Source organism: Bacillus sp. 5mfcol3.1 (assembly GCF_900114335.1).
GTDB lineage: Bacteria > Bacillota > Bacilli > Bacillales > Bacillaceae_G > Bacillus_A > Bacillus_A thuringiensis_S.
Window position 1 is genome coordinate 310,357 of record NZ_FOST01000003.1, and the last position, 115,343, is coordinate 425,699.

Consider the following 115,343-nt stretch of genomic DNA (forward strand, 5'->3'; position numbering starts at 1 on the left):
TTTGCGTACGTTCTATCTAATATATATTTCATATCGTTATCCTTTCAAAAAAAATCATATCTTAATATAAATTCATCTTATTATTTCATTATTCCTTCTTTAAAAATTGTTACAATGAAACAAAAGGGGGAAAAGTAATGCGAAATTTAGTAATTGAAGAAATTAAGAAACTAGAAAATGATATGGAAGAACTTTCGAAACTTTTGAAAATGGTTGTAAATGATGGGGCATCAATTGGTTTTTTGCCTCCACTGGAACAAAAAGACGCAACAAAGTATTGGCAAACAGTATTAGCGCCAGAAGTGATATTGTATGTGGCTAAAATAAACAACGAAGTAGCAGGGAGTATTCAATTACAATTAGTTACAAAGCCTAACGGAATTCATAGAGCCGAGATTTGTAAATTAATGACTCATCCAAACTTTAGACGTAACGGTATTGGACGATCGCTTATGCAAAAAGCAGAGGAACGAGCAAAGCAAGAAAACAGGTCTCTTTTAGTATTAGATACTAGAGAAGGAGATCCTTCCAATAAATTGTACAAATCACTAGACTACCAAGAAGTTGGAACAATACCAGGGTATGCAATTTCTCCGAATGGAAAGTTAGATGCTACGGTTATTTATTATAAAAACATTTAAGGTATAATCAAACGGGGAGAGTGCTTAATTATTAGTAAGTGAATAATAAACGACTATTTTTAACACAGTCTATATTTTTCTGGCGGTGTTAAAATAGTTAATTATAATCTAATTAACGCACTAAATGAATTTGAGAAAGTTTTTAGAGGGTTCTTTTAGTAATGATTCTCGTCTTATAATAAATGTAGAGAAGATGACTAGGCAACTATAGTTATTTTCGCTTTATTATTGGAAGGGGATGAAAGAATGAAAAAGAATAGTTTACAAAAGATGAAGAAAGTTATTTTAAGTGGTGGCGTATTACTTACGGGATTATTAACATTTGGATTTTCAGAAAAGGCTTCAGCTCATGGATATGTAGAATCACCAGCGAGCCGATCTTATTTATGTAAGCAAGGGGTAAATGTAAATTGTGGACCGATTCAATATGAACCACAAAGTGTAGAAGGGATAGGTGGATTTCCGCAACTAGGACCTTCTGATGGACAAATTGCAGGGGCTGGTCATTTTCCTGCGTTAGATGTTCAAACTGTAGATAGGTGGAAGAAAGTTACGTTAAATGGCGGAACGAATACATTCAAGTGGAAACTTACGGCTCCTCATAGTACAAAAGAGTGGAAATATTATATTACGAAAAAAGGTTGGAATCCAAATAAACCTTTAACGCGATCAGATTTAGATTTAGTGCCATTCTATGTGAAAAATGACGGTGGAGCTAGACCAGGGACAACAGTAACGCACGAAGCAAATGTACCAACTGACCGTAGTGGATACCATCTTATTTTAGCTGTTTGGGAAATTGCAGACACTGGAAATGCGTTTTATCAAGTTATAGATGTAAACCTTTTGAATAATGGCTTAGCTTCAAATTTCGCTTTTAACAACGTAGTGCAAACTCCTACACTATTTTAATTGAAACATATATTTCGATCATCTAATTCATTTTAGATGATTTTTTTTATGAAAATGATGAAAAATATAGAAGAAAGTGCAATTATTTATAAAAAAATATGCTTTAAATATTGTCATATTTGCTTCTTTAAGATATCCTTTTCATGAAGAGGTGGAAAACATGGAAAAAGTACTAGTTTTCGGGCATAAAAACCCAGATACAGATGCAATTTGTTCTGCAATTGCTTATGCAGAATTGAAAAAAGAATTAGGAATGAATGCTGAGCCTGTACGTTTAGGCGAAATCAGCGGTGAAACTCAATTTGCGTTAGACTATTTTAAAGTAGAAGGACCGCGTTTTGTTGAGACAGTAGCAAGCGAAGTGGACAACGTTATTTTAGTTGACCATAACGAGCGTCAACAAAGTGCTAACGATATCGAATCAGTTCGTGTGTTAGAAGTTATTGACCATCACCGTATTGCTAACTTTGAAACAAGCGATCCTATATACTATCGTTGTGAGCCAGTTGGATGTACAGCTACAATCTTAAACAAAATGTACAAAGAAAATGGCGTTACAATTCGTAAAGAAGTTGCAGGTTTAATGTTATCTGCAATTATTTCAGATTCTTTACTATTCAAATCTCCAACTTGCACAGAACAAGACGTAGCAGCTGCTCGTGAATTAGCGGAAATCGCTGGTGTAGATGCTGATAGCTACGGCTTAGAAATGTTAAAAGCTGGTGCTGACTTAAGCGGAAAAACAATGGAGCAATTAATCTCTCTTGACGCTAAAGAATTCCAAATGGGTAATGCGAAAGTTGAAATCGCACAAGTAAACGCTGTTGATACAAACGACGTTCTTGTACACCAAGCGGAACTTGAAAAAGTAATCTCTGCAGTAGTAGAAGAGAAAGGTTTAGACCTATTCTTATTCGTTGTAACTGATATCTTAACTAACGATTCTGTCGGTCTTGCGATCGGTAAAGCAGCAAACGTTGTTGAGAAAGCATACAACGTATCACTAGAAAACAACACAGCTACTTTAAAAGGTGTTGTATCTCGTAAAAAACAAATCGTACCAGTATTAACAGAAGCATTCCAAGCTTAATTTTATTGAGTACACATAAACAGCAAGGACAAGTAGTCAGATTGGCTACTTGTCCTTTTTTATCTCTAAAAAACAGAAAATTAAAAACGGGAGGATTGTGTATGTTGAATGATTTGGAGAGTAAATTACAGTCACTTTTAGAGCGAAATATTACGTCGGTTTCAGAATTAGAGAGCTGGCTTTCGGAGGAGCTGCGTTTAAACGCAGAAATAGAAGAAGAGTTAACGATCAATTTAATCGCTATGTATAGAGATACAAAAGATAGTAATATACGTGATATACATATGTATAACCAAAATGAAATTCAGCCACTTTTAAAAAGATACAATGCAAAATTTGACCAGAAATTTAGAGATTGTCCGTTTTCTGATTTATTAGATGAGCAGAAATATGGATTTATGAAAAAAGCAAGATTTGTGAAGAGTGAAATGTTTAATGAAAAGAACATAGCGATTTCCGTTAAAGAGCAAGAACTTATTACGAAATATAGAGAAATAATGTCTAACATATCTATTAATTGGGAAGGCGAGCAAAAGACGTATGCATACGTAAAAGCAAGGATAGATAACCCAAATAGAGCTATTCGTGAAAAAGCTTGGTACGCTTTATGCGAAGCAAGAAGTATAGTAAAAATAGAAATAGATTGTATTATGAAGGAACTCGTACAATTGCGGAATCAGATGGCTTTAAATGCAGGGTTTAATAATTATAGTGAGTATGCCTTTAAACAAAAAAATAGAGATTACAGTATTGAAGATTGTTATAAGTTTCATGAGTCGATAGAAAAGTGTGTTGTACCAATTTGGAAACAGTTAGGAAGTCTTTTTAAAAAGAATCTTGATGTAAAAACGTATCGTCCTTGGGATCTTGCTCCTTGTAATTTGCAAAAATCTTCATTTGAAAATTACATTGATTTATTGGATGGGGTTGAAGAAATGTTTCGGAAGACAGATTCATGTTTTCATGAGGAATTTACTCATATAAGGGAAGCGGGATTAATTGACGTACAAGAACGGAAAAATAAAGCATCAGGAGCTGCTTGCTTTACCTTACCTCATAGTAAAGACGTTTTTATTTATTCTAATTTTAGTCCGTCATTTTATGCAATTCATGCATTAATACATGAATTGGGGCATGCATTACATTTTCATAAACAATTTAACAATGAAAGTAGTATGCAGGAAAGATACCTTCGTGAAGAGGTGGCGGAACTTTATTCCCTTAGCCTGGAGTTATTATTAATGGATAAGCTTACTATTTTTTATACGCAAGAGGATGATTATAAAGAAGTACAGCGAGTTCAATTATATCGTACTTTATCGTTATTAATATCGTCAGTTTCAGGAGATGTATTCCAGCACTGGCTTTATACAAATCCAAATCATTCACCAGAAGAGCGAGATGAGAAATATATTGAACTATGTAAAAGGTATCAATATTCATCAGTTGATATTGCAGGAGTAGAGAATGAAATTGGTTCTAGTTGGTTCGAGTCATTTCACTTTGTTCAGTTTCCTTTTTATAAAATTGAATATGCAATTGCACAAATAGGAGCGATTCAATTGTTTCAAATTTATCGAGAGAATCCGGAACAAGCGATTACTTTCTTTAAAGAGGGAGCGAGTTCAGATTGGAATTTATCTATACAGGAAATATATATAAATACAGGTGTTGCGTTTGACTTTTCGGAAGAAAGGATACAAAGTACTGCAAGGGCTATTTTAGATTTGATTAACGAATTAAAATAAGGATAGCGTTAGCTATCCTTACAATTGTTTATTCGTAAGATTTTTTCTTGTTTATATAAAATGTGATTATCGCAGTAATGAAGAAAATAGGTATCGCATACACTTGCCCAACAAATAACTTCCAGCCGACATAATTGTAGCCTTCAGATGCTGGGATGATAACGGAAATAACGCAAACGATAAAATAGACTAATAGTGCAGGGATAATATTTTTCATTTTTACGAACCTCCTTTTTAATTTTTATTCGTACATCATAATATTGCGATTTATTTTTATTATTTTGAAGAAAAAAAGAAAAATTTTTATGGTATTATAATATTTGCATTGAGAGTGATCCATAGCACTTATATGGTAAAATGTGTAATTAAAACTTTCAGAATTATTATATAGTATTTCGAGAGAAAAATGTACAAAATAATGGATTTTATTTATTGAAGTAAAGGGAGTAGAAATATATATGAAAAGGCTATGTATAATTCCATGTGGAAAAAAGAAAATTTGGGATAAGCATTCAAACTACGGACCGATGGAAGCAAAAGATGTATATATTAGTCCGTTCGGAAAAGCATGTCAGGCGTACGCATCCATGTTTTTCGAAAACTGGGTTATATTATCAGCGAAACATGGATTTTTAAGGCCAAATGATATTGTATTAAAAAACTATGATCTTGCATTTGATTCAAAAAGCGATGAGGTAATAAGTATAGAGAAATTACAAAAACAGATGGTAGATAAAAGTTTACTACAGTTTGACGAAATCGTCTTACTAGCAGGGAAGAAGCATAAAAAAGTAGTGACAAAGTTATATCCAGAAGAAATGATTACATATCCGCTAGAGGGGTGTAAAGGAATTGGGTATATGTTGCAGAGGTTAAAAGAGGCAGTGAAGGAGGAGGCGGAAATATAGGTATAGTTTCGGTCACCATGATCTTAAACTTTATTTAGGGAACTAAAAGTAAAATAGAGTTTTTAAGCATCGCCAAAAAGGTGATGCTTTTTTGTTCGTGTTACCATTCAAGTTAATACAATTTAGAGAATAAAGAATCCGATTTGTGAAGTGACATCTCTTTTTTAATCGAAAACGAATTGCCTTCACTTTTAGAAAATGTATGACGTATTGGTCTGGAAATATCGATAAATTTACAGCTTGGTTAGATTCACGTAAGTGGTACTATGAGTATGTGAGATAAGACTAATTATTATATAATCTTCTAACTCTACTTATGATATGGAGAAAATAGACTAATATACAAGCCTTTGTATACTTCCTCCTAAATAGAATATGATGAATTCTATTTAGGAGGAAGTATATTCATGAGGAATACTTGTCATTGTGGGCATTCCCGAAATTGTAATAAATTTTGGGATGATTTAATGTTTGGGAGATGTAGATGTAGATGTAGATGTAAATGCAGAGATTTTCACGAATGTTGTTGCAAAGAGAAACCGAAATGTGAGTGTGAAAAATGTCATTGTAAAACAAAACCGAAATGCCATTATAGGGATGAAGAGGAAGGGGATTAATAATAAAAAAGAGTACGATACGTACTCTTTTTTTGGGGGGAATTATAATCCATCTTGAACAGATTTCTTTACAATTACCCATGTGTCTTTCTTTTTAACCGTTATAGCTACATTAGTTCCATTAGATTCCTTATAAAAGATATATCCATTGTTTGAGTTTACATATGTTACTGGTTCGCCTATGCAATCTCGCGAGCAGGATTTGTTGACCAGTTCAATTAGGGATAGTTCGCTTGGATCGGTTTTGCTTGCTTCTATAACAGCATCAAGGCTTGTTTTTCGATAACCTTGCAAGTTTATATGAAAAAGTTGCTCTATTTCTCCTGTAATACTAGTATTCATTACTTCTACTGAATTCTTTTTTTCTTGAAGGAATCCGTTTTCATAAAGTAATTTTGCATATCCAATCCATGCTATTAATACTAGCATGAAAAACATACCCGTCAGTTTAAGTATTCGAAGTCGTTTGCTTATAATTGTTTCTGAGTATTTCATTCAGTCTAATCCTCCAATGTTTTTAATTTAAAATATGCTTGGATACGTATTTTTAGAAGAGGATGAGGGTGAATGAGTTTTCAATAAAAAAGAAAACATCTAGAGTTAGATGCTTTCTTTTTTGTATTTTTCGCTATCTGTTAGTTACATGTTTCATAAGTGGTCTTATTTCTTTAACCGGTGGTTTCTTATCATAGGCATCAACGTAAGAAAAGTAGTAGTTTAAGTTTCTTAGAAGACCTTTTCCTATTTTTGCACTTAAGAAAGGAAATACTTGTCCGGTATAATCATCGAGAGATTTACAGTAATATTTTTCGTCTAAATATATGCTGTATTTACATGTTAGTTCTACTAAAGAATTACCTTCATCATCAAATACTTCTTTAGAATCAATAATATCTATTAGTGCAAATTTTTCATTTAGGTAAACTTTCTTTTTTTTCTCGTGTTTATTTGTGAGTATAAAAACGAGACCAATGGCGTTAATCAAACTATTTCCTCCTATAAAAAACGGATATTAATAAAATATATCGATATAAGCTAAATGTAAAGAGGAGAGGTGAAATATCATGGATAAAAATAAGTCGATTTATGTTGGGAAATCGACTTATTTTTATCCAGTATTAATGAGTAGTAACCTACTCTGATTAAAGTTTCACTTTATTGAAAGACTTGCGGGAATTGTTTTACGATTGCGTTTGTTATCATGTCAGCCATTTCTAATGCTTCTTTTTCAATTTTATCGTAAAGTTTTACTCCTGCTTCATAATCTTTATTTAGGAAGGCAAGTGCTTCTGCTTTCGTTAGTGCTAAATGTTCATAAAACATTTTTCTAAATTCTTCTTTATCTATATATGGGTTGATACTGTTAAGAAATTCAATAATTGCGTCACCATTAGCGTACCATTTTTTCTCTATAGCGGCCGCTGCATTTTGATTACCAGCTTTTGCGGCTTTAACAAGATCCGCTGCAATTACTAAGTGATCTTTAATTAATGCACTATATTTTTTCACTGCATCCTCACCGTAAAATGGTTCAAGTGATAGTCCCATATGTGTTGCGTTTTGTAGAAGTCGTCCAACAGTAACATTAACATCTGGTAAATTAAATACTATACTTATAATAGCCAATCTCGTCCAAGCGACGTGTTGTTCCCATAAAGAACGCATATACCCTTTTAAAAAATTCTCATTTTTACTAATTCGGTAGTTCCGTACGGATAAATCATAGTTTACATAAGGGTTATGGTAGGGGGAGTAATACGATTGCCAATAAGAATACATAAATAGTAACACTCCTTTGAACATGTATAACTCAAAGTATGATGAAGATTTATTTTTAGTTACGTGTCCTAGATTATTTTTAGGGAATTTGAAATGGAGAAATTCAATGAATGGTGTTGTAGTATATATGAATAAATTGAATATAAAGTAAAAGAGGGTCTGTAAGGGAAGTTGCAGACCCTCAAAAGGGTATTGCCGAGATGTCGGACTCGACTACGTAATGTTATCATAAAATTCTTTTGAAAAAACCTGGTAAATGTGTCCAAATGAAATTGGGACCTTCATACAGTCAAAGGGACCTGCTTCCCGCGGCAGGCCCCAATAACTAGATAATGTCGATGAGCAAAAAACTCATCTGGAGTACTTTTATAGTAACAAGTAAAATGTGTTTTGTGTATTGAGAAAGAAGAATTGCATAATTATATGTGAACAATTTAGATCCCAACAATTTATGATTATCATTAATTGTTGGGATCTAAATATGGTTATAAAATGGAGAAAAGACTTAGAAGTGAGATCGAGGTACACAGAAGTATGTAATCATGAAAAAGACCTGCTAATATAAGCAGGTCAACTTAAGGGGTTTATCCAACAGATTATTATATATGGTAACAACTGAATTGTAGTAAGTCTATACATTTAATATTGAGAAAAATTCTGTGAATGATATATTTTTTGCACATATATTAACGTCTAAAAAGTTGAGAAAGAAAATTAAAAAGCTTTTTATAAGAGAATAATGGCTGGTACTTATAGTATGATTCATATTTCCACGCATCATTATTAGAGAATTGGAGTTTTTGTGTTTTCGTTTTTGCCTTGATGGAACTCATATTACGATGTTTCATATAGTAACCTCCTGAATTTATATGTATACGATTAGTAGTATTCAAGAAAGAGAAATAAAATGAACATTTAAATTGAAACTCTTTCTTCTTGTGTACTGGATTTACGTTATAAATGTTGTAAAACATATAAAATAATGATGCTAATTCATATTAAATAAGTGAAGAAACATAGAATAATGAAAAAACAATAAGCATCTAATCATCCCTTTCAAGTCGCATAAGTGATTGATATAATAGAAGTAGATGAAAGATAAAGAAAAGCGGGTGACTCTTTTTTGTTTACTAAAGCACAAGAACTTTTAGCGTCCTACTTTGGTTATTCTTCGTTTCGAAGAGGACAAGATGAAACAATTAAAAATGTACTAGATGGGAAAGATACGGTTTGTATTATGCCAACGGGTGGTGGTAAGTCGATTTGTTATCAAATTCCGGCATTAGTATTTGAAGGAACGACGTTGGTTATATCGCCTCTAATATCACTTATGAAGGATCAAGTAGATACATTGGTACAGAATGGCATTTCAGCTACATATATTAATAGTTCTATATCTATTGCAGAAGCAAATCAGCGAATTCAATTAGCGAAACAAGGACATTACAAGTTACTTTATGTGGCGCCTGAGCGTCTTGATTCGATGGAGTTTGTTGATCAACTTATCGATATGAAAATCCCTATGATTGCGATTGATGAAGCACACTGTATTTCACAGTGGGGACATGATTTCCGTCCAAGTTATTTACATATACATCGCATATTAGATTATCTTCCAGAAAAGCCGCTCGTATTAGCATTAACAGCAACAGCAACACCGCAAGTACGTGATGATATTTGTAACACACTTGAAATTAATCAAGAAAATACAATTATGACAACGTTTGAGCGTGAGAACTTATCGTTTTCTGTCATTAAAGGGCAAGATCGAAATGCATATTTGGCGGATTATATTCGTCAAAATCAAAAGGAATCCGGGATTATATATGCAGCTACTAGAAAAGTAGTCGATCAGTTATATGAAGATTTGATGAAGGCAGGTGTTTCTGTATCAAAATATCATGCTGGTATGAGTGATAGTGATCGAAATGAGCAACAAGAACTCTTTTTACGAGATGAAGTAAGTGTAATGGTAGCAACATCTGCATTCGGGATGGGTATTGATAAATCGAATATTCGTTACGTAATTCATTATCAGCTTCCAAAAAATATGGAAAGTTACTATCAAGAAGCAGGACGTGCTGGTCGTGATGGATTAGATAGTACATGTATATTGTTATATTCTTCTCAAGATGTACAAGTACAGCGTTTTTTAATTGATCAATCAACTGGAGAATCACGTTTTTCAAATGAACTTGAAAAATTGCAAAATATGACCGATTACTGTCATACAGAACAATGTTTACAATCATTCATTTTGCAATACTTTGGAGAAGAACCGAAAGAAGATTGTGGACGCTGTGGTAATTGTACAGACAATCGCGAGAGCATCGATGTGACAAGAGAATCACAAATGGTTTTATCATGCATGATTAGAACGAACCAACGCTTTGGAAAGCAAATGATAGCGCAAGTATTAACTGGGTCGAAGAATAAGAAAGTTATTGAATTTAATTTTCATACTTTACCAACGTATGGGCTTTTATCGAACCGTAGTGTAAAAGAAGTCAGTGAGTTTATTGAGTTTTTAATTTCAGACGAGTTAATTGCAGTTGAACATGGCACTTATCCGACGTTAAAAGTAACTGAAAAAGGGAAAGAAGTATTACTTGGTAAAGAGAATGTTTTACGAAAAGAACGAGTAGAGACAAGACAAATTGTTCAAGACCATCCTTTATTTGAAGTGCTTCGTGAAGTACGTAAAGAAATTGCACAAGGAGAAGGTGTACCTCCGTTCGTTATTTTCTCTGACCAAACATTAAAAGATATGTGTGTGAAAATGCCGCAAAATGATTCTGAATTGTTGACGGTAAAAGGTATCGGAGAACACAAACTTGTGAAATATGGCTCGCACTTCTTACAAGCAGTTCAGCGTTTTATTGAGGAAAATCCAAATTATGCTGAAACGATTAAGACAGAAGTAGTTTCAGAGCGTAAAAAGTCAGGAAAAGCGTCCGCAAATTCTCATTTAGAAACATATGAAATGTATAAACAAGGTATTGATTTGAATGAGATTGCAAAAGAACGTAACTTATCAAGACAAACAATTGAAAACCATTTAATTCGCTGCTACGAGGATGGAATGGAAGTAGAGTGGCAAAGTTTTGTTCCAGCAGAGTATGAATCTCTTATTGAAACTGCCGTTCAAAATGCAGAGGGTGGTCTGAAATCTATTAAAGAACAGCTTCCGAATGAAGTGAGTTACTTTATGATTCGTGCTTATTTACAAATAAGAAAGTAGAGACATATAAAGGGGATAAGAATTTATGTATCATGTTTTCGTTTATGGCACGTTAAGAAGAGGACAAACGAATGCTCATTATATGCTAGGTGCAACATGCATTGCAGACAGAGCTTGGACATATGGAAAATTATTTGATACGAACGAAGGATATCCGGCCATGACTTATTCGATTGAAGAAAAGGTGTATGGAGAAGTTTATGTAGTAAATGATGAGATATTGTGTAAGTTAGATGAACTAGAAGAATATACAGGTAATGCGGAGACTGATTTATATGATCGAATTACGCAAACAGTATATGTTGCTTATAGGGAAATTGAGGCATATGTGTATATCGCTCAGAATAAAAAGATGTTAAAGAAAGTGATAGACTCTGGTGACTGGCTTATGTATCAAAAAATATAATAAGGTAGTTTTAAAAATTGGAAAGCAGATAATGACGAATTCATTATCTGCTTTTTATTGTGTGAATAATTGTCGTTCTCTTTTTATTCTTATAGTTCTTAGTACGATTCCAATTCCGAGAAATAAAACAGTAGCAGCGACCCCGCTAATAGGATTTAACCAAAAATCACTACTGTTTGTAAGGGTAATAATCCCTGTTATGGTAACTAAAACAGTAGGAACAGCATCCTCGATCGCATGCATGATAACGCATGGCCAGACGGATTTTGTAAGTCTATATATTTCAACATACATAATTGACCAACAAACCATAAGGATACAGCCAGATAAAAGCATATTTAATCTTGAGATAGATTCAAAATATTCATTTGGCAAAAAGACTATATAATATGCAGCATGCCAAAGTGCCCAAATTAAACCAGAAATAATATAAATGTACCAATCATTTATATTTAGTTCAATCAACTTTGGAGTTAAATAACCACGCCAAGAAAACTCTTCAAAAATATTTTTAATAAAGTTACCAATAGTAGACATGACTATGAGTGACAATAACGTGGATATATCAAAACTAGCAATATGAGCTACTCCAAAAATGAGCGATATGCTTATCGTTATTACTGTAACGAATGGATAAATAAGTAGTGCAGTGAAATACCATATAAAGTTTCCTTTCAAATTTGGCTTGATGCCAAAATCATTCCAATCTCGGCTAATAACTCTAAGTAAAATGCTTACGAGGAAAGGTAATATTAGCCATAACCCCATACCTAAAGTATTTCCTTCAGGTTGATTTGTTAGAAGAGAATCTAGAAATACCCCAATCCATCCACTGGCCAAAACAGTTAATACAAAAATAAGTAAATATAACTTTAGTGATTTCTTTTTCGCGACATTCATTTGAAGAGCCTCCTTTACTTTTGTTTATCCTACTATTTATGGGCAGTAAAACGCCCATTGATTAAAGTCTTTAATTTTTACAATGTTTTTTAATAAATAAATTAAATAGGAGACAAATAGAAAGTAGTATCTTTTGCATGCATCACTATACTATATGTGTATTTGTGTGATTTAGATGTTGCATATTCTTTTTAAATTAGAAAGATGAAAAGTAAGTTTTTTCGAAAAATTCAAATGGGAACTATTGACTTTATGATTGGATTTTTAATACAATAATACTTCGACTGAAAAATTAGAACGGACAGGAGGGAATCGTCGAAATGAGCAACATATTTGAAGATGAGTTACAAAAAATGAAGGATACTTTACATACGATGGATGAGCAATTGGATAAGCTTGAAAAAATCCCAGTTTATTATGGAGAAGATTTTAAAGAGCAAATTCTTGAAAGTATGAGAGAGTCTAATAGACAAAATTTACGTATTGGTGTGCAAGAGCCGTACTTTGGAAGGTTAGATTTTCAGGAAGATGGTAAAGAAGCAGTTATGCCGATTTATATTGGAAAAGTAGGGGTTTCGGATATGGACACGATGAAACCAATCATTATTGATTGGAGAGCACCTGTCGCAAGTATGTTTTATTCATTTACCGGTGGAGAAGAATTAGCATTTTATCAATCACCAGATGGGTTAGTAGAAGGTGATGTGTATTTAAAACGAAACATTTCTATTCGAAAAAGAGAACTTGAACGTGTTGTTGATACATATGTAAAAGGAAATGAAGATGTATCGCATGCCGATGATTTTCTTCTATATCGATTAGGTGAGAATAAAGATAATAAGCTAAAGGATATTGTTTCAACGATTCAATCGGAACAAAATGATATTATTCGAGCGGAAAGAAATTTACCATTACTTATTCAAGGGGTTGCAGGGAGCGGAAAGACAACAATCGCTTTACATCGCCTTGCTTTTTTGATTTATGAATATCGTGAGCAGCTAGAAGCTGAGAGAATGATCGTATTTGCGCCGAATAGTCTGTTTTTAGACTATATTTCGAGTGTACTTCCTGAATTAGGTGTAGGGAATATTAGTCAAACAACGTTTTCGGATTGGGCATTACGTACGTTAGATGATTCAGTTATACTAAAGCAGACAGAAGAAAAATTGAAAGAAGCATTTTCAATTAATCGTGATGAAAAGAAGGTAATGCTAGGTAAATTAAAGGGTACGTTGGAATTTAAGACGTATATTGAAGAGAGAATGATCCAATTTGAAAATGAGTTAGTTCCGACAAAAGATTTTGAGGCGTGGGATAGAGCGATTATTCCAGTAGAAGATATTAAAAAATGGATGCAAGTTGAATATAAACATTATCCTTTAAAGAAAAGAAGAGAACGATTAGTAGGACGAATGAAGCGCTGGATTGAAATTGAACTTAAAAAATTCGGGGAAACAAACGAGAAAAAATTACTAAAAAAAGAAGCGACTAAGAGACTGAACGCATATATGAAGTTTTGGCCGAAAATGAGTGCTCTATCACTGTATAGTTCAATAGTAAAAAGTAAAGAAATACTTGAGGTATTACCTGAAGAACTTGTTCAAGAAACAGAAAAGAGTTGTCGTAAAAAAGAAATGTATGTAGAAGATTTACCAGCTTTAATATACATACATCATCGTATAACAGGGATTGAAATAGGGCAGAAGTTTCATCACGTTGTTATTGATGAAGCGCAAGATTTTTCGCCTTTCCAAGTTTATGTATTAAAAGAAATTACATTAGGTAATTCTTTCACTATATTAGGTGATTTATCGCAAGCGATTTATGATTATCAAGGAATTGAAGATTGGAATGCTTTTAAGGAAGTATTCCAAGAAACCGGTTATTATGAATTAACAAGAAGTTATCGTTCTACAAAAGAAATTATTGAATTTGCAAATGAAATAATTAAAAATGCAGAAATCCCAGTAGGACTCGCAACACCAGTCTTCCGCAGTGGAGAAGATGTGAAAGTAATTCATACAGAAAATCAATTTACTGAAATTGTGAAGACGGTAAAACATTTGCAAAATGAAGATGTGAAAACAATTGCGGTAATCGGAAGAACAGAAGATGAATGCCGTGATATATATGTGAAATTAACAAATGCAGGATTAACGGTAAACGTAATTGAAGCAAACCAAAGTAAATATGAAGGTGGTATATCAGTAGTACCTGTCTATTTAGCGAAAGGTTTAGAATTTGATGCGGTGCTTTTAATTGATGTGGATGAGGAACATTACAAAAATACAAAACATGATGCAAAGTTACTATATGTTGGATGTACGAGATCACTTCATGACTTATGGATTTTCCATAGTGGGGAAGCGTCACCTTTAATTAAAGGATTAAAATAAAGTAAAACTATAATCAGTGGGGAGTTTTACTGCAAGCTAATGTGGGATAAATATAAAAAGAGGATTTTCTAGTACAGTATGAAGATCCTCTTTTTTATATTAAAATGGTAGACGAATTAATGACTTGAGCTGTTGTTTAAATGATATACGATGCTTTTTTCTAATTCCTTAGTTTGTTCTTTTTCCCATGTACGAACAGCATCTACTGGAGTTTGTGTATGTTTTAACCAATCTAGAATAAGGTGTAGTTGTTCTTGTATTTGACCAATGTTTTGCTCCTTTATGTTCTTATTCTGAATTCTATTAGTTAATTGAAGCATATAGGGAAGTTTTTCTATACATTCGCTTAAATCTCCGCAATAACCTGAAGGGAATTCATGTGTACCAAATTCTAAAGTATTGATGTAATTAGAAACTAGGTATATCATGGCTTTTTGTTCGGTATCACCACCTAATTCAATCGCTTTTCGAAGGGATTTTTCTAAATCGTCTTCTTTATTGCTAGAGTCCATATAAATTCCTATCCATCTAAAAGGTCTTGAATCAATCGGGTTGTTTTCTGTCCATCTATATAGAATGTCAATTAGAAAACTATTTAGTGAGAAAGTTAAGCCCTCATCTTTTTCGTTTAATGCATCTAAAATAGTAAACAGCGAAATGGCAAACTCTTCTTGATCTTTTGATTCCCATGTTTTTGCATTGGAAATAAATGTCTCTAAATGTTTATAAGCTAATTTTCGAAGTCCCGCTTCGCGATGCTGACAGTAACAAATAAAATCATGCCAATGCTCATTTGTATTCATATGTATAATAATAGTTTGTAATGTAGTGAGAGGTTTATCCATTATAAGTCCCCAATCTATTAAGAACGTGTTGAAAATTTAGTGTTATTATATCATTACATAAATTAAAAAGGGAGAGTTACTATGCTTACAAAAGTAATTACGAAAAGTAATTACGAAAAGTAATTGGGAAATCGCAAAAATAATTGGAAAAATTAATGAAGATTCCCTTATAGAAGAGGGATTTATTCATTGTTCATTAGTAGATCAAGCTTTAAGAGTTGCAGAAAAATATTTCAAGCATGAAGAAGATGTTTTATTACTTACAATTGATCCAGCCCTATTAAAAGCAGAAGTAAAATATGAACTTGCTTCAAACGGTCAAGAATATCCGCATGTTTACGGAGTAATTAATGTTGAGGCGATTGTAGAGGTTGTTCCATTTTCTAAAGAAAAAGGGGAATTTATATTACTTAAATCAGTTCGACTTTAGTAATAGGCGATGGAGTTCGCTATAATTGCTATATATAGCTAATGAATCCTATTGATAAACGAGATTTTTTGTTTATCAGTAGGATTTTTAATTTTATTCGAACAGACTTAAAAAGAGCACATTTGAATAGTGCTCTTTAAGAGAAAAGTGAATTAGGGTTTTTACTTCTAGATAATGTATGAGTGATTCATCATAATGTGACGATGAATCACAAAAGAGCAGTTAGAGTGGGAAGAATTTAAGATGGATTTTATTGGTCACGGGATCCAATCGATTGGTAATGAAGCAGTTCTAACAGGACTCATTATAGACTTTGAAGATGAAACGTAAAAAAATTATTACGTTTATCTGAATATTGAGGGAATACAAAAATTTTATTTATCTAATTTTTAGAAAACATAGACTATAACATTAATAAATGGTATAATTTCCTTGTTATTGGAATTAAAATGAAAATATTAGAAGAAAAAGGATTGGGCTGGTTTTAATGGGGGATTCTGATCACAAAGAAACAAAGGCAATATTAAAGTTATGGTTTATTTATATACCACTTGCATTTGGAGAGTTTGTCTTTTCGAATATCATAGGTTATTTAAAAAAATAAAGATTTTGCATTTGAAAAACAATTAACCTAATTTAATTGTTTTTTTATTTTACTTTAATAAACCAAATAAAAATAGAGATTTTGAACAAGATGAAGTTTATGAAGGAAATAACGTTGATTAGGTGCTGAAAACAGTGTGAAATCAACAGTGCCTAAAGAATAAAACAGGAATCATTCAACCATGGTAATTTTCCGTTTTATTAGCTTCCTATAGTGATATGTTATGGTCACATCATATGTGTACGATACTTGTAACTTAATATAGCATTACTGGAATTTCAAAATTAGTAGTTAAGGTTGCTACCTTTTAGAGTGTTATAGATATATATAACTTAGCTAAAAAAGCACAAATCATATAATTTGCGCTTTTCATTATCTGTTTTTGGTAAAAAAAGCACAGTTTTTGTCACACTAATACTGTACGATACATAGTATAAAACACATACTGTATGACATATAGTAATGGAAATGAGGTGAGTGAATGGATACTTTATTAAACTCGTTAATTACTGAGTTAAGAAGAGGGACATTAACGTTAGCTGTTTTAAGCCAATTAAGAACGCCACAGTACGGATATTCACTTGTCCAGTTATTGGAGCAATCAGGGGTTACAATTGATCAAAGTACTTTATATCCACTACTTCGCCGATTAGAAAAGCAGGAATTAGTGACGAGTAGTTGGGATAAAACGGAGAGTAGACCTCGTAAGTATTATGTTTTAAGTGATTATGGATTAGAAATATTTTTGCAGTTGAAAAAAGAATGGATAAAAGATTCGAAAGAACTTTATAACTTATTAAAGGAGGAGGAAGGGAATGAATTTAATTGATCTCTATATCCAAGAGGTTGCGAAGAGATTACCTGAAAAAAATCGTGAAGATATTACACTTGAACTAAGGTCAACTATAGATGATATGTTACCTGAAGATTATAATGAGGAAGATGTAAAGAGCGTTCTCGAAAAATTGGGGAGTCCGGTTTCATTGGCTAATGGTTATTTGGATAGACCGATGCATTTAATTGGACCACGTTATTTTGATGTATATACAACGTTGTTAAAAATGATTATACCAATCGCAGCTGTCATTGCACTCATATCAATGGTTGCAGAAAATTTTATAGGCTATAGTGGTGATCAAGCGGTATTAAATGTTATTTTACAATTGATAGGTAAAGGCATTGGGGAAATTTTTGAAGTGGGCCTCCATGTATTTTTCTGGTTGACACTTGTGTTTGTTATTTTAGAAAGAACAGATAAAGACAAAGGTATCGAGCCGTTGACGACAAGTTTAAAAAAATGGACACCAGATGATTTGAAAAACATCTCGTATATCCCAAAGAAAAAAGCAATCTCGAAGTTTGAAGTTTTTGCAGGTTTAATGTGGACAGCAGTTTGGGCTACACTTTACTTTTATGCGAATCATCTTGTTGGCGTATATAACGGTACGGCAAATGGACTGAAGTTTGTTTCGCCAACTTTTAATCAAGATGTTTTATTGCAGTACTGGCCAATCGTTGTAATTATGATTGTTTTTGAAATATGTATATCCCTTTATAAATTGGTGCAGGGACAATGGACTCAAAGATTGGCGATTGGGAATGCTATTCTTCAAGTAGCTGGGACGATAGTATTCATTGTAATTGTAGTAAATCCACATTTATTTAACGCAGGATTTATTACGTATTTGGCAAATGCATTTACTATTTCCCCAGAGGAGTTTAAAACGTGGCTCATTGGGGGAGGAATTTTCTTTTATATGTTATCTGCTGCAATAAATATATTTGATGGTTTCCGAAAAGCTAGTATTCGTATGTAGATAAAAATCGGAAATTTCGATAAAATAAAACTATTAAAAAGATAGTGAAATAAGATGAACATGATGAAAGGAAGAAAATAATGATAAGGGAAGCAACGAAAAGAGATTTAGCATACATTTTAGATATTTATAACGATGCGATACTTTATACAACAGCTGTATATGCGTATAAACCTGTAACCCTTGAAAATAGAATAGATTGGTATGAACAAAAAAAGGCTGAAGGGTATCCCATTTTCGTATATGAATTAGATAATAAAGTAGTAGGGTTTGCGACATTCGGCCCATTTAGAGCGTGGCCTGCTTATAAATATTCAGTTGAACATTCTGTGTATGTAGATAAGGCATATAGAAAAAATGGCATTGGGTCTTCATTAATGAAAGAATTAATCAAAATTGCGAAGGAAAGAGAGTATATGACCTTAATTGCTGGAATTGATGCAGAGAATGAAAAAAGTATTGCCTTGCATCAAAACTATGGATTTGTTCATGCAGGGACAATAAAAAAAGCTGGTTATAAGTTTAATAAATGGCTAGATTTAGCTTTTTATCAGCTGGAACTTAACGGTCCTGAAAATCCTATAGAAGAATAAATATTTTTCGGTAGCAAGAAAAAATTCATGCTACCTTTTTCTTATTTAAATAGCTGATATGAGCTGCCGAAAAGTTTTTTTATATTCGATATTGAATTTATTGGTATAATAGGAATGTTTAACGAATTTCCGCTTCTTTATGTGATGAGGGGAAAAGATTTACCGAATCGCCGTGAAAATAAAGAGGTAGATGAAGCTTTTGCAGTAGTTTTAAAGTACATATACAAAGAATATAGTGAAAACATGCTAGGAGTGAACGGTTGAAAAGAAACTTAAAGACTTCAACAATCATTATTTTAATTTTAACGATTATTGCTCTTGAAGTTGGAATCGCACTATATGATCACGATTTGTCATTAGATACAATTTACTTTACAGCGATCCTTATTTGTATTGTATTGCTTTTTGGCACACGTGTTTCTGGAGAGAAAGAAAGTACATCGAAACGAGGAAGAAGAAAAACAGTTCTTATATTTTGGCCATCTATTTTATTGTCTATTGTTTGTTTTGCGGTTATAAGTTACATAAGGGTAGGATATGTCTCTGTACCAGGGATAATTGGCTTTTCATGCTTTGTTACATATGGTGGATTCGTATGTATTAGTATTTTAAAGAGAAAAAATAAAATGTAGATTACTAAGCTGAAAGGAAGCAATATAAATGAAACATATAAAGAACGGTACACGCACTGAAGGAGAATATATTAAAAATAAAGTTATTCAATATAATATGTCCATCTTAACAGATGAGGCAAGACAGACGATGGAAGAAGTACGCCTCGTAGTAAAAAATGAAGAAGGAAAAATTTTTGGTGGCGTAACAGGTACGATGTATTTTTATCACCTTCATATCGACTTTTTATGGGTTGATGAATCAGTTCGTCATGACGGTTATGGCAGCCAACTTTTACATGAAATTGAGGGTATTGCGAAGGAAAAAGGGTGTAGATTAATATTGCTAGATTCATTTAGTTTTCAAGCACCAGAATTTTATAAAAAGCACGGTTACAGGGAGTATGGTATTGTTGAAGATCACCCGAAAGGTCATAGTCAGCACTTTTTTGAAAAGAGATTATAATAATATTATGTATACTGTTTGATGGGAGAAAGAATATGTACACGTATAAATTGCAACAAGAACAACCAATCTGTGCAGAAAAAATAAAAAAACTTTATGATTCTGTCAGTTGGTGGCCAGAAAGAAAAGAAGTCGATATTGAAAAAATGTTAAAGAATAGCATAGCCATTGGAGTATGGGAAGAAAATGAATTAGTTGGATTTGCTAGAGTCGTTTCTGATGGTATTTTTCGAGCATACATTGAAGATGTTGTCGTACATGAGAGTGTAAGAAATAATGGTATTGGAGAGAAGATGCTAACAATATTACTTCGAGAAATATCTCATATTGATATTGTTAGTCTATTTTGCGGAGAGAAGCTAATAAAGTTTTATGGTGAGCAACAATTTCAAACAACGAAGCAAATTGTGATGCATCGTAATCAAACAGGGAAAGAATAAGAGGTGCCAATTAAAATGAATGCAACAAGAGCGTACTGTTTATCGAAAAGAAAAGCGAAAGAAGATTCTCCAGATGGCTGGAGTGCAACATGTATGAGGCTTAATAATAAAATATTTGCGATAGTAAATCATGAAGAAGGTGAAAAAGCTGCGATTACATTGAAGTGTGACCCAGAAGTCGCATTAAGAATAAGAGAAGATTATCCAGAAACAATTATTCCAGGCTATCATATGAATAAAAAACATTGGAATACTATTTATATTCATAAGGGTATAGAACAGGAGCAAATAAATAAAATGATTGATTGGTCGTATGATTTAGTACTACAATCATTTTCAAAGAAAAAGCAGCAGGAGTTAATGAATTAATATGTATTAGGAGTGTGTGTAATGAAAGATTCGATTAAAGATACGTATGATAAATTAGCGAGTACATATAAAGAAAATCTAGATTTCGCAAATCCATATAACAGTTATTATGAAAGACCGGCGATGATGGAGCTTATTTCAAAGGAACTAGAAGGAAAAAAGATACTAGATGCTGGATGTGCAGCTGGATGGTATACTTCTCAATTCATAGGAAGAGGAGCAAATGTTACAGCAATTGACGTAAGTCCTGAAATGGTAAAAGCAGCAAAAGAAAATATAGGAGAAGAAGCGACGTTCCTTTGTCATGATCTGCAAGAAACATTGCCATTTGAAGATAATATGTATGATGTGATTGTAAGTTCATTAACTCTTCATTATATAGAAAATTGGAATCAAGTATTTCAAGAATTTCGTCGTGTATTGAAGCCAGGTGGAGAACTTATTTATTCTATTCATCATCCTTTTATGGATTTCACAAAGTTTCCATGTGAAAATTATTTTGAAAAACAGTTATTAATAGATACTTGGGTTAAACCGAATATTACTATTGAAGTCAAGTTTTTTAGAAGATCATTACAAGACATACTAAATGAAACTACAAATTATTTTGTATTAGAAGAGATAGTGGAACCGAAGGCAATTGAAAAAATGAAAGAAGTAAGCGAAAAATCATATCATTATTTAAATATGAATCCACATTTTCTTATCATAAAAGCAATCAATAAATAGCTAGTAAAATAACTTTGTTTTACTAGCTATTTACAGTTTTACATTACATATTAGGAGACTTTAAAATGAATACGAAACGAAATAGAGTAGTATATGCACTATTTACTATAGTTGTTATTATTTTAGGTCTTAGCTCAAGAAAGTTTGCTTTTGCACTACCACATCTATTAAATGATTATTTAGGTGATGCATTATGGGCATTAATGATTTTCACTGGCTTTGGATTTTTGTTTCCTAAAACAGAGACGAAGAAGTTGGCTTTTATTAGTTTAATGTTTTGCTACGGGATTGAAGCGAGCCAATTGTATCATGCGGAATGGATAGATAGCATTCGTGCAACGACTTTGGGGGGACTCGTGTTGGGATACGGTTTTTTGTGGAGTGATGTAGTGGCTTATACAATTGGTGTTGGAGTGGGAATACTTTGTGAGTTTATGTTACGGAGGAAATAATCGATTTTAAAAAGGAGCCCTTTATGAAAAAATAATATTAATTGGTTCTGGTGGTTCAGGAAAATCTACATTAGCAAGGCAGTTAGGGAATAAATTAAATATTAAGGTGCATCATCTTGATGCATTATTTTGGAAACCGAATTGGGAAGGTGTTCCGAGAGAAGAACAAATAACAGTTCAAAATAACTTAATTAAAGATGAGAAATGGATTATTGATGGGAATTATGGCGGGACGATGGGTATAAGACTGAATGCAGCTGATACAATTATCTTCCTTGATATTCATAGAACAATTTGTGTTTATAGGGCTTTTAAAAGAATTGTAAAATACCGAAATAAAACAAGACCAGATATGGGCGCGGGATGTGAAGAAAGATTTGATTTGCAATTTTTTAAATGGATATGGGAATATCCTAATGCTAAACGACCTACAATTTTAAAAGGGTTAGAGCAATTGCCGGAAGAGAAAAAGGTTATTGTTTTAAAATCTCCAAATGAGGTTCGGAAATTTTTAGAGCACATATAATTATAGAATGTAACACAAAAATTCTTTGTGAATCTTACCGATTAGTTTAATAAAACTAATCGTTTTTTATTATGAAAAATTTAACGCTTTTTGAAAATTGTATTTTGTAATGAGTATATGACTTTAAGTTCATATAAAATGAACGTTTGGAGGAATAGAAAATGACTAACGATTTAATTCAACTAATCGATTCATTAATGGTCAATATTCCAGCTGGAGAGGTAGTATTAAGAGATGATCGAATAAAAAAAGAATGGCTAGTACAAATTCAACCATTTCTTCTTGCAAAGTATGCTGTAACAATGGAACTATATGATGCTATTACAAATAGTACATTAAATAATTTTGATAAAAATCATAAACCAGTTGTCAATATTTCATGGAACGATGCCATTGCGTTTTGTAATGTACTTTCAAAAAAAGCGGGATTAAAAGAATATTATTCTATTAGTGATGGTGGTCAAATTGTGAAATGTAATTTAGATTCAAATGGCTACCGATTACCATCTGAGGCGGAGTGGCAATATGCATGTAAAGCAAGTACAACCGGATATACATACGGGAAACTTCATGATATAGCGTGGTATAATGAAAATTCAAATGGAGAGATTCATGACGTTGGCCAAAAAGAACCGAATGCATGGGGACTTTATGATATGCTAGGGAACGTTTGGGAATGGTGTTATGATTTGTATGATGAAACAGTGTACGGATCATACCGCATTTTTCGTGGTGGTAGTTGGGCTGAAACAGCGAGAGGGTGCGGCGCTACTTGTCGTCGTCGAAGCCATCCTACATTTCATATAGAAGATCTCGGTTTTAGACTTGCTAGGTCAATTTAGCAGGAATATGATACGAAGGGGATCTATACTCTTGCCAACATAGGAATGATTTAACGTAAGGAGTGTTTATAATGGCGCGTGTTTTATTTATTAACGCTGGATCAGAAGGACATATAAATCCAACTTTGCCAGTTGTAGAAGAGTTGATTTCTCGCGGTGAAGAGGTCGTTTATTTTTCAATAGAAGCTTTTAGGGAACGAATTGAGAAGACAGGTGCTACTGTACGAACGATTGACGATCAAAAATTTATAAAAGCGTTTCTATCTGGAGGCAGAAATTATTTACAGGAAAGAATAAACGGTCTTCTACATACAGCAGATGTTGTTATACCTAGTGTTCTAGAACAAATTGAAGGTGAACATTTTGATTACATAATTCATGATTCTATGTTTGGCTGTGGGCACTTAATTGCTCAAATTCTTAAATTGCCATCCATAAATTCATGTACATCTTTTGCGCAGGATGAAAAATCTTTTGAGCAAATGTTAGGTCATCTGTCAAAAAATATCCCAGTAGAAATTCATGATAAAATACAGAATGATTTTCAAAACATAACGAAGGGAATTGCTGAAAAATATGGTGTTGAAATAAAATCATCGTATGAAGTTTTCTGTAATCCTGCACCCCTTACTATTGTGTATACAATTAAGGAGTTCCAGCCTTTTGGTGATACGTTTGATGAAACATATAAATTTGTAGGACCATCTATCTCTGCACAAATGAAAAACAGAGACGTTGATTTTACTTCAATTGAAGAAAAAAGTCCGATTTATATTTCATTAGGTACTGTTTTTAATGAAGCGATTGACTTTTATAAACTGTGTATGAAGGCCTTTGAGAATAGTGAGCATACAATTGTTATGTCTATTGGTAATAAAACAAAAATAAGTGATCTAGGCGAAATCCCTAAAAACTTCATTGTGAAAAACTATGTACCCCAAACTGAGCTGCTTACATATACGAAACTATTTATTACACACGGCGGGATGAACAGTGCGCATGAAGGACTGTATAACGGGGTTCCGCTCGTTGTAATACCGCAAAGTGCAGATCAGCCAGTAGTCGCAAAGCAAGTGGAGAGTCTTGGAGCAGGAGTAAAATTACAAATGCAAGGATTAACTGTGGATCAACTAAGTGAAAGTGTAGAAATAGTATTAAATAATCGTTCATTTAAAGAAGTTGCTTTGAATTTGAAGGAATCTTTCCAAAAATCAGGTGGATATAAGGAGGCTGTTGATGAAATTTTTATATTTGTAGGTCAGTGAAAAAAATGAAATTATACATTAGAAAAGCATCTAAATAGGATGCTTTTTATTTAACTTTATAATTCTTATTTTTAATATCTAGTATGGTTAAAAATAAGGCACTGAGAGATCTAAGTATAAGAATAAAAGTTAACCAGTTAAATGTATTGTTAATTATGAAGTAAAGATGATAGATAAATATATTCAAATTGTATTTTAAAATGTTAGGACTTTGTTTTACATGTTAGTAATAATTTCACTGTTTCTGCACAACTTCTGCACATACTTAGGTAATTTCTATGTCATGATATATTCATAAAGTGAAATATTTCACAAGGAAAATATAATTTCACTGCGGTGTATGCATAATTAACACATACATCGGTACAAGTTTGTCTCTTGTTATTCTTTTACATCAAAGCCCACATTCCACTACAAAGTATAACAAGAAGGAGACATGAACATGAATAATCGATTTTTAAAACAACTACAAAATATGAAAATGAACAAAAAAAGTTTAGGAGCTGTAGCATTAACAGCTGGAATTATTAGTACGACACTTATTCCTCAAAATGCTTATGCGCACGGTTTTGTTGAAAAGCCTAGTAGCCGATCCGCTTTATGTAGTCCAACTTATGGTGCGCTAAATGTAAACTGTGGAAGTGTTATGTATGAACCACAAAGTTTAGAAGCTCCAAAAGGTTTCCCACAAGGTGGTCCAGTAGATGGACAAATTGCTTCAGCAGGCGGAAAATTTGGTGGTATTTTAGATCAACAAACAGCAAATCGTTGGTTTAAAAATACAATTACTGGTGGGGAAAATACATTTACTTGGAAGTATACTGCGCCTCACTTAACGAGTAAGTGGCATTACTATATTACTAAAAAAGGATGGAATCCAAATAAAGCGCTAACAAGAGCAGATTTCGAACCAATTGGAACTGTACAACATGATGGTTCTGCAGCTTCAAATAATTTAACTCATAAAATCAATGTACCTACTGATCGTAGTGGATATCATGTGATTTTAGCAGTATGGGATGTAGCTGATACAGCAAATGCATTCTATAATGTAATTGATGTTAATCTTATTAATGATGTGAAACCAGACATAGAAGCGCCAAGTATTCCAAATGGACTTCAGACGCAAAAAGTAACAGCGAATAGTGTAGAACTAACATGGAACGCTTCTACGGATAATGTAGGGGTAAAAGGATATAAAATCTTCCGTAACGGAGAGATGATCGATACAGTACTAGGCACTCATTTTATTGATAAGAAATTACAACCAAGCACAGAATACTCTTATACTGTAAAAGCAATTGACTCAGCTGGAAATGTATCGAAAGAAAGTACAGCGCTTACAGTAAAAACAACAGATGAGATTCCTGATACAGAAGCACCAACACAACCAAAAGGATTACATAGTATGGGAACGACAGCGTCAAGTGTGGATTTAATGTGGAGTCCATCTGACGATAATATTGGTGTAGACCATTACGATATTTATAGAGAAACAGAAGGATCAATGAAAAAGATTGCAACATCCAATACAACTTCTTATATGGATAAAAATCTGCTCGCTAATACTACTTATAAATATGTAGTAAAAGCTGTTGATGTAGCTGGAAATGAATCCGTACAGAGTGATATATTCACAATTACTACAAAAACCGAAAGCGCTTCATATGAAGCGTGGGATGCAAAAAAAGCATATAAAAAGGGAGATAGAGTTCTACACGAAGGAAAAGTATATGAAGCAGTCCAGAGTTATCAAGGAAATGGTGATCCGAACTGGATTTATGCATTATCATTATGGAAAACAGTGTAAGCTTTACCTAGATATGAACTAAGAGATGATGGGCTTTGATTTCAAAAGAGAATCTTGAGAATTCACTTTTCTATTAATAATAAAGGGTAGTGTATGAATACATAAGATTCATACACTACCCTTTTTATTATGATAACATTTTCGTCATAAGTATATGCGGAATGCCATCTTCCATAAATATATCAGAAGAAGTTTCATAACCTAATTTTTTATAAAATCCTTCAGCTTGTGTTTGCCCGTGTAGTTTCACTTTTGTAGCTTGTTCGTTACGAGCAATTTCTTCTAACGTTTGAATGATGACTTTACCTAATCCGTATGTACGATAATCTTTTAAAATGCAAATACGTTCTAATTTTCCGACGCCATCAACAAATCGTATACGCCCTGTACCTACAGGAAGCTCATTATAATAAACTAAAATATGTTTACATTGCTCTCCGATTTCATCGAATGTATCGAATTCATCTGCAAGAGGGACACCTTGTTCTTTTACAAATACTTCTTTTCGAATATGAAAGGCAGTTTCTAAATCAGCAAGTTCTGTTATAAGTTTGGATTGCAAAATGTTCAGTCCTTTCTAGTGTAATCAGCTTGTGTTTTCATAGTATATCATAATAAAGCGCTATTAAGAGAAGAACATACTAAAAAGCCAACTTTAAAAAGTTAGCTTTTATTACAATTCCTTTATCCCATTTTTAGCGCCGATAATTACTTTACTCGTCATACTTATAAACAACCCTGTTTCAACTACACCAGTAATCATTTTTAATTGAGTGTGTAAATGGGCAGGATTAGAAATATGATTAGGGAATATACAATCGATAATCATGTTATTGTTATCGGTTATATAGGTTTCATTATTTTTCAAACGTAATGTTGTTTGACATCCTAAAGACTGAATTTTATTTTCGGTTTGTTTCCATGAAAAAGGGATGATTTCAATAGGTAATGGAAAAGTACCTAAATGTGTTACAAGTTTCGATTCATCAGCAATGATAATTAGTTCTTTAGAGGAAGAGGCAACGATTTTTTCACGAAGTAATGCACCGCCACCGCCTTTTATAAGTTGTAAATTTGAATCAATTTCATCCGCTCCATCAATTGTAAGATCAAGACTTTGTACGTCGTTTAACGAAATTAGGGGGATATTTAGTTGATGTGCTAATGCTTCAGTTTCCTTTGATGTCGGTACAGCTTGAAATGATAATCCTTCTTTTACACGCTCACCTAATTTTTGTATTGTCCAATATACAGTAGAACCTGTACCAAGCCCAATCTTCATGCCATCATTTACAAAGTTAGCGGCATATTCGCCAGCGAGCTGTTTTAAATTCATCGCTTTACTCCGCCGGACGCGGTCCAGCATCAAGACCTGAATTTTCAACTGTAAGTACCGGACGAACGACTATATCTTTATGTACACGCATTTGACAAGATAATCGTAAATGATCTTCAATCCCTTTTTCCGTCATTGCATGTTTCTCATTCGCACTCGCTTCACAGAAATCACCTGCTAGTATTTCTACTCTACAAGTTGTGCAACGTGCATTCCCGCCGCAACGATGAAGAATGTTGACACCGCTATCTTCAATTGCTAATACTAACTTCGTTCCTTCTTTTACATCAAATGTTCCCGCACCTTCAATTGTTAATTTTGGCAAATTTGTTCCTCCTCATGTAAAATTGTACATAACATATTTATGACCGCGAATTATTGAACATAAACATTATTTTTTTATATCCCCGTAACTTTTTTTAATGTTGAATCGTTTATTAAGTAAGCGCTGAAAAGGAGTGGTTATTTTGTGCACAAAAGTAACTCATGTTTTAAAGAACCGTATCGATATGAATCATTCAAATATAAACTTTTTAATTGAACAATATGGAGAGTTAAAAAGATACTGTACTTTTTTAACGAAAAACAAATGGGATGGGGAAGATCTCGCCCAAGAAACAGTGTGTAAAGTGCTTCAAAAATATAGAAATAAAGATATTTGTATGACACTCGTCTATAAAATAGCAAGAAATCGTTGGTTAGATCAGATGAAGTCTAAGTCTGTTCATGAAAAAATAAGAGAACAAATCACTTTTGAAGAACCACATGAGAACATTGCAGATTTGCATGAAATGGTAGGGAAAGTATTGTCTTCATTAAATGTACAGCAATCCGCAATTTTATTATTAAAAGATGTTTTTCAATATAGTATCGCTGATATTGCTAAAGTGTGTTCTGTATCAGAAGGTGCAGTGAAAGCTTCTTTATTCCGGAGTAGAAATAGGCTGAAAACTGTAAGTGAAGAAGGGGTCGAGATAGTCGAATTCACAGATGATATGGAAGTTGTAGTAACGTCTATTCGAGAAGAGAGACCGGAATTATTAACGAAACTGCTTCCGTCAATAGATTTTACTAAGTTACCATCTAAACAGCCAGTCTTATTATTTAATGTGAAACAACCTTCTTCCTACAGTTGTATGCTTTGCGCAGCATAACAAGTATTGGAGGGATTTAAAATGAATGCAATTCCATATGTAGTAGAACAAACAAAATTAGGAGAACGTTCCTATGATATATATTCAAGGTTATTAAAAGACCGCATTATTATTATCGGTTCAGAAATTAATGATCAAGTAGCGAGTAGTGTCGTAGCTCAATTATTATTTTTAGAAGCAGAAGATGCAGAGAAAGATATATTCTTATACATCAATAGCCCCGGCGGTTCAACGACAGCAGGTTTTGCAATATTAGATACGATGAATTTAATTAAACCAGATGTGCAAACGCTGTGCATGGGCTTTGCGGCATCATTTGGTGCATTGCTATTATTATCTGGAGCAAAAGGAAAACGGTTTGCGCTCCCTAACAGTGAAATTATGATTCATCAGCCGCTTGGTGGTGCACAAGGGCAAGCAACAGAAATTGAAATAACTGCGAAAAGAATATTAAAGTTAAAGCATGATATTAATAAAATGATTGCAGAAAAAACAGGCCAACCGATTGAAAGAGTAGCACATGATACAGAAAGAGATTATTTTATGACTGCAGAAGAAGCGAAGGAATATGGGATTGTAGATGATGTTGTTACGAAAAAATAAGATGAAAAAGGCTAGAGGATATATTAATTCTCTAGCCTTTTTATTAATCCTTTACCCATTCATCAACTAATGCTTGATTTTTTTTAATCCATTTTCGCGCAGCTTCTTCAGGATCTTTTGTTTTATTTAACATGACCATTAACGTACCGAGCTGTTCATCGTTCATTTTCCATTTATCAAAGTATTTTATAACATCTGGGTGATCTTTTTCGAAACCTTTACGAACGGAGTAATAAATGTCATCTTTTTCACCATATACTTTCTTAGGGTCTTTTAAATATTTCAAGTCAAATTCTGAAAACCCCCAATGCGGATTCCAAAGCGTAACAGCGATTGGTTTCTTTTTTGTATATGCTTTCTTTAGTTCACTCATCATCGCAGCTTCAGAGGATTGGACAAGTTTTAGTTTTATATCATATTCTTTCATTGCTTTATTCGTTAAATTCATAAGACTACTACCGGGTTCGATACCGACAATTTTATTATCTAGTTCATCTTTATGAGCATTTAAATCTTCGATACTGTTTATATTTTTCATATAAGAAGGGACGACTAAACCTAGTCCAGTACCTTCGTACCATTTTGATTTTAAGACAATATCATCTTTATAACGATCGTTTAGCGGTTTATCTGTAACTGGTAGCCATACTTCTAAATTCGCATCAACATCGCCACGAGCAACACCAGTCCAAATTGCGGCTTTTTCTAAATACATGAGCTCAACTTTGTAGCCTTTTTCTTCTAATAAAACTTTCCACATGTTTGCAGTTGCAATATTTTCTTTCCAACTTGTTACACCAAGTTTAATTTTCCCTTTCGAATTTGCATTTGTTGCATTACATGAAGTGAAAATCATAGTAATAAATAATGCAAGGCATATAAACCAAATTTTCTTTCGCATTGAAAACCTCCTAAGTAACGTTTGCCTTATAAAATAAATGTATAAGTAAGCATTCTTATTATGAACGGAAACGAGAATTTTAAAGAAATCTTATGAATGTCATTTTTATGTAATATTTCTTTGTAAAATCGCAACACTATGTGAATAGATGGGTAGAAAAGGAGTAGTGACATGGATAATACAAAGGTGCGTGTTGAAAACGTAACAAAAGTATTCGGGAAACATCCGCAAAGAGCCCTTTCCTTATTAAAAGAAGGAAAAAGTAAATCGGAAATTTTAAAAGAGACAGGAATGAACGTTGGGGTGAAAAAAGCAACGTTTGAAGTATACTCTGGAGAAATTTTCGTTATTATGGGTTTGTCTGGTAGCGGGAAATCTACGCTAGTTCGTATGTTAAATCAATTGATTAAACCAACTGCAGGTCATATATACATAGATGGTGAAGACATCGCAACGATGGGAAAAGAAGAGTTACGAAGAGTAAGAAGAACGAAAATGAGTATGGTATTTCAGAAATTCGCTCTATTTCCGCATCGTACAGTTATACAAAATGTTGCATATGGGTTAGAAATACAAGGAGTTCCGGTTGAAGAGCGAGAGAAAAAAGCGTTAGAATCGCTACAGTTAGTAGGACTCGATCATCATAAAGATAATTATCCAAGTCAACTTAGTGGCGGTATGCAGCAGCGCGTTGGAATCGCAAGGGCGCTAACGAATAATCCAGATGTATTACTAATGGACGAGTCATTCAGTGCATTAGATCCACTTATTCGAAAAGAAATGCAAGATGAATTGTTAGAGTTGCAAGATAAAATGGAAAAAACGATTATATTTATTACGCATGATTTAGATGAAGCGCTTCGAATTGGAGATCGTATCGCATTAATGAAAGATGGAGAAATCGTTCAAATTGGAACGCCAGAAGAAATTATGATGAGCCCCGCTAATGAATTTGTAGAAAAGTTTGTTGCGGACGTGAATTTAGGAAAAGTAATTACGGCGGAGTCTATTTTAAAACGACCAGAAACTTTATTAATTGATCGTGGACCTCGTGTAGCCCTTCAAATTATGAGGAATGCTGGTGTTTCAACTGTATATGTTGTAAACAAAAAGTATGAGTTTTTAGGTATATTAACTGCGGATGATGCGAGTAAGGCAGTACAAAAACAGTGGCCGATTGCTGATTTATTACTTAATGATATTCCGCATGTGTATTTAGATACTTTACTGGAAGAGACGTATGCAAAAATGGCGGAGATGAAATATCCGTTACCAGTAATCGATGAGAAGAAAAGGCTAAGAGGAATTATTAAACGTGAAAGTGTCATTCAAGCTCTTGCAGGAAACATTGAGGAAGAGGTGAAAGACGATGAATAGTATACCGCGTATTCCGTTAGGGGAATGGGTCGACTCATTTGTTGTAAGTTTATATGAGCACTTTGAAGGCTTATTCCGAGGATTCTCTTATATTATTGGTGGATTCGTTGATTTACTCACTAATTTTTTAATAATAATTCCTGCCATATTGATGATTATTATCTTATGTTTCCTCATTTGGTACACAACGAGAAAACTATCTTTAGTCATTTTTACGCTTATTGGATTATTATTTATTTTGAATATTAACTACTGGGCACAAACGATGCAAACATTAGCACTCGTACTTACGTCAGTTATTATTTCAATTATTGTCGGAATTCCAATTGGTATATTAGCATCTCAAAATGAACGTTTCTCAAAATTTTTAAAACCAACATTAGATTTTATGCAAACAATGCCTGCATTCGTATACCTTATTCCAGCGATCACATTTTTCGGAGTAGGTGTAGTACCTGGAATTATTGCATCAGTAATCTTTGCAATGCCACCGACAATTCGTTTTACTGACTTAGGAATTAGACAAGTTCCAGAAGATTTAATTGAAGCAGCGAATGCATTTGGATCCACTGCATCACAAAAACTATTTAAAGTACAATTACCACTTGCAACCGGAACGATTATGGCTGGTGTGAACCAAAGTATTATGCTTTCGTTATCAATGGTTGTAACAGCGTCACTTGTAGGAGCTCCTGGACTTGGAGTTGATGTATATCGCTCGGTAACACAAGTTAATATCGGAATGGGATTTGAAGCTGGATTAGCTATCGTAGTAATCGCAATTATATTAGACCGAATTACACAAGGGTTCCATATGAAAAGAAAATAATGACCAAAAAACACACTTTTATACTACAAAGTGTGTTTTTTATTGCATCCAGTTTACATACGAACGATAACAGAACCTCCAGCTGGTGCACAAACTTGGTTTTGCTGTTGTTCCATGGATTTAATTAATTGATTATTTTCTTCAATTAATGAGATTAATTTAGCTAACTGACTTTCAAGACTTGCGATGCGCTGCATCATATATTGTGAATCATGATGCAATGTATTCCTTACAGGATGGGGGAATAAACATACTGTTGATTTATATTTGGATTCCAATGAGGATGCATTTGAATCGTTCCTCCTTCAATAAATTACGGATCTTTCTTATAGTAAATGCCTATATATATTTAATGGTTACTTGAAATTTTTTCATTATAAAAGGAGTATGTACAGAAAATGGAAAATATTATATATGAAGTTAAAGTGCATTTTTTGAAAAGATTCAAGCGAGATAGTGCGTATATTAATACATTTAAGTGAATGCATGTTGTTTAGGGAGAAATGATGGGAGGAGATGCAATTTTGGCTAAAAATAAAAAAAGAAATGATGCTTTGGCAATAGGTGTCGGTATAGGGGTTGTAATCGGTGTATTTCAAGGGCACTTTACAAATAATTTAGTAATCGGAATTGTGATTGGGATTATAATTGGGATTGCGTTTTTGAAGAAATAATGAGGTGTAAATTCATTTCAAAAATTGCTGTATAAAGAGAATGAAAATTCGGAATACGAAACTTATTTTTCCTTTTTTTGTGATATTATATATGAAAAGGATGGTGATGGATATGTCAACAAACAATCAAGTAGAACAAAACTGCTTCATTTGCGAAAAACATAAAGGAAATATTATAGTTCCAGGTGGAGCTATTTACGAAGATGAACTCGTTTACGTTGGACATGTCTACTGGGATAGTGAAGAAACATACCTAGGTTATGTAATGATAGATATAAAAAGACATGTACCTGGCCTTGCTGAACTAACAGATGAAGAAGCGAAAGCGTTCGGACTTATAACAAGTAGAGTAAGTAAAGCGCTAAAAGAAAGCGAAGGTGCAGAGCATATTTACACTTTTGTTTCAGGAAATGGTGTACCACATATGCATATGCACATTATTCCACGTTATCCAAATACACCAAAAGAATTTTGGTCACCAACCGAAGTAGCGAAATGGACTGGTGCACCATATGGTGATGAAGAGAAAATAAAAAAACTATGCGAAAGAATACGTAAGTATATGGTAAATGAGTATGCATACAACAAATAATACACAATATTCATGGGTTGGAAATATAGAAATGTGTTTAGGAGAAATTTCAGTTAAGCAATATGGTGATATTGTACTTGGTAAATATGGCGGGAATATAAGTGCTGGAGCGAAAAAGAATGAAGATGGTGTATTAGTTTGGTCAAATGGTGAATGGGAATTTGCAGCTATATTAGATGGACATAATAGTGCAGAAAGTGTTGATTTAGTAGTAAATACAATCGAAAAAGAATATGAAAATATAAAAGTAATTTTGAATGAACCAATTAATACAGTGTTTCAATCTATTGAAAATCATATACTGACAATTTTTCAGTCATCTTCATTTAAGGAAAAGTGCAAAAGAATACAAGGTGAAACAGCTTGCTTACTATGTGTAAGAAAAGAAAATTATATATGGTGGCTTTCTATTGGTGATTGTTTAGTGTATGTATTTCATGAAGAGTTACATAAGTTAGGACAATATGCATTAAATCAACGTCATTTTTACGAATGGATTGGAAATGTAAACACATTTGATTTACCTGTTCCTTGTTATTCATCAGGTATTCGTGAATTACGTACTGGAAAGAACCGAATTGTAATGGTGACAGATGGAGTATTAGAATGCGGGGAACGCCGATATGAAACGCCAGTAAATCTGTATAATAATATGAATAGAAATAATAAAAAACTTGAAGAAAGTGTTCATCATGTATTAGAGCACGTTCATCATCAATTCGGACGCGATAGTGCGACTATAATTAGTTGGGACGTTGAAAATAAAGAGAGTGCTACGTATCCGAGTGATCAGCCGGAGAAAAGGTAAAGGAGGAGGCCTTTCTGTTTCTTTTGAAACTAATTGTCTTATTGTTATGGATTATAATTTTATTCTTTTTAGAAAAAATTGTGAGGAAGAAGTTAAATATACCGAGACAAACTGGATGGAATAGTAAATATGTCAGCCAATCACATAAATGGGGGCAATGGATTATCATTATTTCTTATGTAGTACTTATGATGATAGGTTCAATTTTGAATCCAATATACATGACTTATATACCAATTTTCTTTTTTATGACGTTGTACATTTTTCAAGGATATATGCAGTGGAAATATGATAGGAAAGCAAAAGAATATATTATTTCGTTTGGAATTGTTCCGTTACTAATAATTACAGGTTTTATTTTGAATGTATTCTATAATACGTATTGGTGATGAATGGTCATACAAATAAAGGGTGAGAAAATGATAAGACCACGTTTACGGGCTGAAGTAATGATTGTAAACGACGAACATTCAAAAGTACTAGTACAATGTGATGAGAATGAATCATTTTATCGTTTTCCAGGTGGCTCTATTGAATTTGGTGAAACGTCAAAAGAAGCAATAATTCGAGAGTTAATAGAAGAATACGATTTGAAAGTTGATGTTCAAGAGTTAGCAATTGTAAATGAACATATTTTTGAGTGGGGCAACGAAAATGGTCATCATTGTACATTGATACATTGGGGGACTGTTGAAAAAATCATTACAAATGAAATAAGGCATAAAGAGCATGAGGATATTATATTAATTTGGAAAAGTCTAGAGGAATTACAGGAGAAGCCGACATATCCTGAAGGCATCATAAGTTATTTAGAAGGGGATAACCGTAATATAGTCCAATTTATTTCAAGTAATTAAATGAAATAATAGGAGGGGTGAAAATGGGAGCTTCTACTTTTTGGATTATAACTATTGTTTTTTGTATAGCTGTCTACTTTCTCGATAAGTTTTTAAGAAAAAAATTGAATATGCCCAAGGGTGGTTTTTGGGGATATAAGAAACATGTAAATAGTTTACATAAAAAATTGGAAATAGGACTACTTTTTATTTATTTAATAACTAGCTTTATATTTATCTTTAAATTTGAAAGTGTTAATATCGCTTATGTCATTTTTACTTATTTAGGTGGGACGTTAATCTTAAGAGCATTGATGGAATGGAAGTATGATAAAGAATCGAAAGAATATATATTTTCGGTAATTGGGGTATTCACGTTTATTTTTATGACTTCGATACTATTTTACTTCTTTCCACCTGCTGTATAATAAAAATTTGATAGTACAAATAATGAAATAACTAATAAGCAAGAAACCATTTACTACTAAATGGTTTCTTGTTTATTTAAGCATTTATTTTAGTTAATATAGATGTAATGAAATTAGTTTTATCTTCTGCATACTTATGTTTATCAGTAGGATTAGCTTGTGAAAGTTGAATCTTTAACTGTTCATACTGCATGCGTGCAGTTTTATTGTCTATTAAGTAATCACGAAATTGTAATTGTTCTATTAAATATGTATTCCCTTGTTCATACATATGAATTTGATGAGTTCTTGGTTCACCTTTATTAAAATAGTATCTTTCGGGTAATACTTCTTTTCTATATTTATAGTTTAGTAGTTCTAACTTTTTAATACAATGTATACCGTCCGTATAATTTTCTAATTCAATTGCTATATCAATAATTGGCTTTGCACTTAAATATGGAATAGAAGTACTACCAATATAGTGTATCGCTAAAATATGTTCGCCAATTTGTTCCTCAATGATTTGTTTCTCTTTCATAAACTCAATTTCCCATTCTTCAGTCCACGGCACTAAAAACACTTTCCCATACGGTAAACCTAACATTTAATTAGCACCTCTTTCAAAATAGTTTTCAAAAAGTTTATTACATCTTCTTAAAGCTTCTCAAAACAAGGTGTTCCCACAATCTCCAAGGAAGAATCTTCTTCGCAAAGATCATAAATTTCACACCTTTACCGATTGGATATCGTAAATTTGTACGCTTAGATTCAGCAATTTCTACAATTTTATTAGCAACATCTATCGGATTACCAAATGTATCACTACCGCTATTAATATGTTTTTGTATTTTATCCATATACTCTTTGTAAGGAGATGTTGTATCAGATTGGTTTTCAGCTAGTTGTTTACCAACCTCCCATATGTTTGTGTTATAAGAACCTGGTTCAATTAAAGCAACATCTATTCCGAAAGGTTTTACTTCTAAGCGAAGCGATTCACTCCAGCCTTCTAATGCATATTTTGAAGATACATAAGGAGATAAACCAGGAAATCCAACTTGGCCGCTAATGCTGCTTATATTAATGATTTTTCCACTTCTTTGTTTTCTCATATATGGTAAAACAAGCTGGGTAATTGATATAGCTCCAAAAAGGTTCGTTTCAAATTGCTTTCGATATTCGTCTACTGGGATTTCTTCTACAAAGCCCCCATTTGCATATCCTGCGTTATTTATAAGGAGATCTATTCTATTAATTTCTTTTAAAAACAATTGGAAATTATGTATAGAATTTTGATCTGTTACATCTAATTGTTGAACTTTTATATTGTGCTGTAAGTTAAGTTGAGTAACTTGGGATAGTAAGGTTCCTTGTTTTTCTAGGTTTCGCATTGTAGCGATAACTAAATAATCTTTTTTTGCGAGTTCGAGTGTAGTTAATAGTCCAAATCCACTTGAGGCTCCTGTAATTATTGCGATTTTTTTATTCATTTTCCGCCAGCTTTCTTTTTCTTTTATCATAACGAGTTATGATAAGAAAATCTATTATTCTTACATTTAGTATGAAATCAATTTGTATGTAAAAAAAGGGGATCATAGGGAATCAGCGTATATAGAGTAGTGTATATTAATATGATAATGAAATGAGGGAAGAAAAATGGTCCATGTAAAAGATGTATTAGCAGATCAGCTATTAGCGAATGCAAATGATCCCAGTTGGTATATGCCATTTTCAGATGCAGTTAAGGATTTATCTGAGAGGGAAGCTTTCTGGAAACCGAATGAAGAGAGTAATAGTATAGCTGAAATCGTACAACATTTACTGTATTGGAACTCTACGTGGCAAACTAGGTATAAAGAATCAAATGTGAATGCAGTACCCGCTATAGGAGATAATAACAAAAGTTTTATGCTCTCAGATAATCAAACTTTCGATGAATTACGGGAAAAACTACTAGAAAAACTGTTACAATGGCAAAATCTCATAAATGAAGAAAAGGTTGAAAGTGATGTAGTGGGATTTCCTGTTTCTGCAAAGTGGTGGGAAGTGCTAGCGAATGTAACAACTCATAATGCATATCATATTGGTCAAATTATTTACATCCGAAAATTACAGAAGAGCTTTGATAATGAATAAAGTAACAATTCTCTTATTAAGGGAACAAAGGTGGACAAAACGAGACAAACGTCTCATTTTGTCCACCTTTTTATTGTTAAAAGATAGAGAAAACCTATTAAAACAAGGATTCGAAATTGGCACAATACTTGCAATATAAAAGACGAACAAGAAAATAGGAGGGCTGGACATGTTAAAAACAACTGAAAGTAAAGGGAATGAAATTACGAAAGAACAAGCTCATTGGATGTACGAAAAAATGTTAGAAATTCGTAAGTTTGAAGATAAGGTGCATGAATTGTTCGCGCAAGGCGTTTTGCCAGGTTTCGTTCATTTATACGCAGGTGAAGAAGCGGTAGCAGTTGGTGTATGTGTCCACTTAACGGATAGTGACAGTATTACAAGTACACATAGAGGTCATGGACATTGTATCGCAAAAGGTTGTGATTTAAATGGTATGATGGCTGAACTTTTCGGGAAAGCGACAGGATTATGTAAAGGTAAAGGCGGTTCCATGCATATTGCCGATTTGGATAAAGGAATGCTTGGTGCGAATGGCATTGTAGGCGGGGGTTTCCCACTTGCTTGCGGTTCAGCATTAACAGCTAAATATAAAGGAACAAAAGATGTAAGTGTTTGCTTCTTCGGTGACGGAGCAAATAATGAAGGAACATTCCATGAAGGGGTTAATTTAGCGGCGATTTGGAAGTTACCAGTTATTTTTATTGCAGAAAATAACGGTTACGGTGAAGCAACTACATTTGAATATGCTTCAAGTTGTGATTCTATCGCTGATCGCGCAAAAGCTTATAATATTCCAGGTGTTCAAGTAGATGGAAAAGATCTTCTAGCTGTATATAAAGCTGCTGCAGAAGCAGTTGAACGTGCGCGTAATGGTGATGGTCCAACAATTATTGAATGTATGACATATCGTAATTATGGTCATTTCGAAGGTGAAGCGCAAACATATAAAGCATCAGAAGAAAAAGAAGAACATTTAAACGAAAAAGATGCAATTGTGAATTTCCGTAAGCATTTAATTCATGAAGGTTTATTAACAGAATCTGAACTTGTTGATATGGAAAAAGCAGTAGATGATGCAGTACAAAGATCCATTGAATTTAGTGAAAATAGTCCATACCCAGACGATGAAGAATTATTAAAAGATGTATACGTTTCTTACAAATAAGAGGAGGGTGAAAAATTATGACTAGAACAGTAAGTATGTCAACTGCAATTAATGAAGCGATGAAAATCTCAATGCGTCGTGATGAAAATGTAATTTTAATAGGTGAAGATGTTGCAGGCGGTGCACAAGTTGATCACCTGCAAGATGATGAAGCTTGGGGTGGTGTTCTTGGTGTTACGAAAGGACTTGTACAAGAGTTTGGCCGAAATCGTATATTGGATACACCAATTTCTGAAGCGGGTTATATGGGAGCTGCGATGGCAGCTGCTGCAACTGGGTTACGTCCGATAGCTGAGTTAATGTTTAATGATTTTATCGGTAGTTGTCTTGACCAAGTATTAAACCAAGGTGCGAAATTCCGTTATATGTTTGGAGGTAAAGCAAAAGTACCCGTTACAGTACGTACGATGCATGGCGCTGGTTTTAGTGCAGCAGCTCAACATTCACAAAGTTTGTACGCATTATTTACGAGCATACCAGGTATTAAAGTTGTTGTTCCTTCCACACCGTATGATGCAAAAGGCTTATTATTAGCGGCAATTGAAGATGATGATCCAGTAATCTTCTTTGAGGATAAAACACTTTACAATATGAAAGGTGAAGTGCCAGAAGGATACTATACAATTCCATTAGGAAAAGCAGATATTAAACGGGAAGGTTCTGATGTAACAATTGTCGCAATCGGAAAGCAAGTTCATACAGCGCTTGCAGCTGCAAAGCAATTATCGAAAAAGGGGCTTGAAGTAGAAGTAATTGATCCACGATCTTTATCACCACTTGATGAAGATACTATTTTATCATCTGTTGAAAAAACAAATCGTCTTATCGTCATTGACGAAGCGAATCCTAGATGTAGTATTGCAACAGATATTGCGGCAATTGTAGCGGATAAAGGTTTTGATTTGTTAGATGCACCTATTAAACGAATTACAGCACCACATACACCTGTTCCGTTCTCACCACCACTTGAAAAGTTGTATTTGCCAACGCCAGAAAAAGTAATTGAAACTGTATCAGAAATGATCGGAGACCAATCTTTATTACATGTGTAATAAAACGATGAGAAGGGAGAGAGAGACATGGCTGTAGAAGTTGTAATGCCGAAGTTAGGTATGGCGATGAAAGAAGGTATTATTACGAGCTGGAATATTAAAGCAGGCGATAATGTAGCAAAAGGAGAACTAATTGCTAGTATTAATTCAGAAAAAATTGAAACGGAAATTGAAGCGCCAGCTGATGGTACGGTACTTGATATAGCTGTAAGTGAAGATGAAGGAGTGCCGCCTGGTACTGTAATTTGCTACATCGGTAAACCGAATGAAAAGGTAGAAATGCAGGAAAGCACACATGTTGTAGAAGAAAAAACATCTAATATAGAAGTACAAAATGTACAAAATCAAGAAGCAAATGGGAAAGAAGTATTGAAGCAAAGAATTAAAATTTCACCTGTAGCCAAGAAAATTGCAAAGTCTGAAAATCTGAATATCAAGGCATTAGTTGGTACAGGTCCTGGCGGAAGGATTACAAAGGCAGATGTATTAAAAGCACTTGAGGTAAGAGTAAACGTTCCGGAAATATCTGAACGAGAAGAAAGTAAAGCGATTCCTGTTACTGGTATGCGTAAAGCAATCGCAAATCGTATGCACGCAAGCTTACAAAATAGCGCACAATTAACGTTAACGATGAAAGTAGATGTAACAGATTTAGTTGCTTTACATAAAGAAATAGCGGAAGTTGTACAAAAAAGATACGATAATAAATTAACTATTACGGATTTCGTCTCGCATGCTGTTGTATTAGCACTTGGAGAGCATAAAGAAATGAACAGCGCTTATATAGATGATGCAATTCATCAATTTGAACATGTGCATTTAGGCATGGCAGTCGCATTAGAAAAAGGGTTAGTCGTTCCAGCTATTCGCTTTGCAAATAATTTATCTTTAGTAGAGTTGTCTAAAGAGATTAAGAATGTGGCACAAAAGGCACGAGCAGGTAGCTTAAGTAGTGATGATATGCACGGAACGACATTTACAATTAGTAATTTAGGTAGCTTTGGTATTGAATATTTCACACCGGTATTAAATACACCTGAAACTGGTATTTTAGGTGTAGGTGCAATTGAACATGTTCCTGTATTTAAAGGGAAAAAATTAAGAAAAGGAAGTATGTTACCTTTAAGTTTAACATTCGATCATCGTGTATTAGACGGTGCACCAGCAGCTGCATTTTTACGCACAATTAAACATTATTTAGAAGAACCTATAACAATTCTTTTATAAAGAGAAGGTGAGAGAATGAGTAAATTAGTTGTTATTGGGGGCGGACCTGCTGGCTATGTAGCAGCAATTACCGCGGCTCAAAATGGCAAAGATGTCACTCTTATTGATGAAGCTGACCTTGGCGGAACATGTTTAAATGTTGGGTGTATGCCGACGAAATCACTGTTAGAAAGTGCTGAAGTACATGACATTGTGAGAAAAGCGAATGATTATGGGGTTACGCTTAATACAGGAAGTATATCAATTGATTGGGATCAAATACAGGCGAGGAAATCACAAATCGTAATGCAACTCGTCCAAGGAATACAATATTTAATGAAGAAAAATAAAATTAAAGTTGTAAAAGGAACAGCGAAATTCGAAACGGATCATCGTATGCGAGTTGTACAAGGAAATAAAGAAGAAGTAGTTGATGGAGAGAGCTTTATTATCGCAGCTGGTTCCGAACCTACAGAATTACCATTCGCTCCGTTTGATGGAAAATGGATTTTAAATAGTAGCCATGCCATGTCTCTTGAGAGTGTACCATCTTCATTGTTAATCGTTGGTGGTGGTGTAATAGGATGCGAGTTTGCAAGCATTTATAGTAGACTTGGCACAAAAGTATCGATAGTTGAAATGGCACCGCAATTAATACCTGGTGAAGATGAAGATATCGCGAATACTTTAAGAGAGAAATTAGAAAAAGATGGGGTGAAAATTTTTACGGGAGCAGTTTTAAAAGGTTTAAATAACTATAAGAAGCAAGCTTCATTTGAATACGAGGGAATTACTCACGAAGTAACTCCAGAATTTGTTCTTGTTTCTGTAGGAAGAAAACCACGAGTGCAACAATTAGGATTAGAAAAGGCAGGGGTTCAGTTTTCAAATAAAGGGATTGCTGTGAATGAACATATGCAAACGAACGTATCGCATATTTACGCAGCTGGTGATGTGATCGGTGGAATTCAGCTTGCTCACGTTGCCTTCCATGAAGGAACGACAGCAGCATTACACGCAAGCGGAGAAGACGTGAAAGTAAATTATCACGCTGTGCCCCGTTGTATATACACAGCTCCAGAAATAGCTAGTGTCGGGTTAAGTGAAAAAGGTGCAAGAGAACAATATGGTGATATTCTCATCGGAGAATTTCCTTTTACAGCGAACGGAAAAGCTCTTATTTTAGGAGAACAAGTAGGTAAAGTAAAAGTCATTGTAGAACCTAAATACCAAGAAATTGTAGGGATTTCTATTATCGGTCCTCATGCAACTGAACTTATTGGTCAAGGAACCATAATGATTCATACAGAAGTTACCGCTGATATAATGAGAGATTATATTGCAGCACACCCTACTTTATCAGAAGCAATTCATGAAGCGTTAATGCAAGCGGTAGGACATGCTGTACATGCTTAAATGGAAATATAATAAACCACTATTCTCTAAACAAATAAGAGAATAGTGGTTTGATTTTTTATTAATAGAATATCTTATTATTTTTTAATTTCAATCGCTGAAGTAATATCGTTCCAATCAGGAGCTAAATTAGCAGTTTTACCATACCAATCAGCGTGTTTAAATATAACACCTTTTCCATATCCTTGTGTTGAAGTGTGCTCCCAAAGTGTCGTTGAATAACTTGCAGAAGGTGAGGCTGTACTTACAGAAGAAATTCTGTCATTCCAGCTAGATGGTAAGTTTTTAAAGCCGCTGCTCCAGTAAATATATTGACCACCTTTATCTTTATGTTCGTAAAAATCAGTACTACCAGCACCGCTACCTAAAGGATTAATATTATTTTTAATTGCTTTTTTATCCTTTGCAATATACGCATCCAATGTTTCACGGCTAGTAAAACCATAAGCTAGCCAATCTCCATTTTCATTTTGCTCTGGTAATACCATAGTAATTTGGATATCTTTCTTATCCTGATCACTTAATTTTGCAAATGAATTAACATTTTGTTCATCCACTTTTAAATAATCAAATGACTTAATTGTGTTACTTTTTTCCTCAGCACTTACTGCACCTAGTCCTCCAGTTAATGCAAAACCAGCTACTAATGTCCCTGCTACTAATTTCTTCAACATATAACCATCCCTTTTTGTTTGAATTTTTGTACAGGTGAATCTTGTACAGCTAAAATGTATTCTAATTTTATACTTTTGTAAATATTCTGAAGTTTTAGAAATAATAGGCGGAATATTTACATTTTTACATTATTTCTTTAGAAAAAATGGTTATTGGAATGATATAATAAGTGGATGTATTGCTTTTACTGGATGTAAAGATATTTTAGGAGAGGTGTCATTGAAATATTTTACAAGAGAATGGTATAAAAAAATGCAAGTTTTAGAATTTGTAAGTTTTATAGAGTCTATAAAAGAATGGTCGGAAATGGATATACAAAGTTTAAAGGAAGAAATAGAGGAAAGGAAAATAGATTTATTAAAATTCCTTCCTGAATCGATATACTCAATTATACAAAACATAACAATTAATTCAGAATACCCATCAGGTGAACTGAAAAAACTTATGCAAGAGTGGACAACAGATTATGAGAAAAGAATGGCACAATTAGATCAATCATACGTAGAATATTTTAATTCCATTGAGAAAAAACTTCCGTCAAATGTCGCTCAGTTACACAAGACATCACTACACGATAGTGTAATTAAAGTAATAAAGAGAGAATCAGAAGATACTTTGTCTATCGTATTAGATTGCAGTGGTACTTTTAGTGAATTTGATAAACTTGAAGTAACCTTTATAGGAGTAACAAAGTGTTCTATGCAGGAAAACTTTGACAGTTCTTGGTGGCTATATCATGAAATAGCTCTTACTGAAGATGGTTTTGAACTAGGTGTTTTATTTGACTCTCCATTTAGAGAAGTGACGATTTGCGCAGCAGATGTATTACTTGTGAAGAAATAATGTTGTATGGAGTATTACAAACGTTTGACATAATAAAAAAATAAAGTTATTGTAGATACATGAAGTCTACAATAGGAGCTGTACTATGAAATATTCTAAAGCTACAAATTATGCTCTTCATACAATGCTTTTTCTGGCAAAGGCCACACCAAATAAGTTAGTTAGTGTTCACCAATTAGCAGAAATGCAAAATGTTTCACCAACGTACTTGTCTAAAATACTAACTAAGTTGACGAAGGAAGGGATGATACACTCATCATCTGGTCCAAAGGGCGGTTACTCGCTTAGTAAGAATTGGGAAGATATTTCATTTTTAGATATTATACATGCAATTGAAGGCAAAACATCATTGTTTGACTGTTGTTTACATGACAAACCTGGATGTTTAATTAATGAGGCAATGCTCGCAGCAGAAGAGAAAATGGAAGAAGAGTTAAGAAATCAAAAAATCGTAGATCTTGCGAAAAAAATAAAAGTGGATTTTTAATCTGCTTTTATTTTTAAATTAATTAAGGATAAAAAGGCTCTTTAATATCTTTAATTGTAGTTAGAAAATGATATGAAGAAGGAGAGAAGATGATGAATAATTTTTGGAATGATCGATATAAATCAGATGAATATTTTTACGGGGAAGAACCTAATACATTTATTAAAGAACAAGCATTTCGTTTAGCAAATCACAATAAAGTAATAGCATTTGCGGAGGGAGAAGGTAGAAATGCTGTATTTCTAGCAAGACAAGGGAACGAAGTAACAGCTATTGATTATTCGGAAGATGGATTAGAAAAGACAAAAAAATTGGCAGAGAAGCATAACGTAAACGTGCATACAAAAAAAGTAGATTTATTAGCTGATAGTTTGCCAGAAAATGAATATGATGCGGCAATTATGGTATTTGGACATTTTCATGATGATTATAAAAAAATGATATTAGATAAAATGATACAAACGATAAAACCTGGTGGATTAATTATGTTTGAAGTTTACTCAAAAAAACAAATAAACTATAGTACTGGTGGACCAAAAGATGTTGATATGCTGTATAATCCAATTGATATCCTTACTTGGTGTGAAGAACATAAGGTAATTCATTTCTTTAATGGAGAACAAGAGCGAGTTGAAGGGAAAGGGCACACTGGTTTAGCTGATGTTATTCAAGTTGTTATTAGAAAATTAATATAAGTGTTAATGAAAGTGTTAAATGTATAAATGTAAAAAGACCAGTCGTATAAGACTGGTCTTTCTATTTAGATACTAAATTATCAAGCTTCCAATATGTATTTGTTAACGGCGCAGCTTTGCTATCTATGTATAAATACATATTATTTAAATCTTTTGGTGAAGTTTTCAGTTCAAACACAATGTCAGTAGTTAAAGAGAATTCGTGTGGAACATTTTTATAGTGCTCGTCATCTATCGGATGAGCTTCACCTTCATATTTCTCACCAGTTTTTTCATCTTGTATGAAATATTTTATTTCCGAAAGATCAATAGTTTGTCCATCGTCTCGAACATTATTAATCATAACACGAGTAGTAAGGCGCCGCTCTTTGTCTATTTTTTCAAACTTTGCATTCTCAACTGTCGCTCTATAGTATTCATTTTTAACTATTTCTCCATAGTGCATTGCATTCTTTTCGAGAGCGCTCTTTTCTTGTTTTGATGTAGTATTGCTATTACATCCTGTTAATATTCCAGTAAATAATAATGCTGTACATGTCGTTTTGATTAATGATTTCATAGTAATCCCTTTCTGTATTAAAAAGTAAAACATAGGAATAATTTTACATCAATAGGAAGGTAAATGGAAGTATCTTTGCGTAATATACAGATATACATTTATTTGGTTGTCAAGTTAACAGGATAGAAAGAGGGAGAAGACTGTATAAAACGGAATAAATAAGAATTGAAAATATTGTAAAACGGAAGAGGCATGCATATAATTAAAATAAAGTTTAAGTTTCTGAACCTTCAATAACGGTGGTGATAACATGTTTACTGAAGAACGTCGAGAGAAAATTTTAGAACTACTTAATACAGATGGAAGAGTAATAGCAAAGGATCTTGCGGAAAGATTTGATATGTCTATTGATTCTATAAGAAGAGATTTGTCTATTATGGAAAAGGATGGTTTATTAAAAAGAACGCACGGAGGTGCAATTGAACTTACGCGAGTGAGAAACTTAGCTGCGGAACCAACTAAACGTTATAGTGATAGCTCAATATATGAGGACACAATTGCAAGAGTTGCGGTATCTTATATACAAGAAGGTGATTCAATTTTTATTGGTGGGGCTTCCATTCATAATGCGATGCTGAAATATTTACCGGAAGTATCATTTACGGTTATTACGAATTCTATAGAAATAGCTGGTCATCTAAGAGAATATAAGAACATCGATACATATTTAATTGGTGGAAAAGTAAAGCCTTCAGGAAATATTACTGATACATTTGCCTCTGAATTGATAAGTAGATTTTCTATTGATCTTTATTTCTCTACAGGTGGAGGCATTTCATTACAAGGTATTAGTACTGCAACACCTGAAGTTGCTTATTTTAGTAAAAGAGTAAGTGAAATTGCTAGAAGAAATATTTGTTTAGCTCCGCATAATAAACTTGGAATAGATTGTTTTATAAGAGGAGAGTCTCTAAAAGAAATTAACCTTATTATAACTGACGAAGAGGCTAGTAAAGAAACTGTTCAGGAATTTGAGAAACAAGGTAAACAAGTTGTAATAGCGCCATTATATTGATTTGAAAGGAGTTTGACATGATTGTAAAAGAGCAAGAGTTTCATATAAATGGATTAACTTATACAATTCGTTCTGCAGCTGAGAAAGATGCTGACCAGTTATCGAAAATTAGAGTTCAGATTGATGGAGAAACTGAAAATATGGATAGAGATGCTGGAGAGGGATTTATAGATGACCTAGGGTTTCAAAAAATAATAAAAACAGATAGTGAAGAGGCGAAGAATCTCTTTTTAGTTGCAGAAGTGCACAATCGAATCGTTGGATTTTCAAGGTGTGAAGGATCAAATTTTAAGAGATTATCTCATAAAGTAGAGTTTGGCGTTTGCATTTTAAAAGAGTTTTGGGGATATAAAATGGGTAAGAGCCTATTACAACAATCTATTAAATGGGCTGACGAAAATGCAGTAAATAAAATATCTTTACAAGTATTAGAGACAAACGAGAAAGCTATTCATCTTTATAAAAAATTAGGTTTTGAAGTAGAAGGCGTTTTGAAAAATGACAAAAGACTATCGGACGGAAAGTATTATAATACGGTAGTGATGGGAAGGTTTACTGATACTTTTCATAAAAGAGGTGAAGAAGTATGTTTTACAGAAGGAAGTACTATGTAGTGAAAAATGAATTCATAGAAGTATTTAATGATCATTTCAATAACACGAACTTACCTAATCAATTAAAGCATGGTTCTAAGCTAATAGGACGCTGGATGAAAGATAATAAGAATGGTACGTCTGAAGTATTTGCCATATGGGAATATGATAGTTATGAACAGTATAAAGAAATAGAATCGAGAATTAGAAGTGACGAGAGGCATATTAGAAGAATACATGAATGGTATGAAAACCATGGCGGGAAAGAATATGTTTTACAGGAGTACATAGTAGAGATGAAAAATGAAGAGTTAGTATGTACTGTAAAGTAATAGAGGGGTGAGGGATAATAGGAATGAAAACAAAATTATATTTTAGTTTAGCATCCACTATTTTATTTGCAATAGCCGTGATTGTTTTCTTTATAAACGGTAATCCACAAAAGTGGTTTTGGTTATGTATTTTCTTTGCTTCCATTATACAAAATATAGTGCTACTAAAAAAGAATAAAGAAGTGCATTAAGATATTCAAATTATTAACATATTTGTGTCGTCTTTCTAGTTTTATTGAAAACGCTTTTATTCAGTTTTATAATAAAAGTATGTTTTTACAGATCTCCAAAACAATGAATAGGGAGATGATACAATGTTAGCTTCACCGTTTTACTTACATACATGGAAAAAGTTTATTAATGAAGGAGTCCTTGATTCGAACCGTATAAACGAAAGAATTTCAGAGTCATGGCATCGATGTAAACAAGCAAATGTGAATCCTCACATGAATAAAGGTCAGAAAATTTTGTCTTCTAATTTTTTTCAAGATCAAAAGAAAAAGAGTGAAATCTTCCTAGATATCGCAATCCCTCAAATACAAAATATGAGAAAAACCATTGATGAACTACAAATGATGGCATTATTAATCGATCCAGATGGTTATGTTCTATCGTTAAGTGGAAATAAACAAACGTTAAAGCGAGCGAAACATATTAATTTTATTGAAGGTGTAAAATGGACGGAAGCAGCTGTGGGGACAAACGCAATAGGAACAGCGCTAGAAATTGAAGAAGCTATTATGATAAGTGGTACTGAACATTACTCCGTGGTATCTCATAGCTGGAGTTGTGCGGCTGCTCCCATTCATAATGATGACGGGAAATTAATTGGTGTTCTAGATTTCTCCTGTCCAATTGAATTTTCGCATCCATATATGCTCGGTATGGTAACTTCAATTGCACATGCGATAGAACGTGAATGTAGCATAAGAGTTCATCAAAATGAATTACACTTAATTCATCGTTTTTTAGATGTCATTGATAGTGATGAACAAGTAGTTATTTGTAATCATCGTGATGTTATCGTTTCTGCGAGTAAGAGCGTTCGTGAACGAATAAATAATTGGTCAAGAATGAAACTTGAAGAGTTAATGCACCATGGATTAGAAACTAAATTAGAGATACCAGTATATAGTAATGAAAGAATGATTGGGAAATGTATGTATTTAAAGGAAAACGAACAAATGAATACATATTCTGCTCTCACATTTATAAAAGGAATTACTTTTCCAGGAGTTACTGGGACAAGCAGAGCATTTCAACACACACTAGAAGAAATTAAGCTTGTTTCACCGACTGATGCTAGTGTGTATGTATGTGGTGAGACAGGAGTGGGAAAGGAATATGTCGCGAGAGCGATTCATGAAAATAGTCCAAGAAAAGACGGGCCCTTTATAGCTGTTAACTGCGGTTCTTTGCCTAAAGAATTAATAGAAAGTGAATTGTTCGGTTATGCTGAAGGTGCATTTACAGGTGCGCGACGTCAAGGATATAAAGGGAAATTTGAACAAGCGAATGGAGGAACATTATTTTTAGATGAAATTGGTGAAGTACCACCAGAGATGCAAGTAGCATTATTGCGTGTTTTACAAGAACGTACAATAACTCCAATAGGAAGTTCAAAAGAGGTACCAGTAAATATTCGTATTATTACTGCCACACATAAAGATTTACTACGGTTAGTAGAAGAAGGGAAATTCCGTCAAGATTTATATTATCGTTTGCACGTTTATCCGTTATATGTTCCATCGTTAATAGAAAGAAAAGAGGATATCCCATATTTTATACAACACTTTTGCGAACGGAAGAATTGGAATGTTGTATTTCCGAAGAGTATTTGCAATCAATTTTTACAACATACATGGCCCGGAAATATTCGAGAACTAGTAAATGCATTAGAACGTATTTACATTTTGTCGCAAGGACGGGAAATATGCGAAAAACAAGTCGCTCTTTTGATACAAACAATGATGGGAAATCAACAACAACTTGAGTTACAAGTTGAAAATAAAACCGAACATACATTGAATTTTCGCGAAAAAATACAGCGTGATAGCATGATTGAAGCATTACAAAAGACAAACGGAAATGTTTCATTAGCTGCAAAACTATTAGATGTACCCCGTAGTACATTTTATAAACGAATGCAAAAATATAAGTTATAAAGTAGATTTTTGTAAGCTACTTTTTCTTTGTGGGCTCATGTTCTGTCGGAATGTGCGCTTACCGGGGAAATAATAGAACAGTTAGAAATTAATTTCTGAAAGGGGGGCTTATGTGAAGTATATTGAAATTGGCTTCGGAAATAGGTGGTTCGTTCGAACAGAAACTGAAAATAAAGATGGAACTGAATTTGAGGAACGAGGAATTATAAAACCTATTTATTTTGAGTCTTTATATGTACGAATTTGGTTTCGGAAAACGTGTTTTATTTTTGATACGAAAGAAGGGTTTAAAAAAACTAAGAAGAGGAGGATTGAATATAAATTTATAGTTGGAATTGTAAGTAGAATAAATAAAGAAAAAGTGTGCTGATATACGTTATTATATTGACCAGGAAATTCTTTGGACTTATATCAAATTCATAAAAAGCAATTTTACTAAATATAAATTGTTAATACAACCACTAAAAATTATTATCAAGACCTAAAAGCTAAAAATCTTTAAAAAATAAAGGTGAGCGCATATTAGTCATGTATAATATGTACTCACCTTTATTTTCTTGTTCAAAGCACCCGTTAGTCACTCATGGAACATGGAATAAAGTGTGGTATTGATTTAAAATAAAGTTTGATAATTTATAAAAAAGATTGATAAAACCCTGTATTAATATAAGGTTTTTTTTGCCCCTTAAATTTCAGTTGTATTGTTCAATTAAAGGGCCAGATTGTTGAGGAAACGGGAATAATAAGAATACTCAAAAGATTGTTTGTGAAGTGTTACACTTAAACTAACGGGCAGTTTAGCTTAAGTACATTTTTTCACAAATTTAAAGGGGGAAATTTCCCCATTTTTTATACCAGCTTAACGTTGATTCGGGAATATTGAACTTCGCTACCTGCTAATTGAATTCTACTTCATCTGGAGACCTTTAAATTAAAATGTTTCCTTTCTTCTGACAGACTTATTAAATTTCGAAAACAATCAATTCAATCATCTTTTCGTATAGAAAAACTTATTAAGAAACATGCACTAGAAAAAATATAAATCATATATAGGAGATATCCCGTTTGAATGCTTGAGGAGGATATTATGAAACCTATGTTACCTAGTGAAAAATATTTCGGTAATTTAGAACTAGTTTATGCATTTTATGGGGCTATGCCTACAGGTGTTACTGTTTCAGAAACCGGTCGTATTTTCATTTGCTTTCCGAAATGGGGAGACGATGTTAAATTTACGGTGGCGGAAATTTTTGAGGATAAATTGCAGCCTTATCCTAATTTACAAACCAATTTGGTTAACCCCGAGAATATCCCAATGACTTTCATCAGTGTCCAAAGTGTAGTTGCTGATGGAAGGGGAACGCTTTGGATATTAGATACAGCGGCACCCAATTTTTCTGAACCTATTAAAGGGGGGCAAAATTAGTCGCTGTTGATTTAGAAACCAATACAATAAGAAAAGTATATACCTTTACAGAAGATGTTGTCCTGCCTACAACTTATCTGAATGATGTCCGTTTTGATTTTCGTGTTGGAAAAGCAGGTTATGCCTATATAACGGATTCTTCTTCAAGAGGACCAGGAGCTATTATCGTCGTAGATTTATCAAATGGAAACGCGTTTAGACGGTTAAATGGAGCAAATTCAACTTCACCCGATCCCTATTTTTTACCGAAAGTAGAAGGTCAAATTTTAATGAATCGAAACAAAGACGGTTCAACTTCTCCATTTAGATTGGCGTCTGATAGTCTTGCGATTTCTCCTGATGGAAAGATATTATTTTTTGCTCCACTAACCAGTCGGCATTTGTTCTCGATCTCAACAGAAGCCCTGAGAGACAGAACGATATCGGACATGAATTTACCTTATCATGTGGAGTATTGGGGAGAAAAAGGTGCGCCTGATGGAATGATCACTGATGCAAAGGGAGCTGTTTATGCTGGAGATTATGAAAACAACAGTATCCGTAAGATATTGCCAAATGGCATAATGGAAGCTATCGCACATGATCCGAGAATTTTGTGGCCGGATACTTTTTCAATTGGTCCGGATCAATATTTGTATGTCATTGTGAACCAATTACATCGACAGCCTAGATTTCATTATGGAAAAGACTTACGACAGAAACCTTATAGTTTACTTCGTATCAAAATTGATGAATTTCCTGCTCCGACCTTTTCATAATAAAAATAGTCAATTAATTGTTTTCATTGATAGAAAATGATCAAACTTTTTTATAAAACCAAAACATAAACCTGCTGGATAAGAATCCATTTTGATCAATCTTTTTCAAAATGGATTCTTTTTATTTACCATAGAATACGGGTTAACACGATATTTTTAATCAAACTTTATTTGAAAATTACGAAGGAACTCATGAATGTTTTAAAAAATATGGTGAAGTAGTAATACCCCAACTTATGAGTGAAATTAATGAAAAGTTAAAATGGGATGTTGTTAGTTATGTAGATCATAAGGAGTATGCTTTATGGCCACTACTAAAATATTTTAAAAAGATAATTAAACAAGATTCACAAGAATGGAAAACGCGAGGTTTAGAACTGTATAAATTATCTAGTGTAGCAGATATAAAGGGGAGTAATTTTCTTATCCTTTCTATATAGAAATTGCTATTGGTATTATTATACAATAGGTGTCAGAAAATACAGTTGTTTATTATTGGAGTGAGAGAGAATTATATGTCGATGTCGCTATATTATAAAAAAATCCGTGAGCAATTAGGCCATGAACTAATTCTAATACCGAGTGTAGCTGCTGTTATAAAGAATGGGCAGGGAGATATTTTGTTTCAATATCCTGGCGGGGAATACTGGAGTTTGCCAGCTGGAGCAATTGAGCCTGGAGAAACTCCAGAAGAAGCGGTAGTTCGTGAAGTGTGGGAAGAAACGGGTTTGAAAGTGCAAGTAAAAAAACAAAAAGGGGTATTTGGAGGGGAAAGGTTCCGTCATATATATCCGAATGGCGATCAAGTAGAATATATTGTTGTTGTGTTTGAATGTGAAATTACTAGTGGAAAACTGAAATCGATAGATGGTGAATCTTTAAAACTACAATATTTCTCATTTTCTGAAAAGCCTACTTTAGCACTACCATACCCAGATAATATATTTTTATAGATGTAAAATAGCACACCGTATTTATTGCAGGTGTGCTATTTATATAACCCCGTCGTATACATCTCCGTCAATGTATGTACTATCTCTTCTAACTCAAATTTTTTATCATTTTTCACAATTGCCCAAAGAAACATCTCATTCATTGCGAACCAAGCACGTGCTACAATTTCTTTATTTAATTCAGGCTGTGCTAATCCACTTTCTTGAGAGTATGTAATATCCTGCGTAATATTGTTTATGAAGCGTTCCCGTATCTCGTCCCATTTTTGACGTATCTCTTTTGATAATCCGATTGCTTCTTCTACAACTTGTAAAATAGCTCGTTCTTTCTTTGCTAGTTGTAGAAATGCTCTAACTTGATTTTGAATCATTTTATGTGCTTCTTCCTTCGTTTGAGGCAAAAAGGAGCGCTTGGCAATATCATAAAATTGATTCATAACATCTTCCATTAAAACGGTGAGGAGATCATCTTTGTTTTTAAAGTATACATATGCTGTTCCGTAACCAGTTTCTGCATGTTTAATAATTTGTGTAATTGTCGTTTTTTGAAATCCGTTATTTATAAAAATAGTGTAACCAGAGTGTAATAGTTTTTTCTTCGTTTCTAAGGAGCGGTGTTTTCTTGATGAAAGGGTACTGTTTTTCAAAGAATCACCTCTTTATACTGAAATATCTGAAAATATAACTGTATTGTAAAAGAAATTCATATATAAAGTCAACTGACATAATATCATTGACGTCGTATCAATTGAGGTGATATATTTCAATTAGTTAGAATAAAAAGAAAATTAAGAGAAGGTGACACCATGTATAAAGAACCATTTCAACCGAATTATGAATATGCGCTTGAATGTGATAAACATGATGAACTGAAAGATTTTCAAACTGAATTCTATAAAAAAGAAGGAACGATATATTTAGATGGAAACTCATTAGGACTACTTTCAAAAAGAGCAGAGAAATCATTACTTACGTTGCTAGATTCGTGGAAAGAGTATGGCATTGACGGCTGGACAGAAGGTGAGCACCCGTGGTTTTTCCTTTCAGAGAAATTAGGTAAACTTACAGCCCCTCTTATTGGTGCTTTACCGGAAGAAACTATTGTAACCGGTTCTACAACTACAAATATACACCAAGTTATTGCGACGTTTTACGAACCAAAAGGAATACGTACAAAAATACTTGCGGATGAATTAACTTTCCCATCAGATATTTATGCACTTCAAAGTCAAATTCGTTTAAAAGGATTAGATCCAGAGGAGCATTTAGTAAGAGTGAAAAGCCGAGATGGTAGAACACTTTCTGAAGAAGATATTATTTATGCGATGGAAGATGATATCGCTTTAATTTTATTACCTTCTGTTTTATATAGAAGTGGTCAAATTCTGGATATGAAACGTTTAACAACGGAAGCTCATAAACGCGGCATTCACATTGGATTTGATTTATGCCATTCAATAGGATCTATTCCGCATCATTTCAAAGATTGGGATGTCGATTTTGCTGTTTGGTGCAATTATAAATATTTAAATGCAGGACCGGGTGGCGTTGCAGGAATTTATGTAAATAATAAACATTTTAATAGACTACCAGGGTTGTCTGGATGGTTTAGTTCTAGAAAAGATAAGCAGTTTGATATGGAGCATACATTAACAGCCGCTGATCATGCAGGTGCTTATCAAATTGGTACACCTCACGTTTTAAGTACAGCACCATTAATTGGTTCACTTGAAATTTTCAAAGATGCTGGTATTGAGCGTTTACGTGAGAAATCTTTACATATTACGAGGTACATGCTGAATTTAATTGAACATGAATTAAAAGATTTCGAATTTACAATTGGAAATCCATTAGAGGATGAAAAACGAGGCGGGCACATTTATTTAGAGCATGCAGAAGCAGCACGTATATGTAAAGCACTAAAAGCAAATGGAGTAATTCCAGATTTTAGAGCGCCAAATGGGGTGAGACTTGCGCCGGTCGCTTTATATAACACATACGAAGAAGTGTGGAAATCTGTACAAATATTAAAGAAAATTATGAAAAATGAAGAGTATAAGCAGTTTGAAAATAAGCGAGAGGTTGTGGCATAAATATGAAAACATCAGAGTGGATTGATATTTCACAACCGCTAAATAATAATATTGCAACGTGGCCAGGAGACACACCGTTCTCGTATGAAGTTTCATGGTCAAAAGAAGAAAGTGGCTCGGTAAATGTCGGAAAGTTAACGATGAGTATTCATACAGGCACTCATATTGATGCACCATTTCATTTTGATAATGATGGAAAGAAAGTATTAGATTTAGATGTTCAAGTTTATGTTGGTCCAGCACGGATTATTGACGTTTCTAATTTTGAAAGCATCGGGAAAAAGGAATTAGAAAGCTTTCATTTAGAAGGTGTAGAACGATTATTATTACGTACATCTTCACATGGAAAAGCTGAAGAATTTCCAGATGTGATCCCTCATTTACGTGCAGACATAGCACCTTTTCTTTCAGAGAAAGGTATTCGTTTAATCGGAGTAGATGTACCATCAGTTGATCCGCTAGATGATAAAGAATTAGCAGCGCATCATCAATTATTTAAACATGGAATTCATATTTTAGAAAATGTCGTACTAGATCATGTAGCAGACGGTGATTATGAACTTATTGCATTACCACTTGCATTAACTGATGCAGATGGAAGTCCAGTTCGAGCCGTTATTAGACCAATATAAGTAGAATCATATAAAAGGGGCGTTTGGCTAATATGAAAGAAAATGAAAAAGTAATTATGGAAAAAGGGATTCATACGGATTTTAAAGAGAATATGACGTATGGGGAGTATTTACAATTAGATAGTTTACTATCTTCTCAAAAAAGATTATCGGACCATCATGATGAAATGTTATTTATCGTTATTCACCAAGCAAGTGAGCTTTGGATGAAGCTCATTTTACATGAGCTAAATGCGGCGATTGAATCTATTAAACAAGATAAATTACAACCAGCTTTTAAAATGTTAGCACGTGTATCAAAAATTCAGTCTCAAATTATTCAATCTTGGGATATTCTTGCGACATTAACACCATCAGAATATATTGAGTTTCGTGATTCACTCGGTCAAGCTTCAGGTTTTCAATCGTATCAATATCGTATGATTGAGTATGCACTTGGCTATAAAACGCCACACGCATTAAAAATTTATGAAAAGGATCCAGAATTACATGCACGACTTCATAAAGCGCTACATGCACCAAGTCTATATGATGTCGCGATTCAAGCATTAGTAAAAGAAGGATTCCCTATTCATAAAGATGTGTTAAACCGTGATATTACGCAACCTTATGAAGAAGATGCAACAGTAGAAGCAGCGTGGTTAGAAGTATATGCGGATGTGAAAAAATATTGGAATTTATATCAGCTTGCTGAAAAATTGATTGATATTGAAGACTGGCTACAACAATGGCGTTTTCGTCATATGAAAACAGTAGAACGAATTATTGGACATAAAATGGGAACAGGTGGATCCTCCGGTGTTTCTTATTTAAAACGAGTACTTGATCAACAATTCTTCCCAGAGCTGTGGAATGTTCGTACGAAATTATAAAAATAAACCTGTCAGTTCATTATGACTGACAGGTTTATTTTTATTTGAGCACAATTATGTTTAAAATGAAGGAACAAGATATAATAAATGGAGTAACTATTTAAATGGAGGTAAAGTTTTTGGATTTCAAGCAACTAGAAAATAAATTCGAAAAGAAAAAAGTGAATACATTTCTTGTTTATCAAAAAGGGGAATTAACAACTGAGTACTATAAAACACCTGAATGTGCAAATAAATTATATAAAATAAATTCGATTACAAAAAGTATTGTATCTTTATTAATTGGTATTGCTCTTGATAAGAGCTATATAAATGATATACATACACCGATTACAGAGTGGATTGAAAATGTACCTGGGGAAAAACATGATTTGACGCTTTATCACTTATTAACAATGACTACTGGTGAGGATTGGAAAGAGTTTGGAAATGGAGTAGTATTCCCAAATGACTTTGTAGAATCAGAGAACTGGGTACAGTACATATTAGAAAAGCCAATAATTGAAGAACCTGCTACAAAAATGAATTATAATTCAGGTTCTTCTCATTTACTGAGCTATATTATTCAAGAAGCTACTGGAATGTCGACAGAGCGGTTTGCAAAGAAATATTTATTTGATCCATTAGAAATTAACGAATACGAGTGGCAACAAGATCCGCAAGGTATATATGTCGGCGGCTTCGGTATGAAAATGAAATCTACCGATTTATTAAAATTAGGAAAGTTATGTTTGCAAAATGGATATTGGAATGAAAAAGAAATTGTATCAGCGAAATGGTTAGAAGAGTCAAGTAGGGCTCTATTTGAAACATATGAACATGTCGGTGCATATGGATATCACTGGTGGGTATTAGATAACGGAAGATTTCACATACCGTATTGTATATATTTTGCTATGGGATACGGCGGACAATACATCGTTATCATTCCTCAGTTAGAAATAGTAGCTATTATAAGTAGTCATATGCCAAAACGTGGGCTTGTTCCATTAAAACTATTTATTGAGCATGTACAGGGAAATTCTAATTATATATAAGAAAAGGAGGGAATGTATGAAGGATGAAAAAAATTTATCTTTATTTAGATTATGTTTAAGTCTTCTAGTGTGTAGCGCCATTATTACGCAATTCATAATTAGGGCACAAGTGAAGCCGTTTAATCCAGTTAACTTTTTTAGTTTCTTCACTATTGAAAGTAACATTTTAGTTGCATGTATTCTCCTTTTAAGCAGTATCGGAACAGCTACATTTGGTCGCTCAGAACAGTTTAGTATACTTCGTGGTGCGGCAACGGTATACATACTTACGACAGGACTCGTTTATTTTTTGTTACTAAGAGGGTTAGAAGAGTCACTTCAAACGGCAATACCATGGGTAAATACTGTGCTACATTATATCATGCCGATTGCAATGCTTTTAGATTGGATTTTAAATCCACCTATTAAGAAAATCACTTGGAAACAAGCTGCAAGTTGGCTCTTATTCCCGTGTTTTTACGTTGTATATAGCTTAATACGTGGTCCAATCGTGAATTGGTATCCATATCCGTTTTTAGATCCGAGAATAGGTGGATATGGTAAAGTACTTTTATATAGTATAGGGATAGCTGTAGTAATTGGCGCTATTTGTATATTGGTAAGATTTTTAGGGAATCGAAACTTTAGGAAAGAATTTTAGAAATGCAAGGAACCCCACTGTTTCCATTTTTAACAGTGGGGTTTCACTTTATCTACTCGTCTTCTGAAACGACAACTTTATAAATTTCTCCGTCTTCGTTTCAAATTCTACATCAACAAAAACACCATATTCTTTTCCATCTTCACGTAACCACAATTTAAATTTTTCAACAGTTATTTGAACTGTTTTTGGTTTTCTACCTATATGAAGATAGTCAATAATTTCTGCTTTTGGGTATTGTTCTTTCGTCTTTTCTACGGCAAGTTTACCCCATTTGGCATACGGCGGCTGCGCATGAACAATTGATGAGTCTGTATATATATTTGAACATGTTGTTAGGAACAGAATGACGAGTGCGACACGTTTTAACGATTTCTTCATGATGAACTCCTTTCATCCTTTTTTTATATTGTTTACATATTTTTTCAACGATATTAGTTTGGATTTTTTTGTCTTCTTTACATAAAAGCGAGGCTTTTACAAAACATAACCAAGAAATCATTTCCGTAATTAAGGAGGGAAAATTATGCGCCAAAAAGCTATTTTTAAAATAGCAGTTTTACTTGCGTTCATAGGACTGTCTTTAATGGTCAGTAGTATACAACTAAAGAATGTAGAAGCTTTTTCTAATCAAGTTATTCAAAGAGGAGCATCTGGCGAAGATGTCATTGAACTGCAATCTCGTTTGAAATATAACGGATTTTATACGGGAAAAGTGGATGGTGTTTTCGGATGGGGTACATACTGGGCACTTCGGAATTTTCAAGAGAAATTCGGATTACCCGTTGATGGTTTAGCTGGAGCTAAAACGAAGCAAATGCTCGTGAAGGCAACGAAGTATGACAAGTCAACTGCTAATAAAGGGACAACAACGAATAAAGGAAATAGCGGCGGAACTGCACAAGAGAATAAACCACCTCAAAATAAAGGGACAAATGTTCCGAACGGTTATTCTCAAAATGATATTCAGCTTATGGCAAACGCAGTATACGGCGAATCACGTGGTGAACCGTATTTAGGACAAGTTGCAGTAGCTGCCGTTATTTTGAATCGTGTTACAAGTGCGTCATTCCCAAATACTGTTTCAGGTGTAATCTTTGAGCCTAGAGCATTTACAGCAGTAGCCGATGGACAAATATATTTAACGCCAAATGAAACAGCAAAAAAAGCAGTTTTAGATGCGATTAACGGATGGGATCCAACAGGAAATGCTTTATATTATTTCAATCCAGATACTGCGACTAGTAAATGGATTTGGACTCGTCCACAAATTAAAAAAATCGGTAAACATATTTTCTGTAAATAGAGCGGAGGTGGGATAATGTTACGAGGTATTATCATTGTATTATTAACAGTCGGTGTAGTAGGAACAGGCTATTGGGGCTATAAAGAGCACCAAGAGAAAAATGCGGTTTTAATTCGAGCGGAAAATAGCTATCAACGTGCATTCCATGATTTAGCATACGAAGTCGATTTATTACACGATAAAATTGGCACAACACTTGCGATGAATTCACGATCATCTTTATCACCTGCATTAGCGGATGTATGGCGTTTAACATCTGAAGCTCGCTCAGATGTTGGACAACTTCCTTTAACATTAATGCCATTTAATAAAACGGAAGAATTTTTAGCGAATATCGGTGATTTCAGTTACCGTGCAGCCATTCGTGATTTAGAAAAAGAGCCGTTAAATGAGCAAGAATATAAAACGCTACAAACTTTATATTCAAATGCAGGAAATATACAAGATGAACTAAGAAAAGTACAACATCTTGTTTTGAAAAATAATTTACGCTGGATGGATGTAGAAATGGCACTTGCATCAAATCGTGATCCAGCAGATAACACAATTATTGATGGATTGAAAACTGTAGAGAAAAACGTAACATCATATTCTTCTACAAACTTCGGACCGACCTTTACAAGTGCGCAAAAAAATAAAAAAGGCGGATTTGAAGCGGAAGGAAAGGCAATTTCTAAAGATGAAGCGGCGAAAATTGCCAAATCGTTTTTAAATTTAAAAGGAAATGAAAAAGTAGATGTAGAGAAAAGTGGAAAAGGTGCGAAAGAATCCTTCTATAGTGTGAAAATTAAAGATGAAGCAACGAACAATGAGTTCTATATGGATATTACCGGAAAAGGCGGATATCCAATTTGGGTTATGAATAACCGCGAAATTAAAGAACAGAAAGTTAGTTTAAACGATGCAGGTAGTAAAGGTTTAAAATTTTTAAAGGACCATAAGTTTAATAATATGGAGCTTTATGATAGCTCTCAATATGATAATGTTGGTGTATTTACGTATGTAGTAAATGAAAATGGAGTACGAATTTATCCAGAAGCAATCCAAATGAAAATTGCTTTAGATGACGGTTCTATCGTAGGGTTCTCCGCAAAAGAATATTTAGCGTCACATCAAAAACGAACAGTTCCATCGGCAAAGCTAACTGCAGCAGAAGCAAGAAAGAAAATCAATCCGGATGTAAAAGTAATGGAAGAACGTAAAGCTGTAGTAGTTAATGATTTGCATAATGAAGTACTTTGCTATGAATTTGTAGGTATTTTAGGAAAAGATACGTACCAAATATTCATTAATGCTAATAGCGGGGCCGAGGAAAAGGTAAAGAAAATGCAAGCTGTTGAAAAAATTTATGATTAAACCTTAAAAGTGAAGTGGTGAAAATAATGAAAACTCTAATATATATATTAATGCTTGGCTTCGTTATAACTGGATGCAGTATTGGAACAAAAGAAAACCCAAACGAAAAGCCGGAACAAAAAAATGTTTCAATGAAAAATGTTAATTATACGAATAAATCAAATAAGCCAAATGAAAAAGCGGCAGATCATTTAGCATCTTTAGCAGCAAGTGTACCAGGTGTGAATGATGCGACAGCGGTCGTTGTTGGAAAATATGCTATTGTAGGTATAGACGTAAAAGCAAAACTTGATCGAACTCGTGTTGAATCAATTAAATATTCTGTTGCAGAAAGTTTAAAAAATGACCCTGACGGTGCTAATGCAGTCGTTGTAGCAGATGTTGATACGTATGAACGCCTCAAACAAATCGGAAAGCAAATTAAAAAAGGAAAAACAGGTGAAGGTATACTAGATGAATTAGCGGCTATTGTGGGACGAGTAATGCCACAAGTTCCAAATGATATGATTGAAAATCGAGAACCGAATCCAATTAAAGATAATGATAAACAATTACCAAAAGATGAAGAACAAGAGTTAAGAAAAGAACAGGATGATCAATCAAATAATCATTTGAATAAATGAAATTAGCCTCGTACTTAATTGTGCGAGGTCTTTAAGTATAATATTAAATATTCAGTTTATTTTTAAGGGAATATATGGTTTAATTATGATGGGAGGGACAACTGTTATGATGAAAAAAAGCGCATGTATATTGTTTAGTTTATGCTTAGGTTTCAGTATGACAGCGTGTGAACAGAGAAAAGAAGTGAAAAATCAAACAGCAACTTCTTCTACTGTGATGGAAAGGCAACAGAAAGAATCTATCAATATAAATCATTTCTCGAACATAAATGAAGGAATGACTTATACAGAAGTGAAAGATTTAATTGGTTTTGAAGGGGATTTACTTATAGAAGAAGGGGTAGAACATTCTACACAAATTAAACAAATTTTTGCTTGGAAAGGAAACAATCCAAATTCATTTGTTGAAATTACCTTTTTAGATGGAAGAGTGCATTCAAAAGCACAGCAAGGTATAAGTTAATAAGCTAAAAAATGGGAGAGTTTAGCATGAACATACACACAGGGGAAATTCAATTAGTTCCGTATAAGGAGAAATATAAAGAAGTTATACAAACATTTACTTTACCAAGTGAACAAGTTCAGTTTACAGCAGATCCGAGCGCATTACTGGAAAAAGCAAAAAGTGATCGTACAAAAAATGTGATTGTTATTTTAGATTACAATGGCGTACCGGTGGGTCTTTTCGCATTGGAAACGGGAGATAGAGTAAAGGAGTTCACAGATAATGAGGATGCTTTACTTTTAACGTCATTTTCTATTAAACACAATAGACAAAGAAAAGGATTCGCTAAAAAGTCATTGTTATTATTAGAAGAGTTTGTAAAACGCTATTTTCCAATAAAAAATGAAGTTGTACTTGCTGTGAATGAAAGAAATATTCCTGCACAAAATTTATATGCAAAAGTCGGCTTCGAGGATAAAGGTTTTAGAAGAATGGGACCAATTGGCCAACAAATAATAATGCATTTACCTATAATGAAATAATGAGATAGAAAACTTACTCTTGAATATTCACGTAGTAGGTTTTTTTATTTTAGTAATATATAATATATGTATATAAAATGAAACAGAAATGAAGGATATAAAAAATGAATCAAGATAGAAAATGGAATATCGTTTGGGGAAGAGTGATTAAAACTGGGATTGCAGTTTTTCTTACAGTGTTAGTTTGTGAATTTTTTAACATTCCAACTATTTTTGCTGTAATAACAGCAATTGTTACAATTGAACCAACTGCAACAGACTCAATAAAAAAAGGGCTTATTCGCTTTCCGGCCTCAACAATGTGATCGGCATATGCCATGACGTTCACATTTTTCTTAGGTCATCAAGCAATTTCTTATGCATTAGCTGCGATGTTTACGATCGTTACATGTCAAAAACTAAGGTTACATGCGGGAACATTAGTCGCAACTTTAACTGCTGTAGCTATGATTCCAATTACGGCAGATCATTATTTCACTGCATTTTTAATTCGTTTAGCTACTACATCTACTGGTATTATAGTATCTACTTTAGTGAATTTTTTCATTTTCCCACCACACTACACGAAAACGATTTTTGGATGTACAGAGGATCTATTTGCTAAAACAGCAAATATTATGGAAGAATGGATTACTGCATTAGTTGCAGGAAAAGGTATGAAAAAGGAGACCGCTCAGGGTTTATCTAAATTGACTGTATTATTGCATAAGGCGATACAATTTGTTCAATATGAGCAGAAAGATTGGAAATATCATCAACATACAAAGAAGGAAATGAGAAGCTTTTTAACCATGCAGAACCAACTTCATATATTACAGCAAATCATTTACCATATAGATAATTTAGCTCGAGTGTCAATTGAGACTTGTGACTGGTCACAAAGTGAAAGGGAAATATTACAACGAACAATTCATTCTATAATTGCTATATTGAGAAAACGTTGTAATGAAATTGATGAGGAACATTTGAAACTTATTGCTGAATTAGACAAGCAATTTTGGAGTTATAAAAATGATTTAAAAGATTATAAACCAAATCATTATCATCACCATTTTTCAAGTGAGTCTATTATTTTATTTGAGGTATTATCTATTCATGATATGTTAGAAGAATTAAAACAAATATCCGAGAAATATGAGTGGGAAAATTGATTCAATTGATAAGTTTATTTTATTGTGAGGGGAATAATATGACACTTTATATTGCATTACTAAGAGGAATCAATGTCGGTGGACATAAAGTAATCAAAATGGCTGATTTAAAACGAGTGTTTGAATCAATAGGGTTAAAACAAGTGAAAACATATATACAAAGTGGTAATATCGTGTTCGAATCTGAGGAAGATATAAACTTTCTAAAGGACCGAATACAATCTGAAATAAAAAATGAATTTGATTTCGATGTTCCAGTCATGCTAAGAACATATGGTGAATTTATAAATATTATTAAACAATGTCCGTATGAAGTTCATTCATTGTTAGAAGGAGAAAGTGTTCATGTTGCTTTTTTAGCTAATGTACTTTCTGAAGAGGAAAGTAGTCAATTGCTTACATTTAAAAGTGAACTTGAAGATTGCTATATAGATGAGAAGGTTGCTTATTTGTTTTTCAAAAATAGCATTCGAAATTCTAAATTAATGAACCAGTTTCAGAAGTTACATACACCAGCTACAGTTAGGAATTGGCGTACTGTGAATAAATTAAAAGCAATTGTAGAGAGTATGTAAATATAAAAAGATGAGGTTTTCTACATGTAGAAAACCTCATCTTTTTACTTATATTGTTTTGCAACTATGAGTTCGACAATAGGATAAATAAAGAATGAAGAGCAAATTGCGATGAACAGAGGGAGGTTTTTAACGCCATCTAAATTAGCCCCCATAGAAAATCCTTCGGAGAAGATTAATAAAAGGAACATTACAACTACAAGCACAAAATACGCAATTTTAAAGCTTTTATATGTAATTTGCTGGCCCATTTCATCTTGACTTTCTTCTGATACACCGTGGGGATCTCCCCAAGTAATGTGATTAATTAAATTACTAAGTATTAACGAGATAGCAAAAATCGTACCACCCAAAATAGAACCTTCAGTGATGTATTTATATGTGCCATGTACTAGTATTGCAATTAATGCTAAAACAATGATTATAAAAATAGTTTTTTTAGTATTCAATAAATAATTGCCCCCCTCGATTGTAAAAAACTCTTTACAAATATAAGTATAAAATTGGAAAAACATCATGTCAAATACTTTTTACATATAATATGTAAGTATGCAATATTTTGGTTTTATGATAAATAAAAAATTACAATACATTTGAATGTAAAAGAATGGGCTCGCATATATTTGGAAGGGATGTCAGATTAATTTAGGGGGTAGTTATGTCTATACTTTTAAAAGCTGGTGCAGATGCAGGAAACAACGGTTTGAAGTTAATGGTGAAAGGGCAAGACCCTATTTTTATTCCGAGTATTTATTCTTTATATATAGGTGAGCCTACAGGACTCTTAGACGAGGTAGATGTTTCATTATCTGAATTAGAAAACCACATTGATGTGACTATAAGTTCGCCATCGTTAATGCTAAATAATGTACGATACATCGTTGGAGAAAAAGTCATTCAAGATCAATTAAAAGGTACTGAGGTAGAGAAGAAATCAAATAAGTCAACGGATGAGTTAATGGTTATTACAATACTATCAGGTTTGGCGGTAAGCGCTATGCGTCAAAGTCCAACTTCTAGCCATATTAATATTCGATATGATTTATCTGTCGCTCTTCCTATGCAGCTTATTACACAAGAAATAGCTGCTGAAAATGCAAAACGTTATATGGGAAATCATAAGGTTATTTTCCATTATCCGAACGGACGCGATGTGACAATTAATGTTTCAATTGAGTATTGTAAATGCCTGCCTGAGGGTGCTTCTGGGACGTGGGGCATTGTATACGATGAAGAAGGAAATGTTGTGAAACATAAAATAGAATGTGAGCAAAATCAAGTTTCTGAAATTGATTTTGTAGATAAAACTCTACTCTCTTTTGATATTGGTGCAGGGACGACAGAAGAAGTCGTTTCATTAGGGGTAAATTTCCGTCCGCAACTAAGTAAAGGTTTATCTTATGGTGTAAAAGAGACGTTACTACAAATCATTACGAGATGGAACCGGAAGTATCCAACTAAGACGATTGATAGTATTACAGAATTCAATCAAATTTATTTAAATGATAAGCATCCGAGAAATACCTTATTAGTTGAGGAATCACAGCCAGCGCTATTAGGTTTAGCAGCACGTGTTGCAACAGATATTATAAATAAAATTGATGATATGAAAGACGATCCATACGTGTTTATTTATGGCGGGGGTGCAGTAATTATTAAAAACAGTTTAAAAATGATTTTAAAGCAAAAAGGACGACTCAAAAATGTAATCTTTGTAGATAATCCGTTATTTACAAATGCACGAGGATTATTAGTTTATACTTGTTCGCCAAAATATAGAGAGCATAAGCAAAAAGAGTTAGGATTTACAAACTTAACGATAAGTTAGTTGGTGGAAGTATGCGATCTAGGCGATATAAACGTGGTGATCGAGTAAAAATCAATATTCATAAATCGGTATCACCTGAAATGCTTGCGTGGCTGAATAAACAATCAAATCCAACTAATTTCTTCTTTTTTGCTGCGCAGCAATTATTTAAACAAGTAGGAGATATTGACGTTTCAAAAGCTTTACCAAGCAGCCATGTTTTCTCATTATATGTGGAGCCTTCATCCTTATTAAAAGTCGAAGTAAACCCTTTTAAAAACATGACACTAGAAGCAAATACATCCACCGAAAATGCAAAAAAAAAATTATGGGAATCTGTTGATCAATTAGATTGTCCATTTTTTTAAACATAGAAAAATATAAGAAGTCCCATCACTATACATACGAATACAGTGATGGGTTTTTGTTTGTAAATGGAAGGGGCACAATGCAATTTGTGCCCATTCTGTTAATTATTTGTTTGTCTAAATTTCAGATGTATGTTTAGAAACGGCAGTAATTATGCTTTCCCAATCATTTGGATGATTTTCATGACCTGCCCCTTTAAGAGTTAATAGTACTGAGTTTGGAATTTCATCAATTAGTGCGAGGCCATGTTCAAATGGGAGTGCTGTATCGTCTGTTCCGTGAATAACCAATGTTGGTGCTTGTATGGAGTGAAGTACACCTTCATATGCATCATCACCTTGAAGTAAAGCGTGATTAAACATACTTAATAAATTGTTTGCGCGTTCTATTTCTTGTTTTACTTGTGTATAAACTCTATTTTCATCAAATATTCGTTCTGATCCACATAATAGACGAGATCCTGAAACTAAATATTCTGCCACATCATTTTTATTTGTCCAATCTATACTTGCGCTCTTTACATGATGTGTTAAAATCCTTTCATCCATTGGGGGTAAATCGCGAGTATTATTATCAGATCCTATTACACTAGTCGCTAGTAAAGTTAGCGTCAAAATTCTTTCGGGATGTTTTACAGCGGCAATTTGAGCAATCATACCACCTAATGACATACCAAAAAGATGGGCTTTATCAATATGATAAGCGTCTAATACCCCGATTGCATCTTCAGCCATATCTGTTACTGAATAATTTGAAGTGCCAGGTTCATATGTAACAGAGCGTCCAACATCGCGATTATCAAAGCGAATAACAAATTTCCCTGTGTTCGCCAACTGTTCACAAAATTCTTCATCCCAATATATCATTGAACAAGTAGCTCCCATAATTAATAAAATAGCGGGATCATTAGAGTTACCGAAGCTTTCTGTACATATATCAATACCGTTTATTTTAAATATCTTTTCACTCATAAAGTTAGCCCCATTTCTTTTGAATTTAATTAATAATACAGTTTTGAATAATTCTAAGATGTGTGTAAGATTCTTTTTGAAATTCATCCCGCCATTTGCCGGGCAGTAAGAGCCCGATTGGTGAGGAATGATTAAAGTTTTAATTTATAATGCTTTTTGCATAATTACCCCCAAAAATAAGTATATGGTAATTCAAGGCAAAAAATTTTGAGAAATAATTGTATGTTATTAAAATAAACAGCAAGGAGGAGAGAAAATGAAAGCAATTGTTATTGATCAATATGGTAGTGTTGAAGAATTAAAAGAAAGACAAGTTTTAAAACCGATTGTTAAGAATAATGAGGTATTAATACGTATTCATGCAACATCTGTTAATCCAGTTGATTGGAAAATAAGAAAAGGTGACTTACAAGAACAGTTACGCTTTTCATTTCCAATCACTTTAGGATTAGATGTAGCTGGAGTTATTGAAGAAGTTGGAGAAGATGTAGAGTGTTTCAATATAGGAGATAAAGTGTTTACGAAACCTGAAAATATAGGAAGCGGCTCTTATGCTGAATTCATTGCAGTACAATTAGATTTAGTATCACATATGCCTAATAATATTAGTTACGAAGAAGCAGCTTCTATTCCTCTTGCAGGACTTACAGCGTGGCAAAGTCTTGTAGATTACGCAAAAATAAAAGAAAATGACCGTGTATTCATTCATGCTGGAGCTGGTGGCGTTGGAAGTTTGGCAATCCAAATCGCAAAATCATTTGGAGCTTTTGTTGCCACGACTGCTAGTAGTAAAAATAAAGAATTTTTACAGTCTTTAGGAGCGGATCTCGTTATTGATTATAAAAAAGATAAATTTGAAGAACTAGTATCAGATTTTGATATTGTGTTAGATACAATAGGTGGCGAAGTGCAAGAAAAAAGTTTTCGAATTATTAAACCTGGTGGTGTTCTAGTTTCCATTGTTCATGAACCACTACAAAAAGTAGAAGGAATAAAATCAGGATTTTTATGGCTAAAACCAAATGGAAAACAATTAGAAGAATTATCAGCTTTAATTGTAAACGGAAAAATCAAACCAATCATAAGTAAAGTGGTGCCATTTAATGAAGCAGGAGTTCGAGAAGCTCATATTTTGAGTGAAGGACAACATGTTAGAGGAAAGATTGTAGTTAAAGTGGAATGATAATAAAGATTACAGCTTATAGAGTAACTAGATTTGAATAACGAAAAAGCTCAACAATAGATAATATCCCATACTATACATTTTCATTTGCGGGTATTATTTATTGTTGGCTATTGTGATATTACTTCTAACAAATACTGTTTCGTATTGTATCGTGTAATTTCTCTAATCCAATTTCCATATCTTTCTCGTTTAACATTGAATAGCTAATTCTTAATTGGTTATCATTTGTTTCGTAATTTAATAGACAAGCTGTTCCTGGTAAAAAAGAGACATCTACTTCATTTGCTTTTTGTAATAAGGTAAAGGGATCTATCGAATCAGGCAGTGTCACCCATAAATTAAAACCGCCATTTGGTATTTCAAAGTTCAGTTCTTTTAATGGCGATAATATATCAATTGTTAAATCACGTCTCATTTGTAAAGCTGTTCGTAATTTTTCTAAATGATTTTTCATACGTTCCGCACGTAAAAACGGTAGAAGTGCCTTTTGTGTTAATAAAGGACTACCGATATCCATCGAACCTTTCACTGCATATAGCCATTCAAAAATAGGGCCACCGGCAATAAGTGCTGCAATACGCAATCCTGGTGCTAACGTTTTACTAAATCCTTTTATATATATTACGTGGCCATCCTTATCAAAACTTTTGATTGGAGGTGGTACTACAGCATCTTCAAAATATATTTCTCCGAAAGAATCATCTTCAATGATAAAAAATTGATATAGCTCCGCTAGTTCTATAAGTTCCATTCTTCGTTCTTTACTCATTACTGTACCTGTCGGGTTTTGGAAGGTCGGATTCGTATACAATAAAACGGGATTTTTACTTTGACAAATATCATCAATTAAGTCGGAGCGAACTCCATGATTATCAAGAGAAACAGGAATGATTTGAACACCTTTATTGATGAAAACATCAAGCGCGGCACTGTAACACGGACTTTCTACTAATACAGTATCTCCAGGTTTTAATAATGTTTGAGCAATTAAATCAATTCCTTGTTGTGCTCCGCTTGTAATTAATAATTGAGATGGGTCCGTCACTAATTTCTGGTGTTCATTTAAGTAATTTGCTATTTCAACTCGCAATTCATAATCGCCTTGAACTGGCCCATATGTTGCTAACAACATCGGATTTTTATCTAGCAATTTATGCATTTCGTCTGCCAAAAATGGATTTGGTAACAGACGGGGATACAGAATTGCTTGTGAAAAATCATAATATTTACGGTGTTTATTCATTGTATATTGAGAACGCATAACATTAATAGATCTTGATTGTTGCCATTTATACGGTATCGGTTTGAAATCTTTCTTTACACGTTTATATATGTAAGCACCTTTTCCTTGTTCGATGCGTATATACCCTTTCGTTTCTAACTGTTTATAAGCTTTACGAACAGTTAATACATTGATTTGTAAATCTGTGGCCATACAACGTAAAGAAGGAAGGGATTCACCATGTGAAAGCATACCACTTTGTACTCTTTCAACAATTTGCATATATATTTGCTTGTAATACGGTATGTTTGATTCTTTACGCAATACAATCTTCATAGGTTCACCTATTTTTCTTTTTAATTTAATTAAAGCGAAAAATATATAGGGAATCAACTACAACTTGAAGTAACTGTTATATGTACCGATACACTGTTATACACCATAGCCTCTATACTCATTTTAAGAGTAAAAAGGAGGAAGTAAAATGGTCATTTTTAATTACATTTTAGTATGTATTATTTTCGGGACAACATTTTTAACGATTAAAATTGGAATTGAAGCAGGGGCGCCACCGTTGTTTTCAGCAGGAATTCGCTTCTTTTTAGCGGGTATAATCCTTATGATTATTTTTAAATTAAAGCGAAAAGAAATTATGCCACATATATTTTCAAAACGTATTATGTATGCTGGATTTTGTTTAACATTTATGACATTCGCAAGTTTATATTGGTCAGAACAATATATTTCTTCGGGATTAGCTGCTGTTCTTTCTGCTACGGGACCAATGATGATTTTATTAATACAAGCAAAGAGGAATAGGGAGAAATTACAAAAGGAACAACTCGTTGCCTTAGTTATTGCACTAATAGGTGTTATATTTGTTTCTTTACCAGGAATGCATCAACAAGTAAGTTTCATATGGAGTATTGCTTGTATTGTTTTAGTTATAGGAGAGTTATTTTACGGAATAGGCTCTATTCGTTCGAAAGAAATACTTTCAGATTTATCAAATGTATCACCATTTCTTATTAACGGAATTCAAATGTTTTATGGAGGGATTTTACTATTAATCGCATCTATTATTGTAGAACAACCAAATGTAACTGTATTAACTTCATGGAGTGTACAATGGCCTATTTTATATCTCATATTTATCGGATCGATCGGTGGACACGGATTATATTACTGGCTCTTATCAAAAACAAACCCAGTATTTCCATCGACGTGGTTATATGTATCACCATTAATAGCAATTATCGTAGGTTATATCGTATTAGGAGAACCCTTAAATCCTACAATGGGAATGGGAGCTTGTCTTATATTGATTGGTGTATTTTTGGCCAATCGTTCAACACTACGGACTTATTTCAAAAAAGGGCGGTTATTAGAGAAGGAGATGTAGTTTAATAAAGCAATAGCCCTGTATATTACAGGACTGATAAAATCAAAAACACAGTTGGAAAAATAACCAACTGTGTTTTTGATAATTAATTCACTTTTTTAATAAAGCCTTTATAATGACGTTTTACAAGCTGGCTTTCTAACGTCTTCATAGTTTCTAGTGCTACACCGACAATGATAAGTAAGCTTGTACCACCAATTTGAGCAGAAGGTGGTAACGTAGCAATTTTCGTGAATACGAGCGGTAATATAGAAATAGCACCTAAGAAAATTGCACCGATAAATGTTAAACGGTATAGAATTTTAGTTACATATTGTTCAGTTGCTTTACCAGGACGAATACCAGGAACATATCCATTTTGCTTTTTCAAATTCTCAGCCATTTGTTCAGGATTTACTTGAATAAATGCGTAGAAGTATGTGAAAGCAACGATAAGACCGACATAAAGTGTCATTCCAATTGGATGTGCGAAATCAAGATTTGCAACTAACCATTTTGATACGCTTGAATCAGGGAAGAGCTGCGCAATTGTACGCGGCGTCATTAAAAATGCAGAAGCAAAGATAACTGGTATAACACCAGCACTATTTACTTTAAGCGGTAAATGAGTGTTTTTTGCTCCTTGATATTGATTGTTTCCTGAAACAGCTTTTGCATATTGGATCGGTATTTTACGTACAGCTTGTTGAATGTAAATAACACCAACAACTATCGCTAAAATTACGAGTCCAATTAAAACAATTTTTATTATGTGCATAAATAGCTGATCGCCAGCATTTTGGAATTGTTGTAAATAAATTTGATTTGCAACATTTGGAATCGCGGCAACGAGACCTGCGAAGATAATCATCGAAATACCATTACCAACTCCGTTAGCGGTAATTTGTTCGCCTAACCAAAGTAAAAATGCAGTACCTGCAGTTAAAACTGTCGCAATAAATAAGTATGTAGTCCAGCTTTGATCTGTTATTAATTGTCCACCTGCTATATTATTAAAGCCATAAGACATTCCGATGGCCTGTATGAATGCGAGAATGATTGTAAAGTATCGAGTGAATTGAGCTGATTTCTTACGGCCCATTTCTCCTTGCTTTGCCCATTCCGAAAACTTAGGTATAACATCCATTTGTAGTAATTGTACTATGATGGAAGCTGTAATATATGGTGTAATACCTACAGCAAAGATTGAGAAATGTTGCAATGCTCCTCCACCAAATACGTTTAACATACCTAGAACGTTAGCTTGATCTTGTACTTTTAATACCTCTGCGTTAGTATGAGGAACTGGAATAAACGTGCCAATTCGAAAAACGATTAACATCGCTAGTGTAAAAAGGATTTTCCTTCTTATCTCAGCTACTCTCATGAAATTTGAAATCGTACGAAACATTATGTCGCCTCCTATATTTTTATCAGTAAAAACTGATTATTATACCCTATGAAGTAACCACAAACCTCCTTCCGCACTAAATTCATTTGACAAATGGATTTTCATACACTTTGTAGTTTTCACGGATATAAAAATATAAGGTGTTATATAAGCGACCTTTACACTTTACGTAATCATTCAATACCCATAATATATCGAATAAATTAACAAATGTACATACATACGCATTAAAAATGAATAAATAGGGTCATTTTTTACATTTATTTAATGATAAATTGATAGGACATTATACTGGTAAATGCGCTTCGTATATTCCTTTAATCAATTAAAATCCTCCACCTTTTTATTTTCTTACAATTAATATATCGATTTAAAAAGAATGTAAAATCAAATAAAAGTATGAAAGTACATACTACTTTAGTAGTAGTAATAGTAATCAATTATATTTCAATTAAAATTCATCTCCCGCTGATTAAAGTTTCACTTTATATGATTAGAGAATTCTTTTAATTTAAGAAGGAATAAATGTTAAAAAAAGCTAATTAAACAGTGTACATATTTATAGGGGAGAAGATATAAATGAAAGTTGTTATAAAAAAATTACCACCATTAGAAGTAGCGTATATAAGACGAACTGGTAGCTACTTTGAACCGCAAGATCACTGGGGGAAGTTACTGAACTGGTCAATTGAAAATAAACTGTATCCACCAGAGCAATCATTTATCGGAATATCATTAGATAATCCTGAACTTGTTGCAAGTCATAAGTGCCGGCATGATGCATGTGTTACGATTCCTGAAAACTTCGATAAAGAAAAGTATCATGATGTGCAATTTAAAAGATTAGATGGAGGTACATATGGTCTATACCAGTTCTATGATGAACCTCATAAATTAAGTGAAGCGTATCAATACATGTATGCAGAGTGGCTACTAAATAGTGAGTATGGTGCAGATTATGATAGAGATAATTTAGAGTTTTGCTTAAATAATGTTGCTGAAGATCTAGAAGGAAAGTTAAAGGTTGATTTATTTGTGCCAATTAAAAACATACAAAAAAACAAATAACTTCATTTGTGGCTTTAAAATGAAATTGGAATAGTAGTGAAAGAAAATCTGTTTTCGAAGATAATATTTTTAGCGTAGAAATTTAAGTATGTAGGTTGCAATGAAAGGAGAATCCGCATGGATACATTTGTAAATGAAAAGTTTTATGAAACGAGAAATCAATTAGTTGAGGAAATTTCTTTGTTGAGTGATGCTCAATTTAATAGGAAACCAGATAAGGATAAATGGAGTATTGCACAAGTTTGTCATCATTTAGTTTTATTAGATGAGAGAGTGATAACAGTTATTTCCTCAGGGTTAAAAAAGTTAGATAGTACCCAAAATGTGCGTAAAGAAATTCATACTATTTTATTAGATAGAACGAAAAAGTTTATAGCTCCAGAAATGATTGAACCAAGTATAGAACCATTTGAAGTGGAGCAAATGCTCAATATGCTAAACGAATCAAGAAAAGAATTGATGCGTTTCCTGAGTACAATAGAAGATAAGTCTGTATTAGCGAAAAAATCAGTGATGCATCCAGCTCTTGGAGAATTGCCCCTTGATCAGTGGATAGAACTGATCTATTTGCATGAACAGCGTCATATGTTACAAATCAAAGAGATAAAATTGCTTTGTGAAATTGAAAAGTAAAAATTATTCCCTAGTTATTGATACGTATTATAAACAAGGAAAATGGTTGATTCATATTGATTCAGAAGAAAACAAAAATTGAATGAAATTAGTTGAAAGTGACCAATAAGCTTAAGAAAATATGAAACTATCCGATTTTCTGTATAAGTGTAACCCCGTCTTAAATGAAGAGCGGGGTTATTTTTTTTGAAAGTGCTTTTATTTAGAAGGAAATAAATCAGCAACGAAATTCAAAAAATTAATCATCATAACATATTGTATATGTCCGTTTTAATAAATTGAAATAATGATAAATGATATGTTCTTATTTTGAAAGTACACTTCACACGCTTAAGGAAGGAGTATTCTGTCAGAAAACGATAAAATACAATTCTGTTAGGGGATGTATGCAATTTATTCTCTTTATTTTTGCAACAGAACCACCTTCAAAATTATCTTTTGTAGTTGAAGTTTCCTGAATAATAAGTTACATTTTTAAAGTTCAAGCAACTTTATGAAAGTACAAAAAGGGGAGAAATATTATTATTATGCAAAAAATGAAATGGAAGAACTATGTATGTTACTTTGTAATTCTATTACTGCTTGGAACGGCAGTAATAGTCAAACCATCTATCTCTAAGGCTGAGGAATCTGAAGTTAATATTACATTGTTAGGTACTGCAGATATTCATGGTAGATTTATGCCTTGGGATTATGCGCTTGATGGAGCAAATATGAGTGGAAGTTTGACGCAGCTTTATACGGTTATAAAGAAGGTCCGTCAAGAAAATCCAAATACCATATTAGTAGATGCCGGGGATACAATTCAAGGAAACTCAGTAGAATTATTCAACGATAAGCCACAATCGCCAATGATGGTAGCGATGAATACAATGGGGTATGATGCCTGGGCATTTGGAAATCATGAATTCAACTTTGGATTAGATACATTGAAAAAAGTTAGTGAGCAATATAAGGGAAAAACGTTAGCAGGAAATATTTACAAGCGAAATGGAGAGCGCTTTCTTCCTGCATATACAATTGTAGAAAAAGATGGAATTAGAGTTGGGATTATTGGTATGAATACACCAATGATTAGTGATTTTGAAAAAGGGACAGATCACTTAGATGGTTTAGTGGTGAAAAATCCGGTAGAAGAGACGAAAAAGGCAATTAAGGAATTAGAAGGTAAAGTAGATGTAATGGTAGGAGTTATGCATATGGGATTAGAAAATGAGAATGGTATCCCTGGTACTGGTGTTCAAGATATTGCAAATGCTTGTCCGGAACTAAGCGCTATTTTTGCGGCTCACATGCATAAACTTGTAAAAAAAGAAGTTGTAAATGGCGTAATTATTACAGAGCCAGATAAATATGGAACACATATTTCACGTATTGACCTTACTTTTACAAAGCAAGATGGGAAGTTGGTTTTAAAAGATAAAACTGCTACCGCTATACCTGTAAAAAATGCTGATGGAACAACGATATTATCTGATCCTACACTTGAAGAAACACTAACACCTTTTCACGAATATGCGAGAGGAGATGCAAATGTTGTAGTCGCTCAATTAAAGGGTAGAAATCTTGTTCCTGAAAATGAAATAAAGGGTATTCCAAGTGTTCAGATTCAAGAAACACCTTTATCAGATTTCTTTCATGAAGTCATGCTCTACTACAGTAAAGCAGATGTAGTAGCCCATCAAATTGATAATGATTATGCCCGTTTGGATACAGGTCCTATTAAGAAAAAAGATATTGCGTACAATTACCAATATGCCTTGGGAGAAATTACAGTATATAAGATTTCTGGAAAAGATTTAAAAGACTATATGGAATGGGCAGCAGGATATTTTAACTCATCTCGTGCCGGAGATGTAACCGTTAGCTTTGATAAAACCCGCCGTGCATCTAAATACAGTACGAACGATTTCTTTGGAGGCGTAAAATACGAAATTGACTTAACAAAACCATACGGAAGCAGAATTACAAATTTACGCTCTATTCGTACAAACAAACCAATCAAAATGAGCGATGTTATGACGCTGGGAATGAATGCATATAGAATGGAGGCTCTTCAGGCAAAAGGGGGAGCTTTAGAGGGGCGTAAGTTTGAACAAATTTGGTCATCTAAACAAGAGAATGCATTCGGAGAAACAGGTGGAACCATTCGTAACCTTGCTATTACATATTTAAAAGAAGTAAAGAACGGTGTATACACACCGAAAGTTATGCATAATTGGAAAATTACTGGTGTAGATTTACATTCTTCAGAGCATAAGGCTGTAGTTGATCTTGTGAATAAAGGGATTTTAGAAATTCCAAAAACAGAAGACGGAAAATACACAAATATAGCATCTATAAATACGAAAGATTCAATTACAAAAGAAGAGATTGTAGCACTCTCACAAAAAGCAAATATTAATCCAAATCAGTTTAAGCATATAAAAACAAAAGGTGAATTTTACAAAAAACTTAGTAGGATTACTAAAAAAATATAAATTATAAGGTTTCTTATAGTAATTGTTATTTTAATAGCATTAAACCCACTCTTAATAGTAAAGAGTGGGTTTTTATGTTGTTATTTAGATGTAAGTGCACTTTTATTAGAATGAATATAGATAATTAACCAATTGGATGAGCGCCTAAAAGGACTCTTTTTTATTCAAATTAATGTTCATATGTGTTCCGTTCATTATTTATAATATTGACCACAATTTATGTAATTTTGCATAATGTTACATAAATTGTGTATTTTCTCTTTTTTCCGACAGAAATAGACAGTATACTTTGTACAAGCTTTCTATTTCAAAAATTATACGAGGTGAAATAATGAAAAACACAAAGACATTAACTAAGGTAGCATTAACAACAGGATTAGCTTTAACAGCTGTGGCACCATATGGGGTAGGTCATGCAGAGGAAACAGATCAGTTACAAGTTCAAATTCAGGAGGAATCGTTCCGTTCGGGTGAACTTACACAACCGTCACAAAAGGCACCAGAAAATGTAGTAAAGGATGCACTTAAGGAGAAAACAGAGCAAGCTCTGTCCCAAAAACAAGTCAATGGAGAAGCAGGAGTAGATTATAAAGTCCTTCAAAAACGTGGTTCGTATGATGGAACTACACTTGTACGTATGCAGCAAACATACGAAGGAAAAGAAGTATATGGCCATCAATTAACTGCACATGTAGATAATAATGGTGTTATTAAAAGTGTTTCAGGTGATAGCGCGCAAAATTTAAAACAAGAAGAATTGAAAAAACCTATTAATCTATCAAAAGATGAAGCAAAACAATTTATTTATACGAAGTACGGGAACGATATCAAGTTTATTACTGAGCCAGAAGTTAAAGAGGTTATTTTTGTTGATGAAAATAATGGACAAGCTAAAAATGCATACCAAGTTACCTTTGAAGCCGCAACACCAAACTATGTTTCTGGTACTTATTTAGTAAATGCACAAAATGGTGATATGTTAAAAAATATGGTACAAGAATCTAACTTAAAGGCCAGTGACAAACTAGTTGGAGCTTTAAAGAAAAGTAAACAAAGCAGTCTTACATCATTAACTGGAACAGGAAAAGATGATTTAGGTATTTCTCGTTCATTTGGTATCTCTAAACAAAGTAATGGCAAATATGCTCTTGCTGATTATACAAGAGGGCAAGGGATTGAAACATATGATGTGAATTACAAAGATATTACTAAAGAAGAAAGCTATTATCCTGGTACATTAGCGACTAGTACTTCGGCAACATTTAACGATCCAAAAGCGGTAAGTGCTCATTACTTAGCAACAAAAGTATTTGATTTTTATAAAGATAAATACAAGCGTAATAGCTTTGATAATAAGGGACAAAAGGTAGTTTCAGTTGTACACGCTTGGGATTCTGAAGAGACGAATGATCCGAAGAATTGGCAGAATGCATTAAGTGCTAATAATGGAAGTATGCTTGTATATGGTGATCCTATTGTTAAAGCATATGACGTAGCTGGACATGAATTTACACATGCTGTTACTTCTAGCGAATCTAATCTTGAATATTACGGGGAATCTGGTGCGATTAATGAGGCACTATCTGATATTATGGGAACATCTATTGAGAAATACGTAAATAATGGAAACTTTAACTGGACAATGGGAGAACAAACAGGATCTGTTTTCCGTGATATGGAAAACCCAGCTTCTGTTCCATCTTCACTAGGAGTACCTTATCCAGATGATTACAGTGAATTTAACGATTTTAATGGATGGGATCAAGGCGGTGTTCATTTTAATTCAAGTATTATTAATAAAGTTGCGTATCTCATTGCAAAAGGCGGAACTCATAACGGAGTGACTGTTAAAGGAATTGGTGAAGATAAAATGTTTGATATTTTCTATTATGCAAATACTGATGAGTTAAACATGACTTCTAATTTCAAAGAATTGAGATCAGCATGTATTCGAGTGGCAACTAATAAATATGGTGCGAATACAGCTGAAGTTCAAGCAGTTCAAAAGGCATTTGATGCAGCAAAAATTAAGTAATTTAGAAACATAGTCATCATTCATATATTAATACATTATGAAAAACAGCTAATATCATTTTAAGGATATTAGCTGTTTTTTTACGTAGCTATGTATTGTTGAAAATAAACTGACTAAGCAATAATTAGGTGCGTTATCTATAAGAAGTTGCGGCAAATAAATAAGGTTTAAAGTGTGTAAAAACAGAAAATTAATAATATATTGACCTCTTGATAGAAAGTCTATAAAATGAAAGCGATAACAAACGATTGCTTTAAAATGATTTCCCTGACCTTTTAGCATTTACAAATATATGAGGGCATACACAAATCTATTTTTTTAACTATTAATGCAAACGTTTTCATATTAAAAGGTCATTGAAATACATACGTGAAAATAGCCAATATGGAGGTGAATTAAAAGAGATTTCTAGATTAATTTAAGCAGTGTTATTCAGTGTAAGCATAATAAATCGCTAGTAATATTTGAAGAAAGGGTGTATGTGGTGCAAATTACAAAAAGATTAATTAACAAAACAGTTTTATTACTTACTTTAATCGTTATGTTATCATCTGTTTTCTCCTTTCAGGGTGTGAGGGCAGTTTCAAATTCGAAAACAACTGAAGTTATCATTCATTACAAAGAGAAGCTTGGAAATACAAAAGACTGGAATCTTTGGTTATGGGGTCAAAATGCAAATGGTACATCTTATGAATTTACTGGTGAAGATGAATTTGGAAAATACGCTAAGATAAAAATAGACGGTGACTATAATCGTGTAGGATTTATAGTTCGAACAAATGAATGGGAAAAAGATGGTGGAGATCGTTGGATTGAAAATATAAAGGATGGTCGTGCTGAAGTATGGATTCTTTCGGGTGATGAAAAAGTATATAACTCTAAGCCTTCTTCAGATCTCTCAATTCAAAAAGCAACTATTGATAGTTTCCATGAAATTACTGTAACGACTAATGTCCCATTTAATATTAGGAAAAAGAAAATTGAAATTGAAGGCATTACAATTAAGAATATTAGTCCTTATGATATAAACAGTGGAGATATTACTAATAAGGTTAAAATAATTACGGAACAGAAAATTGATTTAAAACAAACATACAAAGTTAAAATAGAAAACTTAGCTGATACGAATACTGAAATTGGTAAAGTCATTCGTAGCGAGGAATTTGATAATTTATTTTATTATAGTGGTAACGATTTAGGGAATACATATACCGCGCAACATACAAAGTTCCGTTTATGGGCTCCTACTGCAAGTGAAGCGAAGTTAGTTACATATAAAAAATGGAACGATAAAATAGGTACTGAAATAAACATGCAACAAGGTGAAAAGGGAACTTGGACAGCAGAACTAAAAGGGAACCAAAAAGGGCTCTTTTATACGTATAAGGTCAAAATTGGTGATAAGTGGACTGAAGCAGTTGATCCATATGTGCGTGCTGCTTCTGTAAATGGGGATAAAGGTGCAGTCGTTAATTTAGAAGAAACAAATCCGAAAAAATGGAAAGCAAACAAAAAGCCAAAATTTAAAAATCCGGAAGATGCTATTATTTATGAGTTACATGTACGCGATCTTTCCATCCAACCTGAAAGTGGTATTAAACAGAAAGGGAAGTATTTAGGTGTAACAGAAAAAGGAACAAAAGGGCCAGAAGGTGTAAAAACAGGACTTGATCATATAAAGGATCTAGGTGTTACTCACGTTCAGTTTTTACCGATATTTGATTATGTTTCTGTAAATGAAGAGACTTTAAATGAACCGCAATATAACTGGGGCTATGATCCTAAAAATTTCAACGTTCCAGAAGGCTCCTATTCTACAAATCCTTATGAGCCAACTGTTCGAATAACTGAATTAAAGCAAATGGTTCAAACACTACATGATAATAATCTTCGAGTAGTGATGGATGTAGTATATAACCATATGTATAACGCTGCTGAATCTAATTTCCATAAGTTAGTTCCAGGTTATTATTATCGTTACAATGAAGATGGAACATTTGCAAATGGAACTGGAGTAGGAAATGATACTGCTTCAGAAAGAAAAATGATGAGGAAATTTATGATAGATTCCGTCACATATTGGGCAAAAGAATACAATTTAGATGGATTCCGTTTTGATTTAATGGGTATTCATGATTATGAAACGATGAATGAAATACGTAAAGCTGTTAATCAAATTGACCCTTCTATTATACTACACGGAGAAGGATGGGATTTAAATACACCTCTTGCAGCTGAGCTGAAAGCAAATCAAAAAAATGCAGAGAAAATGAAAGGGATTGCTCATTTTAACGATAATATACGTGATGGGTTGAAAGGTAGTGTATTTGAGGAGAAGGAAAATGGTTTTATAAATGGAAAGGAAAACATGGAAGATCGTATTAAAAAAGGTATTACGGCAGGTATTGACTACGATACAAATTCGTCTACCTATCAAGATCCGGAACAGGTATTAACTTATGTGGAAGCACATGACAATCATACATTATGGGATAAACTTGAGTTAACTAATTCAGGTGAAAACGATGAAGTGCGAAAACAAATGCACAAATTGTCTTCTTCAATTTTATTAACATCACAAGGAATTCCATTTTTACATGCAGGGCAAGAGTTTATGCGGACGAAATACGGTGATCATAATAGTTACAAATCTCCAGATTCAATTAACCAGATGGATTGGCTGCGCCGTGCAACGTTTAATAATGAAGTAGATTATATGAAGGGTTTAATAGAATTACGCAAAAAGTACTCAGCTTTTCGAATGACATCTGCAGAGCAAATAAAAACACACGTATCATTTATTGATGCTCCGAAAAATACTGTAGCTTATACAATAGAGGGGAATAAAAATGAATACTTTACGGTGGCTCACAATGCAAATAGAGAAGCGGTTGAAATAACACTTCCATCGAAAGGGCCTTGGAAAGTACTAGTAGACGGGAAGCAGGCGGGAAGTAAACCACTTTATGTTGTCCATGACAATAAAATTAAAGTTCCTGCATTAAGTTCATTTGTCTTAAAAACAGAGAAACCGATTAAATAAAAGCGAAGAATGTGGAAATAAATACTGCATTGAGCAAATTTAATAAGGATTGCAAATGAAAAAAGCGAAGTGAAGATTATTCTCACTTCGTTTTTAAAGTTAATGTAATATAATTTCACATACTGTAATTATATTACAATTTAATAAAAGAAATAAGCAATAGATTATTTCTTTTGTGGCAGTAGGAGAAGAAGATATCTTTGAGTTTATTTATAAAATTATCTGAAATACATTCATAATTCAGATAATGTTTATTATATATTCGAACATATAACGAACTAGATGTTCGAGTTGTATTAATTCCTACAAATCGTTTAAAAATAACAAAGGCGTAAAAAGTATATGGAATTAAAATAGAGAAAAGACACCATTCAAGGTGTCTTTTCTCTATTTTGAATATGAAATGTAACTAACTCGATTCTATGTAATAGTATGTGATATTTTCACACTAACTGATTAAGAAAAATTTAAAACTCTTTTCTTAATCTATTTGTAATAAATTACATCATAAAATTTTATCAATATAATAAATAAAACTTTCTCAACATTATTTGATTTAATAACTATATTCAACCGCTCTCCAATCCATTACAATAATTTCACATTGGAAATACATGAATATTCTCAATGTTATAAATGGTTTATACCTTATAGGATTACTATGGGAAAGGATGTGAAATATCCAAAAAAAAATCATTTTTTATGATGAAATAAAAAATTTTAATGAAGAAAAAGTTATTTCATTATTTTCAAGTTTCGTTAAAGTGCATGTATTTATAATCACTATGAGACAAGGAACAGAATTTTAAAAAAATTTTTGAAGATTAGAAAATTGCATTTCAAAAATAAGTTAAACGTTTATGGAGGGTTATATGAGCGAGAAAATTTATTACTGGTCTCCGATTAAGCATTGGGAGAAGTTGCATAATGAAGTTTTGATAGGGGAAATGAGATTTACAGGTATTCTGTCTGAGTGGTTTCCTGATCTTTATTTTATGGCTCAAAAAGGTGTGAAAATCAGTGAACTAGTAGAGCGCTTTTCATTAGGAAATGTAGAAGAGACACAAAAAAACATAGAGCTCATGATAAAAAATCGTGTGTTAGTAAGTAACATATTACACCCAAGAGAAGTATTTTCTTCACAAGAAAAGATTTTTTCAAATCCATATAGCAACCAGATTCGCTTTTCTAAAGAAAAGTTAGATAAGTATATGAGTGAACAATTAAATCGCATGCACGTTGCTGCACGGTCGACCGAAATTCAACTTGAAACAACAAATGAGCTACCTACTATAATTAAGGAACGTAGATCTTGTCGTCAATTTGATATGGAAAAACATATTAGTTTTTCGGAATTTTCCCGATTCTTATCAACTCTAAAACAGGTTAGGGAAGAAAAAATATACTATCATTACGCAAGTGCAGGCGGGCTCTATCCCATTGATATCTTTGTTTATGTAAAACCAAAACGTATAGAGGGTATGAAAGCTGGATTTTATTATTATAACCCATCAAAAAATAGTCTTGTGATTGTAAACAGCATTGATCAAGTAATTAAAAGTGATCATGAGTTAATTAATCAGGATTTATTTACTCAATCTGCCTTCTCAGTTTATTTGGTTTATAATGCGAACGCTTCCATCCCGAAATACGGTTCAGATGGATATTTATTTGCTTGTATTGAGTCAGGCATTATCACTGCTACCTTAAATATGGTTGCTGAAACATTAAATTTAGGGGTTTGTTCAGTTGGTCATATGAAATTTGAAGATATTCAGCAATTTTTATGTTTGGATAATCATCAAGTGTTTCTCCATGGGCTTGAAGTTGGCTTAAAAATTAACGAGTAGAAGAAATGAATATTAGGGGGATAAAGATAAAAATGCACATTAAAGATCGAAGTTCAATTCATGAAAATAAAGAAGTAGAAGCGTTTTGGAAGGAGCAATTATCTTCCGAGATTCTCGATTTTTCTGTATTTAAATTTAATAGCGATTACCAACTAAATAAAGAAACACCTTGTGAGTACGTTCAAGTCATAGTAAATGTAGAATTTAGTAAAAGTATACAAAAAATAAGTAAGTCTCAAGATTTATTATTATTTAGCTGGTTTCAAGCCGCTTTAAGGGTTTGTTTGGCACATTATACAGATCAAGAAAGAATTACTATTGGTATTCCTATAATTGAAAAGAATCTTGAACAAAGTGAGAATCTTAATAAGTTGATTCCTTTAGGAAGTGAAATCCATCCGCATCACACCTTTAAACAATTAGTAAATGAGATTGAACAAACGACTTTATTCGGGTATGAAAATCAGGAGTATCCGCTCTCTGAATTATTAGTTAAACACAATTTAACTCCTTTTCAAATTGTAATCGGGATGGAAGGATTACATAATGAAAATTCGCTAGAAGAATACGCAGAGAATAATTTAGCCCTATGGATACGAAGAAAATGGAATGAAATACATAATGAATTTGAATTTCAAATTTCTTGTAAGTCCCGTTCATTCTCTTCTTTGCAACAGTTTGCCAATTCGTATTGTTATGTTTTAAAGCAAGTTTCACAAAATCCGAATTTGGCATTGAAAGATATTTGTATTATTGCAGAAGAAGAAAAAGAGTTGTTAGAAGGATTGAATACTTTTCAAACGGGCATAGACTTGTTTCAATCATTTCAAGATTTGTTTGAAGCGCAAGTATTAAAAACTCCAGATCAAATTGCTGTTGTTTGTAATGATCAATCTTTGACATATAGAGAATTGAATAAGAAAGCGAATCAATTGGCTTCTATTCTTCAAAGTAAAGGTGTTTCAAAAGAAAGTATTATTGGCGTTATGGTAGATCGGTCATTAGAAATGATTATTGGTATGATGGGGATTTTAAAAGCAGGAGCAGCGTATTTACCAATCGACCCTAACTACCCAACTGAACGAATTGAATATATGTTACAAGATAGTCAAGCAAAATATTTACTTAGTAAGCGAACAGAGGAAGTATTGCCGCAATTTGCGGGTGAAGTACTGTATCTTGATAAAGAATATCTTTTCCAAGGTGAAGAAAGTAATTTAGTACGAGAACATAATCCTAATGATTTGGCTTATGTTATTTACACATCAGGATCGACAGGAAATCCAAAAGGGGTAATGATAGAACAAAAATCGCTAGTTCATTTTTTAAATGTAATGAGAGAAAAAGTAAAAGCTAATCAATCATTCTTGTTTCTTGCTAGTGTATCTTTTGATATTTCCTTGTTAGAAATATGTCTTCCTTTAACGCAAGGTTCAAAAGTAGTAATTGCTACAGAGGAACAGTTTGCAACAAAAGAATTGGCTCATTTGGTCAAAAAACATAAGGTGGATTTATGGGAATCAACGCCATCGCGAATGGAAGTGATTTTGAGTGATCCAGAAGGGGCAAATTTTCTAAAAGATTTAAAATCTATTTTATTAGCAGGAGAAGCATTTTCCATTGATTTGGTTGAAAAAATTCGTTGTATCAGTGAAGCAACAATTTTAAATATTTATGGTCCCACAGAAACAACCATTTGCGCAACAGTAAAAGACTTGAGCACTTCCAAAGAAGTTACGATCGGCAAACCAAATCCGAATTATCATTCCTATATATTGAATAAGTATGGCCAATTAAAACCATTTGGAATTCCCGGTGAACTCTGCATTGCTGGAGTAGCGGTAGCACGAGGGTATCTTGGTAAAAGTAAACTGACAGATGAAAAATTTGTACAGAGTCCTTTTGCGGCAGGGGAAATGATGTATCATACAGGTGATCTCGTTCGTTGGTTGCCTAATGGAGAACTTGAGTATTTAGGTCGAATGGATCATCAAGTGAAAATTCGAGGGTATCGGATTGAATTAAGAGAAATCGAAACTCAATTAAGGGAATATCCAGAAATAAACCAGGCTATCGTTGTTGATCAAGTGTATGGAAATAGGAAATTATTAGCTGCCTACTATGTATCGGATAACAAGGTGTCTTTTGGTGAAATCAGAAAATATTTAAGTGATAAATTACCTGAGTTTATGATTCCTGAAAAAATGATTCAGGTAGAAGAGATTCCATTGAATCCAAATGGAAAAGTGGATAGAAAAAGGTTATTGGATATAACCCAAACGGATTATGTATCAATTCCATACGTTGCCCCGCGCAATGAAATTGAACAAAAATTGGTGCGTGCGTGGGAAAAAATTATGGAGATTGAGGGAATCGGTATTCATGATAATTTTTTTGCATTAAAAGGAGAATCCATTAAAGCACTTCAGGTAATTAATTTATTAAGAAAAGACTGCTTAAAAATAAGTACAACAGATTTTTTTAAGCACCCTACAATCGCTCAACTGAGTTCTTGTGTAAAGTTAGAGCATAAAGAAGAAAACTTTGAAAGTAAACCAACTCATGTTAAAGATTTGTCTAATCCATTCTCCTTAACAGAAGTTCAGACAGCGTATATGTTAGGAAGGAATTCACAGTTTGAATTAAGTGGTATTTCCCCTCAAACATATTTTGAATATGAAACAGCATTGGATATCAATCGTCTTTCAAAAAGTTTTCAAAAGGTGATCCATCGTCATCCAATGTTGCGAGCTGTAATTTTACCAGAGGGAAAACAGCAAATATTACAAAGCGTTCCTGATTACGAGATTGAAATAGAGAGTCTCATAGATTTAGATGATAGGAATCAACATGCTCGCTTACAAGAAGAGCGTTCTCGAATGACTAACCATGTATTCCCTTTGGGGCAATGGCCTTTGTTTGAATTGAAAGCTTTTCTTTTAAAAGAAGACACGTATTTATTATGTTTTCGATACGATGCTTTATTAATGGACGGAGCAAGCATGAACATTGTTGGACACGATTTGTTGCATTATTATTATAAACCAAATCAAAAATTAGAATCTTTATCTTTTGATTTTCAAGATTATATGTTTATCTATGATGAAATGGAACAAAGCGAAGAATATAAAACAGCAAAAGATTATTGGACAAGTAAGCTTCCTGACTTTCCGTTTGCACCTTCTTTGCTGTTAAAAAAGGATCCAGCAGAGATTGCTACTCCTAAATTCCAATCACTTACAAAAATCCTGGATAATAAAAAATGGACAAAGCTACGAAAGTTAGCACAAGAGAAAGAGGTAACGCCTTCCGCTCTACTTTGTACAATATATGGTGATGTGTTGGCATATTGGAGTAATCAACGTCGATTAGCAATTAACTTGACTGTATTTAACCGTTATCCTGTTCATGATGAAGTAGAACAGATTGTTGGAGATTTCACATCACTTATTTTATTGGATGTTGATGTAAAACCAGAGCAAACTTTCTTTACTAGAGTAAAAGAAACGCAAGCTACTTTATTAGATGGCCTTGAACATCGTCATTACGATGGAGTTAACTTTATTCGAGATTTTACTCGATATCATCAAATGACGCCAAAAGCAGTTATGCCAATCGTTTTCACCTCGATGTTAGCAGGTGCAGGTGCTTTCTCTTGGGAACAACTTGGTTCTCTTCGCTATATTCATGCTCGGACTCCACAAGTGTATTTGGATAATGTAGTAATTGAAAAAAATGGAGAGTTACTAATTAGCTGGAACTATGTTGAAGAGTTGTTTGATGTTGATGTAATAGAAGCAATGTTTTCCCAATTTGTTGACTTATTGGAACAATTGGTGAAACAAAGCGATATAACATCTTTGCAGATGAAAGAATCGGATCAAATTTTAATTAAGCAATACAATGAAACAACAGAAAAAATACCTTCAACTACTCTGTATCAATTATTTACAGACCAAGTAAAACGTACACCGGATGAAGTAGCAGTGGTATTTGAACAAGAATGGTTAACATACACGGAACTTCATAAACGCTCCAATCAAATTGCCCACTTCTTAAAAGAGCAAGGCATTGGTCTAGGTGACAAAGTGGGTCTTTTAGCAAAAAGGCGAGTTGACACAATTGTTAATATGTTAGGTATTTTAAAAGCAGGTGCCGCTTATGTTCCGATTGATCCCGATCATCCTTTAGATCGCCAAACATATATTTTAAAAAATAGCTCATGCAAGCTTTTATTAGAACCTAGTCTTTATGAAGAAAATCATTTGTCATTTTATACAACAGAAGATATGCCCGCTATTGCTGGTCCAGAAGATATTGCCTATATTATATACACTTCAGGAAGTACAGGAAAACCAAAAGGAGTAATTATTACTCACCAAGCGGTTACAAATACTATTCAAGACATAAATCAAAAATATGAGGTGAATGAAGATGATCGTATTATTGGTATCTCTTCCATGTGTTTTGACCTATCTGTATACGATATTTTCGGAGCTTTAAGCACAGGTGCAATGTTAGTAATGATTCGTGATCCGAGAGACATGCAAGAATTAATCCGCACTGTCGAACGTAGAGGGATTACAATTTGGAATACAGTGCCTGCAATCATGGATTTGGCATTGGATCAAGTAGGTTCTCATTTTGAACATTCTTCTTTACGTTTAGTTTTACATAGTGGAGATTGGATTCCGCTTTCTTTACCAGAAAAAATAAAACGACATTTTCCGATTGCAGAAGTAATTTCACTAGGAGGGGCAACAGAAGCATCGATTTGGTCAATTTATTATCCGGTCAAACAGGTGGAATCACATTGGAATAGTATTCCATACGGGATGCCCTTGGCAAACCAAACGTATTATGTGTTGAACTATGAAAAGAAAATGTGCCCTGTTGGTGTAATTGGAGATTTATATATCGGGGGAGTGGGCCTTGCTAAAGGATATGTAAATGATGAAAAGAAAACAAATGAAGCGTTTGTGTCACATCCTGATTTTGGTCTTATATACAAAACAGGAGATTGTGGAAAAATGCATTCTGAGGGATATATTGAATTTTTAGGCCGCCAAGATTACCAAGTGAAAATTCAAGGATATCGAGTAGAGTTAGAAGAAATCTCTCATTGTCTTCTAACTTATAAACAAGTCGAACATGCTGTCGTAATTGATCAAACAGATGAGAACGGAATGAAATTTTTAGTTGCATATGTGGTAACTGAGCAAAATATTAGTACAACAGAACTACGAAAGCATTTGCGAGATCACTTGCCAGATTATATGATTCCTTCTTATTTTGTTTATTTGGACCAATTACCCCTGACTCCAAACGGGAAATTAGATAGAAAAGCGCTCCCTACTCCGGAGAAACAAAAAAATGAAGTATTTATTGCCCCAAAAACTGAAATGGAAAAAATATTAACTAGTATTTGGCAAGAAGTACTCAAAATAGATCAAGTTGGAGTAAATGATCATTTCTTCGCCTTAGGTGGAGATTCGATAAAAGCGATTCAAGTGTCCGTTAGACTGTATCGACAAGGATTCGAGCTTGAACCAAAAAATCTATTTTCATTTCCTATATTAAGAGATATGGTTCAATTTGTTAAAAAGCTAGACCAGTTTTCAAGTTCACAAACAAATGATGTAAATATAATGAACGATAATAAAGCTACATTACTAAATGTTAAAGATAAACAACTTAATCAACATACACTTACCAAAATACAAGAAAAAATGCCGGATATAAAAATAGAACGTATTTACCCGCTAGCACCTTTCCAGGAAGTTATTTATGAGCATGCTACGAATGAACCTGATACAAATGCATATTTTGAACAAACAATTTGGGCACTTGAGGGGGAGCTGGATATTAAACTCTTTATTCAGTGTTTCCAACAATTAGTTGATCGTCATGATTCTTTAAGAACAATAATTGTGCAAGATGAACAAGCAAAACCTTGGCAAGCTGTTCTATATGATGTTCAAATAAATTCAGAAATAAAAAACTTGATTGAGATGACGAAACAAGAACAGCAAGAATTCCTAAAACAGTGGATGAATGAAAATTTAAGTCGAGGATTTAAAAATGATGAACTTATGACACGTCTCTGTATATTCCAACTAGGTAATAACGAGCATAAAGTAATTTGGAGTTCCCATCATCTATTATGTGATGGTTGGAGCGTCAGCATTTTGATAGACGAATTATTCCAGCTCTACGAAACTACAAATGCCGGAACTACGGCGGGGTTACCTATGGTAAAACCTTTTGAAACATTTATAGATTGGACTTTGGCACAAGATCATGAGAAAGCACGTCATTTTTGGCGAGATTATTTATCAGGATACAATCAGAAAATTAGTATTCCTAAAAAGAAAGTCCCATCTAAAAGTGAAGGGTTAAACTTCACTTTTATGGATTTAACATTAGACAAGGATTTGACTGATCAGTTACAGACATTTGTAACTAAAAATAATATAACTATGAATACAGCATTACTAGCTGTATGGGGAATATTGCTTGGCAAATTTAACGGAACGAGAGAAGTAGTATTGCCTAATCTAGTATCAGTCAGACCTCCCGAAGTAGAAGGAATTGAAAATATGTTCGGTCTGTTCACAAATGTTTTGCCTATCCGATTAGCATGGACAGAAACGCAATCTTTTGTGGACTTCTTGCAAAAGGTACAACTAGAGACATTGAAATGTAATGAGTATGCATACTATTCATTTGTTGATATACAAAAGCAAAGTGAATTAAAAACTGAGTTGACTGACCATCTTTGGGTTTTTGAAAACTATCCAACTAATCCAGCAATCTTTTCTTCAAATGAAAACAGACATTTTGCTATCACGGATTACGAAGTTGTTGATGAGCCACATGTAAAGTATGGAATTATGTGCTTCCCTGAAGAAAGACTTACAATAAAGTTTGGATATGATCAAACGGTATATGAAGCAGAGAAAATACAGGAAATATTAAATCAGATCCATGGGTTAATCAACACGATTCTTCAAAATCCAATACAAACAATTTGTGATTACAAATTATAAAAAATGAAAAGGCGAGCAAGAACTCGCCTTTTTAAATAGAATAGGAGTAAATCAAATGACAAAAAAATTACAGTTATCAGCCGAAGAAATGCGTCAGTTAGGATATCAAGCGGTTGACTTGATTGTTGATCATATGAATCATTTAAAAAGTAAACCAGTTTCAGAAACGATTGATAGTAATATTTTTAGAGACAAGCTAATTGAAACGATTCCGGAAAACGGATCTAATCCAAAAGAATTACTTCATTTTCTTAATAACAATGTGTTTAATCAAATTACTCATGTGGATCATCCTCATTTTATGGCTTTTGTGCCAGGTCCTAATAATTATGTTGGTGTATTAGCAGATTTTTTAGCAAGTGGGTTTAATGTATTTCCTACAGCTTGGATAGTAGGTGCAGGTGCCGAACAAATTGAATTAACGACAATTAACTGGTTAAAATCAATGCTAGGATTCCCTGATTCAGCTGAAGGACTATTTGTCAGTGGTGGTTCCATGGCTAATTTGACTGCACTTACTGTAGCGAGACAGGTCAAGCTGAATAATGACATAGAAAATGCGATTGTTTATTTTTCTAACCAAACTCATTTTTCTGTAGATCGAGCACTTAAAGTATTAGGTTTTAAACAGCATCAAATTTGCCGAATTGAGACAGATGAAGACTTAAAAATTTCAGTTAGTACTTTAAGAAAACAAATAAAAGAAGATCGATTAAAAGGGAAAAAACCATTCTGTGTTATTGCTAATGCAGGGACAACGAATTGCGGAGCGGTGGACTCCCTCGATGAATTGGCTGATGTATGTGGTGATGAAGATATATGGCTACACGTGGATGGGGCTTATGGGGCTGCAGCAATTCTCAGTGAAAAAGGAAGGGAGTTATTAAGTGGAATTCATCGTGCCGATTCTTTAACGTTAGACCCGCATAAATGGCTTTTTCAGCCTTATGATGTTGGTTGTGTACTTATTCGAAATAGCCAATATTTAAGTGAAACATTCCGTATGATCCCAGAGTATATTAAGGATACAGAAACTAATATAGAAGAAAAAGTGAATTTTGGGGAGCGTGGAATTGAACTTTCTCGTAGATTTAGAGCATTAAAGGTATGGCTTTCTTTTAAAGCATTCGGAGTTACAGCTTTTCGTGAGGCAATTGATCATGGCATTATGCTAGCTGAACAAGTTGAAGAGTTTTTAAGGAAAGAAAAAGATTGGGAAGTAGTAACACCTGCCCAATTAGGAATTGTTACTTTTCGTTATATTCCATGTGAGCTAACATCTACAGATACAATTCATGAAATAAACAAAAAATTGGTGGAAGAAATTAATCAAAGAGGATTTGCTATGCTAAGTACGACTAAATTAAAAGAAAAAGTAGTAATTCGACTTTGCTCTATCAACCCAAGAACCACAAAAGAAGAAATACTTCAAATCATGATGAACATAAAAGCGTTAGCAGAGGAAATAAACACATCGCCTAAACATCTTATATCTGTTTCTCAACCTTAATATATTAGGCGGATTTTACATATTAATAGCCGATTCTTATTTAGAATCGGCTATTATATTTAAATGATAAATACATATATACTATTTATAAGCGTTTCTCTTGTAATGGGATTAAGCCTCAACCTTGGATACTCGTTTGAAACCAGTCTTTATTGCTTGTACTATTTCGTTCACAGCATAAATAGATACATCGGCATTTGGATTTAACCCTTCAAACCAGTGATAGGCATTTGGATATAAATGAAACTCCACATCAACACCAGCTTGTGCTAGTTTGCTTACATAGGTTAATGTTTCGCTGCGGAATGGATCTAATTGACCAACAAATGTGTAAGTATACGGTAAGTCACTATAATCCCCAGCTCGAGAAGGTGCTGCATAGGCAGGGATTTGATCCGTTCCATACATTTCTCCTAAATACATTTTCCAGCCAGCTTCATTTGCCTTTTGGTTCCAAACAAATCCCTCTTTAATTTCATTTGCTGAAGGTGTATCATTTCTGTCATCAATCATTGGATATAGTGGCATTTGTAAACAAATTGAAGGATATTTTCGATCTCGGGCTAATAATGATAATGCTGCTGTTAGTCCACCGCCAGCGCTTACTCCTGCAACCCCAATTCGATTCGAATCAATGTTTAATGACTTTGCATTATCAGCAATCCATTTTAAAGCTGAATAACAATCCTCAATTGGTGCTGGGTAAGGGTGTTCAGGTGCTAAGCGGTAGTCTACAGACACGACCACACAGCTAGCTTCTTTTGCAAACCTCATACAAGTATCATCGTTATCATCTATCGACCCTAAGATATAACCTCCACCATGTATCCATAATAAGACAGGTAAAGATTCATGATTTGATTTTGGACGATAAATTCGTAATGGTAACGGATTATCATCAGGCCCAACAATGACTTTATCTGTTAAAGAAAGAGAGTCATCAACAACGGTAGGTGGTCTCATTTGAGCTATTCCTTCTCTGATTGATTGCAAATTTTCTGGGCGTAAATCGAGATCCGGAAACATCTCTAACCCTTGTAATAATTCTGGATTTACTCTAGTTTTCATTTTAGCACCTCTATTTGTAATTGTTTTCAAATAAATGAAGTGTATTCTAAGTAGTTTAATTGTGAAAGAACACCACAATTAAATTGTAAATTGGATATGTTATAACGGTCAACAGAATATTCGGAAATTAAAACCTTTCTCAAGAAGGAGTTTCATGCAATTAATAATACAAGTAGCGGATTTAAGAGCAAAGTGTTTTAATGTCGTTGTAATTATGTACATTAGAAAAATTTCTTTTCTAGACTCATGAAGAATTATAAAAAGCAAAATTTTATAGATAGTTATTTTAAAAATAAACAAAAAGAGAAGAACTAACCAATGTTCTTCTCTCTTTTTCATATGTAATTAGGGTATCCATAAATGTAAATACGGATGGTATAGATTAATGGATGAATAATTTATTTTTAAATTAATAACGTAATAAATAAAGATTTTTGTATGTAATATTGCATATACAGGGACCACTGGTGAAAATGCTGAGCAATGTTTTTCCACATGGTAAATTAGTTCCTTAGTTATTTATTTTATTTCATTTTCAATCGTGTAAGGCTTGGGGCTAAGATTTACAAAGGTGACTAGTAAAAAATATAACAATATAAGTATAAGATTTTGTACTTAGTAATCTCACAATTTAAGACCTGTCATTGGATAAGTGCAGGGAGTTCAATCGATTTTGAATAAAATTGATAGTATCAGTTGCAATTTTTTTACGTTTAAGAACTATCCCGGCATGCCCACATGTATAAATATATCGTGTAGGCCTTTCCCAAGATTCCCACAAGTAGTCTGTATCCTCAGAATGCACATATAGATCGTGTTTACCTGAAATTAATAAAATATTTTCTTTTTTTACTTTTGGTAATGCTTGACTCGGTTCAGTGATTTTCCAATAATCTATTAAATCATCATACGTTACACCATGATGTTCCAAGTCTTCTCTAATAAATTTACCTGGAGTTGTATTCCAAATTGAATAAGAGAGTCGATTTGCATAGAAAACGGATGCTAACACATCAATTTCTTCTTCAACAAGAGAGGTTAAGTTAGTAATAAATCCACCTAAACTAATTCCTATTAGAATCAGGGGACCATTTTTATTTGCTTTAATCCATTTAATCAAAGCTCGTAAATCAGCTACCGCTTGTCTAGTTGCTTGTACTGTTCGTTCAATATTTGCACTTACCATATACTCTCCACTGAAAAAGGATTGATTGGGTTTTCTTTCAAAATGATAGGGTAGAGTGAAATAATACATATTCCACTTCAGGCTGGTCATATGATCGTGGAATATTTTTTTCACACGTTCGTTAGAATCCATTCTCCAACCGTGAACAAAGATAACATGAGGTGCATTTTCATTTTTATGTAAGAATAATTCCCCAGTTACAGAGCCGTTGCGTGAATCACCGGATTGAACCGAGCTTTTATATTTGAATTGCCCAACCATGTATTCCTTTTCCTGTTTGGAGTGCTTAAAGTTAAAATGAATATAGGATGGTTTTACTTTATAAAAAGATTCTATGTCCTTTATATTTAATGAAGTGTTAGAAAGGGAAGTATACTGAAACGCTACACTTCTTTTTTTATGTAAATCATACAAGGCGTACCAATCAATGAGTTTTGAAAAAATCAAATTAACCTCCTCCAAAATACATATTGTTTAAAACATGGACAAAATTTATGGTGTAAATTAATTATAAAATATTCTCTTTTCCTAATAGTAGGTGATAAATTTGTATATCATATTATAAAGCTTGCAATAAAATAAAACTATAAATAAATTATACTAAAATCTAAAAAGCAAGTTAATATTCTTATTCATATAAGAGAATATTAACTTGCTTATTTTCATATTAAAAGATGCACCTTTTAAAGCGACGTGATTTGTATGAGATACAGTAACTATATTAAAATCCCTATATAGATAAACAAATAGGTTTCTCTATATTTATTGTATAGAAATTATACAGTAAATATTTTTTGTGCTACATACATTAAATTAATCTTAACTTTTATATAAATTTATTAAACGGAATAACTCCTTACCAATATTCAAAAACGGCTGCGTTTTTGAATTTGTGTTCTAGCTTTTCTGAAACAGGTAAATAACTACACATAAACTCCTTATATCTCTAGTTAAACTACCGATTAGCTCCATATAAACTCTAGATAACCTATATAGAATACAAGATATCAAGGAGGTAAGAAAAAATGAATTTTATGAAACGAGCAATTCTCAGTATGAAAAAAAGGATAGGAACATCATTAATTTTGATGGCAGTTTTTCTGATTGTTACAAATTTGGTTCTTTCAGGTTTCACAATCCAAAATGCGTCAAAAAAAGCAGCGGATGCTGCGAGAAAAAAACTTGGTGCAGATGTTACTTTAGGTCTTGATTTCGACAAGTTAGGTCAAAAAGCTAAGGAAACTGGAGAAATGCCAAATCCACCGCAGCTCGATACAAAAGAAACAGATCAATTAGCGAAATCCAAGTATGTAAAAGACTATAATTACATAGCTAACACTTTTGGTATTTCTGATGGACTTAAACTAGTAGGAGCTTCAGAAGGAGAAGAAGAAGGAAAAGGTAAAGCCGGAATGGCGGCTGTGCGAGGCGGTTCAAGCTCTGGTACAGAAATAGATATGAATGCTTCTTTTATGATTGAGGGAGTTCGCAAGACTGCATTACAAGAAAGCTTTAAAAACGGAAAAAGTAAAATCATTGATGGAAAACCAATTACAGAGCAAATGAAGGATCAGAATGTAGCTTTAATGGAAAAACGATTAGCGGAATTAAACAATTTGAAAGTAGGAGACAAAGTTAAAGTGCAATCAGGGGATAAGAAGGAAACCCTTGAGGTTGAAATTATCGGTATTTACGAAACAAATGAGCAAGCAATGGGTCAACAGGCTCCTCCTATTATGGATCCAGCTAATAAACTATATATGCCGCATTCAACTATGAAAAAATTAGAAGTAGACCAAGGTATAAGTAGTGTTCAAGTCGTGTATTTCTTGAATGATCCACAATATATTGATGCATTTAAAAAAGAAGCAAAAAAATCTAATATTGATTTTAATTATTATAAATTAGATGCGCATGATTCATTGTACAAGCAAATGATTGGTCCTATCGAAAATATCTCTTCGACTTCTCAAATGATCATTTATATTGTATCGATTGCAGGTGCGATCATTTTAGGATTAATTATTATGCTATCAATTAAAGGGCGTCGTAAAGAAATGGGAATTCTATTGTCTATTGGAGAGAAAAAGTGGAAACTGATGGCGCAATTCGTAGTAGAAGTAGTGTGTGTCGCTATTTTAGCATTTGGATTATCCATAACAACAGGAGCTAAAGTTTCTCAATATATCGGGGATAATTTACTTTCGAATGAAATTGCTACTGCAAGCGAAGAAACAGATACCTCGCAACATGGTACTGTAATGATGGCTGGACCCGGTGGTACTCTACAAAATCAAAAAGAAGATCCAATTGATAAAATTGATGTAAGTGTAACAGGAGAAGATGTAGGAAAAATGGGTGGAATTGGACTAGCTATTGCTATAATAGCAACGCTTCTTCCAGCATTATCTATTCTACGTTTAAACCCAAAACAAATTCTTTTAAAAGATGAATGAGGAGGCTCGATATGGAGACGATTTTACAGTTTAAAAATTTGGATTATTATTATGAAAGTAACGGAAAAAATGTAGCGATACTAGATAATGTTAACTTTTCTTTTCAAAAAGGACATTTCTACACGATTTTAGGACCATCTGGATCTGGTAAAACTACAACTCTAAGTTTAGGTTGTGGACTAGATGTCCCTAAAAATGGTTATGTACTGTATAATGGCAAAGATATTAGAAAAATTGGTTTGGATCGATACCGTAATCAAAATGTATCTGTAATTTTCCAATCTTATAACTTAATTACCTATATGACCGCTCTTCAAAACGTCTTAACAGCAATGGAAATTACAGGTGTTAAAGTGCAAAATAAAACAGCAAGAGCATTAGAATTATTAGAGAGGGTAGGACTCTCAGAAGCTGAAGCGAAACGAAACGTCCTGCAACTAAGTGGCGGGCAACAACAGCGTGTAGCAATCGCTCGAGCACTATCTTGTAATGTTGATTTACTAATTGCAGATGAGCCGACAGGAAATCTCGACGAGGAAACCGCAATGGATATAATAGAACTGTTTCAAGAACTTGCACATAAAGAGAATAAATGCATTATTGTTGTGACTCACTCACAGGAGGTTGCTAAAAAATCAGATCGTGCAGTGTATTTAAGTAAGAAGAAGTTGGTCATAAATGAAATCTAATATAAATATCGTAGTTATTTAATTCACATAATTTTCAAAAACTAGATCTTTCAAAAGCTTATATTTGATTTATAATAAAATCAAGCCATAATCAAAATGGTCTCCCTGTACTGAATGTTAAAATAGTTTGTTGTTCCCGTTTTAATAATATTTTAAAAAGAACTTGTAGTATATTCTACAAGTTCTTTTTATTATAATTGGTTACCTATATCATGGGATAATCACACATAGTTATTGCAGAATTAAACCTACAATCATAATTAAACTAAATACTATTATCCAACCAAACGTACAATAGCCAAAAATTCTAATCCATTTAGGTAATTGATTCATGTTAATTTTATTTGAGGGAACTCCCTGCATAAAAAACATCATTTTTTGATCTCTATCTCTATTATTTTGTTGTTCATACATAATATCATCACCTTTCCAGAACTATTGTGTTTATAGTATATCAGCCTAAAGAAAATTATGTACAGCATAAGAGGGGATAGCATATATATTATGTGGTGGACTTTATAAATAAATGCATTTAATTGCCATAGTTCTAAGCACTAATCCGTTATAAATACTGAAAAAGAGCACTACATAAATAGGACTCATTTTCTTCAAATGTTAAGTTGCTGGATATAAATCAGAACCAAGGTAACGTTCTTTTATAATTTGAAGATGATGAAGCTCATGACCAGCAATGATGTATGCTAATGCACGAACTGTAACTTCAGAATTATTCGCATTTCCTCTTTGTGACCAAGCTTCTTTATCTAAGCTTCTAAGTAAATACAGGGTAGATTGGCGAACAACTATTAAATTCTCAAGAAGATCTTGCATAGATTGCTTATCAAAAGCAGCTCTAAGAACATACATATCATCAAATGAAAAACCTGTTAATAAGTTTATACTTACTACAAAAACAAACAAACTCGTCCTATTTAAAGGAGAGTTTGTTTGTTTTTGTGTTTAGATAATGGAATGCTCATGCGAAATTGCACACTATGTTCCATATTTTTTATTGAATACTTTATATCTAGCGTTTCAAGAATTTGTTTAACAATATATAACCCCAAACCACTTCCTCCAGTATTTCGATTTCTTGATTTTTCAATTCGATAAAATGGTTTGAAAATTTGTTGTAAATCTTCATCTTTAATATTGACACCTGTATTTATAATTTGCATTTCGATTTGACCTTGTTTCGAATCCTCACTTAACTTTATATAGACTTTTTCATTATGTGGTGAATACATAACCGCATTGTGAATAATATTTTTACATGCTTTTTCTAAAAGAGCACAATCTGTATAAATAGAAGGGTCAGAATCAATTTCTTTTATTATTTCGATGCTCTTTTGAGAAGCAAAAAATTCGAGATCTTTTGTAATTGTACCTATTAATTTTGAAAGATTAACTTTCTCTACTTTTAGTTTGAAGGTGTGTTGTTCTAATTTCGATACACTTAAAATTTCACGAACTAATTGTTCTATACTTTCAATAATTTGATGATTTTTCTTTAAATATTGATCGCGATTTTGATAAGGGCCAATATTGTATATCATCCCTTCTAAGTATCCTTTCATTACAGTAAGAGGGGACTTTAATTCATGTGCTACAATCGCAAAAAACTCTCTGCGTTTTGTTTCTATTTCTCTTTCTTTTTCAATATCATTTTTTAATTGTTCATTTGCTTTTTTTAAATCAAACATAGCTTGTTGTAAGTTAATAGACATGTCATTCAAACTATTAGACAATTCTCCTAACTCATCTGTAGAGCGAACCTCAATTTTTTCGGAGAAATCTAAATTTGCCATCTTTTGTGCACCTTCATTAATATAAATAAGTGGCTTTGTAATAAACCTGGAATAAAAATAAGCACTCCCTATACCAATTACGAGTACAATGATACTAATATAGGGGAGAAAGCGTACTAAAACTTGTGAAGCTTCATCAATCGGTTGAAATGTAGCAAAGACTATAAGCGTTAAACTACCATCTTGGAATTGAATTGGTTTCGTAACGTTATATGAATTGCTAAGGGTACTTGCATTCTCGAATCGTGTTGCTTTAGTAACTACTGTTTTTTGCGTACCACTTTGAATAAAAGAAAACGAAGGAGAGTAAATAATTACCCCTTCTTTATTTTGAAGGTAAAGCATCGCATTATTTTTTTTTGCGTATTCATCAAAAAGTGGTATCGCATCTTGAAACGTAAGATTTTTAGACTTATCAATGATTTCGTTTATCCCTGTTTGAAGTTGATCTGTTTTATATTGCTCATAAAATGTAGGGAGAAAGAAGTATAAAGTTAAATAAATCAATACTGCAAAGGATAACAAAATGAGAGATGTAGTCATAAAGAGTTTATAAGTGATTTGCTTCATTTTCATGAGTTTCACAATACTATTCATCAATTTTATAACCAATACCCTTTATTGTTTTAATATAAGGGATAGCTAATTTTTTGCGTAGGTTTTTAATATGTGTATCAATTATTCGTGTTTCTCCAAAATAATCGTACCCCCAAACTTTCTCTACGATATTTTCTCTTGTAAGTACTTTTCTCTCATTTTGAAATAGTAGTTGTAGAATTTCAAACTCTTTTGTCGTTAATATAATTTCAACGTCATTTACATACACTCTATATGCATCCACATCGATACGAACTTCTTTAAATATCAAATGATTATTTACATTTTTATCATAACTTCTTCTAAGTACAGCTTCGACTCGTCTAATCAAAACATGAAATGAAAAGGGTTTTGTTATATAATCATCGATCCCAAGATCGAATCCTTTCATTTGATCTTCCTCTTCTTCCAACGCAGTTAGCATAATAATTGGTACGTTTGACTGACTTCGAATCATTTTAGAAACTTCAAATCCATTAAGATTGGGCATCATGACATCTAGAAGAATTAAATCAAATGATTGCTTATTAAATTGTGTCATACCCTCTAGTCCATCTGAAGCGACTACCACTGTATAATGCTGTGTCATTAAAAATTGTTTAATTAATTCCTGAATTTCTCGATCGTCCTCAACCACGAGGATATGATAATTTTTCATAATATCACCTCTGGTAGTCATTATAGCCGTACAATCTGGAGTTTATGTGGAGATACAGTAGTAAACTTCATAGGACGTTTACTACCAAAAAGTATTATTAGCTATATTCCTTTTTTATGGAGAAATAATTGCTTAAAAAAACTTATCGTATGAATTGATGTACGATTAATATTTACGAAAAACTAATGTATAATAACGTGAATTGTATGTAGTTTCTTAAAATTCTCGAAAATATACTTTTGCTTCTTTACCAAAAGAGGAAAAGGAATTTCAATATAGAAGAAGCTACTGTAATACTAGAGTGTGTGCCAAGAACTATGAATTTCTTTCATCTAGTTTTTATTTAATCGTTAATCACTACATAACAATGTTCTTGCTAAACCAAAAGTTTAAAGGTACAAACTTGGAGAGATTTATATAATGCTAGAAAGGTTGTGAAATGATTTGATGGGTTATAAAGCGATGCTGTTTGATTTAGATGATACATTACTTGATAGGGATAAAGCAGTAGAGTCATTATTTTTAATTGTTTTAGAAAAGTGTTATGAAAATGTAGATAGTGCGGCTAAAAGCAACATGTTACAGAAATTCAAAGAACACGATAAAAGAGAATATGGCATAAGTAATAAAACGACAGTTTTAGAATCATTGTTTGATGAATTCACGCCGAAGTATAGATTGCCACGCAATTACATCCAAGATTTTTGGAATAATAATTTCCCTAGATGTTTTTCAATAGACCAAAATACTATTCATTTCTTAAATCAAATAAAGAAGCACTTTAAAGTTGGAATTATAACAAATGGCTCAACTCAGAGGCAAAAAGCTAAAATATTTAACACGAATTTAAATAAGTATTTTGAAACAATCATTATTTCTGAAGAAGTGGGATTTAGTAAACCTGATAAACGTATATTCGAACTAGCATTAAATAAGTTGAATTTGCAACCGGAAAATACTTTATTTGTTGGGGATGACTTAGAAAAGGATATTGATGGTCCTCAAAATGCAAATATAAAAGGGGTGTGGTTTAACCCTCAAAAAATTAAGAATACTACCAAAATACAACCATATGCCGAGATTAACACTTTGAATAGTTTGTTAAGTTATGTTACTCCACAATATTTTTATAACAAGTAAAAGTAATCTCATATATATTCAAAAATATAAAAAAGAGAAACTATCATTAATTTCATTGACCGTATTAGTAATAAAAAAATAGATACGATTTTAATATACGAAGTTTTGTAAAACAATTTTACTCATACTGTGTAAATTATAAAGGGGTGGGACTATGGAAATAAAGAAAGTAGTAATCGATGGAATCAATATTGCGCTCATTAGAAACGATAAGGTATTAATATCGGATGTTCAGTCTGCATTAGATACTATGGCAACAGTTCAATATGAGGTAGATGCGAAACATATTATTATCCATAAATCTTTAATAAGGGAAGATTTCTTTGATCTAAAAACACGGCTTGCGGGCGATATCCTTCAAAAGTTTATAAACTACAAGGTAAAGATTGCTATTGTTGGAGATTTCTCTATGTATACTAGTAAAAGCTTAAAGGATTTTATTTATGAATGTAATAAAGGGAATGACATTTTTTACTTAGCAACTGAACAACAAGCAATTGAAAAACTAAGTACATTAAAGTAATAATTATATTCTGCTAAATTCCCCCATTTCAATTAGTTCATAATTATATACGATATAGAAGAACTGATGTTTGTGGTAAACTAAGAGATGAATAAAGGGGGAGTTTTTTTGAACAATTTTAATAATATAATCCAAAATTTAAATAATATAGTTTACAAACCTAACAACTTAATGATTACGAATCTAAAAGAAGAAAAGCAAAACGCAGAATATGCCGGATGTTTATTCCACTTAAATAACAAAACCATTCGTTTTAGAAAATCAAAAGTTACTCCTAATAAAATTGGGCAATTTGTTTCTTTTTGGGAGAAAGATGAAAATATGCGAAATAGAGCTTTCTCTTATGAAGCTGCTCCTGATTTATTAGTAATCACTTGTATTGCTGATAATAAACTAGGGCAATTTATTTTCCCTAAAGAGATTCTTCTTAAAGAAAAAATATTGAGAACACCAAGTCAAACAGGGAAAATGGCAATGAGAATATATCCTGTTTGGGATACCACTGTTAGCAATCAAGCTAAAAAGAGCCAAACGTGGCAACTTCAATATTTTGTTGATTTAAGTGATATTAATAATTTGCCTATAGATAAACTATTAAATTTATATTCGTAGCTTTTGATTTGCCCCAAAAAGAAGTAATTACAGAAAAGACATTTGTAATGACGCCTTCTATTAATTTACCTCGTGAATCGTAATTTTTGTACCGGTACAGTTAAATGAAATGTACATTGTTACAGTGCCCCTTAAAATTTACAATCAGCATATATTATTTTAACTTATAAATTTTTAAGGGGTGCTAAATATGACAAGTTTACAAGATCAGCTTTTCACAAGATTAAATCTTAAAAAACGTAATGATGTAACGTTTGAAGAATTACCTACCATACTCTTTTCGTTTGCGCATACTATACCATTTGAGAATTTAGATGTTATAGCACGAAATACGAATCAAATCTCTCTGGAAAACTTACGAGAGAAAATTTTAACTAGTTCCCGTGGTGGACTTTGCTACGAATTAAATACTCTTTTTTACTATTTCTTAAAAGACTGTGGCTATGATGTACAACTGGCATTAGGTACGGTGTATAAAAATGATATAAATGCATGGGCACTGGAGGATGGCCATATAACAATTATTTTAACTTATGATAATCTACAGTATTTAATTGATGTAGGTATAGCTTCGTTAGTACCTCTTGTTCCTGTACCTTTTACTGGCGAGTCTGTTTCTTCAAAAAATGGTTCGTACCGAGTGAGACGAAAAGATACAAGTAAAGGAAATTATGTTTTAGAAAGAATAGATACTGATGGAGAATGGAAAATTTGTCATGCTTTTTATAAACCTAATATTGATGAGATAGTAATAAACGATGTTCAAAGAAGAGTGATAGAAGATGAGAAGTCTATTTTTAATAAAGGACCAATTGCAGTAAAGTTGACGAACTCTGGTCATATTTCATTAACGAATACAAGTTTAACTGAAGTTGTTCATGGGGAAAAAACTAAGCGTGAAATTACAGAAGATCAATATAAAGAGTTTTTATATACTTTATTTGCTATTAAGTTATGAATAATAAAGATAGCCGGTTCTTATTCAGAAGCGGCTATCTTTATTATTTTTGGTGTAAATGGTTTTCTTCTAATATGTTTCGGAAACTGCGGTATAGTTAATGTTTTTAATGTTTCCTTCGCTTCTTCATATGTATGAAAAATTGGTTCTTTTCCATCATCCCCTTGTAAAACTAGCCCTTCATCTCGGATTACATATGGCATAAAACCACCCCATCTAGTAAAGAATTATATTCTTTTGCAGCAGAATAATACGATTTAAAGTTGATTTTCTTAATACATATAATACACTAGAACAGTACGCAAAAGTATGTACAATGAATTTTGAATGTAAAGGAAGATTAATATGTCAGTTATTGATAAATTGAAACTTAATAAGTATACAAATATGGTCGTTATTAACGAACCAAGTGATTATGACATTTTTACAGGTAAAGAAACTGCATTCTCAAAAGAACACGATGCTATCTTTATATTTGTAGAAACGCTTGATGAAATGGTGAAACAAACGAATTTTATTATAAGTAATGAAGAATTACTAATTGAAAAAGGTTACGTATTCTTCGCATATCCGAAAAAAGGTAATGCTCGTTATAGTACGTTTATTCACCGTGATGAGATGTTTCCGGCATTAAATGTTGGAGAAGATGGTTATGTGGGAGAAAGTGATATTAAATTTGCACGAATGGTAAGTATGGATGAAGTCTTTACTGTTGTAGGTTTAAAACGCGAGAAGAAAAAAATAACGAAAACATCTGCTATGAGTCAATGTGTTGCCGATTATGCAGATCGAATTAAAGATGTTGAAGCATTATTAGCTAATCATCCGAATGAACTTAAGTTTTATCAAAGTTTAACGCCTGGATATCAGAAAGATTGGGCACGTAATCTTTTTTCTGTAAAACAAGAAAAAACACGTGAAAAACGTCTAGAGAAAATGATAGAGATCCTTTCACAAGGCTATAAAACAATTGAATTATTCCGTAAGAAGAAAAAATAATGATTAAGAAAGTCACAATGCTGCAACAATTAATTGTGATGAGTACATTGAAAAAAGTATTCCTTCTATTATACTAAGGAATGTTCTTATATTTATATAATTAGCAAAAGAGAAAAGGTGTTTGAGATGAAATCGTATATTGTAGTTGGATCTGGAATTTTAGGAGCGTCTACTGCTTATCATCTTGCTAAGGCAGGTGCGAATGTTACTATCGTGGATCGCCAACAATTAGGGCAAGCAACTGATGCAGGAGCAGGTATTGTATGTCCATGGCTATCGCAGCGTCGTAATAAAGCATGGTATAAAATTGTTAAAGGCGGTGCACGTTACTATTCTTCGTTAATTCAGCAATTAGAAGAAGACGGTGAAACTGACACAGGATATAATCGTGTAGGTGCAATTAGTTTACATACTGACGAGAAAAAGTTAGATCAAATGGAAGAGCGAGCTTATAAACGACGTGAAGATGCCCCAGAGATTGGTGAAATCACTCGCTTATCAGCTGAAGAAACAAAAAAATTATTCCCAGCATTATCAGACGAATATAGTTCTGTTCATATTAGTGGTGCTGCACGAGTAAATGGAAGATTATTACGCAATGCATTAATAAGTGCTGCGAAAAAACATGGTGCAACTTTAATAAAAGGCGATGCTATATTAGTCCGTGAAGGAAATCATATTACGGGAGTTACAGTAAACGATGAAACAATTTTAGCGGAAAAGGTTATTGTAACTGCAGGCGCATGGGCGAACGAAATCTTGAATCCATTAGGAATTAATTTCTTAGTTACATTCCAAAAAGGACAAATTGTTCATCTGCAAATCGAGAATACAGCAACAGAAAATATGCCAGTTGTTATGCCACCGAACGATCAATATATTTTAACGTTTGACAATGGTCATGTCGTAATTGGTGCAACACATGAGAATGATACTGGTTTCGATCATCGTGTAACAGCAGGTGGTTTACATGAAGTATTCCATAAGGCATTAGCAGTTGCACCTGGCTTAGAAAATGCTACAATGCTTGAAACGAGAGTTGGATTCAGACCATTCACACCAGGATTCTTACCTGTTATCGGGCCACTACCTAACTTTGAAGGAATTCTCGTTGCGAATGGATTAGGGGCTTCGGGTTTAACAGCTGGTCCATACTTAGGAGCGGAACTTGCTAAACTAGCGCTCGGACAACCGATTGAATTAGATTTAAATGATTATGACGTTGCTGGCGCAATTGAATAATATGGAGTACTGCTAACATTTATGAAAAACCATGCTAAACAAATTCGACAGAGAATAAGTAGTTTTTCCTCTGTTAAGAGTAAGCCTGTTTATGAAAAATAAAATTATTTAAAAATAGAGGGCCGACATTATAAACCTGCATTAATAATGTAGAATTGTGATGTCGGCTCTTTATTCATATTGCTTTAAAACTTATTTTCGAGAGGAGGTTAAGTAATGAGAGCGCCATATCAAGTATTGATATTTCCTTATATAAAAACTGCCGATTCTATTCAATATGCCATTTTTAACCGAAGTGATTATGGTTATTGGCAAGGAATAGCTGGTGGCGGAGAAGACGGTGAGATTCCTATTGAATCAGCAAAACGGGAAGCATTTGAAGAGGCTGGTATTACAAGAGAATGTCCATATATACAATTAGATTCTGTGTCTTCACTATCAGTAGAAGATGTAGTTGGAGGATTCCTTTGGGGAGAAGAGGTTTATGTAATAAAAGAATTTTCTTTTGGAGTTAAAGTCCCTACAAAAAACATATCATTATCTAAAGAACACTTCAATTATAAATGGTTATGCTTTGAGGAAGCAGTAACGTTTTTGAAATGGGATAGCAACAAAACAGCATTGTGGGAATTAAACAAAAGACTATTAAAACAATAAAAGTTTTAGCTAACAAAGATAGTATTGGAACAAGAATGGAACCATTAACAAACCTTTGCTACACTTCTAAACAATGTTTTAGATTATAAAATAGAGTAATATAGATTTTGTATAGGTAATTTACTAAGAGAACTTGTACTAAGAAAAGCCCTATACAGTTGACTCTGAAAAAATGAAAATAGTTAGAAATATTTTTATATCGTACGGTTTTTGGCTATGAATAACGGAATAGATATTAAGTATTCAACAGTTTAAATAAAACGAGTTAGCTTTTTATTTTAAGAAGAAAGATGACTCGTTTTATGCTAAAATTCGCTTAGTGTATATTTTCGTTAAAATGTGGGTGGGCCCCCTTTTAGCAAAACCGGAGTGGGAATGATGAGTATAAATAGTTTTGTGGGATTGATAAAGGACGAATTATTAAAAGAGGTAAGTATAAGAAGTGAGGATGAATTCGAGCCTGTAGTAGTTAAAGATATTCCTAGACTTTGGAAGTGTTTAGGAACAGGTAATTATGCCGCAGTATTCATGCACAAAGAATACAAAGATTGGGTAGTGAAAGTTTACGTGCGAGAAGGAGAAGGAATTGAAAAAGAGTCAGAAGTATACCGAAGAATTGGAGATCATCCTTCTTATTCAAAGCTTATATATAAAGGAGAAAATTTCATAGTATTGAAACGTTTAAAAGAAATTACCTTATACGATGCTATTCATAAGGGAATTAAAATTCCTAAGCAAGTAATACTTGATATTAATGAGGCTTTAGAGTATGCGAGGGAACAAGGGTTAACTCCTTGTGATGTTCACGGGAAAAATGTGATGATGGAAAAAGGAAGGGGATATGTAGTCGATGTATCTGATTTCTTAAAAACAAAAGAAGATAGTAAGTGGAGAGACCTAGAAAAGGCATATTTCACCTTTTATTTTCCTTTCATTTATAAATTGCCTTTCCCCGTTAAAATACCGTATTTTATGTTAAACATTGTTAGACGTTCGTACAGAAAATATAAGAAGCTTAAAAAGAACTTCAAATTATAAAAGGACCACATATGTTCCTGAAAACGATTTGAATTCACATAAATAACTTTAGAAAAATTTAAAATTTTGTTTAGGGGCTACTTCAAGACCTTAGCTTGCTGGGCATATGGTGCTACCTCAAAATATAAAAAGATTAGGAGTGAATCCTAATCTTTTTATTTATACATATTTTTGTTAGTTATATCACTATCAATTCCAAAACGGGATATTTTGAATAAAAGAAACCGTTAAAATAAGTGTTGATACGGAACCAGCAGTTACTAAAGTTACTATTTTTCGTCCATTCTGTTCTTTTGAAGGTTTTATAAGTTCTGTAATTAACACAATCCATATTATGATAGAGATTATTGAAATAATATTTATAGACATATGTAACACATCCCTTCTTGTTTTCACATAAATATTTCTTCTTTTATAAAATAAAAGCAATTTAACAAGAAAATATGTAACGCATTACAAATCAATATTTTCCTGTTAAACCACCTTTTTTAAATAGAAATACGACTGATAAAACGATAACAACAGCCTTCAAACTTCCCCAATATGGATAAATAGCATGATCTGTTAGACTAGCATATTGAAAAATATTCTCTAAACCGAAAATTCCTATCATGACTGCTAAAATGAATGAAGCTGATCCATACGTCCCGTTATGATAGAGGGTAAATAAATAGACTGCGAAAATTAGTGGTAAGATGATTTGTAGTACGATTATCATAGTTCGTCCCCCATATTATTTATAATTATATTATATACAAAATTGTAATAAAAAGGAATACGACTTATTTGATACTAACAGAACTACTCTAATCATATTCTTATATAAAAAGAAGAAAAAGGGGTGTACAGTTAATTGACAAAAGTTAAAGTTAGTTTACGACCCATTGTTCATAATATAAATTTACCAACCGTATTGAAAACAACAATACTTCCAGGCGAATCGACCGAAAGACTATTTATCGCAACCCAATTAGGAGAGATTTTTTACATAGGGAATGGAGTTATAAAGATATTTTTAGATATTCGTCACCTAATTATTAAATTAGGTACATTTGAAGAAGGTGTTTCTAGTAGCGGTTATGATGAACGCGGATTGCTAGGACTTGCGTTCCATCCACAATTTTATCAAAACAGGTTATTTTATCTACATTATTCAGTAGCCGGAACTCAAGGGCCAGGTGCACTTTCTGAACAATTTAAACCTAATCCTTGTGACCCTAAAACATTAAATTTAAAGTGGGTTAATAGAAATACGCAATATGATCACATTGATACTGTGGAAGAATGGACTTTACAACCTAATGGTCAAGCTCAAAAGCGACGAACATTACTGAATGTAAGAAGACCATTTTTTAATCATAACGGAGTCAATAGTTTAAACTTTTCACCTGAGACTGGAAAACTTGTTTTTACAAATGGAGATGGCGGATCAGGTTATGATCCATTTAACTTAAGCCAAGATAATTTAGAAATAGCAGGTAAAATAATTGAAATCGATGTAAGTAAAAATACATTTATAAATAACCCTCCTGTAGTTACACGCTTCGATGAACTTCCTTTATCTATACAAGAAACACTTACAGTAATTGCAAAAGGAGTACGTAATATAACTGGCATTTCATTTCAAAGGTTTTATAATCAATATATCAAATACGCCGGAAATGTCGGACAAGATATTGTAGAGTCTATTTTTTCATTTGTTCAATATAAACCTATACCGGTTACAGAACTTGTTCAAATGCATTTTATGAGTCTCACTCCCAATCAAGATGGGTTTATCAATTTTGGTTGGAGAGGATGGGAAGGGGATTTACCTACTTCTTTTATACGGCATTGTTCCGAAAATCAGACTTTGGATGAAAGAACAATGACTTATTATGATGAAACAATACAAACTTCAGCGAGGCGTATTCTGCCTCTACTTAGTTATTTTCATCAAGATTCCAGACCCGATAAGTTTGGAGGAACTTCCCTTACAGGAGTTCAGCCATATATGGGAAATGCAATTCCAAATTTAACAGGTAGCGTAGTGTTTACTGACCTTGCTAAGAAAGAAGATTTTCGACCGCCAGTTAAAGGTGTTTTAGCCTATACTAGAGCAGGTACAGACGGTAAACATGCTGACTTTCATGCTATTGAAACCAATTATGATTTTGGTACGCAAGCAGCTTATTATATGAGTTTAGGAACAAATTTGAATCAAACTAAATTATATTTAGGAGTTTACGGTTCTATGAAAGTAACTGATTTTAATAAAGGTACCATTTTTGAAATTATCCCTTAATACGATACAAATTATCAGTCTAAAAATATAATATAAGGAATTCATTCTGTTCCCAAAACGCACGACTTAACTTATCCCCCTAAAAATCTTCAATGTATGAGCATCTATTAACTTGCAGAAAGTAACTCATAAACCGTATGTGTACGAATAATATAGAAAGTAATGAATGAGGTGTCTTTAGGGGGGATTTTAATGAATCGGTTTGTACGTTATTGGTATCAACTGATGATAGAGCATGATATAAGCTTTGTTCATAAAAGAAAATTGTCCCTTGCGAATAAGTTAGTACTTACAGCTTTGATGAGTGCATTAGCCACCATGTTTCAAGCAGCGGGTAACTTAGTTCCTGGTATAGGTTTGCTCATTAGTCCATTTTCGACATTACCGATTTTTTTTGCTATTTTCTATTCTATTCGTGAGGGAATACTTTCTTATATTCTTACTATTTTTCTATTATTTATTATTGAGCCAAGTGAACTAATTATCTTTCCTTTTACTACAGGCTTATTAGGTCTAGCCTTAGGACTAGCCTTTTTAAAATTTAAGAGGAGAATTTGGATTGTTTCCTTTTCTGCGACTTGTCTACTTATAGGGATTATGATCGTTCTCGATGTTTTCCGTTTTCCGGTACTTGGTCCTACTGTTCATACAACTATGGACATAAAAATTATTTTATTAATATTTATACTGAGCTTTCTATATTGCTGGATTTATGCAGGTTTTTGCAGAATAATGATGAATAGATTATGTAAAGTGTTGTATTGACAATGGCATAATGAAGATTGGAGAATGTATTCATGACTAACGTTGCAGTTAGAAGACCGAATTTGAATGATGTAGATGAACTATATTTATTTTTCCGTATCGTTATTACGAATACATACAAAAATGAAGGATTATCACAACTATTGGATGACATAGAAAATGAAATTAACATGAAAAAGCAATATTTGAAAACAGATTTTGATAGTAATGGAGAAAAACGTTACTTTTTATTAGCAATTGATACAAATAACAATAAAATCATTGGAACAATTGAAGTTGGTCCAGCAAGTACATTGATTAATAGTTGTACAGGTGGTGTACTTAAGGATTTGTATGAAATAGGAACTGTATTTATACTTCCAGATTATCAAAGAAAGGGTATCGGGAGTTTACTGCTACATACAATGTTTCTTACGTTACTTAGCAGAGGAATAACAGAATTCTGTTTAGATAGTGGATACAGAAAAGCGCAAAGTATATGGACAAAGAAGTTTGGAGAGCCTAGTTATGTACTGAAAGATTATTGGGGAGAATCAAGTGATCATATGATTTGGAAGAAGAGTTTACATGATACACCTATAATATTTGAATTATAAAATGAAATATACCTATGAACGTAGCTTTTCTTACATATGTATGCTATTATTTATCTTTATAATAAAAGAGGACGTGAATGAACTTGATTAAAATTAGTATCCCTGAAGTTGATGTTACAATTACTGAACGTAAACAAGTTATTAAAGGAGACGAGCCAATCATTACTCCAATTAATGGATTTATCGATTTCCACTTGTTCCCTAGAGATAAAGGCGGCATTTTTATGTTTTACAATATTAATGACGAACTACTTTTCGTAGGTAAAGCTCGTAAAATTAGACAACGTATTAAGAAGCATTTTGAAGATAATGTTTCACCAATTAAAAATCACCGTGATGAAGTATACCGCATTGATGCATGTATCGTAGAAGATCCAACAGAAAGAGAAATTTACGAAACATATATCATTAATGAATACAAAGCGAAATATAACGTTGATAAAGTATTCTACAAATAATCAACATTAATAAAAAACAATCCTAGCTAATATGCCAGGATTGTTTTTTATTTAGATTTATTCTTCATATCTTTCTCCTTTTTTCAAATGATTAGCCACAATAAAACAGAATATCCCTATAAATATAAGTACAATACCAAGCGTTTTATGGTTTCCTTCAAAGAAAGGAATATCTGAAATAACATTTTTCATACATAGTCCTAAAAATACAAGGATAGGGCCCATCCAAAGTAATACATTACCGAATTTTGTGTGCTTCCACATAATAACCCTCCTTAATTCTCTTTACATATATATCCATAAACTAAAAGTAAATTCATAGAGAAATATAGTTTTTTTCATATCGAAAATTTAACCCTCATATATTGGTACAAGCAAAAGAGAAAGGAGACCATCATGAATTGGTTAGAAGCTTTCATATTAGGTATAATTCAAGGTTTAACAGAATTTTTACCAATCAGTAGTACCGGACATCTTTATTTAGGAAGGCATTTATTTCAATTAGATGAAGCAGGCTTATTTTTAGATACGATGTTGCATATTGGGACTTTACTTGCAGTGTTTATTTATTACAAAAAAGAATTTATATATTTAATTAAAAACCCATTTTCAAAGCTCATGTTATTACTTATTGTTGGGACGATACCTGCAGTTGTTATTGGTTTATTGTTTAAAGACTTCTTTGAAGATATTTCAAAAACAGGAATCACGATCGGTTGGGAGTTTTTAGTGACCGGATTCTTTCTCTACATGGCAGATAAACAAAAGAATGGTCGTAAAAAAATGGATGACATAACATATAAAGACGCATTAATTATCGGTTCATTTCAAGCTGCTGCTATTTTTCCAGCCATTTCCCGTTCTGGAATGACAATTGTCGCTGCATTATGGAGAAAATTAGACCGTGAAACTGCTGCTTACTTTTCTTTTTTACTGTCGACACCAGCTATTGTTGGAGCTATCATTTTGCAATTTGCAGACGTTTTTCAAGGGAAAGCAGAATCTATTTCTAGTACATCTTTAATTGTCGGAACGTTATCAGCAGCGTTTTTTGGATACATAGCCGTTTCATGGATGATTCAATATTTAAAACGTCACTCCTTAAAAGTATTCGCGTATTACGTATGGGGATTAGGTATTTTAATTTTAACGTTGCAATTTACTGATGTATTTTAAGTATAATGATAAAGAAGTTAATTAGTTTAAGATCCTGTTTCATTCATACAAGGCAGGATCTCTTTTTATTAAGGGGGAAAATATGTTTAATAAGGCTATCGTTATTGGTGGAAGTATGGCAGGAAAGTTTGCAGCAAAAGCATTATCAATTTTTTTTAAAGAAGTAATCATTTTAGAAGTCGGTGAAAAATGGGATGGAAAAGCTTCAAGAAAAAGAGTTCCACAAAGTAATCATCCTCACGTGTTATTAAAAGGTGGAGAAAAAGCAATTGAAGAATTGTTTCCTACTATTACGAATGAATTAATAGAAGCGGGTAGTATTATAAACAACTTTACACGTGATTTAAAATGGCATCAATTCGGTCTATGGAAACAACCGTTCAAAGGGGAAGTACATATGATTCAACAAAGTCGTCCTTTACTAGAATGGCATATTCAAAAACGAATACATCAGATTTCAAATATTACTATTAAATATGAAACATTGGTTAAAGGGTTATTGGTAGATGAAAAGCTTAACAAAGTGTGTGGAGTAAAAGTTAAATATTTAGAGACAGACATACAAGAAGAAGTTCATGCAGACCTTGTAGTTGATGCGAGTGGATTTGGCTCAAAAAGTATAGAGTGGTTACGAGAATATGAAATTGAAGTACAAGAAGAGAAAGTTCGTATTGATTTATTTTACGCAACGAAAATGTTCAAACTTAAAGAAAATGAGAAATTAGACTGTTGCAATGTGCTAATGTCTCCGAGTTTCCCTGATAGCCCTTATGGCGTTCTTATTCAAACGATAGAAGATAATCGTTATTTTGTTACTTTCAGTGGATACGCAAACGAGAAAGCACCACAAACAGATGATGAGTTTTATGATTTTGCTGAAAACCTATCAATTTCTAATGTTACAGACTTCCTAAACAAGGCTGAGGGAATTACTGATATAAAGACATACAAAATTCCCTATCAAGTACGCCGGCGATTTGATTTAGTGAATAATGTACCAGAAGGCTTATTAGTTGTTGGAGATGCGCAATGTCGTTTTGATCCCGTTTTCGGCCAAGGCGTATCAGTTGCTGCTATGGAGGCTCACCAGTTGCAATTACTTCTGCAAGGTAGAAAACAACTTGATAAAACATTTACACAACAATTTTATAAAAAGGCAGCTAATATAATAGAAACCCCATGGGATATGACAACAACGGAAATATCACGTCATCCGCAACTAAAGAGAGAATTAACTACAAAACAAAAATTTCAGCTATGGTATACGAAACAAATATATCGACTATCCGCAAGTAATTCTGATGTTTATATTCGGTTAGTACGAGTGATGAATTTAATTCGTAGTCCATTTCATCTTTTTCATCCGAAAGTGCTACTATCTGTATTACTTAATCGAAAGTAATAGCAGGAATATAATTGATTAAAAAAGAATGTATAACAGTTAGTAAATCTAGAAGGAGAATACGGGATGAAAATATACATAGAGCAACTAAAGAAACAAGATGCTAAGGATTTATTTACGTTTGAACTTACGAATAAATCTTTTTTTGAAACAATGGTGCCAAATCGTGGCTCAAAATATTTTGAATTTGAATATTTCCAAAAACTACTAGACGATTTATTAATAGAACAAGCAGATGGAGATTCTTATTTTTATTTAATTCGTAATGAAGAAAAAGAAATTGTAGGGCGAATTAATTTAGTAGATAT

The 115,343-nt window shown here is 33.1% G+C and carries 119 protein-coding genes, 5 pseudogenes and 1 riboswitch (2 of these 125 only partly in view); of the genes and pseudogenes, 92 read left to right on the forward strand and 32 right to left on the reverse strand.

All coding sequences use genetic code 11. The features are described from left to right. A protein-coding gene (locus BM089_RS19775; RefSeq protein WP_090977829.1) for an HD domain-containing protein crosses the window boundary here: on the reverse strand, window positions 1–32 show its 5' portion. 610 nt of this gene lie to the left of the window's left edge; the window shows 32 of its 642 coding nt (coding positions 1–32); it begins with the start codon at window positions 30–32; the stop codon falls past the left edge of the window. A gap of 105 nt (window positions 33–137) precedes the next feature. Between BM089_RS19775 and BM089_RS19780 the strand changes: the two genes are divergently transcribed. From BM089_RS19780 to BM089_RS19795, 4 genes are all read left to right on the forward strand, one after another. After that, window positions 138–641, forward strand: a complete 504-nt coding sequence (locus tag BM089_RS19780) for a GNAT family N-acetyltransferase (RefSeq protein WP_001245255.1) — start codon at window positions 138–140, stop codon at window positions 639–641. Between the two features lie 246 nt (window positions 642–887). Next, on the forward strand, window positions 888–1,553 hold the full coding sequence (locus BM089_RS19785) for a lytic polysaccharide monooxygenase (RefSeq protein WP_000742277.1): 666 nt from the start codon (window positions 888–890) through the stop codon (window positions 1,551–1,553). 160 nt (window positions 1,554–1,713) lie between these two features. After that, window positions 1,714–2,643 carry a manganese-dependent inorganic pyrophosphatase gene (ppaC, locus tag BM089_RS19790; protein WP_000416871.1) on the forward strand — a complete coding sequence of 310 codons (930 nt, stop codon included), beginning with the start codon at window positions 1,714–1,716 and terminating at the stop codon, window positions 2,641–2,643. A gap of 101 nt (window positions 2,644–2,744) precedes the next feature. Further along, the gene (locus BM089_RS19795; RefSeq protein WP_090977831.1) at window positions 2,745–4,391 is read left to right on the forward strand and encodes a M3 family oligoendopeptidase; all 1,647 of its coding nucleotides are present in this window, start codon (window positions 2,745–2,747) and stop codon (window positions 4,389–4,391) included. A 28-nt stretch (window positions 4,392–4,419) separates the two neighbouring features. Here BM089_RS19795 and BM089_RS19800 read toward each other — a convergent pair whose 3' ends face one another. Continuing rightward, window positions 4,420–4,608 carry a DUF4017 family protein gene (locus BM089_RS19800; RefSeq protein ID WP_000789485.1) on the reverse strand — a complete coding sequence of 63 codons (189 nt, stop codon included), beginning with the start codon at window positions 4,606–4,608 and terminating at the stop codon, window positions 4,420–4,422. Between the two features lie 241 nt (window positions 4,609–4,849). Here BM089_RS19800 and BM089_RS19805 point away from each other — a divergent pair, with 241 nt between their 5' ends. From BM089_RS19805 to BM089_RS19810, 3 genes and pseudogenes are all read left to right on the forward strand, one after another. Continuing rightward, window positions 4,850–5,299, forward strand: coding sequence for a DUF6884 domain-containing protein (locus tag BM089_RS19805; RefSeq protein ID WP_000824876.1), 450 nt, complete (start codon window positions 4,850–4,852; stop codon window positions 5,297–5,299). A 208-nt stretch (window positions 5,300–5,507) separates the two neighbouring features. Further along, window positions 5,508–5,582: pseudogene (locus BM089_RS30705) on the forward strand (N-acetylmuramoyl-L-alanine amidase C-terminal domain-containing protein); the annotation flags it as partial. Between the two features lie 188 nt (window positions 5,583–5,770). Beyond that, window positions 5,771–5,974, forward strand: coding sequence for a hypothetical protein (locus BM089_RS19810; protein WP_090977833.1), 204 nt, complete (start codon window positions 5,771–5,773; stop codon window positions 5,972–5,974). Here the strand turns inward: BM089_RS19810 and BM089_RS19815 are convergent. From BM089_RS19815 to BM089_RS19825, 3 genes are all read right to left on the reverse strand, one after another. Continuing rightward, window positions 5,959–6,411: a hypothetical protein gene (locus BM089_RS19815; protein ID WP_090977835.1), complete on the reverse strand. Its 453-nt coding sequence runs from the start codon at window positions 6,409–6,411 to the stop codon at window positions 5,959–5,961. The two genes, BM089_RS19810 and BM089_RS19815, sit on opposite strands and share 16 nt — an antisense overlap. A gap of 133 nt (window positions 6,412–6,544) precedes the next feature. Beyond that, the gene (locus BM089_RS19820) at window positions 6,545–6,901 is read right to left on the reverse strand and encodes a hypothetical protein (protein ID WP_023522187.1); all 357 of its coding nucleotides are present in this window, start codon (window positions 6,899–6,901) and stop codon (window positions 6,545–6,547) included. Between the two features lie 170 nt (window positions 6,902–7,071). After that, window positions 7,072–7,695: a hypothetical protein gene (locus tag BM089_RS19825; RefSeq protein WP_000287727.1), complete on the reverse strand. Its 624-nt coding sequence runs from the start codon at window positions 7,693–7,695 to the stop codon at window positions 7,072–7,074. Window positions 7,696–8,818: 1,123 nt separating this feature from the next. Here BM089_RS19825 and recQ point away from each other — a divergent pair. Next, a complete protein-coding gene (gene recQ, locus BM089_RS19835; RefSeq protein WP_090977837.1) occupies window positions 8,819–10,936 on the forward strand; it encodes a DNA helicase RecQ in 2,118 nt (705 codons plus the stop codon). Between the two features lie 25 nt (window positions 10,937–10,961). Further along, entirely contained in the window at window positions 10,962–11,342 is a 381-nt protein-coding gene (locus BM089_RS19840; protein ID WP_090977839.1) for a gamma-glutamylcyclotransferase family protein, read from the forward strand. Between the two features lie 54 nt (window positions 11,343–11,396). Here the strand turns inward: BM089_RS19840 and BM089_RS19845 are convergent, their stop codons facing one another. Further along, entirely contained in the window at window positions 11,397–12,242 is an 846-nt protein-coding gene (locus BM089_RS19845) for a CPBP family glutamic-type intramembrane protease (RefSeq protein ID WP_090977840.1), read from the reverse strand. A gap of 320 nt (window positions 12,243–12,562) precedes the next feature. On the opposite strand from BM089_RS19845, the gene BM089_RS19850 reads away from it, so the two are divergent. Then, a complete protein-coding gene (locus BM089_RS19850) occupies window positions 12,563–14,638 on the forward strand; it encodes a HelD family protein (protein WP_000065167.1) in 2,076 nt (691 codons plus the stop codon). Window positions 14,639–14,754: 116 nt separating this feature from the next. On the opposite strand, the gene BM089_RS19855 is transcribed toward BM089_RS19850, so the two are convergent. Beyond that, window positions 14,755–15,483 carry a hypothetical protein gene (locus BM089_RS19855; protein ID WP_000360509.1) on the reverse strand — a complete coding sequence of 243 codons (729 nt, stop codon included), beginning with the start codon at window positions 15,481–15,483 and terminating at the stop codon, window positions 14,755–14,757. A 109-nt stretch (window positions 15,484–15,592) separates the two neighbouring features. On the opposite strand from BM089_RS19855, the gene BM089_RS19860 reads away from it, so the two are divergent. The 15 genes from BM089_RS19860 (at window position 15,593) to BM089_RS19925 (ending at window position 26,437) form a co-directional block, all read left to right on the forward strand. Beyond that, window positions 15,593–15,913 (forward strand): DUF952 domain-containing protein, encoded by a 321-nt coding sequence (locus BM089_RS19860; RefSeq protein WP_090978010.1) that lies wholly within the window; start codon window positions 15,593–15,595, stop codon window positions 15,911–15,913. Beyond that, window positions 15,910–15,971: riboswitch (Fluoride riboswitch) on the forward strand. Its footprint overlaps the gene before it by 4 nt. A gap of 1,027 nt (window positions 15,972–16,998) precedes the next feature. Continuing rightward, entirely contained in the window at window positions 16,999–17,346 is a 348-nt protein-coding gene (locus BM089_RS19865) for a PadR family transcriptional regulator (RefSeq protein WP_000380302.1), read from the forward strand. After that, window positions 17,333–18,334 (forward strand): HAAS signaling domain-containing protein, encoded by a 1,002-nt coding sequence (locus tag BM089_RS19870; RefSeq protein ID WP_001048872.1) that lies wholly within the window; start codon window positions 17,333–17,335, stop codon window positions 18,332–18,334. Before BM089_RS19865 ends, BM089_RS19870 begins: the two co-directional genes overlap by 14 nt. A gap of 80 nt (window positions 18,335–18,414) precedes the next feature. Then, window positions 18,415–18,927 carry a GNAT family N-acetyltransferase gene (locus BM089_RS19875; protein ID WP_000617523.1) on the forward strand — a complete coding sequence of 171 codons (513 nt, stop codon included), beginning with the start codon at window positions 18,415–18,417 and terminating at the stop codon, window positions 18,925–18,927. A 114-nt stretch (window positions 18,928–19,041) separates the two neighbouring features. Further along, window positions 19,042–19,191 carry a hypothetical protein gene (locus tag BM089_RS31370; protein WP_000481403.1) on the forward strand — a complete coding sequence of 50 codons (150 nt, stop codon included), beginning with the start codon at window positions 19,042–19,044 and terminating at the stop codon, window positions 19,189–19,191. Continuing rightward, a complete protein-coding gene (locus tag BM089_RS19880) occupies window positions 19,188–19,559 on the forward strand; it encodes a hypothetical protein (protein ID WP_000827991.1) in 372 nt (123 codons plus the stop codon). The genes BM089_RS31370 and BM089_RS19880 overlap by 4 nt, the downstream gene beginning before the upstream one ends. 28 nt (window positions 19,560–19,587) lie before the next feature. Continuing rightward, window positions 19,588–20,004 (forward strand): GNAT family N-acetyltransferase, encoded by a 417-nt coding sequence (locus BM089_RS19885; protein WP_000680536.1) that lies wholly within the window; start codon window positions 19,588–19,590, stop codon window positions 20,002–20,004. 35 nt (window positions 20,005–20,039) lie between these two features. Further along, the gene (locus BM089_RS19890) at window positions 20,040–20,444 is read left to right on the forward strand and encodes a GNAT family N-acetyltransferase (protein WP_000288977.1); all 405 of its coding nucleotides are present in this window, start codon (window positions 20,040–20,042) and stop codon (window positions 20,442–20,444) included. Window positions 20,445–20,459: 15 nt separating this feature from the next. Next, window positions 20,460–20,813 carry an MmcQ/YjbR family DNA-binding protein gene (locus tag BM089_RS19895; protein ID WP_000994614.1) on the forward strand — a complete coding sequence of 118 codons (354 nt, stop codon included), beginning with the start codon at window positions 20,460–20,462 and terminating at the stop codon, window positions 20,811–20,813. A 21-nt stretch (window positions 20,814–20,834) separates the two neighbouring features. Beyond that, window positions 20,835–21,542, forward strand: coding sequence for a class I SAM-dependent methyltransferase (locus BM089_RS19900; RefSeq protein ID WP_000655265.1), 708 nt, complete (start codon window positions 20,835–20,837; stop codon window positions 21,540–21,542). 65 nt (window positions 21,543–21,607) lie between these two features. After that, on the forward strand, window positions 21,608–21,994 hold the full coding sequence (locus tag BM089_RS19905) for a ribosomal maturation YjgA family protein (protein WP_001093460.1): 387 nt from the start codon (window positions 21,608–21,610) through the stop codon (window positions 21,992–21,994). Between the two features lie 31 nt (window positions 21,995–22,025). After that, window positions 22,026–22,520, forward strand: coding sequence for a DNA topology modulation protein (locus BM089_RS19910; protein WP_090977841.1), 495 nt, complete (start codon window positions 22,026–22,028; stop codon window positions 22,518–22,520). 161 nt (window positions 22,521–22,681) lie between these two features. Next, window positions 22,682–23,362, forward strand: coding sequence for a formylglycine-generating enzyme family protein (locus BM089_RS19915; RefSeq protein WP_000180346.1), 681 nt, complete (start codon window positions 22,682–22,684; stop codon window positions 23,360–23,362). Between the two features lie 71 nt (window positions 23,363–23,433). Beyond that, on the forward strand, window positions 23,434–24,627 hold the full coding sequence (locus tag BM089_RS19920) for a macrolide family glycosyltransferase (RefSeq protein ID WP_090977842.1): 1,194 nt from the start codon (window positions 23,434–23,436) through the stop codon (window positions 24,625–24,627). A 442-nt stretch (window positions 24,628–25,069) separates the two neighbouring features. After that, on the forward strand, window positions 25,070–26,437 hold the full coding sequence (locus tag BM089_RS19925; protein ID WP_090977844.1) for a lytic polysaccharide monooxygenase: 1,368 nt from the start codon (window positions 25,070–25,072) through the stop codon (window positions 26,435–26,437). Between the two features lie 127 nt (window positions 26,438–26,564). On the opposite strand, the gene BM089_RS19930 is transcribed toward BM089_RS19925, so the two are convergent. From BM089_RS19930 to BM089_RS19940, 3 genes are all read right to left on the reverse strand, one after another. Next, the gene (locus BM089_RS19930) at window positions 26,565–26,999 is read right to left on the reverse strand and encodes a GNAT family N-acetyltransferase (RefSeq protein ID WP_001190868.1); all 435 of its coding nucleotides are present in this window, start codon (window positions 26,997–26,999) and stop codon (window positions 26,565–26,567) included. A gap of 111 nt (window positions 27,000–27,110) precedes the next feature. Continuing rightward, the gene (gene rpiA / locus BM089_RS19935; RefSeq protein WP_001049982.1) at window positions 27,111–27,773 is read right to left on the reverse strand and encodes a ribose 5-phosphate isomerase A; all 663 of its coding nucleotides are present in this window, start codon (window positions 27,771–27,773) and stop codon (window positions 27,111–27,113) included. A gap of 4 nt (window positions 27,774–27,777) precedes the next feature. After that, complete coding sequence (locus BM089_RS19940; RefSeq protein WP_001125388.1) at window positions 27,778–28,098, reverse strand: 2Fe-2S iron-sulfur cluster-binding protein; 321 nt, start codon at window positions 28,096–28,098, stop codon at window positions 27,778–27,780. Between the two features lie 142 nt (window positions 28,099–28,240). Between BM089_RS19940 and BM089_RS19945 the strand changes: the two genes are divergently transcribed. After that, complete coding sequence (locus BM089_RS19945) at window positions 28,241–28,927, forward strand: RNA polymerase subunit sigma-70 (protein WP_000337521.1); 687 nt, start codon at window positions 28,241–28,243, stop codon at window positions 28,925–28,927. A 21-nt stretch (window positions 28,928–28,948) separates the two neighbouring features. Further along, window positions 28,949–29,530, forward strand: a complete 582-nt coding sequence (gene clpP, locus BM089_RS19950) for an ATP-dependent Clp endopeptidase proteolytic subunit ClpP (protein WP_000991612.1) — start codon at window positions 28,949–28,951, stop codon at window positions 29,528–29,530. A 43-nt stretch (window positions 29,531–29,573) separates the two neighbouring features. On the opposite strand, the gene BM089_RS19955 is transcribed toward clpP, so the two are convergent. Beyond that, complete coding sequence (locus BM089_RS19955) at window positions 29,574–30,431, reverse strand: glycine betaine ABC transporter substrate-binding protein (RefSeq protein WP_001227615.1); 858 nt, start codon at window positions 30,429–30,431, stop codon at window positions 29,574–29,576. 171 nt (window positions 30,432–30,602) lie between these two features. Between BM089_RS19955 and BM089_RS19960 the strand changes: the two genes are divergently transcribed. After that, window positions 30,603–31,808 (forward strand): quaternary amine ABC transporter ATP-binding protein, encoded by a 1,206-nt coding sequence (locus tag BM089_RS19960; protein WP_000370606.1) that lies wholly within the window; start codon window positions 30,603–30,605, stop codon window positions 31,806–31,808. After that, complete coding sequence (locus BM089_RS19965; RefSeq protein ID WP_016512689.1) at window positions 31,801–32,637, forward strand: ABC transporter permease; 837 nt, start codon at window positions 31,801–31,803, stop codon at window positions 32,635–32,637. Before BM089_RS19960 ends, BM089_RS19965 begins: the two co-directional genes overlap by 8 nt. A gap of 53 nt (window positions 32,638–32,690) precedes the next feature. On the opposite strand, the pseudogene BM089_RS30710 reads toward BM089_RS19965, so the two are convergent. Continuing rightward, window positions 32,691–32,926, reverse strand: a pseudogene (locus BM089_RS30710) (hypothetical protein). A 217-nt stretch (window positions 32,927–33,143) separates the two neighbouring features. Here BM089_RS30710 and BM089_RS19975 point away from each other — a divergent pair. From BM089_RS19975 to BM089_RS20000, 6 genes are all read left to right on the forward strand, one after another. Then, complete coding sequence (locus BM089_RS19975) at window positions 33,144–33,311, forward strand: glycine zipper domain-containing protein (RefSeq protein WP_000508401.1); 168 nt, start codon at window positions 33,144–33,146, stop codon at window positions 33,309–33,311. Between the two features lie 91 nt (window positions 33,312–33,402). After that, window positions 33,403–33,903: an HIT family protein gene (locus BM089_RS19980; protein ID WP_025118383.1), complete on the forward strand. Its 501-nt coding sequence runs from the start codon at window positions 33,403–33,405 to the stop codon at window positions 33,901–33,903. After that, window positions 33,887–34,711 carry a PP2C family serine/threonine-protein phosphatase gene (locus BM089_RS19985; protein WP_000557601.1) on the forward strand — a complete coding sequence of 275 codons (825 nt, stop codon included), beginning with the start codon at window positions 33,887–33,889 and terminating at the stop codon, window positions 34,709–34,711. Before BM089_RS19980 ends, BM089_RS19985 begins: the two co-directional genes overlap by 17 nt. 23 nt (window positions 34,712–34,734) lie before the next feature. After that, a complete protein-coding gene (locus BM089_RS19990; protein WP_000767735.1) occupies window positions 34,735–35,100 on the forward strand; it encodes a DUF4181 domain-containing protein in 366 nt (121 codons plus the stop codon). A 30-nt stretch (window positions 35,101–35,130) separates the two neighbouring features. Next, entirely contained in the window at window positions 35,131–35,568 is a 438-nt protein-coding gene (locus BM089_RS19995; RefSeq protein WP_000620919.1) for an NUDIX domain-containing protein, read from the forward strand. 23 nt (window positions 35,569–35,591) lie between these two features. Continuing rightward, window positions 35,592–35,975, forward strand: coding sequence for a DUF4181 domain-containing protein (locus tag BM089_RS20000; RefSeq protein ID WP_090977847.1), 384 nt, complete (start codon window positions 35,592–35,594; stop codon window positions 35,973–35,975). Between the two features lie 76 nt (window positions 35,976–36,051). On the opposite strand, the gene BM089_RS20005 is transcribed toward BM089_RS20000, so the two are convergent. Beyond that, window positions 36,052–36,561: a GrpB family protein gene (locus BM089_RS20005; protein ID WP_090977849.1), complete on the reverse strand. Its 510-nt coding sequence runs from the start codon at window positions 36,559–36,561 to the stop codon at window positions 36,052–36,054. Window positions 36,562–36,601: 40 nt separating this feature from the next. Then, complete coding sequence (locus BM089_RS20010; RefSeq protein ID WP_212667958.1) at window positions 36,602–37,447, reverse strand: oxidoreductase; 846 nt, start codon at window positions 37,445–37,447, stop codon at window positions 36,602–36,604. Window positions 37,448–37,613: 166 nt separating this feature from the next. Here BM089_RS20010 and BM089_RS20015 point away from each other — a divergent pair, with 166 nt between their 5' ends. Genes BM089_RS20015 through lpdA form a run of 6 tightly spaced genes read left to right on the forward strand, consistent with a single transcriptional unit; the run spans window position 37,614 to window position 42,935 of the window. Then, entirely contained in the window at window positions 37,614–38,093 is a 480-nt protein-coding gene (locus BM089_RS20015; protein WP_000233794.1) for a DinB family protein, read from the forward strand. Beyond that, window positions 38,086–38,232, forward strand: a complete 147-nt coding sequence (locus BM089_RS31140) for a hypothetical protein (RefSeq protein WP_001045415.1) — start codon at window positions 38,086–38,088, stop codon at window positions 38,230–38,232. The genes BM089_RS20015 and BM089_RS31140 overlap by 8 nt, the downstream gene beginning before the upstream one ends. A gap of 30 nt (window positions 38,233–38,262) precedes the next feature. Beyond that, window positions 38,263–39,261, forward strand: coding sequence for an acetoin:2,6-dichlorophenolindophenol oxidoreductase subunit alpha (gene acoA / locus BM089_RS20020; protein ID WP_090977851.1), 999 nt, complete (start codon window positions 38,263–38,265; stop codon window positions 39,259–39,261). 17 nt (window positions 39,262–39,278) lie between these two features. Next, window positions 39,279–40,313: an acetoin:2,6-dichlorophenolindophenol oxidoreductase subunit beta gene (acoB, locus tag BM089_RS20025; RefSeq protein ID WP_000198898.1), complete on the forward strand. Its 1,035-nt coding sequence runs from the start codon at window positions 39,279–39,281 to the stop codon at window positions 40,311–40,313. 27 nt (window positions 40,314–40,340) lie between these two features. Continuing rightward, window positions 40,341–41,540, forward strand: coding sequence for a dihydrolipoamide acetyltransferase family protein (locus BM089_RS20030; RefSeq protein ID WP_090977853.1), 1,200 nt, complete (start codon window positions 40,341–40,343; stop codon window positions 41,538–41,540). Window positions 41,541–41,555: 15 nt separating this feature from the next. Beyond that, window positions 41,556–42,935, forward strand: coding sequence for a dihydrolipoyl dehydrogenase (gene lpdA, locus BM089_RS20035; protein ID WP_072938713.1), 1,380 nt, complete (start codon window positions 41,556–41,558; stop codon window positions 42,933–42,935). 77 nt (window positions 42,936–43,012) lie between these two features. On the opposite strand, the gene BM089_RS20040 is transcribed toward lpdA, so the two are convergent. Next, a complete protein-coding gene (locus BM089_RS20040) occupies window positions 43,013–43,609 on the reverse strand; it encodes a hypothetical protein (RefSeq protein ID WP_000914433.1) in 597 nt (198 codons plus the stop codon). A gap of 220 nt (window positions 43,610–43,829) precedes the next feature. On the opposite strand from BM089_RS20040, the gene BM089_RS20045 reads away from it, so the two are divergent. The 3 genes from BM089_RS20045 to BM089_RS20055 all read left to right on the forward strand — a co-directional run bounded on the left by BM089_RS20045 (window position 43,830) and on the right by BM089_RS20055 (window position 45,635). Continuing rightward, window positions 43,830–44,453, forward strand: a complete 624-nt coding sequence (locus BM089_RS20045; protein WP_086390575.1) for a DUF4085 domain-containing protein — start codon at window positions 43,830–43,832, stop codon at window positions 44,451–44,453. 85 nt (window positions 44,454–44,538) lie between these two features. After that, window positions 44,539–44,940, forward strand: a complete 402-nt coding sequence (locus tag BM089_RS20050) for an Rrf2 family transcriptional regulator (RefSeq protein ID WP_000877649.1) — start codon at window positions 44,539–44,541, stop codon at window positions 44,938–44,940. 89 nt (window positions 44,941–45,029) lie between these two features. After that, the gene (locus BM089_RS20055) at window positions 45,030–45,635 is read left to right on the forward strand and encodes a class I SAM-dependent methyltransferase (protein WP_139213298.1); all 606 of its coding nucleotides are present in this window, start codon (window positions 45,030–45,032) and stop codon (window positions 45,633–45,635) included. 61 nt (window positions 45,636–45,696) lie between these two features. Here BM089_RS20055 and BM089_RS20060 read toward each other — a convergent pair whose 3' ends face one another. Next, complete coding sequence (locus tag BM089_RS20060; protein ID WP_000838465.1) at window positions 45,697–46,194, reverse strand: hypothetical protein; 498 nt, start codon at window positions 46,192–46,194, stop codon at window positions 45,697–45,699. A 250-nt stretch (window positions 46,195–46,444) separates the two neighbouring features. On the opposite strand from BM089_RS20060, the gene BM089_RS20065 reads away from it, so the two are divergent. The 7 genes and pseudogenes from BM089_RS20065 to BM089_RS20110 all read left to right on the forward strand — a co-directional run bounded on the left by BM089_RS20065 (window position 46,445) and on the right by BM089_RS20110 (window position 53,436). After that, entirely contained in the window at window positions 46,445–47,209 is a 765-nt protein-coding gene (locus tag BM089_RS20065; RefSeq protein WP_090977857.1) for a DeoR/GlpR family DNA-binding transcription regulator, read from the forward strand. 17 nt (window positions 47,210–47,226) lie between these two features. Continuing rightward, on the forward strand, window positions 47,227–47,823 hold the full coding sequence (locus BM089_RS20070) for a GNAT family N-acetyltransferase (RefSeq protein WP_072938704.1): 597 nt from the start codon (window positions 47,227–47,229) through the stop codon (window positions 47,821–47,823). Beyond that, window positions 47,796–48,134 carry an NIPSNAP family protein gene (locus tag BM089_RS20075; RefSeq protein ID WP_090977859.1) on the forward strand — a complete coding sequence of 113 codons (339 nt, stop codon included), beginning with the start codon at window positions 47,796–47,798 and terminating at the stop codon, window positions 48,132–48,134. The genes BM089_RS20070 and BM089_RS20075 overlap by 28 nt, the downstream gene beginning before the upstream one ends. Window positions 48,135–48,448: 314 nt before the next feature. Then, a complete protein-coding gene (locus BM089_RS20085) occupies window positions 48,449–50,299 on the forward strand; it encodes a sigma-54-dependent Fis family transcriptional regulator (protein ID WP_090977861.1) in 1,851 nt (616 codons plus the stop codon). A gap of 112 nt (window positions 50,300–50,411) precedes the next feature. Continuing rightward, a complete protein-coding gene (locus tag BM089_RS20090; RefSeq protein ID WP_000873825.1) occupies window positions 50,412–50,669 on the forward strand; it encodes a DUF3977 family protein in 258 nt (85 codons plus the stop codon). Between the two features lie 717 nt (window positions 50,670–51,386). After that, window positions 51,387–52,483: pseudogene (locus tag BM089_RS20100) on the forward strand (L-dopachrome tautomerase-related protein). A gap of 515 nt (window positions 52,484–52,998) precedes the next feature. Continuing rightward, on the forward strand, window positions 52,999–53,436 hold the full coding sequence (locus BM089_RS20110) for an NUDIX hydrolase (RefSeq protein ID WP_000062938.1): 438 nt from the start codon (window positions 52,999–53,001) through the stop codon (window positions 53,434–53,436). A 35-nt stretch (window positions 53,437–53,471) separates the two neighbouring features. Here the strand turns inward: BM089_RS20110 and BM089_RS20115 are convergent, their stop codons facing one another. Further along, window positions 53,472–54,083: a TetR/AcrR family transcriptional regulator gene (locus BM089_RS20115; protein WP_000798544.1), complete on the reverse strand. Its 612-nt coding sequence runs from the start codon at window positions 54,081–54,083 to the stop codon at window positions 53,472–53,474. 159 nt (window positions 54,084–54,242) lie between these two features. Between BM089_RS20115 and kynU the strand changes: the two genes are divergently transcribed. The 5 genes from kynU to BM089_RS20140 all read left to right on the forward strand — a co-directional run bounded on the left by kynU (window position 54,243) and on the right by BM089_RS20140 (window position 58,710). Beyond that, window positions 54,243–55,529 (forward strand): kynureninase, encoded by a 1,287-nt coding sequence (gene kynU, locus BM089_RS20120; RefSeq protein WP_000276261.1) that lies wholly within the window; start codon window positions 54,243–54,245, stop codon window positions 55,527–55,529. Window positions 55,530–55,531: 2 nt separating this feature from the next. After that, window positions 55,532–56,161, forward strand: a complete 630-nt coding sequence (gene kynB / locus BM089_RS20125) for an arylformamidase (RefSeq protein WP_000858069.1) — start codon at window positions 55,532–55,534, stop codon at window positions 56,159–56,161. Window positions 56,162–56,193: 32 nt separating this feature from the next. Then, window positions 56,194–57,033 carry a tryptophan 2,3-dioxygenase gene (kynA, locus tag BM089_RS20130; RefSeq protein ID WP_000661957.1) on the forward strand — a complete coding sequence of 280 codons (840 nt, stop codon included), beginning with the start codon at window positions 56,194–56,196 and terminating at the stop codon, window positions 57,031–57,033. A gap of 119 nt (window positions 57,034–57,152) precedes the next feature. Then, entirely contained in the window at window positions 57,153–58,070 is a 918-nt protein-coding gene (locus BM089_RS20135) for a serine hydrolase domain-containing protein (RefSeq protein ID WP_000346232.1), read from the forward strand. A gap of 16 nt (window positions 58,071–58,086) precedes the next feature. Continuing rightward, complete coding sequence (locus tag BM089_RS20140) at window positions 58,087–58,710, forward strand: Pr6Pr family membrane protein (protein WP_090977863.1); 624 nt, start codon at window positions 58,087–58,089, stop codon at window positions 58,708–58,710. A gap of 48 nt (window positions 58,711–58,758) precedes the next feature. Here the strand turns inward: BM089_RS20140 and BM089_RS20145 are convergent, their stop codons facing one another. Continuing rightward, complete coding sequence (locus BM089_RS20145) at window positions 58,759–59,091, reverse strand: DUF3889 domain-containing protein (RefSeq protein ID WP_016512695.1); 333 nt, start codon at window positions 59,089–59,091, stop codon at window positions 58,759–58,761. A 145-nt stretch (window positions 59,092–59,236) separates the two neighbouring features. On the opposite strand from BM089_RS20145, the gene sleB reads away from it, so the two are divergent. From sleB to BM089_RS20180, 7 genes and pseudogenes are all read left to right on the forward strand, one after another. Next, window positions 59,237–60,016, forward strand: a complete 780-nt coding sequence (sleB, locus tag BM089_RS20150) for a spore cortex-lytic enzyme (RefSeq protein WP_001249053.1) — start codon at window positions 59,237–59,239, stop codon at window positions 60,014–60,016. Window positions 60,017–60,031: 15 nt separating this feature from the next. Next, window positions 60,032–61,372, forward strand: a complete 1,341-nt coding sequence (ypeB, locus tag BM089_RS20155; RefSeq protein ID WP_088020221.1) for a germination protein YpeB — start codon at window positions 60,032–60,034, stop codon at window positions 61,370–61,372. A 26-nt stretch (window positions 61,373–61,398) separates the two neighbouring features. Further along, entirely contained in the window at window positions 61,399–61,995 is a 597-nt protein-coding gene (locus BM089_RS20160; RefSeq protein WP_090977865.1) for a YhcN/YlaJ family sporulation lipoprotein, read from the forward strand. A 106-nt stretch (window positions 61,996–62,101) separates the two neighbouring features. After that, entirely contained in the window at window positions 62,102–62,458 is a 357-nt protein-coding gene (locus BM089_RS20165; protein ID WP_090977867.1) for a hypothetical protein, read from the forward strand. Window positions 62,459–62,469: 11 nt separating this feature from the next. Further along, complete coding sequence (locus BM089_RS20170; RefSeq protein ID WP_139213299.1) at window positions 62,470–62,982, forward strand: GNAT family N-acetyltransferase; 513 nt, start codon at window positions 62,470–62,472, stop codon at window positions 62,980–62,982. Window positions 62,983–63,086: 104 nt separating this feature from the next. Continuing rightward, window positions 63,087–64,133 (forward strand): annotated as a pseudogene (locus BM089_RS20175) (aromatic acid exporter family protein). Between the two features lie 38 nt (window positions 64,134–64,171). Beyond that, the gene (locus tag BM089_RS20180; protein ID WP_000177384.1) at window positions 64,172–64,708 is read left to right on the forward strand and encodes a DUF1697 domain-containing protein; all 537 of its coding nucleotides are present in this window, start codon (window positions 64,172–64,174) and stop codon (window positions 64,706–64,708) included. Window positions 64,709–64,752: 44 nt separating this feature from the next. Here the strand turns inward: BM089_RS20180 and BM089_RS20185 are convergent, their stop codons facing one another. Continuing rightward, the gene (locus BM089_RS20185) at window positions 64,753–65,157 is read right to left on the reverse strand and encodes a hypothetical protein (protein WP_001093141.1); all 405 of its coding nucleotides are present in this window, start codon (window positions 65,155–65,157) and stop codon (window positions 64,753–64,755) included. 209 nt (window positions 65,158–65,366) lie between these two features. Here BM089_RS20185 and BM089_RS20190 point away from each other — a divergent pair, with 209 nt between their 5' ends. Together BM089_RS20190 and BM089_RS20195 are read left to right on the forward strand one after the other, a co-directional pair. Continuing rightward, entirely contained in the window at window positions 65,367–66,536 is a 1,170-nt protein-coding gene (locus BM089_RS20190) for a ParM/StbA family protein (RefSeq protein WP_000025622.1), read from the forward strand. 11 nt (window positions 66,537–66,547) lie between these two features. Next, window positions 66,548–66,883 (forward strand): hypothetical protein, encoded by a 336-nt coding sequence (locus tag BM089_RS20195; RefSeq protein WP_001257761.1) that lies wholly within the window; start codon window positions 66,548–66,550, stop codon window positions 66,881–66,883. 117 nt (window positions 66,884–67,000) lie between these two features. Here BM089_RS20195 and BM089_RS20200 read toward each other — a convergent pair whose 3' ends face one another. Beyond that, window positions 67,001–67,855, reverse strand: a complete 855-nt coding sequence (locus BM089_RS20200; RefSeq protein WP_063547478.1) for a BCA family alpha/beta fold macrolide esterase — start codon at window positions 67,853–67,855, stop codon at window positions 67,001–67,003. Window positions 67,856–68,111: 256 nt separating this feature from the next. On the opposite strand from BM089_RS20200, the gene BM089_RS20205 reads away from it, so the two are divergent. Further along, a complete protein-coding gene (locus BM089_RS20205) occupies window positions 68,112–69,038 on the forward strand; it encodes an NADP-dependent oxidoreductase (RefSeq protein ID WP_000644564.1) in 927 nt (308 codons plus the stop codon). Between the two features lie 127 nt (window positions 69,039–69,165). Here BM089_RS20205 and BM089_RS20210 read toward each other — a convergent pair whose 3' ends face one another. Then, the gene (locus BM089_RS20210; RefSeq protein WP_090977871.1) at window positions 69,166–70,599 is read right to left on the reverse strand and encodes a MocR-like pyridoxine biosynthesis transcription factor PdxR; all 1,434 of its coding nucleotides are present in this window, start codon (window positions 70,597–70,599) and stop codon (window positions 69,166–69,168) included. Window positions 70,600–70,747: 148 nt separating this feature from the next. Here BM089_RS20210 and BM089_RS20215 point away from each other — a divergent pair, with 148 nt between their 5' ends. Then, window positions 70,748–71,665, forward strand: a complete 918-nt coding sequence (locus BM089_RS20215; RefSeq protein WP_000234339.1) for a DMT family transporter — start codon at window positions 70,748–70,750, stop codon at window positions 71,663–71,665. Window positions 71,666–71,750: 85 nt separating this feature from the next. Here BM089_RS20215 and secY read toward each other — a convergent pair whose 3' ends face one another. Beyond that, a complete protein-coding gene (gene secY / locus BM089_RS20220; protein WP_000490135.1) occupies window positions 71,751–73,055 on the reverse strand; it encodes a preprotein translocase subunit SecY in 1,305 nt (434 codons plus the stop codon). A gap of 579 nt (window positions 73,056–73,634) precedes the next feature. Here secY and BM089_RS20225 point away from each other — a divergent pair. The 8 genes from BM089_RS20225 to BM089_RS20260 all read left to right on the forward strand — a co-directional run bounded on the left by BM089_RS20225 (window position 73,635) and on the right by BM089_RS20260 (window position 92,723). Beyond that, window positions 73,635–74,123, forward strand: a complete 489-nt coding sequence (locus BM089_RS20225) for an AraC family transcriptional regulator (RefSeq protein ID WP_000869614.1) — start codon at window positions 73,635–73,637, stop codon at window positions 74,121–74,123. A 117-nt stretch (window positions 74,124–74,240) separates the two neighbouring features. Then, the gene (locus BM089_RS20230; RefSeq protein WP_090977873.1) at window positions 74,241–74,756 is read left to right on the forward strand and encodes a DinB family protein; all 516 of its coding nucleotides are present in this window, start codon (window positions 74,241–74,243) and stop codon (window positions 74,754–74,756) included. Between the two features lie 527 nt (window positions 74,757–75,283). Further along, window positions 75,284–77,236: a bifunctional metallophosphatase/5'-nucleotidase gene (locus tag BM089_RS20235; protein ID WP_090977876.1), complete on the forward strand. Its 1,953-nt coding sequence runs from the start codon at window positions 75,284–75,286 to the stop codon at window positions 77,234–77,236. 331 nt (window positions 77,237–77,567) lie between these two features. Continuing rightward, window positions 77,568–79,271, forward strand: coding sequence for a M4 family metallopeptidase (locus BM089_RS20240; RefSeq protein ID WP_000799184.1), 1,704 nt, complete (start codon window positions 77,568–77,570; stop codon window positions 79,269–79,271). Between the two features lie 484 nt (window positions 79,272–79,755). Beyond that, window positions 79,756–82,314, forward strand: coding sequence for a type I pullulanase (gene pulA, locus BM089_RS20245; RefSeq protein WP_090977878.1), 2,559 nt, complete (start codon window positions 79,756–79,758; stop codon window positions 82,312–82,314). Between the two features lie 872 nt (window positions 82,315–83,186). Beyond that, window positions 83,187–84,164 (forward strand): SagB/ThcOx family dehydrogenase, encoded by a 978-nt coding sequence (locus tag BM089_RS20250; RefSeq protein WP_016512704.1) that lies wholly within the window; start codon window positions 83,187–83,189, stop codon window positions 84,162–84,164. 32 nt (window positions 84,165–84,196) lie between these two features. Continuing rightward, complete coding sequence (locus tag BM089_RS20255; protein ID WP_139213300.1) at window positions 84,197–91,213, forward strand: non-ribosomal peptide synthetase; 7,017 nt, start codon at window positions 84,197–84,199, stop codon at window positions 91,211–91,213. A gap of 55 nt (window positions 91,214–91,268) precedes the next feature. Further along, window positions 91,269–92,723, forward strand: coding sequence for a pyridoxal phosphate-dependent decarboxylase family protein (locus tag BM089_RS20260; protein WP_000162820.1), 1,455 nt, complete (start codon window positions 91,269–91,271; stop codon window positions 92,721–92,723). Between the two features lie 111 nt (window positions 92,724–92,834). Here BM089_RS20260 and BM089_RS20265 read toward each other — a convergent pair whose 3' ends face one another. Then, complete coding sequence (locus tag BM089_RS20265) at window positions 92,835–93,791, reverse strand: alpha/beta hydrolase (protein WP_090977882.1); 957 nt, start codon at window positions 93,789–93,791, stop codon at window positions 92,835–92,837. Window positions 93,792–94,422: 631 nt separating this feature from the next. Further along, complete coding sequence (locus BM089_RS20270; protein WP_090977885.1) at window positions 94,423–95,424, reverse strand: alpha/beta hydrolase; 1,002 nt, start codon at window positions 95,422–95,424, stop codon at window positions 94,423–94,425. A gap of 578 nt (window positions 95,425–96,002) precedes the next feature. On the opposite strand from BM089_RS20270, the gene BM089_RS20275 reads away from it, so the two are divergent. Beyond that, on the forward strand, window positions 96,003–97,433 hold the full coding sequence (locus BM089_RS20275) for an ABC transporter permease (protein ID WP_016512707.1): 1,431 nt from the start codon (window positions 96,003–96,005) through the stop codon (window positions 97,431–97,433). A gap of 11 nt (window positions 97,434–97,444) precedes the next feature. Then, window positions 97,445–98,122 (forward strand): ABC transporter ATP-binding protein, encoded by a 678-nt coding sequence (locus tag BM089_RS20280; RefSeq protein ID WP_000447851.1) that lies wholly within the window; start codon window positions 97,445–97,447, stop codon window positions 98,120–98,122. 231 nt (window positions 98,123–98,353) lie between these two features. Here BM089_RS20280 and BM089_RS20285 read toward each other — a convergent pair whose 3' ends face one another. From BM089_RS20285 to BM089_RS20300, 4 genes and pseudogenes are all read right to left on the reverse strand, one after another. Then, on the reverse strand, window positions 98,354–98,536 hold the full coding sequence (locus BM089_RS20285) for a hypothetical protein (RefSeq protein WP_072938655.1): 183 nt from the start codon (window positions 98,534–98,536) through the stop codon (window positions 98,354–98,356). A 201-nt stretch (window positions 98,537–98,737) separates the two neighbouring features. Beyond that, window positions 98,738–99,007 (reverse strand): annotated as a pseudogene (locus tag BM089_RS20290) (DinB family protein); the annotation flags it as partial. 47 nt (window positions 99,008–99,054) lie between these two features. Beyond that, the gene (locus tag BM089_RS20295) at window positions 99,055–100,527 is read right to left on the reverse strand and encodes a sensor histidine kinase (protein ID WP_175495696.1); all 1,473 of its coding nucleotides are present in this window, start codon (window positions 100,525–100,527) and stop codon (window positions 99,055–99,057) included. After that, window positions 100,520–101,185: a response regulator transcription factor gene (locus BM089_RS20300; RefSeq protein ID WP_000800746.1), complete on the reverse strand. Its 666-nt coding sequence runs from the start codon at window positions 101,183–101,185 to the stop codon at window positions 100,520–100,522. The genes BM089_RS20295 and BM089_RS20300 overlap by 8 nt, the downstream gene beginning before the upstream one ends. A 447-nt stretch (window positions 101,186–101,632) precedes the next feature. Between BM089_RS20300 and BM089_RS20305 the strand changes: the two genes are divergently transcribed. From BM089_RS20305 to BM089_RS20320, 4 genes are all read left to right on the forward strand, one after another. Beyond that, window positions 101,633–102,325, forward strand: coding sequence for an HAD family hydrolase (locus BM089_RS20305; RefSeq protein WP_139213301.1), 693 nt, complete (start codon window positions 101,633–101,635; stop codon window positions 102,323–102,325). Between the two features lie 154 nt (window positions 102,326–102,479). After that, complete coding sequence (locus BM089_RS20310; RefSeq protein WP_090977891.1) at window positions 102,480–102,848, forward strand: DUF4180 domain-containing protein; 369 nt, start codon at window positions 102,480–102,482, stop codon at window positions 102,846–102,848. A gap of 87 nt (window positions 102,849–102,935) precedes the next feature. Beyond that, window positions 102,936–103,460 (forward strand): MepB family protein, encoded by a 525-nt coding sequence (locus tag BM089_RS20315; RefSeq protein WP_080451150.1) that lies wholly within the window; start codon window positions 102,936–102,938, stop codon window positions 103,458–103,460. 190 nt (window positions 103,461–103,650) lie between these two features. After that, entirely contained in the window at window positions 103,651–104,418 is a 768-nt protein-coding gene (locus BM089_RS20320) for an arylamine N-acetyltransferase family protein (RefSeq protein ID WP_090977893.1), read from the forward strand. A gap of 20 nt (window positions 104,419–104,438) precedes the next feature. Here the strand turns inward: BM089_RS20320 and BM089_RS20325 are convergent, their stop codons facing one another. Further along, window positions 104,439–104,621 carry a hypothetical protein gene (locus BM089_RS20325; RefSeq protein ID WP_001147162.1) on the reverse strand — a complete coding sequence of 61 codons (183 nt, stop codon included), beginning with the start codon at window positions 104,619–104,621 and terminating at the stop codon, window positions 104,439–104,441. Window positions 104,622–104,763: 142 nt separating this feature from the next. On the opposite strand from BM089_RS20325, the gene BM089_RS20330 reads away from it, so the two are divergent. From BM089_RS20330 to BM089_RS20345, 4 genes are all read left to right on the forward strand, one after another. Then, window positions 104,764–105,417 carry a YdeI/OmpD-associated family protein gene (locus BM089_RS20330; RefSeq protein ID WP_000110843.1) on the forward strand — a complete coding sequence of 218 codons (654 nt, stop codon included), beginning with the start codon at window positions 104,764–104,766 and terminating at the stop codon, window positions 105,415–105,417. A 126-nt stretch (window positions 105,418–105,543) separates the two neighbouring features. Then, window positions 105,544–106,659, forward strand: coding sequence for an NAD(P)/FAD-dependent oxidoreductase (locus BM089_RS20335; RefSeq protein WP_000844389.1), 1,116 nt, complete (start codon window positions 105,544–105,546; stop codon window positions 106,657–106,659). 216 nt (window positions 106,660–106,875) lie between these two features. Continuing rightward, the gene (locus BM089_RS20340; protein WP_001202588.1) at window positions 106,876–107,316 is read left to right on the forward strand and encodes an NUDIX hydrolase; all 441 of its coding nucleotides are present in this window, start codon (window positions 106,876–106,878) and stop codon (window positions 107,314–107,316) included. A gap of 378 nt (window positions 107,317–107,694) precedes the next feature. Beyond that, a complete protein-coding gene (locus BM089_RS20345) occupies window positions 107,695–108,354 on the forward strand; it encodes a protein kinase family protein (protein ID WP_000026522.1) in 660 nt (219 codons plus the stop codon). Window positions 108,355–108,543: 189 nt separating this feature from the next. On the opposite strand, the gene BM089_RS20350 is transcribed toward BM089_RS20345, so the two are convergent. Beyond that, window positions 108,544–108,723, reverse strand: coding sequence for a hypothetical protein (locus tag BM089_RS20350; protein WP_000026312.1), 180 nt, complete (start codon window positions 108,721–108,723; stop codon window positions 108,544–108,546). 91 nt (window positions 108,724–108,814) lie between these two features. Beyond that, window positions 108,815–109,072: a hypothetical protein gene (locus BM089_RS20355; protein ID WP_000587696.1), complete on the reverse strand. Its 258-nt coding sequence runs from the start codon at window positions 109,070–109,072 to the stop codon at window positions 108,815–108,817. Between the two features lie 135 nt (window positions 109,073–109,207). Here BM089_RS20355 and BM089_RS20360 point away from each other — a divergent pair, with 135 nt between their 5' ends. The 4 genes from BM089_RS20360 (at window position 109,208) to BM089_RS20375 (ending at window position 112,457) form a co-directional block, all read left to right on the forward strand. Next, entirely contained in the window at window positions 109,208–110,638 is a 1,431-nt protein-coding gene (locus BM089_RS20360; RefSeq protein ID WP_090977894.1) for a PQQ-dependent sugar dehydrogenase, read from the forward strand. Window positions 110,639–110,830: 192 nt separating this feature from the next. Next, window positions 110,831–111,403 carry a hypothetical protein gene (locus BM089_RS20365; RefSeq protein ID WP_001079228.1) on the forward strand — a complete coding sequence of 191 codons (573 nt, stop codon included), beginning with the start codon at window positions 110,831–110,833 and terminating at the stop codon, window positions 111,401–111,403. Window positions 111,404–111,435: 32 nt separating this feature from the next. Then, complete coding sequence (locus BM089_RS20370) at window positions 111,436–111,999, forward strand: GNAT family N-acetyltransferase (RefSeq protein WP_090977896.1); 564 nt, start codon at window positions 111,436–111,438, stop codon at window positions 111,997–111,999. A gap of 77 nt (window positions 112,000–112,076) precedes the next feature. After that, window positions 112,077–112,457 (forward strand): nucleotide excision repair endonuclease, encoded by a 381-nt coding sequence (locus BM089_RS20375; protein ID WP_001048947.1) that lies wholly within the window; start codon window positions 112,077–112,079, stop codon window positions 112,455–112,457. 57 nt (window positions 112,458–112,514) lie between these two features. Here BM089_RS20375 and BM089_RS20380 read toward each other — a convergent pair whose 3' ends face one another. Beyond that, window positions 112,515–112,721, reverse strand: a complete 207-nt coding sequence (locus tag BM089_RS20380) for a hypothetical protein (RefSeq protein ID WP_090977898.1) — start codon at window positions 112,719–112,721, stop codon at window positions 112,515–112,517. Window positions 112,722–112,853: 132 nt separating this feature from the next. On the opposite strand from BM089_RS20380, the gene BM089_RS20385 reads away from it, so the two are divergent. From BM089_RS20385 to BM089_RS20395, 3 genes are all read left to right on the forward strand, one after another. Further along, window positions 112,854–113,633 carry an undecaprenyl-diphosphate phosphatase gene (locus tag BM089_RS20385; protein ID WP_053564291.1) on the forward strand — a complete coding sequence of 260 codons (780 nt, stop codon included), beginning with the start codon at window positions 112,854–112,856 and terminating at the stop codon, window positions 113,631–113,633. Window positions 113,634–113,715: 82 nt separating this feature from the next. Next, complete coding sequence (locus BM089_RS20390; protein WP_075718086.1) at window positions 113,716–115,035, forward strand: FAD-dependent monooxygenase; 1,320 nt, start codon at window positions 113,716–113,718, stop codon at window positions 115,033–115,035. Between the two features lie 66 nt (window positions 115,036–115,101). Further along, on the forward strand, window positions 115,102–115,343 hold the 5' portion of the coding sequence (locus tag BM089_RS20395) for a GNAT family N-acetyltransferase (RefSeq protein ID WP_078401728.1). It continues 286 nt past the right edge of the window; the window shows 242 of its 528 coding nt (coding positions 1–242); its start codon is at window positions 115,102–115,104; the stop codon falls past the right edge of the window.

Excerpts from the sequence above, each read along its gene's own strand:
- BM089_RS20215 (WP_000234339.1), top strand. The coding sequence starts at position 70,748 with ATGGTCATTTTTAATTACATTTTAGTATGTATTATTTTCGGGACAACA.
- BM089_RS19815 (WP_090977835.1), bottom strand. The coding sequence starts at position 6,411 with ATGAAATACTCAGAAACAATTATAAGCAAACGACTTCGAATACTTAAA.
- BM089_RS19855 (WP_000360509.1), bottom strand. The coding sequence starts at position 15,483 with ATGGATAAACCTCTCACTACATTACAAACTATTATTATACATATGAAT.
- BM089_RS20365 (WP_001079228.1), top strand. The coding sequence starts at position 110,831 with ATGAATCGGTTTGTACGTTATTGGTATCAACTGATGATAGAGCATGAT.
- BM089_RS20390 (WP_075718086.1), top strand. The coding sequence starts at position 113,716 with ATGTTTAATAAGGCTATCGTTATTGGTGGAAGTATGGCAGGAAAGTTT.
- BM089_RS20380 (WP_090977898.1), bottom strand. The coding sequence starts at position 112,721 with ATGTGGAAGCACACAAAATTCGGTAATGTATTACTTTGGATGGGCCCT.
- BM089_RS19895 (WP_000994614.1), top strand. The coding sequence starts at position 20,460 with ATGAATGCAACAAGAGCGTACTGTTTATCGAAAAGAAAAGCGAAAGAA.
- BM089_RS20385 (WP_053564291.1), top strand. The coding sequence starts at position 112,854 with ATGAATTGGTTAGAAGCTTTCATATTAGGTATAATTCAAGGTTTAACA.
- acoA (WP_090977851.1), top strand. The coding sequence starts at position 38,263 with ATGTTAAAAACAACTGAAAGTAAAGGGAATGAAATTACGAAAGAACAA.
- BM089_RS20210 (WP_090977871.1), bottom strand. The coding sequence starts at position 70,599 with ATGAAGATTGTATTGCGTAAAGAATCAAACATACCGTATTACAAGCAA.
- BM089_RS19850 (WP_000065167.1), top strand. The coding sequence starts at position 12,563 with ATGAGCAACATATTTGAAGATGAGTTACAAAAAATGAAGGATACTTTA.
- BM089_RS31140 (WP_001045415.1), top strand. The coding sequence starts at position 38,086 with ATGAATAAAGTAACAATTCTCTTATTAAGGGAACAAAGGTGGACAAAA.
- BM089_RS20075 (WP_090977859.1), top strand. The coding sequence starts at position 47,796 with ATGTTTTACAGAAGGAAGTACTATGTAGTGAAAAATGAATTCATAGAA.
- BM089_RS19825 (WP_000287727.1), bottom strand. The coding sequence starts at position 7,695 with ATGTATTCTTATTGGCAATCGTATTACTCCCCCTACCATAACCCTTAT.
- BM089_RS20355 (WP_000587696.1), bottom strand. The coding sequence starts at position 109,072 with ATGATAATCGTACTACAAATCATCTTACCACTAATTTTCGCAGTCTAT.
- BM089_RS19900 (WP_000655265.1), top strand. The coding sequence starts at position 20,835 with ATGAAAGATTCGATTAAAGATACGTATGATAAATTAGCGAGTACATAT.
- BM089_RS20200 (WP_063547478.1), bottom strand. The coding sequence starts at position 67,855 with ATGAGTGAAAAGATATTTAAAATAAACGGTATTGATATATGTACAGAA.
- BM089_RS20060 (WP_000838465.1), bottom strand. The coding sequence starts at position 46,194 with ATGAAATCATTAATCAAAACGACATGTACAGCATTATTATTTACTGGA.
- BM089_RS20165 (WP_090977867.1), top strand. The coding sequence starts at position 62,102 with ATGATGAAAAAAAGCGCATGTATATTGTTTAGTTTATGCTTAGGTTTC.
- BM089_RS20180 (WP_000177384.1), top strand. The coding sequence starts at position 64,172 with ATGACACTTTATATTGCATTACTAAGAGGAATCAATGTCGGTGGACAT.
- BM089_RS20280 (WP_000447851.1), top strand. The coding sequence starts at position 97,445 with ATGGAGACGATTTTACAGTTTAAAAATTTGGATTATTATTATGAAAGT.
- ypeB (WP_088020221.1), top strand. The coding sequence starts at position 60,032 with ATGTTACGAGGTATTATCATTGTATTATTAACAGTCGGTGTAGTAGGA.
- BM089_RS20170 (WP_139213299.1), top strand. The coding sequence starts at position 62,470 with ATGGGAGAGTTTAGCATGAACATACACACAGGGGAAATTCAATTAGTT.
- BM089_RS20325 (WP_001147162.1), bottom strand. The coding sequence starts at position 104,621 with ATGCCATATGTAATCCGAGATGAAGGGCTAGTTTTACAAGGGGATGAT.
- BM089_RS19905 (WP_001093460.1), top strand. The coding sequence starts at position 21,608 with ATGAATACGAAACGAAATAGAGTAGTATATGCACTATTTACTATAGTT.
- BM089_RS20295 (WP_175495696.1), bottom strand. The coding sequence starts at position 100,527 with ATGAATAGTATTGTGAAACTCATGAAAATGAAGCAAATCACTTATAAA.
- BM089_RS20235 (WP_090977876.1), top strand. The coding sequence starts at position 75,284 with ATGCAAAAAATGAAATGGAAGAACTATGTATGTTACTTTGTAATTCTA.
- BM089_RS20010 (WP_212667958.1), bottom strand. The coding sequence starts at position 37,447 with ATGAATAAAAAAATCGCAATAATTACAGGAGCCTCAAGTGGATTTGGA.
- BM089_RS19795 (WP_090977831.1), top strand. The coding sequence starts at position 2,745 with ATGTTGAATGATTTGGAGAGTAAATTACAGTCACTTTTAGAGCGAAAT.
- sleB (WP_001249053.1), top strand. The coding sequence starts at position 59,237 with ATGCGCCAAAAAGCTATTTTTAAAATAGCAGTTTTACTTGCGTTCATA.
- BM089_RS20145 (WP_016512695.1), bottom strand. The coding sequence starts at position 59,091 with ATGAAGAAATCGTTAAAACGTGTCGCACTCGTCATTCTGTTCCTAACA.
- BM089_RS20315 (WP_080451150.1), top strand. The coding sequence starts at position 102,936 with ATGAATAAAGGGGGAGTTTTTTTGAACAATTTTAATAATATAATCCAA.
- BM089_RS19995 (WP_000620919.1), top strand. The coding sequence starts at position 35,131 with ATGATAAGACCACGTTTACGGGCTGAAGTAATGATTGTAAACGACGAA.
- BM089_RS19870 (WP_001048872.1), top strand. The coding sequence starts at position 17,333 with ATGAATTTAATTGATCTCTATATCCAAGAGGTTGCGAAGAGATTACCT.
- BM089_RS20140 (WP_090977863.1), top strand. The coding sequence starts at position 58,087 with ATGAAGGATGAAAAAAATTTATCTTTATTTAGATTATGTTTAAGTCTT.
- BM089_RS19915 (WP_000180346.1), top strand. The coding sequence starts at position 22,682 with ATGACTAACGATTTAATTCAACTAATCGATTCATTAATGGTCAATATT.
- BM089_RS20350 (WP_000026312.1), bottom strand. The coding sequence starts at position 108,723 with ATGTCTATAAATATTATTTCAATAATCTCTATCATAATATGGATTGTG.
- BM089_RS20230 (WP_090977873.1), top strand. The coding sequence starts at position 74,241 with ATGGATACATTTGTAAATGAAAAGTTTTATGAAACGAGAAATCAATTA.
- BM089_RS20285 (WP_072938655.1), bottom strand. The coding sequence starts at position 98,536 with ATGTATGAACAACAAAATAATAGAGATAGAGATCAAAAAATGATGTTT.
- BM089_RS20255 (WP_139213300.1), top strand. The coding sequence starts at position 84,197 with ATGCACATTAAAGATCGAAGTTCAATTCATGAAAATAAAGAAGTAGAA.
- BM089_RS20205 (WP_000644564.1), top strand. The coding sequence starts at position 68,112 with ATGAAAGCAATTGTTATTGATCAATATGGTAGTGTTGAAGAATTAAAA.
- BM089_RS20305 (WP_139213301.1), top strand. The coding sequence starts at position 101,633 with ATGGGTTATAAAGCGATGCTGTTTGATTTAGATGATACATTACTTGAT.
- BM089_RS20000 (WP_090977847.1), top strand. The coding sequence starts at position 35,592 with ATGGGAGCTTCTACTTTTTGGATTATAACTATTGTTTTTTGTATAGCT.
- BM089_RS20320 (WP_090977893.1), top strand. The coding sequence starts at position 103,651 with ATGACAAGTTTACAAGATCAGCTTTTCACAAGATTAAATCTTAAAAAA.
- BM089_RS20030 (WP_090977853.1), top strand. The coding sequence starts at position 40,341 with ATGGCTGTAGAAGTTGTAATGCCGAAGTTAGGTATGGCGATGAAAGAA.
- BM089_RS20085 (WP_090977861.1), top strand. The coding sequence starts at position 48,449 with ATGTTAGCTTCACCGTTTTACTTACATACATGGAAAAAGTTTATTAAT.
- BM089_RS20370 (WP_090977896.1), top strand. The coding sequence starts at position 111,436 with ATGACTAACGTTGCAGTTAGAAGACCGAATTTGAATGATGTAGATGAA.
- BM089_RS19785 (WP_000742277.1), top strand. The coding sequence starts at position 888 with ATGAAAAAGAATAGTTTACAAAAGATGAAGAAAGTTATTTTAAGTGGT.
- BM089_RS19865 (WP_000380302.1), top strand. The coding sequence starts at position 16,999 with ATGGATACTTTATTAAACTCGTTAATTACTGAGTTAAGAAGAGGGACA.
- kynU (WP_000276261.1), top strand. The coding sequence starts at position 54,243 with ATGTATAAAGAACCATTTCAACCGAATTATGAATATGCGCTTGAATGT.
- BM089_RS19885 (WP_000680536.1), top strand. The coding sequence starts at position 19,588 with ATGAAACATATAAAGAACGGTACACGCACTGAAGGAGAATATATTAAA.
- BM089_RS20275 (WP_016512707.1), top strand. The coding sequence starts at position 96,003 with ATGAATTTTATGAAACGAGCAATTCTCAGTATGAAAAAAAGGATAGGA.
- BM089_RS20310 (WP_090977891.1), top strand. The coding sequence starts at position 102,480 with ATGGAAATAAAGAAAGTAGTAATCGATGGAATCAATATTGCGCTCATT.
- kynB (WP_000858069.1), top strand. The coding sequence starts at position 55,532 with ATGAAAACATCAGAGTGGATTGATATTTCACAACCGCTAAATAATAAT.
- BM089_RS19975 (WP_000508401.1), top strand. The coding sequence starts at position 33,144 with ATGGGAGGAGATGCAATTTTGGCTAAAAATAAAAAAAGAAATGATGCT.
- lpdA (WP_072938713.1), top strand. The coding sequence starts at position 41,556 with ATGAGTAAATTAGTTGTTATTGGGGGCGGACCTGCTGGCTATGTAGCA.
- rpiA (WP_001049982.1), bottom strand. The coding sequence starts at position 27,773 with ATGAATTTAAAACAGCTCGCTGGCGAATATGCCGCTAACTTTGTAAAT.
- acoB (WP_000198898.1), top strand. The coding sequence starts at position 39,279 with ATGACTAGAACAGTAAGTATGTCAACTGCAATTAATGAAGCGATGAAA.
- BM089_RS20250 (WP_016512704.1), top strand. The coding sequence starts at position 83,187 with ATGAGCGAGAAAATTTATTACTGGTCTCCGATTAAGCATTGGGAGAAG.
- BM089_RS19800 (WP_000789485.1), bottom strand. The coding sequence starts at position 4,608 with ATGAAAAATATTATCCCTGCACTATTAGTCTATTTTATCGTTTGCGTT.
- BM089_RS20005 (WP_090977849.1), bottom strand. The coding sequence starts at position 36,561 with ATGTTAGGTTTACCGTATGGGAAAGTGTTTTTAGTGCCGTGGACTGAA.
- BM089_RS19960 (WP_000370606.1), top strand. The coding sequence starts at position 30,603 with ATGGATAATACAAAGGTGCGTGTTGAAAACGTAACAAAAGTATTCGGG.
- BM089_RS20335 (WP_000844389.1), top strand. The coding sequence starts at position 105,544 with ATGAAATCGTATATTGTAGTTGGATCTGGAATTTTAGGAGCGTCTACT.
- BM089_RS20040 (WP_000914433.1), bottom strand. The coding sequence starts at position 43,609 with ATGTTGAAGAAATTAGTAGCAGGGACATTAGTAGCTGGTTTTGCATTA.
- BM089_RS20190 (WP_000025622.1), top strand. The coding sequence starts at position 65,367 with ATGTCTATACTTTTAAAAGCTGGTGCAGATGCAGGAAACAACGGTTTG.
- BM089_RS20240 (WP_000799184.1), top strand. The coding sequence starts at position 77,568 with ATGAAAAACACAAAGACATTAACTAAGGTAGCATTAACAACAGGATTA.
- BM089_RS20195 (WP_001257761.1), top strand. The coding sequence starts at position 66,548 with ATGCGATCTAGGCGATATAAACGTGGTGATCGAGTAAAAATCAATATT.
- BM089_RS19965 (WP_016512689.1), top strand. The coding sequence starts at position 31,801 with ATGAATAGTATACCGCGTATTCCGTTAGGGGAATGGGTCGACTCATTT.
- BM089_RS19840 (WP_090977839.1), top strand. The coding sequence starts at position 10,962 with ATGTATCATGTTTTCGTTTATGGCACGTTAAGAAGAGGACAAACGAAT.
- BM089_RS20015 (WP_000233794.1), top strand. The coding sequence starts at position 37,614 with ATGGTCCATGTAAAAGATGTATTAGCAGATCAGCTATTAGCGAATGCA.
- BM089_RS19875 (WP_000617523.1), top strand. The coding sequence starts at position 18,415 with ATGATAAGGGAAGCAACGAAAAGAGATTTAGCATACATTTTAGATATT.
- kynA (WP_000661957.1), top strand. The coding sequence starts at position 56,194 with ATGAAAGAAAATGAAAAAGTAATTATGGAAAAAGGGATTCATACGGAT.
- BM089_RS20330 (WP_000110843.1), top strand. The coding sequence starts at position 104,764 with ATGTCAGTTATTGATAAATTGAAACTTAATAAGTATACAAATATGGTC.
- BM089_RS19980 (WP_025118383.1), top strand. The coding sequence starts at position 33,403 with ATGAAAAGGATGGTGATGGATATGTCAACAAACAATCAAGTAGAACAA.
- BM089_RS20055 (WP_139213298.1), top strand. The coding sequence starts at position 45,030 with ATGATGAATAATTTTTGGAATGATCGATATAAATCAGATGAATATTTT.
- BM089_RS19985 (WP_000557601.1), top strand. The coding sequence starts at position 33,887 with ATGCATACAACAAATAATACACAATATTCATGGGTTGGAAATATAGAA.
- BM089_RS20065 (WP_090977857.1), top strand. The coding sequence starts at position 46,445 with ATGTTTACTGAAGAACGTCGAGAGAAAATTTTAGAACTACTTAATACA.
- BM089_RS19890 (WP_000288977.1), top strand. The coding sequence starts at position 20,040 with ATGTACACGTATAAATTGCAACAAGAACAACCAATCTGTGCAGAAAAA.
- BM089_RS20375 (WP_001048947.1), top strand. The coding sequence starts at position 112,077 with ATGAACTTGATTAAAATTAGTATCCCTGAAGTTGATGTTACAATTACT.
- BM089_RS20260 (WP_000162820.1), top strand. The coding sequence starts at position 91,269 with ATGACAAAAAAATTACAGTTATCAGCCGAAGAAATGCGTCAGTTAGGA.
- BM089_RS19955 (WP_001227615.1), bottom strand. The coding sequence starts at position 30,431 with ATGCGAAAGAAAATTTGGTTTATATGCCTTGCATTATTTATTACTATG.
- BM089_RS19920 (WP_090977842.1), top strand. The coding sequence starts at position 23,434 with ATGGCGCGTGTTTTATTTATTAACGCTGGATCAGAAGGACATATAAAT.
- BM089_RS20265 (WP_090977882.1), bottom strand. The coding sequence starts at position 93,791 with ATGAAAACTAGAGTAAATCCAGAATTATTACAAGGGTTAGAGATGTTT.
- BM089_RS20345 (WP_000026522.1), top strand. The coding sequence starts at position 107,695 with ATGAGTATAAATAGTTTTGTGGGATTGATAAAGGACGAATTATTAAAA.
- BM089_RS19805 (WP_000824876.1), top strand. The coding sequence starts at position 4,850 with ATGAAAAGGCTATGTATAATTCCATGTGGAAAAAAGAAAATTTGGGAT.
- BM089_RS19780 (WP_001245255.1), top strand. The coding sequence starts at position 138 with ATGCGAAATTTAGTAATTGAAGAAATTAAGAAACTAGAAAATGATATG.
- BM089_RS31370 (WP_000481403.1), top strand. The coding sequence starts at position 19,042 with ATGTTTAACGAATTTCCGCTTCTTTATGTGATGAGGGGAAAAGATTTA.
- secY (WP_000490135.1), bottom strand. The coding sequence starts at position 73,055 with ATGTTTCGTACGATTTCAAATTTCATGAGAGTAGCTGAGATAAGAAGG.
- ppaC (WP_000416871.1), top strand. The coding sequence starts at position 1,714 with ATGGAAAAAGTACTAGTTTTCGGGCATAAAAACCCAGATACAGATGCA.
- BM089_RS20225 (WP_000869614.1), top strand. The coding sequence starts at position 73,635 with ATGAAAGTTGTTATAAAAAAATTACCACCATTAGAAGTAGCGTATATA.
- BM089_RS20340 (WP_001202588.1), top strand. The coding sequence starts at position 106,876 with ATGAGAGCGCCATATCAAGTATTGATATTTCCTTATATAAAAACTGCC.
- BM089_RS19845 (WP_090977840.1), bottom strand. The coding sequence starts at position 12,242 with ATGAATGTCGCGAAAAAGAAATCACTAAAGTTATATTTACTTATTTTT.
- BM089_RS20050 (WP_000877649.1), top strand. The coding sequence starts at position 44,539 with ATGAAATATTCTAAAGCTACAAATTATGCTCTTCATACAATGCTTTTT.
- BM089_RS20110 (WP_000062938.1), top strand. The coding sequence starts at position 52,999 with ATGTCGATGTCGCTATATTATAAAAAAATCCGTGAGCAATTAGGCCAT.
- BM089_RS20070 (WP_072938704.1), top strand. The coding sequence starts at position 47,227 with ATGATTGTAAAAGAGCAAGAGTTTCATATAAATGGATTAACTTATACA.
- BM089_RS20300 (WP_000800746.1), bottom strand. The coding sequence starts at position 101,185 with ATGAAAAATTATCATATCCTCGTGGTTGAGGACGATCGAGAAATTCAG.
- clpP (WP_000991612.1), top strand. The coding sequence starts at position 28,949 with ATGAATGCAATTCCATATGTAGTAGAACAAACAAAATTAGGAGAACGT.
- BM089_RS19925 (WP_090977844.1), top strand. The coding sequence starts at position 25,070 with ATGAATAATCGATTTTTAAAACAACTACAAAATATGAAAATGAACAAA.
- BM089_RS20160 (WP_090977865.1), top strand. The coding sequence starts at position 61,399 with ATGAAAACTCTAATATATATATTAATGCTTGGCTTCGTTATAACTGGA.